Here is a 115,343-nt window from a genome sequence, read left to right as displayed (position 1 = left end):
AACTGGAGAAGCAGCTGGCTGTTCTCCAGGCAAATCCTGGCGTTGATATCGTCCATGGTGATGAGGCCACGATTGATGAGCAGGGGAAGGTTATCAGCTTTGAGAACATGAAGCGTTGTTCCGGCCGGATCACGCGGTATCTGTTGGCTGACAACAGCGTGAGTATTACCACGGCGCTGGTGAGGCGGCGGTGCTTTGATGAGATGGGCGGTTTCGACACCTCGGTGGGTGTTGCTGATGACTATGAGCTGTGGCTGAGGTTTTCCGCCCGGTACTGTTACCAGTATGAGCCCGGCATTGTTGCCTCGTACCGGGTGATGGCGGATCAGATTTCATCGGATAAGCGCAGGCGGTTTGCCGCGAACGAGCGGATTATCCAGGAATTTCTGGCGCGGTATGGTGAGGTTTTGTCTCCCGGTGAACGTCGCTGGGGGCTGGCCCGTTTCTATTGTCGCAAGGCAAGGTACTTTGCCAGTGCCGGTGAGCGTGGCAAGGCCGTCGGCGCCATTGCCGGGGCACTGCGCAATGCGCCGCTGGATCCGGTTGTCTGGCGAGCGTTGTATCGCGTTGCGGTGCCCCGAAGATGACACGGGGTACGAAGCTAAGTGCGGTGCCTGCGGGTAGCAGGATGCCCCGATGTGTGCCCTGGCAGACGAAATACCGGGAAGGTGTGCTGAGGCTGTTCGGGGACGTGCCCTACAAGGCGGAACTGTGGCAGTGGCAGTTTGAGTCCAATCCTTTTGGTTTGCCCTTCACGCCGGTTGTGCTGGTTGACGACAAGGACGCAGTAGTCGGATTCAACGGCGTGATGGCCGCGCGCGTAACCGACCGGGGAGAAGCGATAAGGGTTTTATGGAGCTGTGATTTTTACCTCGCTGAGCAGTGGCGTGGGCAGGGGTTGGGCAGTGTCATCAAGCACGAGCTGCATGGCAAGGCGCCTGTGATTATGGCTTTTGGAATCAGTAATCAGGCCAGTAAAGTGCTCCGTCACCTTGGCTGGGTGCCTGACGACTCGGTTAGAAGCTACAGGATGCTCCGCCAGCGCAACGGGCTTCGTAGCTGGTTGTTGAGCGGTCTCCAGTGGCTGAACAGATTGCGGATGGCCTTTTCCCCTGTATCCGGTGCCGCCGGGCTGCGCATTCATGTGCGCTCAAGGCTTCCTGAAAGCGCACGGGTTGATGCGCTCTGGGAGCGTTGTGCACCGGGCTATGGAAGGGTTGTGCAAAGAGACTTTGCCTACCTTGACTGGCGTTATCAGAGGCATCCGTTGGGCCGGTACGGGTTCGTTTGTGCCTGGCAGGATGATGAGCTGGTGGCAACACTGGTTACCCGCTTCAGCCGGGGCACTTTGCGTATTGTCGATTATTGCGGTCCGGCCCGGAACCAGCCACTGAAGCGTGCCCTTGTGGGGGCAGCGGTCCGGCACTGGCCCCATGCAAATCAGGTGTTTTCGGTTACCTCGGATCCGGAACTGGCGGAATCGTTTCTGGCTGAAGGGTTCGTTCAGCTCCGGGGCCGGCCACGTTTCTATATCTATGAACCGGGAGCGGAGCACTCTGCTGGATCGTCTGCCTGGTTTATTATGGCCGGTGACTCCGATGGCGAGTTCCTCCAGGCCGCCAGTGATTTTTATACCACGGAAACCGTGCAAGGTATGTCGTCCGTGGAGCGTGCACCATGCTGAGTGTCCAACCGGTTTCCGAAGCAGGCTTTGCCGCCATGGCGGAGGAATGGCGGATGTGCCTTGAAGCATCTGATGCCAACCCTCTGTTTATGAGCTGGCCCTGGCTGTATAGCTGGTGGGAAACCTGGTCCCAGGTTCTGGGTATGGAACTGGTGCTGCTGGGTGTGGTTGATCAGCAGGGCAAACTGGTTGGCATTGGGCCTTTCTGCCGCCGGGTTCTGGTGACGCCAGCGGGGATTCGTGTGGCCCGCCTTTATATGCTTGGGAACGCCTGGCGGCTTGCACCAACGGTGCGTACGGAGTATTGCGGAATCATTGCCCGCCGGGGTTATGAGAGTGATGTCACAGCGGCGATTGTTCCGGCGCTGGAGGAACTGGGCTGGGATGAGCTGGTTTGTTCTGATGTGCCCGATGATCGGTTGGAAAACCTCAGAGCCGGGGGCTTTGATGAGCGAAGAGGTTACCGGACCATTCACCGCACCGATGATACAGGCATCCGAATCAATACTGTTGGCCGCTTTGGTGACTGGTTGGACGGGCTTGGAAAGCATACCCGGCTTAAAGCCTTTAACCGCAGGGCATATCTGAAAAAGCGGGGGGAGCTGGCTTTTCTTGGTTACGATGAGGGTCGTGACGAGGACTTTTTTGAGCGCCTGAATGGGTTTCACCGGAATCGCTGGGGGAAACCGGCGTTCGACAGAGAGGCGCTGAGATTTCATCGCCTGCTCCTGCAGAGGCTGCACCTGTGTGATGGTGAGCCGGCTATGAGCCTGGTCCTTTTCAACGGACGTTGTGTTTCTGTGCTGTACGATCTACTGGTTCGCGGCTGCCGGTATAATCTGCAGGCTGGGTATGACGAAGAGTTCAGCACAAAGGTGTCCCTGGGTTATCTTCACCTGGGATTCGCCATTGAAGCTGCGTTCAGCCACCGGGCTACGAATGCTTATGACCTGCTGGCCGGAACCGGGAAAAAGCAGTTCTATAAGTCCCATTTTCATGGGGAAGCCGTGCACTTCTCCACCTTTCAGGTGGTTCGCAGCCCACTGCTCAAGGCTTTGTACGGCATCCAGGCGGCCAGTCCACCGTTTGTGGCGAGAGCCTTCATTCGTAGGGTAGGATTGTGACTGTCGTGGTGAAAGCCACTAGGTGCGGGCACAATGAACCGGCGAACAGCCGGCAGGTAATGGATGTAGGCGTATGACGATTGAAAGGATTCGTTTTCGCGGTTTGATCCGGGCGGTATCTCCGTTCCTTGTACTGTTCGGCGCCCTTTTCCTGCTTATCTGGCCCACCGTTGAGGGTATTGTCAGCCGCTGGTTCAAGTTTGACGAATCCTATTCCCATGGTTGGTTGCTTCTGCTGGTTTCCGTTGTACTGGTAGTAAGGACGATAAAACGGGAATCACCTGTTTCCGGTTTTTACCCGTTATGGCTGGTGCCGTTTGCTCTGGCGTTAATGGCGTATGGCCTGGGCGATATACTGCGCCTGCAGGCACTGCAGGAGATAACGGTTGTTCCCCTGTTACTGGGTGCGCTTGCCATCCTGCTGGGTTGGCGGCAGGTGAAGGCGTTCATTATTCCTGTCGGCGTGCTTATCTTCGCGGTACCGGTCTGGGATTACCTGTCCTGGACGCTTCAACTGATTACGGTCGAGATCAATCAGTTGTTATTGGGCCTGTTCGACATTGAGTTTGAGGTTGAGGGAGTATTTGTTTATCTCATCGGTGTGGGTGCCTTTGAAGTGGCCCATGGGTGTTCTGGTTTGCGCTACCTGCTGGTAGGGCAGTCACTGGCGGCACTTTACGGTGAGCTGAACTTCCGGCGCCTGCGTTCCCGTGTCCTGTTTTTCCTGATAGCTGTCCTGTTTTCGCTGTTGGCCAACTGGATTCGTGTGTTCGTGATTATCTACATGGGTTATGAGACGAACATGCAAACCAGCCTGATTCGGAATCACGATAACTTCGGTTGGTGGGTGTTTGCGGCTGCTCTGGTGCCTTTATTTTTCATTGGGCGCAAGCTGGAGCTGAGCCAAGCAGAGCAGAGGTTGCCGGGCGAACCCGCACCGGATGCCACCGGTAAAAAAAGCCACCGGCGGCTTTGGACTGGCGTTCTGGTGGCTTCGGTGCTGCCTGTTATTATGTGGGTCCTGCTTCCATCGTCGGCAGGGCAGATAAAGCCGTCGCCGGATGCGTTTGACTTCAGCCTGAACGAAGAACGCTACGCTCCGCTATTCGGAAACCGGCTGAGCGGCTGGCGGCCGCAAATGCGGAACCCGGACCTGGTCTTCGCCCAGACCCTGTTTGATCGCAAGACCGTTACCGGTGAGGCGGGACCCGAGCAGCAGTTGTTTGTGGGTGTGTACAGTTACGAGAATCAGCGCCACAGGGCGGAGCTTGTGCAGTACTGGAACCGCATTTACGACCGTGATGACTGGATGCCAGAGCGGTTCTTCAAAGTAACGTCGCCTTCAGGTATTCCTCTTCAGGGTGTGACTCTGCGAAGCTTTTCTTCCGGCAAGCGAGTCCACCTGGCTTATGGATATTATGTTTCCGGTTTGTGGGAGACGGACCAGTTGCGCGCAAAGCTCGCCCAGGTTTTGAGCCTGTTCAGCGCGCGCACGGACGCGTCCCTGGTTATTTTCGGTGTGGCGTGCGAGGAATGTGATGGCGAAGTCGCAGTGGGTGGCCTGGTTAAAAATACCCTGCCGGTGATTGTTAGCCAGATTGATCGGCACTTTTACGACACTTTTACGAGTAGCCACGAGTAGCGCGATCAGGCAATACGCAATCGCGCAACCGCCATGTGAGCCAGGCTACCCCCGGTCACCATACTTCTCCAGCACCCGTTTTGCGTCCGCATCGCGACCATTGGCGCGATAGGCCTCAACCAGGTGCATCGCAATTTCCTCTGAATCAGGCTGTAGTTCGTGGGCTTTTTCAAGCACCGGCAGGCTTTCCTCTGTTTGCCCCGCCTCGAACAGGATCCAGCCGTAGGTGTCGGCAATGGCGGCGTTGTCGGAGTTCAGCTCGAAGGCTTTCCTGGCCAGTTCCATGGCGCGGTTGTCGCCTTGCTGGTGATAAATCCACGCCAGGTTGTTGAGGGCCACCACGTTTTGAGGGGTTACCTCAAGCAGTTCTTCATAGGGGGGTATCGCCTTGTCCGGTGCCTCGTTTTCTTGATACAGCACGGCCAGGCTCATAAGCACCTGAGGGTTGCGTGGAAACGCCTGGCGCGCATTTTCGAGGGATTTGATCGCCTTAGTGCTTTGTCCCGACCGGGCCAGAGAGCGGGCGTAGGCTAATTCAAGCTCGGCGGTTTGTTCCCGTTCAAGGGCAAGCTGATAGAGCTCGGCGGCTTCCTGGTACTTTTCCTGCCTTTCAAAATAGCGGGCTTCAATACGGAAAGGAGTCGCGGATTCGGGATGTTGTTGTTTAACGTCTCTCAGGATGTTCCGGGCTTCTTTGGCATTTCCCTGGGTGAACTCAACAACAGCCGCCTGGATACCGATCTCTTCGTTATCAGGGAAGAGTATGCGGCCCCGGCGGAGCACATCGGCGGCCTGTTCCAGGCGGTCCCGCTGGGCCAGCTGAGTGGCAATACCGTGGTACACGGAGGCAACCAGTGATTCTGCCGGGGCGGGGCTGGATTCTTCTTTCCGTTCAAGCAGGCCCGCGGTCAGTTCATCGGCCCGTTGGGTGTCGTTGTCAATCAGCGCCGATTCCAGCAATATCAGCCTGGGGCCATACGCGCCCGGCTGTTTCTCCCGGACCCGCTCCATCAGCGCTTTCAGTTCTTCACGCGGCATAACCGAGGAGATCCCCTGCAGTGCCTGACGATTGTCCGGGAACCGTTCAATGGCACGGCGGTAGTAGTCTTTTGCCTGATCTGTCTCACCGCGCAACCGTGCGAGATTGCCAAGGGCGTTAAGCCCGGCAGGGTTCTCGCTATCCGTCTCTACCGCTCTCTGGTAATACCGCCTGGCTTCCTCGATATTCCCTGCGTTGGCGGCGATATTGCCGCGAGTAACCAGTGCGGCAACACTTTTGGGTTGCTCCTTTACCCAGTCGGAAGCCGCGGCGATGGCTGCATCGTTGTCGTTGGCGGAGACATGGGCCTGGACGACCAGCAACCTTGCCCGCTCCGATTCCGGATCCTTCTCCAGTACCCGGTTGGCCTGTTCAATGGCCCTGCCGGTCTTGCCGGTGCGCACCAGATAGGTTGCATATCGCAGCCGCAGGCTGTTGTTGTCGGGGGCCAGATCCAGGGATTTTTCGATGAACTGTTCACCGCTCTCGCTGTCGCCGCTGACCAGCGAGGCGATGCCCACCAGCGCCAGGGTTTCCGGGTCTGAATCCTGGTCTTTGAGATTGGCAAGAATTTCCCTGGCGCCTTCCGGGTTGCGCATTTGGAGGCGGGTGGCCGCAAGCAGTTTCCTTGCCTGTTCGGAGTCTTCCATAGTGGCAACCGGCGCCAGCAGGGCTTCTGCTTCTTCCGGACGCCCCTGGCGATAGCGAATAAGGCCCAGCATCAGTGCGGCCTGTTCCTGGCCCGGTGCCTGGGCCAGTACTTCCTCAAGATAGCGTGCGGCGTTATTCAATTCGCCATTGTTGAACGCTTCCTGTGCCGCTATCAGGTTACTCCTGATGGTGCCAGGCGCTGATTTGGCGAGAATTTCCTCGTAGACAAAGGCTTCAGCGGATTTTCCCTGCTCCCGCAGGACATCGATCAGCGCTGTCATGGTTTCGAACTTTTGGTAAGTCATAATGTCGTACTGGCCGATGGTTTCCAGTGCGTTGGCGTAAGCTTGCTCGGCGTCAGCCCATTGTCCGGCGGCGTGGGCCAGCCTCGCTTTCCAGAGCCAGAGTTCCACGTTGTCCGGGTTCCGCTCTTCAGCCTGGGTAATGTATTTGTCACCCTGCCCGGATTTATTCTGGGTATAGGCCACTTTCGAAAGCCCGATCAGTGGCTCAGCTGCGTTGGGATCGATGTCCCGGGCGGTGGAATAGGCTTCCCTGGCGGCGTCCGACCGACCTGCCGCCAGGTGGATGTCCCCCTTGATAAGGGCGGCTTTCAGCTGCTGGGCCCTGTCCGGGTCCTGCAAGTCCTCCAGGGCAACCAGTGCTTCTTCATGTTTCTGTTGCATCAGCCTGGCCTGGGCCCAGATCAGGGCTGCTTCGTTGAGATTCTGTTGGCTGATGGACTGTTCACCAACGTTCGAGAGAAGTTGATCCAGTTGCCGTTCGGCATTGCGGGCATCACCGGCGGTGAGCAGATTATTAATGATGACAAGGTAAGGCTCTATGCGATCTGGCTGCAATTCAATCGCACTGCGCGCCTCCAGCGTACTGGCCTTGAGCTCACCCTGGCGCTGGAAAAAACGCGACTGGTCCAGGCGGCTGATATACTGGATCTCTTCCTGGCTCATTTCATTGTTGTTGTCATTGCCGCAACCGGTGAGGGCCAGCGAAATGGCAACTGAAAGAAGGGTGGCACGTACTGCTGACACTGGTTTCATGGCCCTGTTCCTTTCCCCTGTTGGGTTTGGTATTGGATTCCCTGTTTTCTGATCAGGCGCTTGACGACTCCGGTGAGGCTTTTATCCGGTATTTGTCGGTCAGGTTGTAAAGCGTTGGCCGGGTGATGCCCAACAGGCGCGAGGCCTGTGCCATATTGAAGCCGCAGGACTGAAGCGCCTGTAAAATGGCCGCCCGTTCGGCGTTTTCACGCACTTGTCGCAGGTTGAGCTGGCTCTCCGGGCCTTCCTCGTCGCAGCTGAGCTGCAAGTCGGCAGCGGTCACCCGTTTTCCATCCGCCATAATGATGGCCCGTTTCACCTTGTTGATCATCTCCCGAACATTGCCCGGCCAGGGGTGGCCCTTGATGGCCTTGATGGCGTCTTCAGTAAAGGCGAGGTTGGGGCGGTCCATTTGTTTGCCCAGGGATTGCAGCAACGACTGCGCGACCACAAGGGCATCTCCTTCCCGATCCCTCAGGGCAGGTACGTCCAGGGTGATTTCGCTGATGCGGTAGTATAGGTCCTCGCGGAAAGTGCCCTGCTTAATGAGCTCCTGAACGTCCTGGTGGGTGGCGCACACCACACGCACGTCCACCGATACCGGTTTTACCGAGCCAACCCGGTCGATCACCCGTTCCTGCAGGAACCGCAGCAGCTTTGCCTGCAGGGCCAAAGGCATGTCGCCAATCTCGTCCAGGAAAAGGGTGCCGCCGTTTGCACTTTCTATTTTACCTTTCTTACTTTGGGTGGCACCGGTGAACGACCCTTTCTCGAACCCGAACAGTTCGCTCTCGAGCAGGTTTTCGGGGATGGCGGCACAGTTGATGGCGGCGAAAGGTTTTTCCCCACGATGGCTCAGATCGTGAAGGGCGCGCGCCAGCAGTTCTTTGCCGGTGCCGGTTTCTCCGGTGATCAGCGTGGTGACATCGGTGGGAGCGACTTTTTCGAGGGTTCGGCAGATCGAGAGCATCTGGGGGCTGGCGGCAACAATGCCCTTGATGTTGGTGCCATTACGCTGGAGCGCGAGCTCCCGGTTATCCCTTTCCAGCTCCGCCAGCCGGAACGCACGGTTCACTACAAAGGTAAGGATGTCGGCATCCAGAGGTTTCTGGTAGAAGTCGCTGGCGCCCATGCCAATGGCTTTCACGGCGTTTTCTTTGTCTTCACGACCGGTAACGACGATTACCTTGGTCATCGGCGCCAACTGGAGAATGTCCTCAAGCAGTCTGAAGCCTTCTGTGGCGCCACCCGGGTCCGGTGGAAGCCCCAGATCAAGGGTTACCACCTCCGGCTCCTCCCGCCGCAGGCAGGCCAGAGCCGTCTCCCGGTCCGACGCCAGGGATACTTCCAGGTCTCCGCTGAAACACCAACGCATCTGGCTCTGGAGACCGGGGTCATCTTCTACAATCAAGAGTCGTTTGATCACAACGGCAACAAGTCCCTTTAAAGATACTGCCTCACTACTGATTCTCGGCTGAATATTGGCACTTTGCAATGCTGGTTTCCGTTCCTGTTCAGTGACGACAATTAATTGGTGCTTTGCATGGGGTCCTGGGAAACGGAAACTGGCTGCGATGCCTTGACATCCTGTGTTGTGGGTTTTTCGTTCGCGAGCGGGATCCGGATGGAAAAACAAGTGCCGATATCCGGTTCACTGGTGACATCAATGTTGCCTCCGATTTTCCGGATGTATTCGCGGGCCTGATACGCGCCGATGCCCATGCCGGTCAGCCCCTTGGTGCTTTCGAATGGCTTGAATAACTGACTTGAGATAAATTCTTTGGTCATGCCTGTTCCCGTATCCTGAATGAACAGGACCGCGTTGCCTCTTGCGATTTTCAGGGCAATTGTGATTTCGCCATTCCGCGGGGTGGCGTCCTGGGCGTTTTGAATGAGGTGGCCGAGAACGCTACGGAGCTGCTCAAGGTCGGCCTTGATGATGACATCCGGACTTTCTCCTTCCAGATGCGGGGCTGGCGCCTGATGTTGATGATGCTCGATAAGCTCTGTTACCAGCTTCGTAAGATTTACCGGCTTTAACGGGTCCTCATTATCGCCGCCAGGTCTGCGAATGTGATCCACCAGGCTCGACATTTTCCGCACGGCATGGTCGGTGGTGTTGATCATGTCATCAATAAAGGCGGGGTTATTCCGGTGCTTTGGCGCGTTCTTCACCAGAAGCGACAGCTGGGCAATCACTGTTTTGAGGTCGTGAACCATAAAGGCGGAGGCCTTGCTTACCGCCTCGAACTGCATCGCCCGGGAGAGCCGGTTTTGCGCATCGGCCTGGGCGAGCAGGTTGCAGGTCTGGCGGGCAACCACCTTGATCAGGTCAAAGTTCTCCCAATTCAGGCCCACACGGGTATAAGGGATACCGATCAGTGCCATTCCGTAGAGATCGTTGCCCAGATACAGCGGAATGATCAGCCATCCGTCGGGGGTTTTTGCTATGGCATCCGGTATTTCCATGAGGTTGTAGGCGACCGGGTCTGATTGGTATTCATGCAAATCGACAATCCATTCGCGGTTTGAGAAAAAACGGACCAGCTCCGCATCACTGTCAATAAGGGTGTGCCTGGGGGTGGACAGGTTGACGACAGCTTGCAGGACATAGTCTTGCCCTTCTCCTTTCAGCCAGATTGCACCGCCATTGCTTTCGACCAGGCCCGCCAGAATTCGGATTACACGTTCAGGGAGTGGCGGATCGTTGCTAAGGTCTGCCAGCTCCCGGGTCATTTTCAGCCATTCTTCCCGGTAATCGTATTTGTAGCCGAAAAAGTTCTGGCTGATCCGCACCATCATGCTGGCGCGGATTCGTCGCGACAGCATGAGTGTTGTCAGGAAGACCAGCGAGATCGTGAAAAACAGGACCTGGAGTGCATCGCCCCATTCACCGCCGAGTGCCTGAACATAGTAACCACCCATGGCCAGGAACAACAGATAACCACCTGCGAATACCAGGGTTCCGGCGTGAAATACCGCTGAACGGGACAGCTGGAAATTGACAGGTTGTTTGCGTGTGTTGATGAGGTTGACCGCGAGCAGGGGGGTAAGCAGGGCATTAACGAACCCGCGGGCGTTCCAGAAGGAATCCGCTACCTGCCCAAACAGCAGGGCATCGGTATACATGAAGAAATCAAAACCGAGAATGCTGGCAACGCCAATGCAGACATATTTGATGCTGGAGCGGCCAAAGTTGGGGGAGTTTCTCCAGATCTGCTCCACAAGCGAAAGGCCCAGCAGGGAAAGGCCAATCTGGCCAAGCAGTTTGACTTTGCCGGTGGAGATGTCGACGCTTCCGAAATGCTCGATCACACCGGTGCCGATTAACAGAACAAGCAGAATGACAGCGCTGGCGCGGAGGATTTGTTTCACCTTGCCGGTGAGTCTGTTTTCCCGGAGCCCGTCTTTAAGCAGGGCAAACAGCAGGTAAACCCAGGCGGCGTCCCGGACCAGTTCGGTCAGGTAGCGAACGTTGAAGCCCGGGTGCCCCCAGAGACTCTGGCTAACGATGGCAAGCGCCCATAGGGCCGAGGTGGCCGCTGCGAAAGCAAGTGCCCTGTCCACGCCACGACGCAAGTGGTGCGCGGCTACCAATATTCCCAGTAGCCCGAAGGTAATTGCCGCCAGCGAGTAGCTGAGTACGTCCATGTTACTGAACATGCCCTATTGCCCCGAAAGGTTGCCGAAAAAGGTGCTGAGAAAGATGAACCCCAGTCCCAAAAGATGAACCCCAGTAAGAGCATAGCCGCGTTTCGCGCCCAGGGTAACCTCAACAAACCGCAGAGCGCACTAAACGGGCCTCTTGTTGTCCCGGTAGAACCGGAAAATCTCCTTCAGTGGCCGTTTGGGTTTGAAGCTGAATTCCCTGGCAAACGCCCGCCCGTCAATCACCACCGGGTATTTGAAGAAAGCCAGCAGATAGGACGGAAAGCTTTTCAGCTTCAGGGTACCGAGGATGAATTTCGGCAAAGCAGGTGGAATTGAAGGCACCGGGACGCGCTTGCAGCCACACAGTTTGAGTGCGTGCTGGTAAGCTACCCAGTCCTGTGGGGCAACGTTGTACACGCCCCGTGTCGGTTTTTTATAGGCCAGGACGATGGCGTCTGCCATATCGTCAATATGGATGAACTGCATCATCGGGGAGAAGCCGGCCAGCACCGGTGCCCGCTCACTCGCCAGCAGCGTGCTGATGGTATTGCGCACACCGGGGCCAACGATGTTGCAGGGCCGCAGAATGGTGATGTTCAGTTCCGGGTAACGCCAAAGGTAAATGTTGGCCAGATTTTCCAGCTCCACGGAATCCACCAGATCGGCACTCAGGCCGGCACTTTTCAGCGGTGCGGACTCATCAATAAGCGCAGGGTTGTAGGCCACCGCTCCGTAGACATGAAACGTAGACAGCACCACCACGCGCTTGATGCCGTATTTGTGGCTCAGGTCCAGCAGTTTCTGGGTGCCGAGCACATTCGCATTGTAGCGTCGCATACGGGTGAGCTGGCTGGACATGATGCGGCCCATGTGGATTACGCCGTCAAACCGGTAGCGCCGGAACAGGTCTTCGAAAACGCGTTTGTTAAGATCGATGCAGTAACTGGGGATGTCGTCGCCCAGGTAGACCTGTTCCCGGAAATCCACCGCCACCAGGTCGCAGGTGTGCCGGAGCTGTTTGATCACCTGCTGGGCGAGGGCGCCGGCGGCACCGGTTATCAGGATGTGGGGTCTGCGTTGTTCGGTCATCAGAAAAGCCTTTTCCGTTCGCTCAGTCCCTTGTCGATCAGCCGGCTGATCTCGGCCTTGACCTGTTCCACCCGTTCAGTGACCTGTTCTTCCGGAATTTCCAGGTCGCCAAAAACCATGGGTGCTCCAAAATTCAGGTGCACCTTGGCCGGAAATACCACGGGCAGGGCAACGGGGGCGTAGGGGATGCCGAGGGCTTTGGCCAGGGGCTTGATGTTGGCGATGGCCGGGATGGTTTCCTCGCAGCCCACCACACCTACCGGCACGATGGGCGCCTTGTACTTCATGGCCAGGTGCATGAAGCCGTTGCCGAAGCGTTTGAGCTGGTAGCGATCCTGGTAGAGCTTGCCGGAACCGCGCACGCCTTCGGGGAAAACGATGACGGCTTCGTCGTTGGCGAGCATCTTGGCGCAGTTGACCGGGTCTCCGAGTACCGCGCCCACTTCGTTGAGCAGATTGCCCAGCCAGGGCACGGTGGGGAAGAAGCGTTCGATCATGGCCCGGGGGATGCGGGGATTTTCCTTTCGGGTCGCGAGGGCGTAACCAACCAGCAGTCCGTCAATCGGTAGCTGGCCGCCGTGATTGGCAATGATGAGTACGGGGCCTTCCGCGGGTATATTTTCCACCCCATGAGTTTCTACCCGGAAGTACTTCTCATAAACCCGTTTGGTGATCGACAGGCCATACTTCATGGTTTCGTTATTGTAGCCCCAGGGGTCGTACCCGAGGGTTCCGATGGGTTTGCGGATCCGGTTGATATGGTCGTCCAGTTCCGCTGGAACCAGTCTGGACTTCAGAAACGATGCCAGGCTCATGCTTTCCTTCCGATAAAAACGCCCAAGGTGTGGCTTTGTCCATTATTTAACACCCGGTAATCGCCTGCGGCATTGGCGGTTTCGACGCACAGCATCGATTGCCAGGCCGTGTCCGGGAAGTCCGACAGTTTTGCGGCCTTGGCGGGGCCGGGGTTCCAGACCACCGTTGAGTCGCTGCCCACAGCGGAAAGCTTACGCCCGGTTCTGGGTGTCACGATAGTCAGCGGTTCACCGCTCTCATAAATCCGGTCGGTTTCGCCTTCGAAATAGACCGGGCCGTCCTGTGTCCGGTATTCCCAGTTATCCAGGGTATCTGTGTATTGACTGCCACCAAGCCCCAGAACCCGTGTGCGGCTGATGTCGCTGGTGGGAAAATAGCTGTGCAGAGCCTGGGTGAAGGCGAGGGGGTCATTCCCCAGGTTTGTGGTGGTCAGTGCCAGCTGGCAACCCCGGATAGAGAAGCTGAAGGTGAACAGGGCCAGGGCGTGACCGGTCCAGACATTGCTGAAATCCTCATTGGCGTCCAGAGACAGGCTGATTTCTACCTCATGGGCGCTCTCGCGGACGTCCTCCAGCTTCCATAGGGCTGTGCGGGCAAAGCCATGGGCGCTTTCGGTATGAATCCGTTTCCGGACCTCTGGTGCGTTCTTGCCAGGATCGCCAAACCAGGGCCAGCAAACGGGAATGCCACCGCGGATGGCCCGGCCCGGTTCAAATCGGGCGGTGGGGCTCATCCACAGCCAGTCCGCTTCGTCCTGGGGTGCAAAACGGGCCAGGTGGGCGCCTTGCAGGACAATGGTGGCCTGAAACAGGGGGTGGTGCACCTCAAGCGCTTCCAGTTGCCCGATGGTTTTCCAGCGTGTGAAGGACCACTGGCCCGGAGTGAGTGATATCGGTGGCCTGTTACTGCTTTCTGACATGGTGAGCTACTGCTGACTGAAGCCGGTTAAGTGTATTCGCTTATACAGAGAGTAAATTAAAACTGCCGCTCCGGCGAGAATTGCGCCTAAAATACGCGCAAATTCTGCATAAGGCCCGCCGATGGGAACGCCCGTTGTCACCCCCATTCATGATCCCCTGATCGCTCCTGCCAGTGCGGTGCAAGTCGCTGTTGCTGGTAGTGATGTTCAGTCAGTGGGCCTGGTGCACGATCGGCCAGGCGCGGTTTCTGAAATCTGGCTGGATGAGCTGGCCCTGGGGCTGAGCGAGCAGGGCTGGATGGCACTGGATGTGCGGGCCCGGCTGGGCAGCGACCTGTTGGCGGCGTTACAGCAGGAAGTGGAAATTCTGGACCGCACGGATGCCATGCAAAGGGCGGGCATCGGCCGGGGCAACGATCTGGTGCGTGACCGGTCGGTTCGCCGTGACAAGATTGCCTGGCTGCAGGGGATCACCGCGCCCCAGGCCGCCCTGTTTGAATTCTTTGATGCTATCCGCCAGGGACTGAATCAACGCCTGTTCCTCGGCCTGAAGCGGTTTGAAACGCACTACGCCACTTATCATCCCGGGGATTTCTACAAAAAGCATCTGGACAGCTTTCAGGGCCGTGCGTCCCGTGTGGTCAGCCTGGTGCTCTATCTCAATGAGGACTGGCAGGCAGCCCACGGCGGCGCGCTTCAGGTGTTCAATCGGGATATTGAATACGAGGCATGCGGCACTGTGTTGCCCGAGGCCGGTCGCATGGCATTGTTCATGAGTGAAGAGATCCCCCACGAGGTGCTTCCAGCGAATCGTACCCGTTACAGCCTGGCCTGCTGGTTTCGCCAGGACGAGGTGCCCTTGCCGCTCTGAAAGCGGGTATCTGCGGTGGCTGTGGATTTCTCATTGTAGTCGGCAAACCCTTTTGCTAATATGCGCGCCGCTTTCAGGGAATTGTCCTGAAACGCCGTTATGGTGGCTCCATTGGTGCCTCCGCAACATGAAACCGTGAACCCGGTCAGGCCCGGAAGGGAGCAGCCGAAGCGGTGGAATTGTGTGCCGGGGTGTCGCTGATGGAGTCACCCCCAGTTTTCCCTTCCTGTAGTTGTTGTTACTCTGATTTTGCTAGTTGTTATTACTCTGATTTTTCCTCGATACCCGTAACCTTTGCTGCCTGTTTCCGGGATGAAGTTTGCTTCTTCTCACAACCGGTCCATGCTAAGGTTAAGCCCGTTTTTTCGCTGCAGTTGACGGAACATGAGCTACCAGGTACTTGCCCGTAAATGGCGCCCACGCACCTTTGAGGACATGGTGGGCCAGGAACACGTGCTCCAGGCGTTGATTCACGCCCTGGAAAGCCAGCGTCTGCATCACGCATACCTGTTCACCGGTACCCGGGGGGTGGGCAAGACCACCATCGGCCGTCTTTTGGCCCGATGCCTCAACTGTGAAACTGGCATTACCCCGAATCCCTGCGGCGAATGCTCCAGCTGCAGGGAAATTCAGGAAGGCCGGTTTGTCGACCTGATCGAAATTGATGCCGCCTCCCGCACCGGCGTGGACGATATGCGGGAACTGACGGACAACGTTCAGTACTCGCCAAGCCGCGGCCGCTACAAGGTGTACCTCATTGACGAGGTGCACATGCTGACCAACCAGTCGTTCAATGCCTTCCTGAAAACCCTTGAGGAGCCGCCGGAACATGTCAAGTTCCTGCTGGCCACGACGGATCCCCAGAAACTGCCGGTGACGGTGCTTTCCCGGTGCCTGCAGTTCAACCTCAAGCGGATGACACCGGAACACATTGCCGGCCACCTGAGGCACGTGCTGGGCGTGGAGGAGATTCCGTTCGAGGAACCGGCGCTCTGGCTTCTGGCCCGTGCTGCGGACGGCAGCATGCGGGATGCCCTGAGTCTGACCGACCAGGCCATCGCTTTTGGTAACCAGAAACTGGCGGCCGGTGATGTCAGCAATATGCTGGGCACCATTGATCAGCGCGATATTGAACGTATCGTGAGTACGCTGGTTGAGGGGAATGGCCCGGCCCTGCTGGCGGAAATCAGCCGGATTTCGGATTTTGCACCGGATTACAGCGTGATCCTGGCTGATCTGCTTTCCCTGTTTCACCGGGTTACCATGGAACAGGTGGTGCCCGGAAGCGCCGATAACGCCCTGGGCGATGCGGAACAGGTGCAGTCCCTGGCCCGCAAACTCAGTGCCGAGGATGCCCAACTGTTCTACCAGTCTGCCCTGATTGGTCGAAAAGACCTGGCCATTACGCCGGATGCCCGTATGGGGTTCGAGATGACCCTGCTCAGGATGCTGGCTTTCCGGCCGGGTGCTGATCGCCGGGAGCCGCCCGCCATAAGTTCCGGCGGCCAAAGCGCCACGTCCGAGCCGCGGGATGAGCCCGACCCGGCCCCGGAACCTGACCAGCCAGAGCCTGGGCAACCTGAGCCTGAGCAGTCCGTGCCTGAGCAACCGGAGCCTGAGCAACCTGAGCCTGGGCAACCTGAACCTGAGCAGTCCGTACCTGAGCTTGAGTCTGAGCCAGAACCGGAGTCTGAGTCAGAACCCGAGTCTGAGTCAGAACCCGAAAGCGTTGCTCGCGAGCCTATGGGCGAATTTGTCTGGCACCGGGATTTTTCGGAGCTTGGCATTGTAGGTATGCCCGGCAATCTGGCCAGCCACGGAGCCATGGCCCGGGATGGTGACGCGATCACCCTGACCATTGACGAAGGCCACGCACGGCTCCTGAGCAGCCGGCACGAGGAAAAGATCCTGGCCGCCTTGAGAAACCGCTTTGGCGACGCCATTCAGTTACGTATAGAGCAGGGCGATCCGGGGCCGCACACACCGGCGGCCTATGACGCAGGGCAGCGAAGGGCCCGCCAGGAAGCGGCGGAAGCATCCATTCGGCGGGACCCGGTCGTACAGTCTATTGTTGAACGATTCGGGGCGCGGGTAGTCGAAGAGAGTATCCGGCCGGTAGAGACGGCGGAGACTGCAAAGACAAAAAGGCAAGCAGGAGATAAGGCATGATGAACAATATGGGCGATATGATGAAAAAAGCCCAGAAAATGCAGGAAGAGATGCAGAAAGCCCAGGAAGAAATCGCGAAAGCGGAAGTCACCGGTGAGGCCGGTGCCGGGCTTGTGAAAGTAACCATGAACGGCCGTCACGACGTTCGCAAGGTGGCTATTGATCCGTCGCTGATGTCCGAGGAAAAAGACATTCTGGAGGACCTTCTGGCTGCCGCAGTGAATGACGCCGTACGCCGGGTTGAGGCCAATCAGAAGGATAAGATGTCCGGTATGATGTCGGGCCTGGGCCTGCCTCCCGGTTTCAAGATGCCGTTCTGAATTTCATCCTGCCGTAGTCTGAGGACATTTCATGGCGTTCAGCCCCCTGGTTGACGAGCTCGTCGAGTCCCTTCGTTGCCTGCCCGGTGTCGGGCAAAAGACCGCCCAGCGCATGGCCTTTCACCTGCTGGAGCGGGGCCGTTCCGGCGGCACCCGTCTTTCGGAGGCGCTGAACCAGGCCATGAACGGTGTGCGGCGCTGTGAAAGTTGCCAGAATTTTGCCGATACCGAAATCTGCGGCATCTGTGACAATCCCCAGCGACGCACCGGAACCCTGTGTGTGGTCGAAAGCCCGTCAGACCTGCTGGCCATTGAGCAGGCGGGTGATTACCGGGGTGGCTATTTCGTGCTGATGGGGCATCTGTCACCCATTGATGGCGTGGGGCCCGGAGAAATCGGCATCGAGCGGTTGTTGAGGCGGGTTCGGGAAGAAAGTGTTGCCGAGCTGATTCTTGCGACTAACCCCACGGTTGAAGGCGAGGCTACGGCTCACTACATTGCGGACCGGCTTGATGGCCGCGGGATTCTGATTACCCGGCTGGCCCATGGTATTCCGGTGGGTGGCGAGCTGGGCTACGTTGACGGCTTTACCCTGACCCACGCTTTTCGAGGCCGTAAACCTCTCTCCGAATAAATCTGACCAGGCATTTCTATGGATATTTCTGCCCAGGCCGCTGCCGCTGTTGATGTTCCTCCGGCACCCGCCAGCATCCACTGGATCCGGGAGCCGGAGGCGCTGGATCAGTGGCTTGATCGCGCACCCGGCAAGCCCCTGGCACTGGATACCGAATTCGAACGGGTAAACACGTTTTATCCGATTCCGGGCCTGGTTCAGCTCGGACTGGATGGCGGGTTTTGTCTTGTGGACCCGGCCGTTGCCGAACAATCCCGCCGTTTCCGCGAGGTGCTGACCGATCCGGAAACGCCCAAACTTCTGTATGCCATGAGTGAAGACCTGGAGCTGTTCCGTCAGTGGCTGAACCTTGAGCCCGCCGGCGTGACAGACCTGCAGATTGGCGCCGCCATGGCCGGTGCCGGGTTCTCCCTGGGTTACGCCAGGCTGGTGGAAACCCTGTTCGGCGAAACCCTCGACAAATCCGCTACCCGGTCCGACTGGCTGGCCCGGCCTTTGAGTGAGGCTCAGCAGCGCTATGCCATTGACGATATCCGCTTTCTGGAACCCATGTACGAGTGGGTAACCGGTTTGCTGCGGGAACGGGGCCTGGAGGCTGCGCTGGCGGAGGAATCCACGCGATTCGCCAACGAACTGGCCGGGCAGGAAGATCCGGACAGTCATTACCTGAAGCTCCGGGGCGGCTGGACACTCACTCCACAGCAGCAGGGCGTGCTCAGGGAGCTGGTTCGCTGGCGGGAACTGGAATGCCAGAAACAGGACCGGCCGCGCAACCGGGTGCTGTCGGATGCCTTGCTGATCGCCATTGCCGAAAATATGCCGGGCTCCCAGAGGGAGCTTTCAAACATTCAGGGCGTGCCTTCCGGCGCGGTCCGGCGTTACGGCGACACCCTTATCGAACTTGTTAGCAAGGGGGCAACAGCGGATAATTCCGGCCTTGAACGCATCGCTCCGCCGTTGTCGAGGGATCAGCAGGGGTTTTTCAAGCAGTTAAAGCGGTTATTCAGGAAGGCGGCAGAAGATGCTGATATTCCAATGGAACTGCTTGCGCCCAGGAAGCGGCTTGAGAAAGTGGTGCAGCACCGTGATCTGGCGCAACATGAATTTTTTCAGGGCTGGCGGGCGCAGATTCTGGCTCCGGTTCGCGCTGATATCGAGGAATTACTGACGTCATGAAAGAGCGGGAATTTGTTTCTGTATTCCGTAGTAGCAAAAAGAGCGACACCTACATTTTTGTCCGCCGTGGCCAGGAATGGGAGGAGCTTCCGGAGAGCCTGCGTGGCATTTTCGGGCAGCCTGTTCATTCCATGGATCTGGTAGTGACGCCAGACCGCAAGCTGGCAAGAACAACCGGCAAGCAGGTGCTTGAGGCCATCGGGGAGAAAGACTTTTTCCTGCAGATGCCCGAGGAGAGGGAAGGTTACGTGGTGGACTTCCGGAAGAAGCCGGAGCAGCGCAACCCATGATTGCCCAGGTGGCGTTCTGGCAGCGCAAGCGCCTGGACGAAATGACACCCGGGGAATGGGAATCCCTGTGTGACGGCTGCGGAAAATGCTGTCTGAACAAGCTGGAAGACGAAGACACCGGCGAGGTTTATCACACGGACCTGGTGTGCCGTTACATGGATGAAGAGACCTGCCGCTGCACCGTTTATGGCGAGCGGCTGAAAAAGGTTCCGGGTTGCACAATGCTGACACCGGGCACCGTCACGGACTACCATTGGTTACCCTATACCTGTGCCTACCGAACCCTGGCCGAAAGCCGGCCACTGGCGGACTGGCATCCGCTGCGAAGCGGGGATCCGGATTCGGTGCACGAAGCGGGCGTTTCCATCCGTCACCGGGCTGTTTCAGAGGCCGGGGTGCCGGAAGAGGACTGGCAAGAACACATCATTCACTGGATTCTGTAATGATCGATACCGATGCACAAATGGCCTACGGGATTTTCTGGGCCGCCTACGCCATTGCCTTCGTCGTGTTCTTTTACATGATGAAGAGTCTGATTCGTTTTCTGCCCCTGTATGGGTTCAGAACCCTGATACTCGCCGCACTGGTCGCCCTGCTGCTGACCCCGGTGGAATCTCCGGAGGTTGCTGACTGGTGGATTCCGGCCTGGTTGTATGGGGGCTACGAAATAATTCTTGGGGAGGCGGATGCCGCGGGCCGGGCGCTGTTCAACCTTGGCCTTGCCGGTCTCGTGATGCTGCTGGTCTGGGTGCTGGACCTGGTTCGTTATCGTCTGGTTCGTCGGTAACATCAATCAATAATAAGAACGGATGGATGCCTTGAGAGCGATTAAACCGAGATTGCTGAGCCTGTTTGCACTGGTTCTCGCATTCAACCTGCCCCTGCCGGTAACGGCGCAGGAGGCTGATGATGTTCAGTTGCCCGGACAATCGGATGTGCGGATTATTGTCGATATCTCCGGCTCCATGAAGGACACCGATCCGACAAACCTGCGTCAGCCTGCCGTAAGACTGCTTGCCCGACTCTTGCCAGAGGGCGCGACGGCCGGGGTCTGGACCTTCGGGCAGTATGTGAACATGCTGGTTCCGCACCGTGAGGTGAACGATCAGTGGCGGGATACGGCCATCGGGCGCTCGGAGCAGATTAATTCTGTTGCCCTGAGAACCAATCTGGGCAAGGCCATTGAAGTTGCCAGCGATGGTTACTACACCGACGGTGATCTGAGCAGAACCCACTTTATCCTGCTGACCGATGGCAAGGTGGATATTTCCGCCGATTCTGCTGCAAATTCTGCCGAGGAGCAGCGCATCCTTGAAAAGATTGTTCCCGATCTGGTTGCCAGGGGCGCTACTTTTCACCCGGTCGCGCTTTCTCAAGCCGCTGATACGGATTTTCTGAGGGCGCTGGCCACGAAATCCGGCGGTCGCTATCAGATTGCTGAAACCGCGGACGCCCTGAACCTTGCTTTTCTGGAGGCCCTGAACACGGCGGTTCCCCAGGAACAGATTCCGATTGAGGGCGACGGCTTTACTGTTGACGACGGCGTTCGTGAGTTTACCGCTCTGATCTTCTGGGGTGAGAAAGAAACTACGGCCACCCGTGAGCTTGAGCTGATTGGCCCGGATGGCGGCGCAGTCAGCCTGGCGGATTCCCCAGACAACGTCCGTTGGGCAAGAGAAGCCGGGTACGATCTGGTTACGGTGAATGACCCGCCCGCCGGGGAGTGGCGACTGAACGGAGAACTGGGTGAGGGCAGCCGGGTGACGGTGGTCAGCGATCTGCGAATGGTGGTCAATCCATTCCCGGCCACCTTTTCTTCGGAACGTCCGGTCGATATCCGAATCGCCTTTTTTGAAGAACAGGAAAAGATCACCAACCCGGACTTTTTGGGAGTCCTGGACGTTGAGCTGACCATCACCTCCGAGGATGGCCGTAGTGGAACAAAGGTGTTGTCAGCCGGGCAACCACCGGAAGACGGTACCTATCGGGATGCGGTCAGGCGGCTGCCGGCTGCCGGCCTGTACCGGATGGATGTGGTTGCCGATGGCCAGACCTTCAGCCGCAAGTTCAGTGCGACTGTCGGGTTTACGGTTCCGGAAGGCGCCGAACCTGCCGAACCGGTTGGTGAGCCATTGGGCGCGCCGCAACCAGAGGCTGAAGCACCAGAACCAGTGGCTGAACAGCCTGAGCCGGAGATTGCCCCACCCATAGATGTGAGTCAGGTAGAAGAGCCTCCTGCGCCGACGGCCGAGCAACCTGAACCAGAGCAACCTGAGCCAGAGGGCCCCGCATCGGAGTCAACGGAACCGGCGGAGGGGCAGGATAGCTTCCCGGTACCCATGTCGGTGATCGCTGCCGCTGCGGGTGGGGTTGCACTGTTTGCCGGCGTTGTATGGGTCGCCCTTCGTCAGCGCAAGAAGCGCCAGGAGGCCCTGGCGGAGGCTGCTTCTGAGCGGGAGGCTCTGGAAGACCTGGAAGAGAAGCCCGAGTCCGAACCAGAACCGGAACCCGAACCGGAACCGGAACCGGAACCGGAACCGGAACCGGAACCAGAGGAAATTCCGGAGGTCACTGAGGAAATGCCGGACGATGATAGGGCGGAACTTGAAGCGGTGATCGATGAGCACGAAGCGGCGCTGAAGGCCGGCGATGAGTCGCTGGATGAACCGGAAGTGCAGACGGAAGAGGATATCCCGGTGGCCGATACGCTGGTGGAGGAAGAGCCCGCTGATTCGGATGAGGACGTTCCGGAACTGGAAGACGTCGCCGATCCGTCTGACGCCGACCTCCCGGAAGACGATGACGATGAGGAATTCGGGCTTGAGGATTTTGACCTGTCCGAGTTCGACGATTTACCCGATTTTGACCAGGACGATTCCGGATTGCCGGATAACGGTCCGAAAAAGAAACCCGACGACAAAGATCAGAAAAAGTAACCAACAGGAACCAGACCATGAAGTTTACCGGTACCGAGAACTATGTAGCCACCGATGACCTGCAAATGGCCGTCAACGCCGCTATCACACTTCAGCGTCCGCTGTTGATCAAGGGCGAGCCCGGCACCGGAAAAACCCTGCTGGCGGAAGAAATGGCCGCAGGCCTTGGCATGAAACTGATCCCGTGGCACATCAAGTCCACCACCAAGGCCCAGCAGGGGCTTTACGAATACGATGCGGTATCGCGCCTGCGGGACTCGCAACTGGGTGATGAGAAGGTCAAGGACATCGGCAATTACATCGTCAAGGGCAAGCTCTGGGAAGCCTTTGAAGCCGATGAACAGGTGGTTCTGCTGATTGATGAAATCGACAAGGCTGACATCGAATTCCCCAATGACCTCCTGCTGGAACTCGATCGCATGGAGTTTTTCGTCTATGAGACCCAGGAATCGGTAAAAGCAAAGCACCGGCCGATCATTGTCATCACCAGTAACAATGAAAAAGAACTGCCCGATGCGTTTCTGCGCCGGTGTTTCTTCCACTACATCAGTTTCCCGGACCATGACACCATGCAGGCTATCGTGGATGTCCATTTCCCGGGCTTGCAGCAGGAAATCGTTCGTGATGCCCTGGAAGTGTTTTTCGATGTACGCAAGGTGCCGGGGCTCAAGAAAAAACCCTCCACCTCGGAGCTGATTGACTGGCTGAAGCTGTTGATGGCCGATGAGCTCTCGGCAAAAATGTTGCAGGAGAAAGATACCAGCTCGGCGTTGCCGCCTCTGTACGGTGCCCTGGTGAAGAACGAGCAGGATGTGCACCTGTTGCAGAAGCTCGCCTTCATGGCCCGTCGCCGCAGCTGATACTCAGCAAGAACATTGGCAAGAGTCACGTTTTATGTTGATTGATTTTTTTCTTGAAGTCCGGCGCGCAAAGGTACCGGCCAGCCTGCGGGAATTCCTGGATTTGCTGGAAGCCCTGCAGCATCGGCTCGCCTTTGCCGACATGGAAGAGTTCTATTATCTGGCGCGTCTTTGCCTGGTCAAGGATGAGCGCCACTTCGACAAGTTTGACAGGGCTTTCCAGGCGTATTTCGAGGGCATCCAGAACCTGGATGACCTGCTCGAAGCGCTGATTCCGGATGACTGGCTGCGGGCCGAGTTCGAAAAGCACCTGTCCGAGGAAGAGAAGGCCCAAATCGACTCTCTCGGTGGTCTCGAGGAGCTGATCGAGACGTTCAAGAAGCGCATGGAAGAGCAGCAGGAACGCCATGCCGGGGGTAACAAGTGGATTGGCACCGGCGGTACCTCGCCATTCGGTGCCAATGGCTACAACCCCGAAGGCTTCCGGATCGGCCAGAAAAACGGCCGCCATGGCCGGGCCGTCAAGGTGTGGGAGAAGCGTGAATACAAAGATCTGGACGACAGCATTACCCTGGGCATCCGCAACATCAAGGTGGCGTTGCGGCGGTTGAGGAAGTTTGCCCGCCAGGGTGCGGCGGACCAGCTGGATATGGACGACACCATCCGCTCCACCGCCCGGAATGCCGGTTACCTGGACCTGAAAATGGTGCCGGAGCGGCACAACGCGGTGAAGGTGCTGATCTTCTTCGACGTAGGCGGCTCCATGGACCCGCACATCCGCGTCTGTGAGGAGTTATTCTCCGCCGCGCGTCTCGAATTCAAGCACATGGAATATTTTTACTTCCACAACTTTATCTACGAGAGCGTCTGGAAGAACAACATCCGCCGGATGAACGAGACCATGAGCACCTGGGACATCCTTCACAAATACACGCCGGACTACAAAGTCATCTTTGTGGGTGACGCCACCATGGCGCCCTATGAGATTTCCCACCCGGGCGGCTCGATTGAGCACTGGAATGAGGAAGCGGGCGCCACCTGGTTCCAGCGCATTTCCGACCACTTCCGCAAGGTAGTCTGGCTCAACCCGTTGCCCGAGAACTACTGGGGCACCGGCGGCTCACTGGGCATGACCCGGCAGCTGGTTAACGACCACATGTACCCGCTCACCGTTGAAGGCCTTGAATCGGCCATGAAGCAACTGAGCAAATAAAAATGGGGTCAGATGAAAATGGGGTCAGATGAAAATGGGGTCAGATGAAATTTTCATCTGACCCCATTTTCATCTGACCCCAAACTAAAAAAGCCGATGCGGTTGAGGGCATCGGCAAAGCTCGGCATATCAAACGGAGTCGCCGGTCAGGCTTTCCCGTCGCCTTCGATTCAGCAATTACAGGGCCAGTTAAACTAGACGTAATCAAATCAATTGGTTGGTAGTATCCGGATTCAGGTTCTATGGCCCGTCTGCCTTGGCCACTTCTGCTTTTGTCAAATAACTCGACACTCGATCTTCCCTCTATTGGTTCCGCGTTTTCCATTTGGTGATCTGGATACCGTTCTTGGCGGTTACCAAGTGTTACGCTTTCTGCCGATCTGTTACAGAAGTTTGCGTGGGTTACAAAGGCAGGAGGCTTATGTTCGGCATACAACAAGCACAAAAGCGCCGGATTCATGAACGCAGAACGTTCATCGGCTGGTTGTTTCCGTTATTGCTGCTGCCCGCTCCGGTAATGGCGGCGGCGTCGCTGGATGAGGAGATAGAGGAGCTGAGCGCCGAGGTTGCCGGGCACTCTGCCAGCGTCTTTGCCCTTGAGCAGAAACTGCTGCATCCCGCCAATACCCGACTGGCAGTTTTTCTGACACTCCAGAGCCGGGATGCGCTTGATCTTGATTCGGTGGAGCTGTTCGTAAACGGCCAGCCAGTCGCTTCCCATCTTTATACCGAAAGAGAACGGGCCTCACTGGAACGCGGTGGGGTCCAGCAACTGTTTACCGGCAATCTCAGGAACGGCGACCACGAGCTGAAAACGGTTATAACGGCCCGCTCCGCCAATGATGATTTTGTTCGCCGCGAATCGGTACACCGTTTTCAGAAACGCCCGGGCACCCTCCGGTTACAGATGAGTCTGGAGGCGCGTGCACCGGACTATGAACCCCGGGTTTCGTTTGTTGAGTGGAAGTAGGTTGCCATGACCTTTCGACTCCTGTTTATGTCCTTATCACTTCTGGTCATCAGCCCGCTGATGGTTTCTGCCGCACCGGTATTACCGGCTGATATTCGAGACGGTCTGGAAGCATTCAGGCAGGCCAGTGGGGTGGGCGTGGATTTGGGCGACAAGCGCCAGCAAGCGCTTTATCAGGATGCCGAAGAGGCCCGTTTGAGCGGCCAGACTGACGATGCCGGGCGCGTCCTCGCCGGAATGAAGGAAGGCTACTGGGCGGCTGTAGGTTACCTTAATCTGTCTACCGATTATGCCAGGGAGGATCTGAATCCTGCCCGCGCGCTGGTCGCTCTGAGGGTCGCTCTGGCCATGCTGGAAGGCGATGGGGATTCCGCTCGCCGTGAACAGCTTCGGAACCGCCTGCTCACTCGGGCCGGCTACCTTGCATACCAGCACGGGGAGTACGAGAAAGCGATCGGTTTTCTGGAAAAAGTAGCATTGGACAGCTTCAGCACACCGAGGGCGCTCTACCTTCACGGCCTTGCACTCTCGCAGCGGAGCAACCACCGGGCCGCCATGCAGAGCTGGCACCGGGCCAGGAAATACCCATTGGCTTACCCGGGTGTTGCGGATGCCTGGATTGCTATGGGCCGGGGGTATGATCTCTCTGGCTACCTGGGTCAGGCCGGAGAAGCCTACCTGGCGGCCAACGCAGCCTTTGAAAGTGAACGGGTGACCTTGCGCAAACTGGCAGAAAAAATCCGGGACCAGGGGGCTTACAAGACATTGATCGAAGATGCCAGGGAAACCGGAGTTGACTGGTTCCTGGCCGATAGCCGTACCCTGACCCAGCCACGCATGGCCTATCTGCTGGGTTTTATGGCGCAACCCGCCGCCCAGCATGCCGGGGGGAGGGTCGCCGCTCTGGAAGTGATGGCCGCAAGGCTTGTGGGTTACCAGAGGGATCTGGAGGTCTTCGACAGCGCACTGGCCGAGCAGATCGCCAACAGTCAGCGGCAAACTGCCTATGAAAATACCAAAGCGCTATCCAGGCAGGGAGCTGATCTCAGGGCCCGGATCGAGCGTTTGTCGGCTGAAGCGGTGGATTCCGCTCAGAAAAACCGGCTCTCCAGCCTGGCGCAAACCCTGGCGGATACCCGGGACCGGCTGGCCAGCCTTGATCAACGGGCATCGGGACGACCGGCGGTGCTTCGGGCACTGCGCGATCAGGCTCTCGCGCTGAAGAGCAGGAATGAGGCGCTGGTCGCCTCTGTTAAGCGTCTGAGGCTCGAAGCCGGGGAGGCTCTGGACAAACTGGCCCTCGATTACGTCGCCAGCCGGGATCGGCAGATGGCGTTCGCCCTCGACAAAACCGAACAACAGATCGCCCACCTGTACGAATACCTTGCCCTGCAGAATCTTGCCAACGCAGATCTGTCCGGAGACACAGCCGGGGAGGGACGCCCGTGAGACGACTGGCCCCAAGGTTTTTCACCGCACTTTTCACCGCACTTTTCATCGCACTTTTCATTGCACTTTTCATTTCACTCTGTCTCGCCTCGCCAGCGATAGCCCAGGAATCCTTCCGGGTCGATCTCGGGCGCGATGGCGAAACCATCGGTGACATGCGCCCCGTTTTTCTGACATTCGAATCCCGCCCCATGCCCGCTATTTCGCCATCGGAAGTGGTGCGTCGCTACCATCGCCTGTTTCTGAACTCCGATGAGCCTGAGGTAAGGATCGATGCCCTGAACCGTCTGAGTAATATTCGCGACAAATCCGGTGAGGACATCGGCTTCTCTGTGTCCGAGGAACAGAAGGTCTACCGTGAGGCCATCAGTAGCTACGAATCGATTCTGGAACGAGGCTCTTTTGGCGGGCGGCTTGATGAACTGCTGTATCAGATGGCCAAGGCCCATGCGCTGACGGGTCACGATCAGGAATCCATCCAGCGCCTGAAACAACTGGTCGGGCTTTATCCTGATTCAGCACTGGTGCCAGAGGCCAGATTCCGGATTGCGGAATCCGCCTTTGCTTCCGGTCGCTATGCAGAGGCAGAAACTGGCTATCGACACCTGGTTGAATCCGGCGAAAACGGAGAATTCAGCACCAAGGCCAGGTATATGCTGGGCTGGAGTCAGTTCAAGCAGGGTGCCGGGGCCTGGGACCGGGCAGCCAACACCTTCGTTACGGTTCTGGACGAGTTCCTGCCAGACGCCCAAAGTCTGGAAGACGTCAACGAATCCAGTGTCGACACGATCGATGATACCTTCCGCGTGCTTGCCTTGATGGCCGCGAGAAAGCGCGGCCCCGAGACGCTGATTTCCTGGCTGGACGAGACCCGGATGCGTCCCTGGGCGCATCTTTTGTTTGACCGGCTCGCGGATTATTACGCTGTCCAGGGGCAGACAGAGGCCAGCGTTGCCGTTAACCAGGCATTTATTCGCTACGCGCCGGATCACGCTAAGGTTCCCGCCTTCATGTTGCAGGTCGTCGATGTCTGGCAGCGGGCTGCTCTGCCCGAGCGGATCCGTGAGGCGAGGGCAGGGTTCGTTGCACGTTTCGGGTCCGATGCTGGCTACGATCGCCTCAACCCGGGCGAGCAGGAAAAATGGCAAAGCTTCAGCCGGGTGCTGGCGGACTTTCAGTATAACCGGGGAACAAATTCGGCTAACACGGGCGATGTAACCGCTGCCAGGGCGGCTTTTGTTTCGGCTGCTGGGTATTACGAGGGGCTTGCCCGGCGGTCGGTCCGGATCGGTGAAATCCTTCGGCTGGCGGGCGACGCCCGGCTCCAGGCAGGACAGTTCCCCGAGGCACTGGCGAACTTCAGGCGCGCAGCTTATGAGGTGGCGAATTACAGCGAGGCGGCTGATGCCGGCTGGGCGGCCATTACGTTGCTGCGCGATGGCCTCAATGGCCGGCGAACCAGCCAGGGATTCAGCCCCGGGCTCGAGGAAGTTTCTGCCGAAGCGGATCAATTTGCAGAACGTTTTTCCGGAGATGCCAGAAACGCCGGCCTGATGGCGGATCTGTCCGCCCGCTGGCTCGCCACAGGCAACCACCAGCGCGCCCTGGATTACAGCGCGAGAGTCATCACCGGTGCCGAAGCTACCGCCCGGGAACGTTATGCAGCATGGCAGGTAACCGCAGAAGTCCGGCAGCACCAGGACGAATACGGTCTTGCGGAAAGGGCCTGGAAGCAGGCTCTGGAACTCGCTGAAAACGGCGACCCCGGGGATCTTCCAGGGGATCAGGCGGAGAATGTCCGAAAACAGCTCGCCACGGTTGTATACCGTCAGGGCGAGCGGGCCGCGGCCAATGGCAAGACCGAAGATGCGGTCCGGCACTTCCGCCGCGTCGGTTCGGTGCTGCCCGGATCAGACCTGGCCATCAAGGGCCGCTACGACGCCGCCAACACCCTTCTCAAAGCCGCGGATTGGTCCGGGGCCATTGAAGATCTTGAGCGTTTCCGGTCGGATTTCCCCGGGCATGAGCTGGTGTCGGGCATCCCTGAAAAGCTGGTCCACGCCTGGGTTGCATCCGGGCAGCCAGCGCTGGCTGCGTCAGAGCTCCTGCAGATGGCGGCAGGCCAACCTGACCCCTGGCAGCTGCGGCTCAGAGCTGCCGCATTGCTCCATGACGCTGGCAATATCGCTGAACGCAACGCGCTTTACCGTGACTATCTGGCCACTGGCGTCGTTGCCGGGGATGGCCCGGGCCACCTGCGACTTCAGACCATGCGTCACCGCCTGATGGAATCCGGCGTTGAGGGGGATGACTGGCGGGAAGCACTGGTCAGCGCGGAGCTGGAAAGCCCCTGGCACAGCCCGGAGACCCTTGAGTGGGCTTCTCGTGCCTCAATGGTTCTCGGTGCCCGTGCCGCAGCCGCTTTCACCAGTATCGAACTGACCCATCCCCTGGAAGATTCGCTGGAACGCAAGCAGGGCGCGCTGGAAGCCGCGCGTCAACGATTCCTGGATGCAGAGGCACTCGGCGCTGAGGCGGTGCTGTCCGAGTCCCTTTACCGGCGTGCGGAACTTTACCGGGGGCTGGCCCGGGACCTGATGGCGTCGTCAGTGCCGGCTGATCTGAACGAGCTGGAGACCATGCAATACCAGATGCTGCTGGAAGAGGAAGCCTATCCGTTTGAAGAGAAGGCAATTCGGCTGCACACCGAGAACCACCGGCGGATCACCGCCCGGGGGTACGATGCATGGATTGGCCGCAGCCTGGGCGTTCTGGCCGATCTGCATCCGGGGCGTTACCAACGCAAGGTGAAATGGTTGAGCTGGAATATGGAGGCGGGTGATGGCTCGTTATAACCGGTTAAAGAGCACGTTGGTCTGGATTCTTCTGCTGGTTCTGCTGGGCGGCTGCGCCGGGCAGGCTGTTCAGGAGCCTGAACCCGCACAGACGAACCCGGAGTTGGCAAGAAGCTTCGCAAGGGAGGGGCAGCTGGCTCTGGAGCAGGGCCGCAGGAATGCCGCCGCCGAGGCGTGGCAGAAAGCCGTTGAGCTGGACCCGGGCAACGCGGTCGTCGTTAATAACCTGGCATTGGTGATGAAGGATCAACACCGCTTTGCCGAAGCCGCAAAGCTGCTTGAGACCGGTATTTCGAACTCGCCGGAGGTTGCCGAGCTGCATTACAACCTGGCCGTGATTGCTGAACTGTATCTGTTGGAACTCGACAGGGCGCTGACTCACTACAACCGCTATCGGGTACTGACGGAAGAAGACGACCAGCTCGTCACCGGATGGATTGCCGATCTGGAACGGAGGCTGCAATAGATGCAGATGCGCCATTACTTGCAGGTAACCGTAACAGGTATGCAGTCAGTTGTTCTTGCCGGGCTGGTTTTGCTGGCGCCGGCCCTTGCCGGGGCAGGTCAGGAGGACTCGGTTCGCCTGAGCGTTGACGGCATATCGGCCAGCCTTGGCGAGGATGAGCCGCGGGTACTTTACATATTGCCCTGGCAGGCGCCGAGCCTGCCAAAACGTCCCCGGGCAAAGCTGGATGATACCGCGCCGGAACTGATGCGGCCGGCAGACCCGGTGACTCTGGAAAGGCATCGCCTGTTTCGTGAAAACCTTAACCCCCTGATCCTGAGCCCCCTCGGGGACTCAGCCGTGACTGCGCAGTAATAACGGGAGAACAATCATGCTGGACACCATCGTACGTTTTTTCCAGGAAGGCGGCCCCTTCATGTACCCCATTGCTGTTGTATTGGCGCTGGGCCTGGCCATTACCCTGGAACGATTTTTCTACCTCTCCGGGGTGAGGCGGCGCAACCGGGCGGCCTTCGAACGGGGCATCCTGCCATTGCTGCAGAAGCGTGATTACCAGCGGGCCATGAAAGCGGCAAGCAACTCGGATAGCGCCATTGCCTCCATCATGGGCGCGGGCATCGGTCGGTTGCTGAGCAACAGCCGGCGGGAAGATATTGAATACGCCATGGAGGAGGGTCTGATGGAAGTCCTTCCCCGGCTGGAAAAGCGCACCCAGTACCTGGCGACCCTGGCCAACATCGCCACCCTGCTGGGGTTGCTGGGCACGATCATCGGTCTGATCGCAGCCTTTACTGCAGTGGCAGCGGCAGACCCATCCCAGAAAGCCAGCCTGCTTTCCGAGAGCATATCCGTGGCCATGAACACCACTGCCTTTGGACTGATGTCGGCGATACCCTTGTTGATGTTCCATGCCGTGCTGCAGACCCGCACCAACGAAATTGTGGACAGTTTTGAAATGGCGGGTGTGAAACTGCTGAACATTGTTTCTGATCCTGTTTCGAACCCCAATGCCCAGCCATCCGCAGCCTGAGTTGATGCCATGAGACGCCGACACCGCAGGCTGAGTACATCGCCGGAGCTGGACATAACCGCCTTTCTGAACCTCATGATCGTTCTGGTGCCGGTTTTGTTGCTGGGCATGGTGTTCAGCCAGGTCCGCATGATTGAACTGAACTTTCCCGGAATGGAGGCCGGGGAAGCTCCAGAAGCCGATGAGTTCCGCCTGGTGGTAACACTGATTCCGGCGGGCATCGAAATTGCTGACAGCGACCGGGGGCTGATTCGTGTGCTTCCGAAAAAACAGGGTGCACAGGACTTTGAAGCGCTTGGTGACGTCCTTCGCCAGGTGAAAGGCCGGCTACCGGAGAAGACCGATGTGGTGCTGGAAGTCGGTCCCGATATCGATTACCAGACGCTGGTTACCGCCATGGATACGGTTCGCTCATACCCGGCCGTGGTGGCGGCCAGTGTGGTGGAGGCCGAGCTGTTTCCGGACGTTTCCCTGATGGATGCATCGGATAATCGTCAGTTGGCGGCCACTGTCCAGGAAGAATCCGGGGAGGGCGCGTGAGAACATCCCGAAAGGCTCGCAGGATCCAGCGGCACTACGGCCGCATGCACAGACCGGGTGGCCTGAACCTGGTGTCGCTGATGGACATCTTCACCATTCTGGTTTTCTTTCTGATGGTGAATTCCTCCGATGTGAAAGTCATGCAGAACACCGCCGATGTGCCGTTGCCGAAATCGACGGCACAGCAGGAAGCCGCAGAGAATCTCACGGTGCAGGTAACCGGCAACGCCATTCTGGTACAGGGAAAGGAAGTGGCCCGGCTGGAGGGAATCGAAACGGGAGATGACCGTATTTCCGGTTTGTCGGACGAGCTCACCTGGCGACGTAACCGCTGGACCGAGATCCCCGAGGAGGGACTGGAAGTTACCATCATGGCCGGTCGCGATACCGATTACCGGCTGCTCCGGAAAGTGATGCAGACCTGTGTTGATGCGCAATACCGGCAGGTGCGGCTTGCAGTGGAAGGGGAGGTTCGCAATGGCTGATACCTTGTCTCCTGCGGGACATTCCGCCGGGCTGCCGTGGGGCCGGGATACCGGTGAGAACCTCCGGTTTGGCGCCATTGTCGGGGTGACGTTGGCGCTGTTACTGCCTCCGGCACTGTTGATTCCGACACTGGACCTGCCGGAGATTCAACGCAGCGAGGCTGAACAGATCCCGCCCAGGCTCGCGCGCCTTGTGGAGCGGCCAAAACCCATTGTTACACCTGAGCCTGTGACGCCAGAGCCCGTCAGGCAGGAGCCGGTTAAACCAGAGCCGGAGCCCGAGGCTCGAAAAAAAGAACCGGAAAAGGCGCCCCCTGAGCCGGTGAAGGCTGAACCGAAACCCGAGCCCCGGCCGGAGCCTGCCCTTGCCCGGCAGGCCAAACCCCGGCAAACCACTGAGCAGGCGAGGGAGAAGGCGTCCCGGTCCGGGTTACTGGCGATGAAAGACCGGCTGGCCTCTCTCAGGGAGCCTGAACCGGCGCAGGCCAGGCAATTTGTGGCGAATACAGATTCCGACAGCATGGCCCGCACCGTTTCCCCCGGGGATTCCGGGAAGGTGCTCAGTGGCAGTGGTGGGGTTACAGACACTGTGGCCCCGGAAACATCGGTGAATGTGGCCGGGCACGAAGTCCGGAAAGTCGAAGCGCCTGTTGAGGAAACCCGTGCCGTAGCGGCGAAGCCGGCTAATCCCGGGCCGTCCGTCGGTGAGCGGGCCATGAGCAATATTCGCAAGGTATTTGATGCCCAGAAAACCGCACTCTATTCCCTGTACCGGCGGGAGTTGCGGCAGGACCCAACGCTTGAAGGCAAGGTGTTGCTGGAACTGGTGATCGAACCAGACGGTTCGGTTTCCGCCTGTGACGTTGTCAGCTCCGAATTGCAGCATCCGTCCCTGGAGCAGCGTATTGCCATGAGGGTAAGGTTGTTCAATTTTGGCGCCGACAAGGTCGGGACCCGCACGGTTCGGTTCCCGATTGATTTCCTGCCCGGCTGAATCAGCTCTCGATGGTGATCCTGGGCAGTTGAGGCTTGTGCAGGGAGACTTTTTCCGTCGGCGCAATAACCCTGGCCTGGCCGGAGACCACCTGCTGGCCATTCTGGTTCCGCACATCACAGCCAACCACAATACGGTTTCTCGGATCCTTGCGCAGTACTTTCAGGTTTACCGTCAGGGTGTCATCCAGCTTTACCGGACGCCTGAATGACAGGCTCTGCTCCAGGTAAATGGTGCCCGGGCCAGGCATAACGGTTGCCAGTGCCGCTGAAATCAGGGAGCCGCTCCACATGCCATGGGCAATGCGTTCCTTGAACCTGGAGCAGGCGGCGAAATCGGAGTCCAGGTGTACCGGATTCACGTCACCGGACACCGCCGCAAACAGCACCAGCTCGTCTTCCGAAAGGGTGCGTATGAAGGTGGCGGTATCGCCCTCGTTCAGCTCGTCATAGGTAATATTTTCAAGAGTATCAAGAGTATCAAGAGTATCAAGGGTATCGCTCATGGTGCGCTCCGCACTGATGTCATTTGTGTACAGCTGTTCGGGTAAGAACTCCGAAAACTACCTCATCGGTTACAAAACTGCTATTCTCTCCCCACTTTTTTGAGTCTGATACTTTTGTCGGGTTGATTTTTTTACCAACCTGGCATCGGTAAATCATTCTAATCAAAAGCGCCAAACAGGAGATGGTGATGGATTTTGAGCAGTTTTATCAGGATAAATACCCCGCCGGCGTACCTCGCGAGGTTGACCTGAGCAAATACAAGAGCATGGTGGATGTGTTTGAGCAGGCCGTCAAAAAGTTTGCTGACCGTCCTGCATTCTCCGCTGTTGGCGCAACGCTCTCCTATCGTGACCTCGACACCCTGAGCCGCAACTTTGCAGCCTGGATACAAAACAAGACCGATCTGAAACCTGGCGACCGTATTGCGGTTCAGATGCCCAATGTCAGTCAGTACCCGGTGGTTGTGTTTGGCGCCATGCGTGCTGGCCTGATTGTGGTGAACACCAACCCCTTGTATACCACCCGGGAAATGGAGCACCAGTTCAACGATTCCGGTGCCAAGGCATTGGTGGTGCTGGCCAACATGGCCGGGAACGCCGAAAAAGTGCTGCCCCATACCGGCATCGAACACGTCATCGTGACTGAAATTGCCGACATGCATTCACCGATCAGGCGCACCCTGATGAATGCGGTGATCAGGCACGTCAAGAAGATGGTGCCCCCGTTCAACATTCCTCAGGCCCATAAACTGCCGGCAGTGCTTAGTGCCGGTGGCCGGGAAAAGTTTACACCGGTTGAGTGCAAGCGGGACGATATCGCAGTTCTGCAGTACACCGGCGGCACTACCGGTGTGGCCAAAGGCGCCATGCTGACCCACGGAAACCTGGTGGCAAACCTGTTGCAGACCCGCCCGATGATGGAGGGTATGGTCGTTGAAGGGCAGGAGGTTGTTATTGCGCCCTTGCCGCTGTACCACATTTATTCCTTCACCCTGAACTGCGGCATCATGCTTGAGGCCGGTGCCCACAATGTCCTGATTCCCAACCCGAGAGACATCCCGGGTTTTGTGAAGGAGCTGAAAAATCACAAGTTCACCGCGTTCCTGGGCCTGAATACTCTGTTCGTAGCACTGTGCAACAATGAGGAATTCCAGGCCCTGGACTTCACCAGCCTGAAGCTGACGTCCTCCGGCGGTATGGCCCTGACCAGCGACACGGCGAAAATGTGGCAGCGGGTGACTGGCTGTGAGATCTGCGAAGGCTTCGGTATGACTGAAACCTCGCCAGTGGTGACCTTTAACCCTCCCAGTGCCATCCAGATTGGCACTATCGGCCTGCCCATTCCCTCAACCCTCGTTCAGACCCTGGACGAAGAGGGTAATGAAACGCCCCTGGGCGAGCCTGGCGAGCTGTGTGTGAAAGGTCCTCAGGTTATGCGTGGATACTGGCAGCGCCCGGAGGACACCCAGAAGTCCTTCACAGAGGACGGTTTCCTGCGCACCGGTGATATCGCCCTGATCCAGGAAGACGGCTACATTCGCATCGTTGATCGCAAGAAGGACATGATTATCGTGTCTGGCTTCAACGTGTTCCCGAATGAGGTTGAGGATGTTGTCAGCAGCCACCCGAAGGTGGTCGAGTGTGCCGCCGTGGGCATTTCCGATGCCAAGAGTGGTGAAGCGGTCAAGGTTTACCTGGTGCCGACAGCCGAGGGCGTGACCGAGAACGAGCTCAAGGAGTTCTGCCGCGAGCGTCTGACGGCCTACAAGGTGCCCAAGTACTTTGAATTCCGCGATGAACTGCCCAAAACCAACGTGGGCAAGATTCTGCGGCGCGAACTGCGGGACGAGGCCAACAACAAATAAGCCTGCCCCGGGCTCTTGCAAGGAATACCCTGCTTCGGCGGGGTTTTTCCGTTTTTAACCACCTGACTTTCCCGATAGACTGTCGCCCAATCAGATCCGAGTGAGCGTAATTCCGGCAATTCAATGACAGACACCCGTTCCAATACTTCCAGAACACCGGCACTCAAACCGGACGGCGAAGCCGCCGTCAAGGCCATGATGGCGCAGCTGGACGCCTGCAACCAGCAGGAAGCGGCACGCATCGTGAAAACCGTTGCCCGCACCAAGGGCAAGCCGGGCCAGAAAGACCTGGAAAAGATGGCCAACTGGCTGGAGCGCGGCCTCGGGAAAGTGCAGCAGCGACACGCCCTGCACAAACCGGCGAGTTTCCCGGAGGGGTTGCCGGTTTCCGAGCGGGTGGATGATATCCGGGAGGCCATCGAAAACCACCAGGTGGTGATCATTGCCGGTGAAACCGGTTCCGGTAAAACCACCCAGATCCCGAAAATCTGCATGAACAGCGGCCGGGGTACCCGGGGGCTGATTGGCCACACCCAGCCCCGCCGAATTGCCGCCCGCAGTGTGGCCGCCCGGATTGCCGAGGAAATCGGTGAACAGACCGGTCAGCAGATCGGCTACCAGGTTCGATTCACCGATAACACCTCGGAGCAATCCAGGGTCAAGGTGATGACGGATGGCATCCTGCTGGCGGAAGTTCAGCACGACCGGTTTCTGGACCGCTACGACACCCTGATCATTGACGAAGCCCACGAGCGCAGCCTCAACATCGATTTTCTGCTCGGCTACCTGCGCCAGCTCCTGCCCAGGCGACCGGACCTGAAGGTCATTATTACCTCGGCAACCATTGAGGTGGACCGGTTCAGCGAGTTCTTCGACAGGGCTCCGGTGATTGAGGTAAGTGGGCGGACCTATCCGGTGGATATCCGTTACCGGCCGCTGACGGGCGATGAAGATGACCGGGATCAGGGCTGGACCGACGGGGTTCTGGGTGCCCTGGAGGAAATCGAACAGCACGAGCGCAGTGAAAAGCAGCCACCGGGCGATGTGCTGGTGTTCCTGCCCGGCGAGCGGGAAATCAGGAACCTGAGCAAGGTTCTGCGCCATGTCGATCTGAAGCATACCGAAGTGCTGCCGTTGTATTCCCGCCTGAGCAATGCCGAGCAGAACCGGGTGTTCCAGTCTCACAAAGGCCGGCGTATTGTGCTTTCGACCAACGTGGCGGAAACCTCGCTGACGGTGCCGGGCATTCGTTATGTGATCGACACCGGCGTTGCCCGGATCAGCCGCTACAGCGTTCGCTCCAAGATCCAGCGGCTGCCGATAGAACCCGTGTCCCAGGCCAGTGCCAATCAGAGAGCGGGCCGCTGTGGTCGTGTGGCACCAGGCATCTGTTTCCGGCTGTACGACGACACCGACTTTATCAACCGCCCGGAATACACCGATCCGGAAATCCTGCGCACCAACCTTGCTTCCGTCATCCTTCAGATGGCCACTTCCGGGCTCGGCGAGATCCGGCAGTTCCCGTTTCTTGAACCGCCGGACAAACGGCAGGTCAACGACGGCTACAAGCTGCTGGAAGAACTGGGGGCAGTTGATGACAAGCGTCGCGTTACCAAGCTCGGGCGAACCATGGCGCGACTGCCTCTGGATCCGCGGCTGGCCAGAATGCTGGTAACGGCCGCCGACCTTGGCAGCTTGTCGGAAACCCTGGTCATCATTGCCGGCCTGAGCATTCAGGACCCCCGTGAACGCCCCCAGGACAAACAGCAGGCGGCCGATCAGGCGCACGCCCCGTTCAATGACAGGGAATCGGATTTCGTTACCCTGCTGAACGTCTGGAACTATTACGAGGAGCAGCGCCAGGAGTTGTCCCAGAATCAGTTGAAGAAGGTCTGCCAGAAGAGCTTCCTGAGCTGGATGCGAATGCGGGAATGGCGGGACATCCATCGCCAGCTCACCCTGATTTGCCGCGAACAGAAACTGGCGGTGAACAAGGAGGCCGCCAGCTACGAATCGCTCCACAAGGCTATTCTGGCCGGCCTGCTGGGGCAGGTGGCCGTCAAGGTTGAGAAAAAGGAATATCTCGCCACCCGCAACCGGAAGGTGATGCTTTTCCCGGGCTCCAGGGTTTTCAAAACCGGTCCCAAGTGGATTGTCGCCACCGAGATTGTTGAAACCAGCCGGGTGTTCGCCCGGGTGGTGGCATCCATTCAGCCGGAATGGATTGAGCCCCTGGCTGGCCACATTGTTAAACACCATTATTTTGAGCCCCACTGGGAACAGAAACGGGCTCAGGTGATGGGCTACGAGAAGGTGACGCTTTACGGTCTGGATATCGTGGCCAAACGTCGGATTCCCTACGCCAAAGTGGATCCGGCCGAGTGTCGCACTCTGTTCATCCGCAGGGCGCTGGTTGAGGGCGATTACCGGTCCAGGGCACCATTCATTGCCCGTAACCGGGAAATACTCGATACCGTGGAGAACCTGGAGAAGAAAACCCGGAGGCGGGATCTTCTGGTCGATGATGACGTTCTGGTGGCGTTCTACGAGGAGCGCCTGCCGGCGGATATCGTCAGCGGGCGCCATTTCGAGAGTTGGTGGAAAGGCCTTTCGGCGGAGCAGCTGAAAGATCTGGAACTCACCGAAGACGACATTCTCCAGCGCCCGGTCGACGCCCAGGCGGCGGAGTGGTACCCCGATTACCTGGAGTGGGAAGGCGTCCGCTACCCGCTGAGTTACGAATTCGAGCCTGCCAGCGAACAGGACGGCGTTACCCTTCAGGTTCCCCTGATGGCCCTGAAGCAGATTCCGTCCCGCCGACTTGAATGGCTGGTGCCGGGGCTGTTACGGGAGAAATGCGTAGCCCTGGTGAAGTCCCTCCCCAAGGCATTGCGTCGCAATTTCGTCCCGGTACCGGATTTTGTTGATGCGGCCCTGGCCAATCTCCAGCCATCCAATGAGCCGCTGGCTTTGCAACTGGGCGAACAACTGCGCCGGATGACTGGCGTGAGAATCGACCCGGACGCCTGGTCTGAGGCGGAATTGCCCAGGCATTTGCGGATGAACCTCCGGGTTATGGGCGATGGTGGAAAGGCGATTGCCGAAAGCCGGGATACCATCGAGCTTCAGGGTCAGCTTGAGGGCCGGGCGGAGGAGGCGCTGGCTTCGGCGACCAGTGACAATGCCTCAAAGGAACCGGCGGGAGACTATACCGACTGGCAGTTCGGACAATTGCCCGAACAGGTACAGACCGAAAAAGGCGGGATGCAGGTAACGGTGTACCCGGCACTGGAAGACCTCGGCAAACAGGTCCGGCAGATTCGATGTCTGGACCGTTTGACGGCAGAGGACATCACTCGCAAGGCGGTTGCCCGTCTGATTCTCAACCGGTTCGGCAAGACCCTGGATGATCTCGAGCGCAAGCTTCCGCATTTCCGGCAATCCGCCCTGATGTTTGCCCCGGTGGGCCAGGCGAAAGTTCTGCTGGACGACCTGCTGCTGGCGACGGCCATACAGCATTTTCTCATCGAAGGTATCCCGAGAAGTGCCGATGACTTTGATCGCCTGTTTGGCAGGCACCGGGGAGATTTCATTCCCGCGCTTGAGCAGGCCGACGAACGGCTGTTTCAGGCCATGTCCGGCTACCAGAAAGTGGCGAAGCGGCTCAAAGGCAAGATCAACCTGGCCCTGGCAAACAGCATGGCCGATCTGAAGTTCCAGCTGCGGAATCTTGTCTATCCGGGGTTCCTGGTTGATACGCCGCCGGAGTGGCTGGCGGAGTTCGGTCGTTACTTCGAGGCCGCCCTGATCCGGCTTGAAAAAATGCCCCGGGAAATGGGTCGGGAGCGCGAATTCCTGCATACCATCGAGCCACTCTGGTCCCGCTATGCGGTAAAGCGTGATGAACAGCAGCGCCAGGGTGTGCGGGATCCGGAGCTGGTGCTTTACCGGTGGATGCTTGAGGAGTTCCGGGTATCGTTTTTTGCCCAGCAACTGGGCACGGTTATGACGGTATCGATAAAACGGATGGACCGGCAGTGGGAGAAAACCCGGGTTTAAGGCGTCGACAGGCCCGCACCAATCCGGCGCCCCTGACTGATTCCCGGCGGGCAAAACCCGGAGACTGTGTTAGTATTTCTGACAGTGGATTTTTCTGACATCCTGTTTTCACAATCATGACGTGGGGTTAGCGTGATTAAAGCCGTTATTAGCGGGACCGGTCTCTACACACCGCCAGCAACCATTGATAACGACGAACTGGTGGAAGCCTTTAACCAGTACGTCGAACTGTTTAATGCAGAGAATGCAGACGCCATTGCCCAGGGCGAGGTTGTTCCATTGCAGCCATCCTCTTCTGCCTTCATAGAAAAAGCCTCCGGTATCAAGCGCCGCCATGTTATCGACAAGGACGGCATCCTTGATCCTAAGCGCATGGCGCCTTACATCCCGGAGCGCAGTAACGAAGCGCCCTCCGTACAATGCGAAATGGCCGTCGCCGCCTGCCGCGAAGCGCTGGAACAGGCGGGCAAATCCGTACAGGACGTGGATGCCGTTATTGTCGCCTGTTCGAATCTGCAGCGCGCCTACCCGGCGGTTTCCATCGAAGTTCAGGAAGCATTGGGGATCAACGGTTTTGCCTATGACATGAACGTTGCCTGCAGCTCGGCGACCTTTGGCCTGCAGGCTGCCGTGAATTCCGTGGAAAACGGCAGCGCCCGTTCGGTGCTCGTGGTGAGCCCGGAGATCTGCTCCGGCCACCTGAACTTCCGGGACCGGGACAGCCACTTCATTTTTGGTGATGCCTGCACGGCGATTTTTGTGGAGCGGGAGGAGGATGCCCGCGCCGGACAGGGGTTCGGGATTCTCGGTACCAGCCTGAAGACGAAATTCTCCAATAACATCCGGAACAATTTCGGCTTCCTGAACCGGGCAGATGAATCCGGTATTGGCAAACCCGACAAGCTGTTTGTGCAGCAGGGTCGCAAGGTATTCAAGGAGGTTTCACCACTGGTGGCTGCAACCATCCTGAACCAGCTTCGGAGCCTCGCGATTGCTCCGGACGATCTGCGGCGAATGTGGCTGCACCAGGCCAACCTCAATATGAACCAGCTGATTGCCCGCAAGGTGCTGGGCCGTGATGCCACCGAAGATGAGGCGCCGGTTATTCTGGACGAGTACGCCAATACCAGCTCCGCAGGCTCCATCATCGCCTTCCACAAGCACAAGGGAGACCTGGCCAGTGGTGATCTGGGCGTGATCTGTTCGTTTGGGGCAGGTTATTCGATCGGCAGCGTCGTGGTGCGCCGCCGATAGTCTCTTACCGGGTTAACCCGTTGCCAGCGCCCGCAAGGTCTCTGGCAGCGGAGCCGATGACCGTGTTGCCCGGTCGAACCAGACAATTTTGGCATAACCTTCCCCATAAATGGCGCCGGTATCGACATCTGTCAGCAAATGATAGGTGTCGAGGCTGGTGTTGCCTGCTTTGTCAGCGTATGTTTTCACCTCTACCGTTGCCGGATGGTTCAATTCCTTTAGAAAGGTGGCACTGGTCTTTATAATAATCGGGCCGGTTGGCTCGCCGGGACCGCCGAGTTCCAGTGACGCCAGCCACACAATCCGCGCTTCCTCGAAGAAACGGAAGTAAACTGTATTGTTGGCGTGGCCGTATGCATCCATGTCTCCCCAGCGGAGCGGCATGGTAATCGTGCTTACAAGATTTCCCGGGACTGACATCGGGTTCCTCCGTAACAACGGTTTAATAATGATAAGTAAAGCGCCGGTATTTTCGGCGAGTCGAGACGAATTAAACAACCCATGAGCCGAAAATGAAATATCTTTTTATCCGACGCTGGTTGATCGCCATCGTGACGAGCCTTGCTATGGCGGTGCTTTTTCCCGCCAGTCAGGCAACAGCCCAGACCATGAAGGAGCCCGCGCCGGAAGGCTCAGTGCCGGTTGACCCGAAGGACCCCTGGGAGAACTGGAACCGCAAGGTGTATAAATTCAACGAAACCATTGACCGGTGGTTTCTTAAGCCGGTGGCACAGGCCTACCGGAACTTTACCCCGCGGCTGATCGACCGGGGTATTACCAATTTCTTCAACAACCTCACCGAACTCCGGAACTTCACCAACAGCGTGCTCCAGTTAAAAGGGGAGTCCGCGGTGGTGGCCGTCGGGCGTTTTACTTTTAATACAACGTTCGGCCTTCTGGGCCTGATTGACGTGGCCACGGCTTTCGAACTCCCGGAGCGGCCGGAGGATTTCGGACAGACCCTGGGCTACTGGGGTGCGGGACCGGGACCTTATCTGATGCTACCGCTTCTTGGTCCCTCGACACCCCGGCACTTCACCGGCTTTGTAACTGACGGGTTTGCTCTGCCTTCGGCCTGGGACGCCGTGGAAAGCCATGAGGCTTATTCTGCCCGGGCTCTCCAGATTGTCGATAAGCGGGCTGATCTGATTCCGGCGGAGAGCTTCATTTCCGGCGACAGGTATGTTTTCCTCCGAAACGCGTTTTTACAACGTCGTGAGTTCCTGATAAACGATGGGAAAGTGGTCAATGATCCGTTTGCCAGTGGCAATGATGAAAATCTGATGCTGGATGATTTCTGAGTTTCGGGCGGGTTGAAAGGAGGTCAGCGGTGCTAGAGGATCCAAGAATAGCCAAGTTCCGGAAGATGCTGGCCGAGGCGCCGAACTATGAAGTCTGGAAGGCGGCGGCGCTGGAACTGGATTTTCTGGAGGGCAATGCCGAGTGGAAAGAGGACTTTGCCTCTGACCTCTACCACTACGAACTCATTTATGATCGCCTGAGCAACCTTAAGCAGTACCGCCAGCAGAATGACGTTGAGCGCCTGAAACGGGCGCTTCGGGAGGGGTTGCACCACGATCTTGGTAACATGGGCAACCCTGCGCTCTACACCCGGTCCCGGGTTGGCACCAAGCATCTGATCGAGGAATACATTGCCCAGGTGTGCGAAGCGCTGGATTTCCTCTGCGACCATTCGGTGCCCGGTTTTCCCGTGGCGGACAAGCTCCAGTTTTTCCGGGATACCCTGACAAGCTACGGCCGGCCGACATTGCTGCTCAGTGGCGGTGCCACCCTCGGCATGTTTCATTTCGGGGTGATCAAGGCGCTCTGGGAGAAAGGCCTTCTGCCCCAGGTGATCGCCGGTTCCAGTATCGGCGCCATCATTGCCGGTATTCTCGGTGTGCATACCGATGCGGAAATACCGGAAATGCTGGTACCGGAAAACCACAACCTCAAGGCCTGGAAGTGGCGGGGCCTGCTCAGTGCCGTTCGCGGCGACGGTCTCATGGATCAGGAGCAGTTGCGCGGCTGCCTGCGGGCGAATATTGGTGAATACACCTTCGAAGAGGCCTACCAGCGCACTGGTCGCTCTATTAACGTGAGTGTGTCACCGGTACAGGCGCATCAAAAGGCGCGATTGTTGTGCGGCTATACATCGCCCTACCTGATGGTGTGGAGTGCGGCTCTGGCCAGTGCGGCGGTTCCGGGTATTTTTCCGCCGGTCACCCTGATGAAAAAAGACATCTACGGCAATACCCTGCCTTATATGCCACGCCTCAAGTTTGTGGACGGTTCGGTGGTCAGCGATCTCCCAATTGACCGCCTGATGCATCTCTACGACGTTAACTACACAATTGTGAGCCAGGCGAACCCCCATGTTGTACCGTTCCTCACCCAGCGAGGCAGAGACGAAAAGCTCTCCCTGGGCAGTCTCCCGATGCATCTGCTGAAATCGGAAATCCAGTTCCACGGCAAGGGGGTATTCGATTACCTGCGCAAACGGGTAAGGCCGGAACTCTTGCGGCAGGTGTCCGGTCAGTTGTACACGATTATGGCTCAGCGGTACTCGGGAGACGTTACCATCGCACCAACCTATTCATTCAGGGACTATCGCCGCATGCTGGCTAATCCGGATCCCGCCTACGTAAGGGAAATGATTCTTGCCGGCGAACGGGCCACCTGGCCCAGGATTTCCATGATTCGCTCCCATGCCCGGATCTCCAAAACCCTTGAGCGGTGCGTGCGTCGACTGAAACAGCAGAACCGGCGCACTGCCGGGCTCAGGTTGGTTAATAACGCGGATTCCGGTACGTCCTGATATGTATTACGATTTTTTCGGCTTTCGCGAACCGCCGTTTTCTATCGCCCCAGACCCCCGTTACCTCTATCTCAGTGATCGCCACAAGGAAGCTCTGGCGCACCTGATGTACGGTGTTCAGGGCCAGGGCGGCTTCATTGTGATTACCGGTGAAGTAGGGACCGGGAAGACCACGGTATCCCGCTGCTTTATTGAAAACGCTCCGGACAATGTCGATATAGCGCTGATTCTCAACCCCCGGCTCTCTGCGCGGGAGTTGCTGTCCTCCATCTGCGACGAGCTTGAGATTCCCCACGACATCGGCGCCACCATCAAGGAACTGGTGGATCTCATCAACCAGGACCTGCTGAAGGCGCACGCGGCGGGCCGTCACAAGGTGTTGATGATCGACGAAGCCCAGAATCTGTCTGCGGAGGTGCTTGAACAACTCAGGCTCCTGACCAATCTGGAAACCGCCGAGAAAAAACTGCTGCAAATTGTCCTGCTTGGCCAGCCGGAACTGCAGGAGATACTTGCCCTTCCGGAACTGCGGCAACTGAACCAGCGGGTAACCGCGCGTTATCACCTTGATGCGATTGGCAAGGACGAGCTGCCGGCCTACCTTCGCTATCGACTCCGCGTGGCCGGCATGCGCGGGGACATTTTCTCGCCCCGGGCCGTTCAGCGACTGTACCGGGAAAGCCAGGGTATTCCCCGGCTGATCAATCTGATCAGCGACCGGGCTCTGCTTGGGGCCTACGCGGAAGGTGAGCATGAAATTACCGCTGATCACATTCGGCACGCAGCAAAAGAGGTTCGTGGCCATTCCGCTGGCCCCGGGCCATCGCGGCAAGGTGGCTCACCAGACAGATCCCAGTACCTGATCGTTGCGGCATCCATGCTTGTTGCCATTATCGGAACCGCCTGGCTGTTTGAGCGTTGGGCCCCGGGCGAGCCGGCTTTCGCTGAGCAGCCCCCGGGGGAGCTATTGCAGGGTGCCATCGAGCGGGTTGCGGATGAGCCGGGCAAAATGGCTGAGGCGGAAATGCCGGAAACGGCAGATTCCGCGAACAACAACGAAGTTGCTGAGCGCCAGGCTCTTGCGGAACTGGACGTTCCCGGTCAGCTGCTGGATTCAGTCGATGCCTTCCGGATGTTATTCGGGATCTGGGGGCGCAATTACCAGCCCGCCGATGCGCCAGTGGCCTGTGATTTTGCCAGAGAAAACGGGTTGGCGTGTCTGGAGCGGCAGGGCAGTCGCCGGAGCCTTGAGTTTCTGGATCGCCCGGCGATGTTGCGGCTTCAGGATCAGGCCGGCAACGACGGTTACGTTGTGATTCGTCACCTTGATGGCGACATGGCCGAAGCTGCGTTGCCGTCCGCTAACGTGGAGCTATCGTTCGCCAGTATCGAGCCTTACTGGTTTGGGGAATACCGGGTATTGTGGCGCCTTCCGGAATACCTCACCGGCGACGGCTTTTACAGTACCGGAAACGGCCAGCAGTTATGGATTGGCGCCCGGATGATGGAGCTGGCGGAGACGCTCAGTGCCGGCCGCCCGGAAAGCGATCAGATCAAGCGGATGAGTGCCGAAGAGCAGGTTCGCTGGTATCAGTCCCTCCGGGGTCTTACCGTTGACGGAATCGCTGGCGCCATGACCATCATCCAGATGAATAACGATCTTGAGGCGTCTGTTCCCCGGCTTCAGCCCTCAGTGTCGGGAAACCGGTCGGGAAATCGGTCGGGAAATCGGTCGGGAAATCGAGAGTAACTATGTCTTATATTCTTGACGCATTAAGAAAATCCGAAACGGAGCGCCGCCAGGGGCGGGTGCCCGACCTTGGCCAGCAGGTGCAGTTGATACACCGGCCAAAGAAGAAGCGGGTATCGCCGGTGGCCTGGGTCACTGTCGCCCTGATGCTCAACGCCGGCGTGCTGGCGTTTGTCTTCTGGCCAGGCTCCCAGCCACCAGATCAGCCGGCCGAACAGGTTGAAGCGCCACCGGCGGCACCGGAACCGGAACAGGAACCGGAATCACCTGTGAGCCTGCCGAAGGCTGAGGCCGCCGCGGCGCCCGTGCCCCGGGAGCGGGCGACCATTATTGTACCCTCATCCGATTCATCACAGACTTTTCCACCCTTGTCGGTGCCTGAGCAGGCGGGCAGGGTGCCCCATCTGGTAGAGTTGCCGCTTTCGTTTCAGAAGAGTGTCCCGGATTTGACCTTTAACAGCCATATCTACTCATCATCCCCGGCGTCCCGCCGCGTCATGATTAATAATGCCTATCTGCGAATCGGTGATTCGTTTTCCGGTCTGCGGGTGGAAGACATCACCGGGGAGGGCGTTGTACTCAGCCTTAACGGTCAACGCTTCCGGGTTGGTGTGGTCCGGGACTGGGTGAGCCCCCGATAATGGCTCTGACTGACGACACCAAGCACGAGATTCAGCAGGGCTACCGCGACGTGCTGGCAGGCAAGGATATCCGTGCCCGCTACGGCCAGCGGTTGATGATCGCTGAAATTGCAAAATACATGGGTGAGATCACCGGGAACGATGGCCAGAGAACCTCGCCGGCGTCAGCGTGCGTTGTAGAGGCGGGGACCGGTACCGGCAAGACCCTGGCTTATCTTATAGCGGCAATTCCCGTGGCCAAAGCCCTGGGCAAAACCCTGGTTATTTCCACGGCCACCGTTGCATTGCAGGATCAGATTGTTCTGAAGGACCTTCCGGACCTCAAAAAGCACAGCAAGATGGATTTCAACTGGACCCTCGCCAAGGGGCGGGGCCGGTATCTTTGCATGTCCAGACTGGAGGCGCGCCTGCACGACGAGGGCAATGGCGACAGCGACACCATGCCGCTGTTCCTGCTGGATGGCCCCAGGTCCGAAGCGTCGGGCACACGGGCTTTCTTCGAGGAGATGCTCGCCAGTTATGGTTCAAGAAACTGGGATGGCGACCGGGACCACTGGCCGGAGCAGATTCCGGATGATGTCTGGCGCCAGGTCACAACAGACCACCGGCAGTGCACCAACCGCCACTGCAGCTACTTCGACAGCTGCGCGTTTTTCGACGCCCGGAAAGATCTGGATGATGCCGATATCGTAGTGGCGAACCATGATCTGGTGCTGGCGGATCTGGCGCTCGGTGGCGGTGCCATTTTGCCCGAGCCTGAAAAGGCTTTGTACATTTTTGATGAGGCCCATCACCTTCCGGACAAGGCCCTGAATCATTTTGCCGCCTCGGTTTCCCTGAACGCCACACGCCAGTGGCTGAAGCAACTCTCCCAGGCGCTGGTCAAAATGCAGCCTTACCTGCCGGGAGGCAGCCAGGCTGCCAAGAGTCTCGACCGTATTGGCTCTGCGTCCCGGGATGTCGATCTTGTTCTGGCCAGGGTCTATGAGGAAGCAGAGCAGAATACCGGCTGGGAATTCAACGAGGAGCGCCGAACAGCCCAGTGGCGTTACCCGGAGGGTGAGCTCCCCGAAGCCATGGCGGATCTGTCGGCTGAGACCCGGATTGCCACCGCGAACCTGGTGCGTCAGCTTGGTGTGCTGGCGGATGAGTTGCAGGGGGCGTTTGATGAACGCAAAGAGCACGAATTAGACCGTGAGACTGCCGAGGCATGGTATCCGGTGATCGGCTCTTTCCACAGTCGTGCCGAAGATCAGTTGAGACTTTGGACGGCCTGGTGTGAGCAAGGAGGTAGCCCGCCTCCCGCGCGCTGGGCGGTCCGGCAGCGATGGGATCACGCCGAAGACATTACCCTCTACAGCTCTCCGGTGCTCGCAGACAATCTGCTGTATTCCCGGCTCTGGTCCCGGGCCTACGGGGCTGTGCTGACCAGCGCAACGCTGACCGCGCTCGGCCGGTTTGACCGGCTTAACGCCCGGGCGGGATTGCCCCAGGACAGCCGTTTCCTGGTGGTTCCCAGTTCCTTCCGTTATGCCGAAATGGCCACCGTGGAAGTGCCGGCGATGTCTGCCCTGCCGACCGATGACGGGTTTACCGATGAGCTGGTCAAGCGCCTGCCCGATCTGTGGGCAGGTGAAAAGGCAACGCTGGTTCTGTTCACTTCCCGGCGCCAGATGATCCAGGTGCGTGACGCACTGGCGCCGGACTATCCGGAGCTGATTATCACCCAGGATGACATGGCCAAGGGTGAGGTGCTTCGCCAGCATTGCAGCCGCGTGGATGAGGGGCGGCCCAGTGTGCTCTTTGGGGTGGCCAGTTTTGCCGAGGGTATCGACCTGCCGGGTAAATACCTCCACCACGTGGTCATTACCCGACTGCCGTTCTCTGTGCCGGATGATCCGATAGAGGCAGGCCTTGCTGAATGGGTAACCCGGCGTGGTGGTAATCCGTTTATGGAGATCACGGTGCCCGATGCCTCGATCAAGCTGGTTCAGGCGGTCGGGCGCTTGCTCAGGACCGAGCAGGATACCGGCCGGGTCACCATTCTGGATCGCCGGATCATCGCCAGGCGCTACGGCCAGCTGTTGCTTGATGCCTTGCCGCCGTTCCGGCGGATCATCGAACGCTGATCCTCCCCGGCACCATTCTTTCGAGTACGATGCGTTCAGGTAGATAGCCCGCCCAAAAAAAAGAGCCAGCCCAGATGGGGTGGCTCTCATCAAAGGGGTCCTTTTGAACCCGGGCGTCGAAACAACGCGGAACAAGAAATCTGAAGGCCTGAAGTTTCAGAATTCCTGGCAAGGTTTCCCTCACCGTTGAACAAATGATAGAGGAGCAGGGGGCGTAAACGGATCGTCCAAAGGGCGTAGCAGGCTTAGAAAGTTGCAGTTAAATGTGACAGGGGTCCCATTTCGTGGGCGCTGTTGTCAGTTATCAAGGAGCCCGAGTTGCCGCGCCCGGGCCAGCGCTTCGGTTCTTCGGCCCACGCCCAGCTTGCCGTAAAGGTTACGGATGTGGGCCTTGACGGTGGCCGGAGCCACACTCATCCGGGAAGCAATCTCCTTGTTGGCGTGGCCCTGGTGAATCAGTGCAAGCACTTCCAGCTCACGCTGGCTGAGGGGCTCTGGAAGGGTTTCCGGTGTTTTGGCTGAGCGTTCCGGCGACCTGACGGTTTCAGTCGCCCGGGTTGCCGCGGCCGTTCCAGCCATCTCTTCCTGCTTCAGAAGCATGGTCCGCACGCCGCTGTTCCAGCTACCCGGTGCGTTCAGCGCGGGTAAAGACAGCAGGAGCGAACGGAGGTGCGGGCTTTCTTCTGCCAGCAACCGCATAAATCCGGCGTCGGCGGCCCGGCTGATTGCCCGGGTGAGCATTTGTCGGGACTCTTCTGTGCGGCCCTGAAGTGCCAGGGCCTCGCCATAAACCAGCAGGATCTCCACCAGATGACGGTTGTGGGCGTTACGCTCGGCCGGCTGAAGGAGTGCGCTGAGAATTTCCTGGGCCCGTTCAGGTTGATCCAGGGCCACCATTACCCGCGCCTCACTGATCCGGTTCTGTTCCCGGTTCAGGGGATTGGTGAACTCGGCATCCACTCTTGAATCGAGACAGCCCCGGGCTTTGTCCGGGAAACCGGCGGCCAGGTAGCACCGAGCCAGCAGGGCGGTACTGGCCGGTGGTTCGAAAAGAATCTGTTCCCGGCGTTTCCGGGCGGTTTGGGCGGCGTCCTCCAGCGCCTCGATGGCCTCCTGGAGTTTGCCCTCGCTGAAGGCAAGGTGGCCGCGGACGTACTGGATGACCACGTGCTGCCCGGCTTCCGTGCCCCGTTCCACGTGTTCAAGCAATGGTTGAAGGTGGGTGGCCGCAAGCTGGGGATGGTCCCGCTCCCGGTGAATTTCGCACAAGGTGCTGTTCTGCCAGCAGGAAATCAGCCTGGGCTGGCTGGGGTCCGCATAGTGCCGGTCCACCCACTGACGGATATCGGTGCAGGTATCCAGGGCCAGGTCAATATCGCTACGGTTGTACTGAATCCATGCCAGCAATCCGCCGCTGGAGAGAACGGTGCTCGGCTTTTGTTCCACCTGACCGTAGCGGACGGCGGACTGCAGGGCGTCTTCGGCTTCGGTGAGCTCGCCCTTGCCATAGTAGTCCAGGCCCAGACCGTAATAGGTCACCGATTTCAGGGGGATGCGGGTATGATCGATTTCTTTCAGAACCTGCCGTGTGAGATCGGTGGCGCTTTTGTCATCGCTGCGGGTCCGGGCCAGGTATGAGCGCATCAGTGAGATCTCGCTCTGGAGCCCGAGCGCGCCTTCGGCATCAGGATGGGAATCCGCCACGTGCCGGTCGAGAAGATCTTCCAGAGAGCTCAGCAAGGGCGCCAGGGTGTCCACACGGTTGGCGAAGAACAGCCCCCAGATTCGCAGCATCTGAAGTTGTGGGTTGTCGGTGACCAGATCCTGGGGCAGGGCGTCTAGCCAGTTCAGAACCGGTAAATGATATCCGCCATGAATCAGGTTATTGCCATGCTCGGCCAGTACCCGGGCCAGCCAGTGCCAGTCTGCGTGACGGACGATCTGGGCAATGCCTTCCTGAACATGGCCGTGGGCCAGCAACCAGTCTACGGTTCTCTGCCACAATTGCGCTGCCTTCTCGGGTTGGCTGTGACGAATACGAAGGAGCAGGGCATCCCGGAACAGATCGTGATAACGAAACCACTCATTCCGGGTGTCGAGGGGGATCAGGAAAAGGTTCTGGCTGAGCAACTTCTCCAGGATTTCCTGGCTGTCGCCGGAGCTGCGGATCGAATCGCATAATGAGGCGCACAGGCGCGGACAGCAGGCGGTTTCCAGCAGAAAATCCGCCAGTTCCGCCGGCTGTTGGTCTAATACCTCGCTCAATACATAGTCACTGATATGGCGCTCGTCCAGATCAATCTGCTTCGTTCCCGCCGGGTTTCCTTTGCCGGACAGTGCCGACAGCTGCATGGCGGCAACCCAGCCTTCTGTTTTCCGGCAAATTGCCCGGACGTCTTCCTCGGAAATGTCCAGGCCCATGGTGCCCTGAAAAAATTGCCGGCATTCTTCTTCTGAAAACGCCAGGAGTCCGGGATGTAGGTCCTGGGTCCAGCGGCGCACCCGCCACCGTGCCAGAGGCAGCGGCGGTTCGGTCCGGGAAGCAAGGGTTACGGCGACGCCCGGAGGCAGGTAATCGACAAAATAGGCGAATTGCCGGTGTATGGCAGGTTCGTGAATGAAATGAAAATCGTCCAGTACCAGGGTCCAGGGGCTGCCATCCCGTGCCAGGGTGTTGATTAGCCCTGTAATCGCTTCGGTGAAGGCCTCGTCGGTGCCGTGGGCCAGTTGTTTGCGCAGCTCACCGGCACCGGTCAGGCCGGCGTGTTCGAAGGCGCCGGTAACATACTGCCAGAAGCGCCTCGGCTCATCATCGTGCTCGTCCAGGGAAAGCCATGCGGCCGGTGATGACGACCGCGAGCACCATTGAGCCACCAGGGTGGTTTTTCCGAACCCTGCCGGTGCAATCACCAGATTCAGGCGTCTCGGGCCATCGGGCTCAAGGAGCGCACTCAACCGCTCGCGTTTTACCGCGCGGGAATCAGAGGTGGGCCTGAGGAATTTGGTGGTCAGCAGCATGGTTTCCCTGAAAGGTGGAGCGTATCGATTAGGGATTGTGTCCTTTGTCGTGACCAAGTCAAGGGCCATGGACGCACTGGATCACTCGTAATCAGTCTTAATCACTATTAATCACTATTAATCAGTCTTAATCGCTCTTGTTCACGACCGGGTTTTATCAGGGGCTGCGGAAATGCAATTTTGGTCTAAACTGTGTGAAGAGAATTGCCTATATTAAAAAAGAATGAAAGCCTGTATTTTTATGCGTATTCTTCTTCAGGGTCCTTCGATCTCCAGGGAGCAACAGACTCAATGAAACTACAACAGTTGCGCTACATCTGGGAAGTTGCGCATCACGACCTGAATGTGTCCGCAACCGCTCAAAGCCTCTTTACCTCCCAGCCGGGTATCTCCAAGCAGGTCCGTCTGCTGGAGGATGAACTGGGCCTGGAGGTATTCGCCCGCAGCGGTAAGCACCTGACCCGTATTACCCCGGGCGGCGAGATTATCATCCGGGAGGCGGGAGAGATTCTCCGGCGGGTGGAGGGCATCAAGAAGATTGCCCAGGAATTCAGTAACCAGCGCAAGGGGGACCTGAGTATTGCCACCACCCACACCCAGGCCCGTTACGCGCTGCCGCCGGTGATCAGCGGTTTCATTGAGGCGTATCCGGACGTTTCCCTGCATATGCATCAGGGAACGCCCATGCAGATCTCGGAAATGGCCGCTAACGGCGCTGTTGACTTTGCGATTGCGACAGAGGGCATGGAGTTGTTTAACGACCTGATCATGATGCCCTGCTACCGGTGGAATCGCAGTGTGATCGTGCCCAGGGATCACCCGCTTGCGACGTTGCCGGAACTGACACTGGCCGAGCTGGCGGAATACCCGTTGGTCACCTACGTATTCGGTTTTACCGGTCGTTCAAAACTTGACGAAGCGTTCCAGTCCCAGGGGCTGACACCCAAGGTCGTGTTCACGGCGGCGGATGCGGACGTTATCAAGACGTATGTGCGGCTCGGCCTCGGTGTCGGGATCATCGCCAGTATGGCATTCGACCCGAAAACCGATACCGATCTGGTTGCTTTGGACGCCCGGAAACTTTTCCGCCCCAGCGTGACGCGCATCGGGTTCCGAAAAGGCACTTTCCTACGGGGCTATATGTACGACTTCATCCAGCGCTTTGCACCACATCTTGCCAAAGAGAAGGTGGACGAAGCGGTCGCTCACCAGGGAAGTCGATCAGAAATTGAGGAGTTGTTCAGGGAAATCGAGCTACCCACTTATTAACCGGTGAGCGCGGGTAGCTCGCCGCCCGGTCAGTCCCGGGCGATCAGATTATCCGCATGAAGGCCACACTCTTTCTGGGTGGCTTCTTCCCACCACCAGCGACCTTCCCGCTCATGTTGTCCCGGCAGGACAGGGCGGGTGCACGGCTGGCAGCCAATGCTGACGAACCCTTTTTCATGCAGCTCGTTATAGGGCGCCTCGGACATCCGGATGTAGTCCCAGACTTCTTTTGAAGTCCAGTTCGCCAGCGGATTGAACTTCACCAGGGTTTTCTCATCGGTTGAGAACGCAGTATCTTCCTGAACGACCGGCACGTCGTTGCGGGTATCCGGGCTCTGGTCCTTGCGCTGGCCGGTTATCCAGGCATCAACCGTGGCCAGCTTGCGGCGCAGCGGATTGACCTTGCGGATACCGCAACATTCCCCGTGGCCATCTTCGTAAAAGCTGAACAGGCCCTTCTTGTTGACCATGTCCTGAACTTCCTCCGCGTCCGGAAACAGAACCTCGATCTCTATGCCATAGTGTTTACGAACGCGTTCCACAAACTCGTAGGTTTCCGGATGCAGGCGCCCGGTATCCAGGGTGAATACCCGCAGATTGTCGGTGAGCTTGTGGGCCATCTCGATCAGTACCACATCTTCCGCACCGCTGAAGGAGATCGCGATGTTGTCGTACTGTTTCAGGGCGGCCTTGAGAATCGAACGGGGGCTCTGGCCTTCGAGCTCCTCCCGCAAGGTTTGAATATCGGTCATGCCGGAATCACCTAATCTAAATGTGTGAAAAGGCTACCATCAAATGCCTCATACCCTGAAGGAATGACAATCTATATGGTTATTCCGCCGTTTATCAGGATGGACTTACACTTCCACGATGCATTCCCGCCCGGTTTTTCTTATCATACGCTCCGTATCCCGGCCGGTGAATTTGCCGCTGCTGCCCCTACCAATCAATCAGGAGACCGTTGTGGAACTCGCATGCCTTGACCTTGAAGGAGTATTGATCCCGGAAATCTGGATCGCGTTCGCCGAAAAAACCGGCATTGATGAGCTCAAGGCCACCACCCGCGACATTCCGGATTACGATGTCCTGATGAAGCAGCGCCTGAAACTGCTGGACCAGCATGGCTACGGCTTGCCCCAGATTCAGGAAGTGATCGGTGAGCTGGACCCACTTCCCGGTGCCCGGGAATTCCTGGACTGGCTGCGGGAGCGTTTTCAGGTGGTGATTCTGTCGGACACCTTCTACGAATTCGCCATGCCGCTGATGAAGAAGCTGGGCTACCCGGCATTGCTGTGCCACAAACTTGAAGTGGCGGATAATGGCCGGATCGCCAACTACCTTCTGCGCCAGCGCGATCCCAAGCGTCAGTCTGTAAGGGCCTTCCAGCTGCTGAACTACCGCGTCATCGCCGCGGGTGATTCCTACAACGACACCACCATGCTGGGCCAGGCCGAGGCCGGCATTCTGTTCCACGCGCCCCGGAATGTCATTGATGAGTTTCCGCAGTTCCCGGCGGTGCACAACTTCGATGATTTGAGGCAGGAATTCCTTAAGGCCAGCGCCATTCACAGCGCCTGAGTCGACGGCTGAAAAGGGGTCAGAAGAAAGCCTTCTTCTGACCCCATGTTCACACAACGCCTGATCAGAATTCGGGGTCAGATGAAAATGGGGTCAGATGAAATTTTCATCTGACCCCATTTTCATCTGACCCCATTTTCACTACTCGATAACCAACGTTTCCAGAAACCGCATCAAAGGCCCGACCTTCGCCAGGGTCTCCTGATACTCGGCCTCCGGATCGGAATCCGCCACGATACCGCCACCGCCCCAGCAACGAATGGTGCCCTTGCCGTCGCACAGCATGGTGCGTATGGCGATGTTGCTGTCCAGGGTGCCATCCAGTCCGCGATAGAAAATCGAGCCACAGTAGGGGCCGCGCCAGTGGGGTTCCAGTTCCCGGATGATTTCCATGGCCCGGATTTTGGGCGCGCCGGTGATGGACCCGCCCGGGAAGGCATCGAACAGGGCCTTCATGGGGGTTATGCCGTCCGCCAGCTCCGCCCGGATGTGGCTGACCAGGTGGTGGACGTTCCGGTAGGACTCAAGGGCAAACAGCTTGCCGACTTTCACGCTGCCGGTTCTGGCGTTCAGGCTGAGATCATTGCGCAGCAGATCGACGATCATCAGGTTTTCGGCCCTATCCTTTTCCGAGGTCTGAAGTTCGGCGGCGAGAGATGCATCCTCATTGGTCGTTTTCCCGCGGGGGCGAGTGCCTTTGATGGGGCTTGTCCTGACCGTACGGCCCTTAATTTCAAGGAATCGTTCTGGTGAGATCGAAAGCACGGAGTGCTCTCCGGCACGGACGAACGCGCTATAGGGCGTGGGGTTGGCGTTTGCCAATGCCTGAAAAGCGCACCAGGGGTCACCAGTGAACTTTCCGACAAATTCCTGCGACAGGTTGGCCTGATAGCAGTCGCCGGCGCGGATGTAATCCCGGATGGCCTGAACGCTTGCCTTGAAGGCTTCGGGCGCTTGCCTGGGTTTGAAAGGTTCCGTGACCTTCCAGGAGCACGGTTGGCTTTCCGTATGAAACGAAAGCGAAAGCCATCCGTTGATCTGAGTGACCAGGCTACCGGGACAGTTCGGGTGTATCCAGAGGCAATAGTCCCCGGTTTTCCGGTTATGGCTGGCCAGCCACAGGTAAAGCCCTGCGGCGAGCAACGGCACGGGGGGCGTGGGGCAGATGGGAGCAAGTCGCGGCTCCCGGATATAACCCAGTTCGTAACTCAGAAAGCCAATCCACCCACCGGCGAGGCAGTCAAGGCCAACCGAATACCCCGCATACCTGGCCGCTTCCGTTTCCATTTCTTCGGCCAGCCGTGCGATCCTGTCACTGTCCGTATCGCCCGGATACAGAACCCGGCTTTGGACCGCACTGCACGAAAACCCACTCCAGGTACCACGCCCCGGGCCTTCACCCACGGTGCCGACATGGACAAAATCATCCTTCCCCGAAGCCTCCCGAAGCAGGCGCCTGAATTCATCCCGAGAAAGCTGGCGGGTCGTGGCCGGGCTCAAGGTACCTCCGAAGAATTTTGAAAAAATGATAAACAGGGCACAAAACGGGCGTTGTCGAAATCGTCGGGCCACTGATCTAATGAAAATGGAATTAAAGGGTAGCCGGCAGGCTTGTTGCTATTTTACAGCACTAACGTCCGCGCTTCCTTACCAGACAACGGAATATAAGGACAACAACGATTATGGGGCACGTGAAACCGTTTTTTCTATCCACTCTGCTGATCCTGGCAGCCGTTTCGCCGGCTGTTGCAGCGCCAACTGGCGCCGATGAAGATATACCAGATCGCAATGCTCTAGCTGACGGCAAGTTAACCTCGGATGAGATCAAGAAATACGCCGCGCTCGCTGCGAAGCATATCCAGGAGTTGACTGCCGTTGCCCGTGAGGAGGTAGGGAGTGAGCTTGAGCAGAGTGGTGTGGTCATTCCCGCCGCCTGGATGATGATGAACGATGGCGAGGTTAAACGGGTTCGGCTGGGCGAGAGTGGGGAGAAAGCTGCCGCAACCATGAAGGTACTGATGTTCAGGGCGGCTTTAAAGTCCCTGGCCCGGCACGGAAAGATTCTCGCAACCGCAATAGTCTATGCAGGCACCGTGGAAGAAGGTGAGAATACCCGGGTTCTTGCTATCGAGCATGAGCATCGTCTGGGGCTCTCGGGACTGCAGATCGTGCCATATCGTTTTGATGCCGGCGAACTTAGTTTTGGTAGGCCCAGCACCCAGAAAAAGCCATACGAGCTTTTCTATGACGGCCGGGAAGCTGAGAGTGAAGGGTAGGAGCAGGCGCAAGGAAAAACGTGACGCAAATCCGCTTTGTAACGGTTTGTTTCAGTGTCGTTGAGAATTGTGAGTGCAATCACGGATTCGGACTGTAAAACAATCTTAAATGGATTCGTGGGATCGCGGATCCTGCTTCAAAAAATACAGACTCACACAAGAATAATGATGAGTTTATAAGGAGATAAAGATGAAAGGCCTGAAGAAAATTGCACTTGCTACAGCCGTAGCCGCCGCTCCGTTCGCCGCACAGGCAGAACTGACGGCATTGAATGACTCCATGATGGGTAACGTCACCGGTCAGGCTGGTGTGACCATCGAGCTGGAAACCCAGGTAAGCATCGGTCAGTTCAGGTACACCGATACTGATTCAGGTGCTACCGGCGAGATTGGTGGCGGTTCCTTCACCGTCAACGACATTGAGCTCGGCGGTGCTGGTCTGATCACCGGTGCGAACCCTATCTTTGATATCGACGGTGATGGAACTCCTGACATCGCAGCAACCGAGCTTCTGGACGATTTGGCCATCAACATTGACCTGGCTTCCGACGGTGATGCTGTCATTTCGGTTAAGACGATCAGTGGTCTGCCGATTGACTGGGGCTTCACTGCTTCCTCGATGAACCTGGAAGGTACTGCCGGTGAGAGCACTACCCTGATCTCCGGAATGAAGGCCTGGGGTATGGTAGCCAAGCTGGATATCCGGGTCGATACTGAAGATGCCGCAACGACTCTCGGCGGAACCGGTGACGGTTCTCTGAACATCGACACCGCCTTCACCGTGAACAACATGGAATTTGACGTTCCGTTCCTGGCGGTGGGTGTGCGTGGCCTGTCGGTGACCGGTGCCGGTGATAACTTCGATTACAACGGTGATGGAGTTCTTGAGACACCTGAAGTTGAGCTTGGCCTGGATCCGACCGATCCGGCTCAAGCCAAGGCGCTTAAAGTGGCTACCAGTTTTGCAAACGTCAACATGGACGTATACAAAGGAAATGGCCTGGGTGCATCGGCTAAGACCGACGTGCTGCGGGTTGATGTCAACGACGTAATCATGGATGTGAACGTCGCGGGTGTTCTTGTCGGTGGAACCAGCGTCGGTTCTTTCACTATGGACAACCTGCATATTCAGAACACCAAGCTGGCTATCTACGGTCACTAATCTGACCTGAGACCAACGTTGGTGAAGTGACGCCCCGCTCTGCGGGGCGTTTTTAGTGGTTCTCTGAAAACGTCAGGCCAATAAAAACGGCAGCCAGTCAATGGCTGCCGTTTTGTTTCAGGATCAGCGGAACCGGGCGTTACTGATCCGGCACCGCAATGGAAAGATCAAACCCACCACCCGGCCTTGGCGTCAGCGTAATCGGCCCTTCGTTGATCGCCTGGGGGATCCGGATCTGGTCAATGCCCGGCGGATTGCCGATGCTGAAATTCAGATTCTGGCCGTCAAAGCCGATCCCCAGTTGATCGTTAAGAAAGGTCTGGGTAAAGGGCTCTTCCGGAATCTGGGCCTGCTGTCCGAAGATCAGCGGCGGGATCGTCGGGGTGAACTCCGCCGGGGGCTGCGCCCGGGCAAGCTCTTCCTGAGGCAGGAGCAGGGCGCGCCGCAGGAACTCTTCCTCTGCATTTTCCAGCGCATCGGTCTTGCCCTCATCAATATAGCGTTGCAGGGCTTCCCGGTAGGCTTCTTCTTCAGCTTCGGTCAGAACCGGTTGGCCGGGGGAGATGGTCAGGGAGCGCAGGATGCGTTGCCGGTCGGCTTCGGTTTTCTGGCGGTGTTTGGGGACAACAATGACCGCGGAATCCTTGACATAGGTTTCCACCATTTCGTCGGAGGTCATGGTCTGAACGCCACCAAAGGCGGGTAAGGCAACAACCAGGCCGCTAATGGCGGTGGTGAGCAGGTGTTGGCGTTTCATAATCTGGCCTCTTGCGGTTTAAAAAGCACGCTCCCTGAGCCGAGTATTCGGTTTGTAGGACAGGAATTCAAGCCGGAATATCCGGATTGTGATCAGAATCTTTGATTTTTCGGTACTGTTATCAATAACGGCAAAATCATGGTCGAATACCGTGAACTTTTTTGGCATTACTTTTTTGGCATTACTTTTTCGGCATTACATGGCCTCAGCGACACTATGAAAAATCTGTTCAGAAACCGCTGGCAGCGCTGGATCAACCGACGGATTCCGCGGTCTGATCTTCAGTCCTTCAGCCAGAAAAATATCTTCATTCTGCCAACCGGCGCCGGCGTGGTTTTCGGTTTGTTGCTATTCATCATGCTGTTAACCGGCATCAATTATCAGAACAGCCTGATTTATCTGAGCACGTTCCTCCTGGGTGCCGTTTTTGTCGGCGCCATGCACCAGACCCATCGAAATCTCTCTGGCCTTGAACTGACCCTGGTTCAGCCAGGGGAAGGCTTTGCCGGCGATGATATTCCCTTCCGGTTCCGGCTCAGGGCGGGCCGGGATGATGCCATTGCCATCCTGCTTTCCTGTGGGGAATCGGGCCATGCCCTGGTGCATGTCCATTGCGGGCAGGCGCAGGATGTCAGCCTGCCAGTTCATTCCGCTCACCGGGGATACCTGCGCCCGGACAGGATCCGTATAGAAACCCGGTTTCCGTTTGGCTTGCTGAAGGCCTGGTCCTGGATCCGGCCGGTGTCCGCCGGTGTTGTCTTCCCCAGGCCGGTGCCCGCGCCGGAGGCGTTCAGCATGGTTGAGGATGGCGAGGAGTCCGCCCAGGCGCGATCCGTTGATGGTAACGACCATGCCGATATCCGGCCCTGGCGGGAGGGGGATCTGAGCCAGCGGGTTTTGTGGAAGCGGTTTGCAAGAACCGGGCAGATGGTTGTCGCAGACTGGGAGGGCGAGCAGGGAAGTCCGCACTGGCTGGATTTCAATGCCTATCCGGGTGCGGATCATGAGTTGCGGCTAAGCTATCTGGCCTTTCTGGTCAATGAGCGCGGCAAAAGCGGGGCCCGGTTTGGTCTGAATCTTCCGGGGCAGATTATTGAACCGGATTCCGGGCCTGCGCATGCGGCCCGGTGCCTCAGGGTGCTGGCAACCTGGGGTGAAGAACGGCCCAGGGACGCAATGTCTGAACCCCATGGCACCCGGAAACGGTCTTCACGGACATCGTCGCGGGTTATCACGGAGGGTCGGGTTTGAGCCTTCTGGATCGTCTGAGCGGAAACGACGCGGACAAGGTACCGGCAACCAGCCTGCCATCGAGAGCCCTGCTGTGGCTGATAGGCAGTTTTGCGCTGCTGTTAACACCCCAGTGGGACCGGCTTCCCCTGTGGCTCATCGCGGCCTGCGCTGTACTCGCCAGCTGGCGATGGCTGGCCCGGTATGGCCGGGTCAGATTGCCGGGCCGCTGGCTCAGAACCGGGATAATGCTGGTGCTGACTGGCGTCTATGTGGCTACGGTACAAGGGCGCTTTACGGTAGACACGGCTGCATCCTTCTTTGTGCTTGCTGTAGGCCTGAAATGGCTGGAAACCCGGTCAGTGCGCGATTTCTACGTGTTGTTTTTTATTCTCGTTTACCTTGCTACGGTCAACTTCCTGTTTCATCAGGAGATTCTCTGGGCTCTGGTGAATTTTACCGGCATTGCGCTGCTTCTCGTGGGGTTGCAGGTACTTAACGCACCGGAACTGCCAGGGGGGATGAAATCCGGATGGCGGAGGCTGGGGGCCTTGTTCCTGAAGACTCTGCCTGTTGTGGTTCTGCTGTTCGTGTTCTTCCCGCGCATGTCGCCGCTGTGGAGCGTTCCCCTGGTTTCGGGTGAGGCCCGGACCGGTATCGGCGACACCATGCGACCAGGCGATATTTCCAGTCTGGCGCAGAGCAGCGAACGGGCGTTCCGGGTGACCTTCGGTGGCGAGATTCCGCCGTATCGTGATCGCTACTGGCGTGGCCTTATCCTGGATTACCTGGACGGCGAAACCTGGAGGCAGGGGCAAGCCGGAGACTTCCGTGCGCTTGGTCGGGTCGCTGTCGATGGTGGCGTTGGCCCGCTCAAACCCGAAGAATACGACGTATTGCTGGAACCCACCGACCAGCGCTGGGCGTTTGCCCTGGAAAATTCCCGGGCCGTGTCCGACAACGTGGTTGAGGAATCGGCCGACCTGTTCCGGTTTCGTCGGCCCGCTGACAGCCCGGTTCGTTACCGGTTGGCCCTGGAAGAGAAAGCCGGCTCAGGTGAGCAGATCGAAAGGCCTGAACTTCGCCGGTATCTCCAACTGCCCGGGGAAGGCAACCCAAGGGCCCGTGAGCTGGCCGGGGAGCTCCGTCGAAGCATGGGCGACGAGCAGATCATCCGTTCACTGATGGAGCGGTTTCGGGAGCAGGCTTATTTTTACACATTGAGGCCGCCTGCCATGCCGGACAACGGCATTGATACCCTGCTGTTCGACAAAAAGCGGGGCTTCTGTGCCCATTACGCGGGCGCGACAACCTTTGTATTGCGGGCCGCAGGCATACCGGCCCGCGTGGTGGTTGGTTATCAGGGCGGTGAGCCCGGTGCCGGGAGGGATTACCTGATCGTACGCCAATACGATGCCCATGCCTGGGTTGAAGCCTATCTGGATGGCCGGGGCTGGGTACGGATCGACCCCACCGCGGCAATTGCACCCGAGCGCATCGAATCCGGCCTGAGAGAAGCGGTTGCGCAAGAAGGGTCGTTTCTCGAAAACGATTGGGCCTCGCCCCAGCGGTACGCAAACGTTGCTTTGGTTCAGTGGGCGAGCCTGCAACTGGACCGCATCAACTATCAGTGGCAACGTTGGGTCGTCGGTTATCAGGGCCAGAGCCAGATGGACTTGATGTCCCGGTTGCCGGGCGGCTTTGGTATGCGGGAGCTGGGGTACCTGACGGCGGGCATTGTCGGGGCCGGATTACTGATCGCGGGCCTGATATCAGCGTTGCAGATGCGCCGTGGGGAAAAGCGGAACGCCTTCCGGCGGGTTGTGGATACCTGGCACCGGCTGTGCGCGAGCGCCGGCGTGCCGGTTCGCCATGGCGAGACGCCGTCTGTGCTGGCCACGAGACTGGCAAAGGCGGAACCCGCGGCGGCGGATTCCGCCAGGCTTTTTGCCCGGATGGTCAACAGCCATTACTATAGCGCAGGCACAGAGGATGAGGGGGGCGAGCAACTGAAACGAATGCGCCGGCTGCTCGCCACCATGAAGCGACAATTACGCAGATCCAATTCCCGGACAGGAAGGCGCCGTGACTGATATTGCCCAAGACATGCCCTGGCTCAAGCGTGCCTGGCGAACGGTACAGAGCCGGGTGGCCGGGGACAGGCTCCCCCACGCTCTGATTCTCGCCGGGGAGCGGGGTGTCGGCAAGCGCGCCTGGGCAGAGGCCGTGGCCGGGTTGCTGCTTTGTGACAAGCCGCTGAACAGGGATTCAGGCCAGCCGATTGCCTGTGGTCACTGCAAGCAGTGCGAGCTTTTCGCGGCATCCAGCCACCCGGATGTCCGTGTCTATGGGCCAGAGAAATCCCGCATGGTCAAGGTGGATCAGATCAGGGCGCTCTCGTCCTTTGCAGTCGCGTCGCCCCAGGTGGCGCATCACAAGGTGGCCATCATTGATCGTGCGGATCAACTGAATATCAACGCGGCGAACGCATTACTCAAGACGCTGGAAGAGCCGTTACCCGACGTCACCCTGATCCTTTTGCAGGAGACCGGCCGCCCGGTCATTCCCACAATTCGCTCCCGCTGCCAGATACTGACCATTCCGGTGCCCGGTAACGAGGATGCGAACCACTGGCTGACCAGCCGGGTTCAGGAACTTGCCGAAGACGCGAGGCCATCTGCCGATGTGCTGGCCAGGGCCCTTATGCTGTCCGGTAACGCGCCCAGACTGGCTTTTGACTATGCAACCGGGGACTTCATTGGTCTGCGGGATGCGGCCCTGGAGCGGTTCAAGGAATTCATGAAGTCACGAATTGCCGTGGGGGAGGCCGCCAAGGCGTTCAAGGCCCTGGGGCTGGAAGATACGCTCTGGCTGTTCGAAACCTGGGCGGCGGATCTGGCCCGGCTTATCGCCGGGGGCACACCACAGGACACCGATGCGGCCGATATGCTCGGATTCCTGGCAAAAACGAATCCGCCCTGGCGAGCTCACGAATTGCTGGATATGGTAAAAGAATCGAGAGCCGCCGGTGTTTACAATGTCAGTCCGGAACTGGAAGCCAGCCGACTGCTGATAGCCTGGCAGAAGCTGATGCCTGTCAAGCGCCCGGCCCGGCGGGACTAGGATTGCGCCTTCAGGCCCAACAGCTGCTATGATTCCGGAATGAAAGGGATTTTTGTATCCCGCCAAATGTTAAAAACGATCTTACACAAAGGTGTCAGTTATGGGGCCCGGATTCGGTGCGCGCAGTGGCATTCTCACCCTGACGATAAAAGACAAGGCCGTATTGTACGCGGCCTATATGCCATACATTCGCCAGGGCGGTCTGTTTATCCCGACCCAGAAACAGTACCAGTTGGGGGATGAGGTGTTCCTGCTGCTGAACCTGATGGACGAGCCTGAGAAAATTCCCGTGGCCGGCAAGGTTATCTGGATTACACCGAAGGGTGCCCAGGGCAACCGCGCTGCGGGAATCGGGGTTCAGTTCAACGGTGATGATGAAACCGCACGCACCAAAATCGAATCCTACCTGGCAGGCTCACTGAGTTCCGATCGGCCAACACACACCATGTGAAGGCGGAGCCTGCATGAACGATATTGCTATACCTCCGGGAGCTGTTGATGGTCTGGCGGGAGGTGACGTGAATGGGGAAAGTGCGCGGGGCTTCCGTGAATCCGAGTGGAAACTCCGGCATATAGCGCTTGCCGGGCTTAGCTGGCAGGCGGATGAAGGTGTTCACGAAAACACCCCGGTACTGATGCTGCATGGTTGGCTTGATAACAGTCTTACCTTTGTAAAGCTGGCTCCGGAACTGACAGGCCTTGGTCCTGTCTACGCACTGGATATGGCCGGTCATGGTCATTCCGGTCACCGGCCGGAGGGGCAGGGCTACCTTTTAATGGATTACGTGGCAGACCTCGCTGAACTTGTGGAGCGCTATTTTCAGGAAACCTCTGACGGGCGAATCAATCTGGTTGGCCATTCCCTGGGGGGCATTGTCGGTGCCCTCTACGCCGCCGCCTTTCCTGAACGGGTACGCAACCTGGTGATGATTGACAGCCTCGGTGCGATCAGCCGACCGGTTAGCGACACAATTCCCCAGCTGAGAAAGGCCATCAAGAAGCGTATTGCGGGGTCCGGCCGGCAAGTGCTGTACCCGGATATTGAAACCGCGGCCAAAGCGAGGGAGGGCGGACTGAGCCCGCTGAGTCCGGAAGCCGCATTGACGCTCATACCCAGGAACATGAAGCCGGAGGAAAACGGGTTCGTGTGGCGGACTGACCCGCGTCTCCGGCACCCGTCACCGCTGATGATGACCGAAGAGCAGGTGATGGCGTCCCTGGGTGCCCTGGAAAGCCGGGCGCTCTTTGTCAGAGCCGATCAGGGGCTTCTGTCGTACAGAAACGATCTGGATGAACGCGCCAGCGCCATCCCGAATCTTCAGGTATCGAACGTGCCGGGTGGACACCACTGCCATCTTGATGGGGAAACCGGTTACGTTGTAGATGCCGTCAGACAATTTCTGGAAAATGAGTAATCGCTTGCTGAAACTACTGTTCATCCGTTTTCTTACAGCCACTTTTTGTGCGCTGGCCCTGCCAGGTCTTGTTATGGCTGCGACCGGAGATAGTCCCGCAGCCTTCCCGCAGTCAACCCTGGAAACCACGGTTAACATCGAATCTTCAAGCCACCTGGTTCTTTTCAGTGCGGTACGGGAAGTGAATAATGAAATCCGGTCCGATAGTTTGGCAAGGCTCCCCGTAAGCGGGGAGGGGCGTCTTTACCAGATTGCCCGCGATTCAAGCCGGGAACGGGCGCGGGCCCATTATCTGCGGCTGCTGGGCCAGAGAAACGCCGAGATTCTGTTTGATTGCTCCGGCGTCCGTTGTGGCAGAAGTAACGTCTGGGCGAACCAGATATTCAATCAAGCGGTTCTGTATGGAGCCGATGCTACCCAGGACTATCTGGTAGCGGGCACTGCCTCTGAAGATGGAACCCGGTGGCTGACACTGGTTTACACCGTCACCCGGGGCAACTTGCGGGAGTACGTTTGGGTTGAGCATCTGCGCGTGGCGCCCGGTGCTTCCATTCCCGGGTTCGGGAATCTGGCCAGGCGGGTTGAAGGGCCGGTTATCGTCCCGTGGCAAGGTGGAGTAACCTACCGTTTTAACTGGCAGGCAGGAGACCGGCAGCGTGTAACCGATCTGGCCCGGGATGAGGGCACCATCGTTGCGCTGGTGAGCTATTCTGTATTGGAAGCCGATGAATCCTTCAGTGATGCCATGGAGCGCGCACGCAGGGCGGCGGAATCGCTTTCGGAGGTTCTCTCAAAGACCGGTGTTTCCCGCGACCAACAGGAAATCATCGTGGCAGGTCCTGCCGTGGTATTCAGCGAACCGGACCGACAGGGTAACCGGGTAGAAGTGGTCATGATCTCGAGGTAAACACAATGGGCAACGCAAAGGACGACGATCAGGGCGGCAAAGGCCCGCCCTCGGAGGACGCGCCCCGGGATAATGTCTCCAGGCTTTTACAAAGTTCAGATGTGTCGGCTACCGATGCGCCGGCAAATCCGGATACGGTAGAACGCAGGCGCAAGCCCCGGACGACGGTTGCCCTCACTTTGGGGAGCGGCGGGGCGAGAGGCTACGCTCACATCGGCGCCATTGAAATTCTGGCAGAGCGTGGTTACGAGATTGTTGCCATTTCCGGCTGCTCCATGGGGGCACTGATTGGTGGTATGTATGCAGCGGGAAAGATGCAGGATTACAAGGACTGGGTAACCGGGCTCGGTCAGTTCGATGTGCTGAAACTGCTTGACGTAACCTTTAATTCTGCCGGAGCCATCCGGGGCGAAAAAATCTTTTCGGTTGTGCGGGAAATGTTGGGGGAAACCCGAATCGAGGATCTGCCCATTGCCTTTACCGCCGTGGCAACGGATTTGCTCGCCCACAAGGAAATCTGGTTCCAGGAGGGCCCGCTGGAACAGGCTATCCGCGCCTCCGTGGCGATCCCGAGCGTGGTTACGCCCCTGGTGCTCAATGGTCGGGTTCTGGTGGATGGGGCCCTGCTCAACCCGTTGCCGATTATCCCGACAATTTCCTCCCATGCCGATATCATTGTGGCGGTCAACCTCAGTGGTGAGGATGACCGGAGTCGCCGAATCCCCGATGCGGCCTTTTCCGGGGCGGAAAACGAAAGCGCAGACATGGACGAGTGGATGGATACGATCCGGGAGAAAGCCTCCCGCTGGTTTGACTGGGATGCGCTGAAATCGCTGGCGGCGCGCAAACAAGACCACGACGACAGCCCGGAGGATAAAATCACCCGGGAGATTCGTAAGAAAGAGCACCAAAAGCAGGTTGAAAGGAAGACGACTGACAGGAAAAGCCACGAAGACCACGAAACCGTTGACTGGGACAAGCTGGGGATTGGCAGGTTCGATGTGATGAATCTGACCATAGAGACCATGCAGAATGCCTTGGTGCAATACAAGATTGCTGGTTATCCGCCAGACCTGTTGGTGAATGTCCCTAAAAATGCCTGCAGGACTTACGATTACCATAAAGCCCCGGAGTTGATTCAGCTAGGCAGGGAGCGTATGGCGGCGGCTCTGGACCGGTTCGAGGAAAGCCGCAACAGTTCCGGCCCGCTCGCGGTTTAAGGCAATCCTTGCCGGCTCTGTCCGCAAGGCTGCAGTCAGATCGATAAACAGCGTATAATCCGGCGCTGACACGCTCTCGCACAGGATTTACGTTTGTGACCAGCCCTATCGATGATCTCCACAGCGTTCGGGATTACCTCCGCTACGCCTCCTCAGAGTTTGCCGCCTCGCCCCTGTTTTTCGGCCATGGCACCGACAATGTCTGGGACGAGGCGGTTCAACTGGTTATGCGCAGCCTGCATCTGCCGTTGGAAAACAACACCCTGTTCCTGGATGCCCGGCTTACCCGGCAAGAGCGGGAGTTGATTCTGGAGCGGATTCGGCGGCGTGTGGATGAGCGCGTTCCTCTGGCTTACCTTTTAGGCGAAGCCTGGTTTATGGGGATGCCGTTTCACGTCGATGAGCGGGTGCTGGTGCCCCGTTCACCGATTGGTGAACTGATTGGGAACGGCTTTCAGCCCTGGTTGGGTGGCAAATCGGTTGAGCGCATTCTTGATCTTTGCACCGGTAGCGGCTGTATTGGTATTGGTGCGGCGTCTGTTTTCACCGAGGCGGAGGTGGACCTTTCCGATATTTCCGCCGATGCTCTGGCGGTGGCTGAATCGAACATCGGGCTTCACGGAGTCCGGGACCGGGTTCGCACCGTACAATCGGATGTCTTTGAAAACATCGACGGGCGCTATGATGTCATTGTAAGCAATCCGCCCTATGTGGACGCTGGAGACCTCGCCAGCATGCCGGACGAATACCGCCATGAACCAGAGCTGGGTCTGGCCGCCGGGCAGGACGGGCTGGATATTGCGCACCGGATTATCGCCGGCGCTGCGAATCATCTTACGCCGGGAGGTCTTCTGATTGTCGAGGTTGGCAACAGCTGGGTGGCCCTGGACGAAGCCTGTCCGGATCTGCCGTTTACCTGGCTGGATTTCGAGAACGGCGGTGATGGGGTGTTTGTAATTAACGAGCAGGACCTGCGCCAGTGGCAGACTTCCAGTTAACCTTATTTCTTATAAAATCCTAGTAAGATACTGAATTATGTCTGGAAATACTTTTGGAAAGCTGTTTGCGGTCACTTCATTCGGCGAAAGCCACGGGGCTGCTCTGGGCTGCATTATTGACGGCTGTCCTCCGGGGCTTGAGCTCTCCGAAGCCGATATGCAGCGCGATCTGGATCGCCGCAAGCCGGGCACATCCCGTCACACGACCCAGCGCCGGGAAGCGGATGAGGTAAAAATTCTCTCCGGGGTTTTCGAAGGCAAAACCACCGGCACGCCCATCGGATTGTTGATTGAAAATACCGACCAGCGTTCGAAGGATTACTCGAAAATTGCCGGGCAGTTCCGCCCCGCCCATGCCGATTACACCTATATGCACAAGTACGGTGTCCGGGACTACCGGGGCGGTGGCCGCTCCTCGGCCCGGGAAACCGCGATGCGGGTGGCTGCCGGTGCGGTGGCGCGCAAGTATCTCGAGCAGCGACTGGGTATCCGTATTCGCGGTTACCTGTCTCAGTTGGGGCCGATCAGGGCCGAAAAACTGGACTGGGATCAGGTGCACCAGAACCCGTTCTTCTGCCCGGATCCGGACAAGGTTGCCGAGATGGAAGCCTACATGGACGCCCTCCGCAAGGAAGGCGATTCCATTGGCGCCCGGATTAATGTGGTCGCCGAGGGTGTGCCTCCGGGCCTGGGTGAGCCGATCTTTGATCGCCTGGATGCGGACCTGGCCCATGCCCTGATGAGCATCAATGCGGTGAAGGGTGTGGAGATTGGTGCCGGCTTTGACTGCATCGCGCAGAAGGGCACCGAACATCGGGATGAGATGACCCCTGAGGGGTTCCTTTCCAACAACGCCGGTGGTGTGCTGGGTGGTATTTCTTCCGGTCAGCCGATTGTGGCGAGTATTGCCCTGAAGCCCACATCGAGTCTGCGTTTGCCGGGCCGGAGCATTGATGTGCACGGCAATCCGGTTGAGGTGATTACGACCGGCCGGCACGATCCCTGTGTCGGGATTCGGGCGACGCCGATTGCCGAGGCGATGATGGCCATTGTTCTGATGGATCATTATTTGCGACATCGGGGGCAGAATGGGGATGTTTCGGTCGCTACGCCCGTTATTGGCCAGCTCTAGGATCTAACTGATGGTGTAGCGAATCCGGGGGGTGTGGGCCGTTCAAAAAACGCCCGTAAATACGTCCCTGTAGGGCTTGGTCGCGCCATCCATGGCGCTCCACATTTTTGAACGGCCCACACCCCCGGCTCCGCCCTGGCTTTTCGATAGTCTGGAAGAGGTTTTGCCATTTACTTTCGACTTTCCAATCTATATTTCTGGTTTTTTGCCCTTTTAGGCGGACTCCTGCCTTATTGGTCCCTCTACCTGGAGGGCCAGGGGTTTTCCTACCTTCAGATTGCCACCTTGATGGCGACGATTCAGCTGACCAAGATTGTTGCACCCAGTGTCTGGGGCTGGCTCGGGGACAGGACTGGCCAGCGGGTGCGCCTGGTGCGGTTCGGGGCGATTACCGGTTCGTTGTTTTTTTGCCGGGGTGTTCCTGGAGCCAGGGTTCTACGGGCTGCTTCTGGTGATGCTGGCGTTCACCTTTTTCTGGAACGCGATTCTGCCCCTGTATGAGGTGATCACGCTTCGCACCCTGGGCAAGAACCGGGAGAAGTACGGCAAGGTCCGCCTCTGGGGTTCGGTCGGGTTTATCGGGGCGGTGGCGCTGGTGGGTGGTTTGCTGGAGCTGGTTCCGATCCAGAACCTGCCCTGGTTGTTGTTGCCGGTGTTCGCCGGGATTGCGGTGTCTGCTTTTCTGGTGCCGTCCGAGCAGGGGGAGCGGAAACCGCCGGCACCGAAGGGCAGTCTGAAAGCGATTGTCAGCCACCCGGCGGTGGTGACGTTTTTCCTGATGAACTTTCTGCTCCAGGTGTCCCACGGTGCCTATTACACCTTCTTCAGCATTCACCTGGCGCAATATGGGTACGGTAAGCTCTCGATCGGGCTGCTGTGGTCTCTGGGCGTTTTTGCGGAAATTGCGCTGTTTCTGGTTATGCACCGGCTGACCCGGAACTTTACCGTTCGGCAGATTGCTATCGGCGCACTCACACTGACTATGATTCGCTGGATCCTGATAGCCGAGATGACGGATGTTCTGGCGATTCTCCTGTTTGCGCAGTTGCTGCATGCGGCGTCTTACGGGGCGCTTCACGCCATTTCGGTTCAGTACATCCAGGGTTTCTTCGGGCAGCACCATCACGGCCAGGGGCAGGCGTTGTATAGCGGGCTGACGTTTGGTGCCGGTGGCGCGCTGGGCGCCTGGTTGTCAGGCTTTCTGGTGGATGGTTTCAGTACCTCAGCGGCGTTCTGGGGCGGTGCGGCTGCCATGGCCATTGCAATCGTGATTACCTGGCGGGGCCTTCGGCCACCGCCGGTTCATGGCGAGGTCTGAAAGTCAGGCGCCTTCCTCTTGCTGAACAATCGCCAGAAGGGCCTTCGAAGCATTGCCCAGCTGCCGGCCGGTGAGGCCGATTCCGCCCAGGACCCGGGAAACCGGGCGGCCTACCTCCAGCACGCGGAGGCTGTCATCGACCATCCGCGAGGGCAGAACACTCCAGCCAAGGCCGACACTGGTCATCATTTTCAGCGTTTCCAGGTAATTGGTTGGCATCTGCGGGTTCAGGTGAAGGTTGGCCTCCAGGAACAAGCGGCTGACAACCCGGTATGTTGCTGTTGTCGTGTCCGGCAGCAGCGCAGGATGATCTGCGAGGTCTGAAAGCGCCGGTTGACTCAGTGAAGCGAGCGGATGCTCGGCTCCTGCCACAAACACCATCGGGTCTGGCCACTGCGCGAATACCGTGAAGCTGGGCGCCATGCTGTCGCTCAGGGTGACAAATGCCAGCTCCGCATTTCTTTTGCGCATCTGTTCATAAGCCGCATCGGATTCCATGAATTGCAGGTTAATGGACACCTGAGGGTATTCCCGCTTGAACCGCCGCAGCCAGTTAGGCAGGTGGTGAAGACCGATGTGATGGCTGGCAATGATCTGAAGCTCGCCTTCTACCTGTCCCGAATCCGGTGAAAGGGCAACCCGGGCGTTGTGGATTTCGTCCAGGATCCGGCGGGCATGGGGGAGTAGACGGCTGCCGGCGTCTGTCAGGCGGATCTGGCGGTGGCTGCGGTCGAGCAGGGTGGTACCGAGCTGGTTTTCCAGGGACGCGAGGCGTTTGGAGATCGCCGGCTGTGTCAGGTGCAGGGTTTCGGCTGCCTCTGAGAATGAGCCCTGATCTACGATTGTCAGGAAAGCCTTCAGTGCGTTTGAGTCCATGCCTCTTATCCAGATTTTCGGCTATTGGTGGAAGGCATATGGAGGGGGAGAGTCTCCCAAAACACGCCCGTGAATACGTCCCTGTAGGGCTCGGTCGCGCCATCCCTGGCGCTCCACGGTTTTGGGAGACTCTCCCCTCCATATGCCCCATACATATCGGGTGCCCGCTCAAAGGTTTGGGTAGCGGGTTGGGCCAGCACTTTCAAAACCGTAGAGGGCCAGGGATGGCCCGAAACGAGCCCACAGGGATGTGCTTGTAGGCGTGTTTTGAAAGTGCTGGCCCAACCCGGGACCTTCACCCAAATTCTATAGAATAACCAATTGGAATGCGATGGATGAAAAACATGAATTGAGGTTATCTATGAGTAAACGGTAACATAGAGCAATCGAACGTGATAACCAGAAACCCCCCAGAGAGTGAGAGAGAACCATGGCGGGCAAGACCTTATACGACAAATTGTGGGACGATCATCTCGTCAAGCAGCGGGACGACGGCTCCGCGCTGATTTATATCGATCGTCAGTTACTGCACGAAGTTACCTCGCCTCAAGCCTTTGAAGGGCTGCGTCTGGCCGGGCGGAAGCCGTGGCGGATTGATGCCAATATTGCGACTCCGGACCACAACGTGCCCACCACCGACCGTGCCCGGGGCGTGGAAGGCATTGTGGATCCCGTATCCCGGATACAGGTGGAAACCCTCGACAAGAACTGCGATGAGTTCGGAATCCTTGAGTTCAAGATCAAGGATCAGCGCCAGGGTATCGTTCATGTTATCGGGCCAGAGCAGGGTGCGACCTTGCCGGGTATGAGCATTGTCTGTGGCGACTCCCACACCTCTACCCACGGCGCCTTTGGCTGTCTGGCCCATGGTATCGGCACCAGTGAAGTTGAGCATGTGCTGGCTACCCAGTGCCTGGTTCAGCAGAAAATGAAGAACATGCTGGTGAAGGTGAATGGCAAGCTGGGTCCGGGCGTGACCGGCAAGGATGTGGTTCTGGCCATCATCAGCAAGATCGGTACCGCTGGTGGTACCGGCCATGCCATTGAGTTTGGCGGCGAGGCTATCCGTGGTTTGAGCATGGAAGGCCGTATGACCATCTGCAACATGTCGATTGAGGCGGGTGCCCGGGTTGGCATGGTGGCTGTTGACGACACCACCATTGACTACGTGCGTGGCCGTCCGTTTGCGCCGAAGGGCGAGCAATGGGACGCGGCGGTTGACTACTGGCGCACCCTGCACAGCGACGATGACGCGGTGTTCGACAAGGTCGTTGAGCTGGAAGGCTCGGAAATCCAGCCCCAGGTGAGCTGGGGTACCTCTCCGGAAATGGTTGTGGGCGTTGAAGGCAGCGTGCCGGATCCCGAGAAAGAAGAAGACCCGATCAAGCGCGAAGGCATCGTGCGCGCCCTTAAATACATGGGTTTGAAACCGAATATGCCGATCACGGATATCCAGCTTGACCGGGTGTTTATCGGCTCCTGCACCAACAGCCGGATCGAGGATCTGCGCGAGGCCGCGGCCGTGGTGAAAGGGCGGAAAGTGTCGCCGACGCTGAAGCAGGCCATGGTGGTACCGGGTTCCGGGCTGGTGAAAGTTCAGGCGGAGCAGGAAGGTCTGGACAGGATTTTCATTGAAGCCGGGCTGGAATGGCGTGATCCGGGCTGCTCCATGTGTCTGGCCATGAACGCTGACAAGCTGGGCCAGGGCGAGCACTGTGCCTCCACCTCAAACCGGAACTTCGAAGGTCGTCAGGGCTTTGGCGGACGAACTCACCTGGTGAGCCCGGCCATGGCGGCAGCCGCTGCGGTGACTGGCCATTTTGTTGATGTCCGTGAGTTGATGAACTGATCCACAGGAGAGAACCATGCGCGCATTTACGCAACATCAGGGCGTTGTCGCCCCCATGGACCGTTCCAATGTGGATACGGACATGATTATTCCAAAGCAGTTTCTGAAGTCCATCAAGCGCACCGGCTTCGGGCCGAATCTGTTTGATGAACTGCGGTACCTGGATGAAGGCAAGCCGGATCAGGATTGCGCCAAACGCCCGATCAATCCCGATTTTGTTCTGAATCAGGACAGATACAAGAATGCCAGTGTGCTCTTGGCACGCCGCAATTTTGGCTGCGGTTCCAGCCGCGAACACGCGCCCTGGGCGCTGGAAGATTTCGGTTTCCGGGTGATTATTGCCCCGAGTTTTGCCGATATCTTTTATAACAACTGCTTTAAAAATGGGTTGTTACCTATTGTTCTTCCGGAAGAAGTGGTAGGCCAGCTGTTCCAGGAAGTGGAGCAGAGCGAAGGCTATCAGCTGTCTGTGGATCTTGAGGCCAGGACGGTGACCACGCCTTCTGGTGAGACATTCAGTTTCGAGGTGGATGACTTCCGCCGTCATTGCCTGCTTAACGGCCTGGACGATATCGGTGTCACGCTGGAAGATGCGGATGCCATCAAATCGTATGAAGACAGCCGTCGTAAAACCGCGCCCTGGCTGTTTGGCGCCGGTAGCTAAATCCAAAAAAAGAATCTCGGAAGGAAAAACTATGTCCAGAACAGTCTTAATGCTCCCCGGCGATGGCATTGGCCCGGAAATTGTTGCCGAAGCGGAAAAGGTACTCCACAAGATCAACGAACAGTTCAGTCTTGGCCTGAGCTTCGAGTCCGGCCTGGTCGGCGGCGCGGCAATCGATGCAACGGATAGCCCGCTTCCGGATGAAACCCTGGAAAAAGCCACTAAAGCCGATGCCATCCTGCTGGGTGCCGTTGGCGGCCCGCAATGGGACAGTCTCCCGATGGCCAGGCGCCCCGAGAAGGGATTGCTGGGGTTGCGATCCAATCTTGAGCTGTTTGCCAACCTGCGCCCGGCCATCCTGTATCCGCAGCTGGCCTCCGCGTCGTCGCTGAAGCCTGAAGTGGTATCCGGCCTGGACATCCTGATTGTCCGGGAACTGACCGGCGGCATCTATTTTGGCCAGCCGCGCGGCGTTCGCGAACTGGAAAGCGGAGAGCGTCAGGGCTACAACACCTACGCCTATACAGAATCGGAAATTCGTCGTATAGGTCGGGTCGCGTTTGAAGCGGCTCAGCAGCGGGGCAGGAAGCTGTGTTCCGTTGACAAGGCGAATGTGCTGGAAGTGACTGTTCTGTGGCGGGAAATCATGAACGATCTGCGCCGGGAATACCCGGATGTGGAGCTGTCCCACATGTACGTGGATAACGCCGCCATGCAGTTGGTGCGGGCACCCAAGCAGTTCGATGTGATTGTGACTGGCAACATGTTTGGTGATATTCTTTCGGACGAAGCGGCTATGCTCACCGGCTCCATTGGCATGTTGCCGTCGGCGTCGCTGAACTCCGAAAAGCAGGGTATGTATGAGCCCTGTCACGGTTCGGCGCCGGATATTGCCGGCAAGGGTATTGCCAATCCGCTGGCCACTATCCTCAGTGCTGCAATGATGTTGCGGTACAGTCTCAACGAGGAAAAAGCCGCTGAAGCGATTGAAGCTGCGGTCAGCAAGGTTCTGGATCAGGGGCTGCGAACGGCAGATATCATGTCTGAAGGCGCAACCAGGGTCTCCACCCGGGAGATGGGCGAGGCAGTGCTCACTGCGTTATAATCAGCGCTTCTGAAGTCAGTGTATTCGAGACCCGACGGTAACGGGATGCAGTTGCCGCGGGATCATCCATCCTGTCCCTGCCAGCGATAAAGGCAGTGGGCGGGCATAAAACGAGGTTCAAAGATCGCACATGAAGCGAGTTGGACTTGTAGGTTGGCGTGGCATGGTGGGCTCGGTCCTCATGCAGCGCATGCGTGAAGAAAACGATTTCGCCGATATCGAACCGGTCTTTTTCACCACGTCCCAGGCTGGCAAGCCAGCACCGGATGTAGGCAAGGAGGGCGTTCCTGCACTCCAGGACGCGTTCGACGTTGAGATTCTGAAAACCCTGGATGTGATCGTGACCTGTCAGGGTGGCGATTACACCGGTGCGGTTTACCAGAAGCTCCGCGACGCGGGCTGGGAAGGCTACTGGATTGATGCTGCATCCACGCTCCGGATGGTTGACCACTCGGTTATTGTTCTGGATCCGGTCAACCGCAATGTTATTGATGCTGCGCTGGACAAGGGCGTCAAGGATTACATTGGCGGTAACTGCACCGTAAGCCTGATGATGCTGGCCCTGGGCGGCCTGCTTGAGCAGGACCTGATCGAGTGGGTATCGCCCATGACCTATCAGGCGGCTTCTGGCTCCGGCGCGCAGAACATGCGTGAATTGCTGAACCAGATGGGTGAGCTCAACAACAGTGTGAAAGCCGAGCTGGACGATCCGTCTTCCGCAATCCTCGAGATTGACCGGAAGGTGACCGAAACCATGCGGTCCGATGGGTTCCCCACCGAGCACTTCCAGGTACCGCTGGCCGGTAGCCTGATTCCGTTTATCGACAAGCAGCTCGATAACGGTATGAGCAAGGAAGAGTGGAAAGCCGGTGTAGAGACCAACAAGATTCTGGGTCGTTCGGACAACCCGATTCCAATTGATGGTATCTGCGTGCGGATTGGCGCCATGCGCTCCCACAGTCAGGCACTGACCATCAAGCTGAAGAAGGACCTGCCGGTTTCAGAAATTGAGTCGATCCTGGCGAAGGCCAATGACTGGGTAAAGGTTATCCCCAATGATCGTGATGCGACTATTGAGGAACTGACTCCGGCGAAGGTTACCGGTACCCTGAGTGTGCCGATTGGCCGCATCCGCAAGCTGGCCATGGGGCCGGAGTATATTTCCGCGTTCACCGTGGGTGATCAGTTGCTCTGGGGTGCTGCCGAACCGCTGCGTCGTATGCTCCGGATCCTTCAGGAGCGTTAAGAATTGTTACGCAGAGGCAATAAATGCCAACTGTGTCCGGTTTCAGTAAACCGGTAAGGGGGCGGAGGCTGATTTCAGCCTCCGCCCCTGTTATTTTCAGGAGCGCTAGGCAGTTCCGCGCGATTGATAAAAAAATGGTGCAAGGATTGCGGCTGATTGATTGATAAAAGAGGTTTTATCAACAATACTTGCCGGGCTGAATATTAAAAAGAACACATAATAACGAGAATTATCCAGACGGAAGTCATCCAACCTCGTCCGATTCTGTTTGAAAAAAGCAGTAACGAATAACGGAGACTGGAAAGGAAAAAGCATGAAGGTACGCAAGCTTGCGGTTGCCCTGGCTCTGGCGGGAGGGCTTGGGTCCGGCGTCGCACAGGCCCTTGGGCTGGGTGAAATTGAACTTCAGTCCTATCTGAATGAGCCACTGGATGCGGAGATTGTTCTGCCCCAGAGCCGTGGCGTTGATCCAGGGGATGTATTCGTCAACATTGCTTCGGAACAGGCATACGAACGGGTGGGGCTGGATCGCAACCAGTTTCTCAGCAAGCTCAGGTTCCAGGTGGTTACCCGTAACGATGGCAGTCTCGCTGTTAACGTTTCCTCGCGCGAGCCCCTGAGGGAACCGTACCTCAATTTCCTGCTGGAAATGACCTGGCCGAGCGGTCGATTGATGCGTGAATACGCCGTTCTCGTTGATCCGCCTGTATACGCAGAGGACTCGGGGATACAGGAGCAGGTTAATGTACCTGCGGCGGCTTCCACGGAAACGGCCCGCCAGCCAGCAGCAACCCGCAGCCAGGAGTCTTTGCGCCGTCAGTCGCAGGCCGAGCGGTCACTGGGCGCGGGATATCAGGCGGATACCTTCGGGCCAACCGGGCCATCCGATACCTTGTGGACTATTGCTTCCCGCGTACGCCCCAATGACAACGTTTCCATGCAGCAGGTCATGCTTGCAATACAGGACCTGAATCCGGATGCATTCATCAACAATAACATCAATCGCCTGAAGCGCGGCGAAGTGCTCCGTGTACCCTCCATTGACCAGATACAGAGCCGGACGCGTGCTCAGGCAATCCGCATCGTCAGCCAGCAGAATCAGGAATTTCAGTCGCCCCGGCGTACCGTTGATGCAACTGCGAGCCAGCGGCAGCAGCCTGTGGCCCAGGAGCCGGCGGCGGGTGGTGATGAGCTGAAGCTGGTTGTCTCCGGGGAATCCGGTCGCGATACGTCCGAAGGCGGCTCGGCCGGCGGGGATGGCCAGCTGCCTGGTGGCGTTGACGCCGGCACTGCTGTTGCGATGGAAGAGCTGGAAAGCGCACGACGTGAAAATACAGAGCTGAACAGTCGGGTAGAAGATCTTCAGGATCAGGTTCAGACACTCCAGCGTCTGCTTGAACTGAAAAATACCCAGCTTGCCGAGATTCAACAGGCAACCGGGGCTGACTCTCCAGAGCAGGCTGCCCCTGGTGAGAGCGAGGCTGCCGGTACTGCGGCGGCTGAGGACGTGACACCTCAGGAAGAAACCGCCGTTGCGGATGAGAAGGCCACCGGAGAGGTTGAGCCCGCCGTGTCCGGTGAGCAGGTCGAACCCGGATCGGAAACCGCTGAACTGGCGGGGGCTGAAGATGCACCGGAAGGCGCGGCCGCCGATGCTGCCTCGCCATCTGATGAACAGGTCATGGCGGAGGCTGGTGCCGGTACCGACGCGACTTCTGAAGACATGAGCGAAGACGTTACCGGGCCAGCCCCTGCGGCCTCTCAGCCTTCGCAGGCTGCAGAGCCCGAACCAAAGCCGGCACCTCAGGCTCCTGCTGCAGAGAAGGGCTTTCCGGCTAATGTTATTGATGCGATCACCAACAACCCGATGTACCAGATTGCCCTTGGGGGTGGCCTGATCATTCTTCTGTTGCTGCTCCTGCTCCTTGCCCGTCGCAATGCGAACCGGGAAAAGGCGTTTTACGAACAGCTGAACAGCGAAACGGAGGAAGGTACAGATTCCTTTGATCTGAATCTGGATGAGGGCGATCAGGAATCAGTCGCCAGTGACGCCCTCGAAGAAGCAGACACGTACATAGCCTATGGTCGTCACGATCAGGCAGCACAAACGCTGGAAACAGCAATCTCCCGCGAACCAAGCCGCACTGATCTGCGTCTGAAGCTGTTGGGTGTATATGCCGATACCCAGGATCGTGAATCCTTTGAAAGGCAGTTTGGTGAAATCCAGGCACTGGATGACGAGGAAGCCCTGACGACAGCGAACGAGTTGCGGGCGAGACTGGAAGAAGCGGAGTCCATGCCTAGCATCGATGACCTTGAATCACAGCTTCGCTCAGACTCCTTCGCGGCCTCTTACGATTCCGAAAAGGGGGCGGGTGACGACTCGGTTCCTGGTGAAGACTCGGTTCCTGGTGAAGACAAACCTGCATCTGAAGAGCTCTTGGCGGATCGGTTCGATTCGGAGCAGGAAGAGCCGGCCGAGAACGAATTTGGTGACTTCGATTCCGATCTTTCAGACTTTGATCTGAATGAGTTTGAAGAACCGGAAGCTTCTGGATCGGAAGACCAGAAAGAAGAAAGCAAGGATGACCTGATCGAATACGACCTCTCGGGCATTGAACTCGAGTCCGGAGAAGAAAAAACTCCTGAGCCTGGGGAGTCCGGTGAGTGGGATATGTCCTCAGAGTTCGGGATGGATCTTGATGAATCTGCCGACCCTGAAACAAAGCCCGATGAGGTCGAAGAAGATCTGGGTCTGGAGCTCGACGAGAGTGATCTGGGGGAAGAGACGCCAGCGGGTGAGTCGGGTGAGGCTGCCGATGAGGTCAGTCTGTCTGAAGAAGACTCTGAAGCTGATATCGATTCTCTGGACGAGTCCTTTCTTGATGAACTTGATGCCGAGCTCGACAAGGTAGCCGGTGAAGAAGAGGACGAGCTGGGCGGTAGCGAGATGGAAGAATCCTCTCTGGATGATCTTGAGCTGGATGTGTCAGATGAAGACCTGGCGCTGATGGAAGAGTTCTCCGATTCCGCGGATTCGGCGAATCACGATGAGGAAGAGCCCGCTTCACTGGATGAGGAACTGGGCCTTGAAGACACCCTCGCAGAAGGCGATGTTCTGGGCGATGCCGAGGAAGCCGGTCCTGAAGAGACCGTTGAGGGGGCCGAGGAGCTTGAGCAGCAGGGCGCTGCAGATGGCCTTGATGACCAGGACCTCCCGGCTGACGTCGATGAGGCTTCAGATGAAGATCTGGACTTGCCCGTTGCATCCGATGAGGTGGCCGGGGAGTTTTCCCGTTCGTCTGTTGCTGATATTGACGAGAACGATCTTGGGGATGACGACGACTTCGATTTCCTCGCCGGTACCGATGAGGCTGCCACCAAGCTTGATCTTGCGCGGGCCTACATCGAGATGGGTGACGCTGATGGCGCCAGGGACATCCTCGAAGAAGTCGCCCTGGAAGGCAGCGAAGATCAGAAAGCGGAGGCACAAGATCTCCTTAAAAATCTGTCCTGATCCGTTATAATCGGGTCTGACAGGCAGCAAGCGCCGGCTGCCGGGTTGACTCCCGGCATCAAGCCGGCGCTTTGTTTTTACAGAAACATACTTTCCGGATTCGCACTTGTTTCTTGAAACCCAGCAACTCACCACGGATAACGCCATCGGTGCAGGGCGCGTCGCGCTTGCGTTTGAGTACGATGGCCGCAGTTTCCACGGTTGGCAGCTCCAGAAATCCGGCGTCCGGTCGGTCGAAGCCGAACTTACCAAAGCGGTCGCAAAGGTCGCCGATCACCCCGTGGATCTGGTTTGTGCAGGGCGCACAGACGCCGGTGTTCACGCGAGTTACCAGGTTGCCCATTTCGATACCCCTTCGGTGCGGAACCTCCGATCCTGGGTGATGGGCATCAATACCGCATTGCCTGATGATATTTCCGTGCACTGGGCCGGGAATGGCGAGGGCGATTTCCATGCCCGTTTTTCAGCCACGTACCGCCGCTACCGCTACATCATCTGCAACCACCCGGTGCGGCCCGGTATCCAGCGGGGGCAGGTGAGCTGGACATTCCGCCCTCTCGATGCCGAGCGAATGCATGAGGCAGCACAGGCGCTGACAGGTGAGCACGATTTCTCGTCCTTCCGCGCAGCCGGCTGCCAGTCCCGAACGCCGATCCGTTTCCTGGAAAGGATCTCGGTAACCCGGAAACGTAACTTTGTCGTAATTGATGTGCAGGCCAACGCATTTTTGCATCACATGGTGCGGAATATTGCCGGGGCGTTGATGGCGGTGGGTTCAGGGAAGCAGCCAGTAGAGTGGATTCATGAGATACTGGCTGCCAGAGACCGGACAGTGGCCGGTGTTACCGCGCCTCCCCATGGTCTGTATCTGGTTGATGTGGGTTATCCCGGTGAGTTCGGTTTGCCTGCTGCCGAGTGTGGCCCCGGCTTTGTGAGGCCGTGGTACAGTCGGGCGGAAAACCGCCCCCTGACGCCCACACATATCCATCTCAAGCAACGGGTTCTGAGCCAATGAGCGCACGCGTAAAAATATGCGGCCTGACTCGCCCTGAGGACGTTGATGCGGCGGTTGAATGCGGCGCGGACGCTCTGGGGTTCGTCTTCTATGGGCCAAGCCCGCGGTCAGTCAATGCGGATCAGGCCGCGGCTCTGGTTCGCCGCATCCCTGCGTTTGTGTCCGTTGTCGGCCTGTTTGTGAATCCCTCTCGGCAGGAACTCGAGACAGTGCTCGACAAGGTCCCGCTGGATCTTCTGCAGTTTCATGGCGACGAAACTGCCGCTTTCTGCTCAGGCTTCGGGCGCCGCTGGATCAAGGCCGTCCGGGTTCGGGAATCCGGTCAGATCGAGCGTGCGTTTGAAGAGTTCCGGGACTCTGCCGGTTTGCTGGTAGATGCCTGGGATCCGGAAAAATACGGCGGTACCGGGAAGGGCTTCAACTGGGAGCTGATACCGGAGGACCGGCCACTGCCGCTCATATTGGCCGGCGGGTTGTCATCTGCTAACGTATTTGCCGCGGTAAACCAGGTGAAACCGTGGGCGGTGGATGTCAGCGGCGGTGTTGAACAAGGCAAAGGCATCAAGGATATCCAGAAAATTTCTCATTTTATCAAAGAGGTTCACCGTGTCTGTAAAACTGACTGAAGAAATGCTGAGCGCACTGCCGGACGCGCGGGGTCACTTCGGGGCCTTCGGTGGGCGGTTTGTTTCCGAGACTCTGATGGATTCCCTGATGACACTCGAGAAAGAATATAACCGCCTCAGGAAAGACCCGGAATTTCAGGCGCGGTTCGACAAGGAACTGGCGGATTACGTGGGCCGGCCCACGCCTCTTTACTTTGCCGAGCGCCTGACCCGGGAGACCGGCGGTGCGCAGATCTGGCTCAAGCGTGAAGATCTTTGCCACACCGGCGCCCACAAGGTGAACAACACGATTGGCCAGGCATTGCTCGCCAGTTTCCTGGGGAAGAAACGGATTATTGCAGAGACCGGTGCCGGCCAGCACGGTGTTGCGACGGCAACGGTCTGCGCCCGTCTGGGGCTTGAGTGTCATGTGTTTATGGGTGCCGAGGACGTTCAGCGCCAATCTCTGAACGTCTTCCGGATGAAGCTGCTGGGCGCTCAGGTCCATGCCGTGCAAAGTGGCTCTAAAACGCTGAAGGATGCCATGAACGATGCCATGCGGGACTGGGTGGCGCACGTTGATAACACCTTTTACATCATTGGCACTGTGGCGGGGCCACACCCGTATCCGATGCTGGTTCGGGATTTCCAGTCGGTAATCGGTCGTGAAACCCGTCGTCAGTGCCTTGAGAAGACCGGTAAATTGCCAGATGCACTGGTGGCCTGTGTCGGCGGCGGTTCAAATGCGATAGGTATGTTCTATCCGTTCCTCGCGGACGAATCCGTGGAGCTGTATGGGGTTGAAGCCGGTGGCCTGGGCATTGAAACCGGAAAACACGCGGCACCTCTCTGCGCCGGTCGGCCGGGCGTGCTGCACGGTAACCGGACCTACCTGATGGAAGATGAGAATGGCCAGATTGCCGACACTCATTCTGTCAGTGCCGGCCTGGACTACCCGGGTGTCGGGCCGGAGCACAGCTGGCTAAAGGACATTGGCCGGGCCCACTATGTATCGGTCACCGACGATGAAGCTATGGAAGGTTTCCGCAAATTGACCCGCGTTGAAGGCATCATGCCCGCCCTGGAAACTGCGCACGCGGTGGCTTACGCCATCAAACTGGCGGCAACCATGGACAAAGACCAGGCCGTGGTCATCAATGTCTCCGGCCGCGGCGACAAGGACATAAACACCGTTGCCAAGCTTGAAGGCATCGAGATCTGAAGAATCAACAGGAGCAGGCATGAGCCGAATCGAAGGGGTTCTCAATACCCTTAAAGGACAAGGTCGCAAGGCACTTATCCCCTACATTACCGCCGGAGACCCGCATCCCGATGTGACGGTAGACCTGATGCATACCCTGGTGGCGGCCGGCGCTGACATCATTGAACTGGGGGTGCCATTCTCGGATCCGATGGCGGACGGTCCCGTCATTCAGCTGGCCTGCGAGCGGGCGCTGGTCCATGGAACCTCCCTCCGGCAGGTTATCGGCATGGTCAAGGAGTTCCGCAAGACCAACGACAGCACGCCGGTGGTTCTGATGGGGTATCTGAACCCCATGGAGGCGATGGGCTATGAAAAATTCGCGGATGCGGCCAAAGACGCGGGTGTGGATGGCATCCTGACGGTCGATCTGCCGCCGGAAGAGGCCGACGAGGTGGCTCCTCTGTTTACCGAGCGCAATCTGGATGCCATCTTTTTGCTGGCACCGACCACGACTGATGACCGGATCCGTGCAATCAGTGAGCACTCTTCCGGTTATGTGTACTATGTTTCAATCAAGGGTGTGACAGGCTCTGCCACCATCAACGTGGAAGAGGTTGCCGCCAAAGTGAACCACATTCACGAACTGACAGCGCTTCCCGTGGGCGTCGGCTTCGGTATCCGGGATGCGGAAACGGCTGCTGCAGTCGGCCGGGTATCCGATGGTGTAATTGTTGGCAGTGTCCTGGTCGATACAATAGCCAGAAATCAGGCAGATACCGGCCAGCTCAAACGAGCATTGACGGATCTGCTCCACCCGATGCGTGAAGCGCTGGACAGCCTGGCCTCCTGATTGATCAGGGGTGAGGGCAAACAGGCATCAAAGGACAGGATGAAACCATGAGTAACTGGCTGGACAAGATCATGCCGAGCAAGATTCGCTCGGAATCCAAGCAGAGAACCGGTGTGCCGGAGGGGCTGTGGAAGAAATGCCCCAAATGCGGCGCCTTTCTCTACAAGCCGGAGCTTGAGAAAAATCTCGATGTTTGCCCGAAATGCAACCACCATCTCAGGGTTAATGCCCGTCGGCGCCTGGATGTATTCCTTGACGAGGATGGCCGGGAAGAGATTTCGGCTGAGCTTGAGCCATGGGATCGCCTGAAGTTCAAGGATACCAAGCGCTACAAAGACCGTCTGTCCCAAGCCCAGAAGGCGACAGGAGAGAAGGACGCCCTGATTGCAATGAGGGGGACGACTCTGGGTGTTCCACTCGTTGCCTGCTCCTTCGAGTTCAACTTCCTCGGCGGTTCCATGGGTCAGGTGGTCGGCGAGAAATTCGTTCAGGCCGCCAACGTCGCTCTGGAGCACCGCATTCCCCTCGTCTGTTTCTCGGCCAGTGGCGGTGCGCGAATGCAGGAAGCGATTCTGTCATTGATGCAGATGTCCAAAACCGCTGCTGTTCTGGAGCGTATGAAACAGGAAGGAATTCCCTATATTTCGGTCATGACGGACCCGGTCTTCGGCGGCGTTTCGGCCAGTCTGGCAATGCTGGGCGACCTGAATATCGCCGAGCCAAATGCGCTGATCGGTTTTGCCGGGCCTCGGGTCATCGAGCAGACGGTTCGTGAAAAGCTTCCTGAAGGGTTCCAGCGCAGTGAGTTCCTGCTGGAGCACGGGGCGATTGATATGATCCTTCACCGCCACCAGATGCGGGAGCGGATTGCCCACGTTCTGGCCAAGTTCACTGGTCAGGAACGTCCGGGCACGGAAGAGCCTATCGAGTTTGATGTGTCAGAAAAGCCCGAAATCGATGCCCCCACCGAGTAGCCGCTCTGTCCGGCCCCCGGTTTCTCCGGGGGCTGGTGACACAGTTGACCAGTGGCTTGCCTACCTCGAAGCGATACACCCAACCGAGATTGACCTGGGGCTTGACCGGGTCCTGATAGTGTTTCGTCGGCTCTTCCGTCGCAAACCGGAAGCACGCATCATCACTGTCGCCGGTACCAACGGCAAGGGTAGTGCGGTTGCAGCGGTTGAGGCTCTGTTGCGGGCTGCGGGGCGCCGCACCGGAGCCTACACTTCGCCTCATCTCCAGAGCTACAACGAGCGTGTTCGCCTGGACGGTACCGATATCTCGGATGCAGAACTGGTAAAGGCGTTTGAGGTGGTTGAGGCAGCCCGGGGAAAGGTCTCTTTGACCTATTTCGAATTTGGTACACTGGCGGCGTTCGTGGCCTTCGCCAATGCGGGCGTCAATCACTGGATTCTGGAGGTTGGTCTGGGCGGGCGGCTGGATGCAGTGAATGTTCTGGATGCCGATTTCGCCATACTGACATCGGTGGACATCGATCACGTTGCCTTTCTTGGCGATAACCGGGAGGTTATCGGCTTTGAAAAGGCCGGCGTGCTGAGGCCGGGTATCCCCGCGGTCTATGCCGACAATGATCCGCCCCGTTCCGTGCTTCAGCAGGTTGCGGCGCAGAAGGTTGATCTGGCACTGCTGGAGCGTGATTATCACCTGTCACCGCGTGAAGGCGGCAGAGATTCGAATTCCGGTCCGGCTCTGGAATATGGGGGCCAGTTGATTCGCTTGCCGGCCGGGCCGTTGCCGCTGAAAAGTGTCGCTGCGGCAGTCGTGGCCATCCGTAATCTTGAGCCGGAGCTGGATAGTGCTGCGATCGAACAGACCCTTTCCATCCTGAGTGTCCCCGGTCGATTCGAATTGCTTGGAAAGCGTCCGGATATCTTGGTTGATGTGGGCCACAACCCTCATGCTGCGGGCTGGTTGTCTGGCCAGTTGGAGAGCCTGAAAACGCCGGGGAAAGAGGTTCACGCCGTTTATGCGGCGCTGGCCGACAAGGATGTTGAAGGCGTTGGCAGAGCCATGGCCGGAGTAGTGGATCACTGGTACCTGGCGGGGCTTGATGCTCCCAGGGGGCTTTCCGGGGCAGTCCTGAAAGACAGGCTGTGGGCCGCCGGGCTGACGGCTGTGAGCGCCTCCGAAACCGTCCTGCAGGCACTGAATACCGCATTGTCGAATGCATCAGCGGATGATCTGGTGGTTGTTTTCGGTTCGTTCCATACCGTCGCCCAGGCTCGGGAAATTCTGCTTCACTCTGCGTCACAAAAGCGAGCCCCGGGGCTGACCTGACTGCCTTAAACTTTGTCCATGGCAGCGGGTCTGCCTTTGAGTTCCGGCTGCCGGACGGTTAGTATCTGCGGGTAGGCGTCTCTCGCGGCGCAGTCACAACAGCGCAGTCACAACAGATGGGAGCCTGGTAACGTGGATGGATTGAAACAGAGAATAATCGGGGCGTTGGTACTCGTTTCCCTAGCGGTTATCTTTGTTCCCATGCTTTTTGACGAGCCGCACTCGGAACGTAGTTCCACAACCATCAAAATTCCGGAAGAACCCCCTTTCCCTGAAGTTGAGGCGCCTGAAACCGAAGTCGCACCGGCGCCTTCCTATGAGCTCAGCGAGAACGCACCTGATGTGCCTGAACCTGGGGCAGGGGAGAGCAAGGACTCGCCCGCGTACCGGATTCTGGAAGAAGGCTCCGATTCCGCGCCCGTTGCCTCCGCGCCCGTTCCCGAGGTCAGGGAGCCCGCTGAGCCGGAAACGGCCGAGTACGAGCGCTCCCTTGAGGGCGCCTGGGTGGTCCAGCTGGGAAGTTTTGGCAACGAAGACAATGCCCGCCGGTTGCGGGACAAGGTTCGGGAAAAGGGCTATGGCTCTCACCTCCAGGCCGTAGTCCGTGGAGATACCACGCTTACCCGGGTTTTCAGCGGTCCGTTTGCCACCAGGTCGGAAGCCGAAGCAGCAAAACGAGCCGTGGATGATGCGTTTGGCGTGAACAGCCTGGTCACGTCCGGCCAAAAATAGCCACGCTCAAGCGGTTTTATGTGGGTAAGGCGGTTTGGCGAACCGGGGTTTCCTGATAGAATTCGCGCTTCCTTTTCTCCACCGGGTTTTCCATGGAAGCGCTGATCTGGATTGACTGGGTCATTATCGCCCTGATTACAGTTTCCACGCTCATCAGTCTGAAGCGGGGTTTCGTAAAAGAAGCCCTGTCTCTGGTGACCTGGGTTGGCGCGTTCATCCTTGCCAGAACCTTCCATCCACAAATGCAAAGCCTGCTGGAAAGCACGGTAGAAACGCCCCTGGTCAGGCTCATTGCCGCCTTCGCCATACTCTTCTTTGGAACGCTCATTGTCGGAGCCATCATTAACAATATGATTGGTCACCTGATCAGGGTCACAGGGCTTTCAGCCACGGATCGGGTACTTGGCATGGGGTTCGGGCTCTTGCGAGGTGTTGTGGTCGTGATTGTCGCCATCGCCTTCACCCGATATACCCCACTGGCACAGGATACCTGGTGGCGAACGTCCATTATCATCGATCGTCTTGCGGTGGTTGAAGACTGGTCCCGGCGGACCCTGGGCGATGAATTTGCGCGTTTTCTGGGGCCTGCGCCCGAGGGTGCGCGAGAACCGGTACCCGGTACACTGCAGGAAGGCGTGGAACCCGCGTCTGCGTCCCGCTAACATTCAGTTTTAACACTCGGAGAACACCTTATCCATGTGTGGCATTGTCGGCATCGTCAGTACTTCCAACGTCAATCAGTCGCTCTATGATGCGCTGACTGTACTTCAGCACCGGGGCCAGGATGCGGCGGGCATTGTTACTTTTCAGGATGATCGTTTTTACCTTCGCAAGGATAACGGGCTGGTGCGGGACGTGTTTCACACCCGGCATATGCGCCGTCTGGTCGGTAACGTGGGTATCGGGCATGTGCGTTACCCGACAGCCGGCAGTTCCAGTTCCGCCGAAGCCCAGCCGTTCTATGTAAACAGCCCCTACGGCATTACCCTGGCCCATAACGGCAACCTGACCAATGCCGATGATCTCAGCAAGGACCTGTTCCGGACCGATCTTCGCCACATCAACACCAATTCGGATTCGGAAGTGCTGTTGAACGTGTTCGCCCATGAACTGCAGAAGCTGGGTAAGCTCGATCCCACCAAGGACGAAATTTTTTCAGCGGTAAGCGCCGTGCACAAACGCTGCCGGGGTGCCTATGCCGTGATTGCGATGATTACCGGTTACGGCATTGTCGGCTTCCGGGACCCGAACGGAATCCGGCCGGCCTGCTACGGCGAGCGAACCGCTGAGGATGGCCGGAAGGAATACATGATCGCCTCGGAAAGCGTGGCTCTGAGTGCCGCGGGTTATACCCTGGTTCGTGATATTGCGCCGGGCGAGGCCGTCTACATCGAAACCGACGGCACCCTCTACACCCGTCAGTGCGCCGAAGATCCGCATCTTTTCCCGTGTATTTTCGAGCATGTGTATTTCGCCCGCCCGGACTCCATCCTTGACAAGGTGTCGGTCTACAAGGCGCGCCTGCGGATGGGGGAGACCCTGGCCGAGAAAGTTCTGCGAGAGTGCCCGGACCATGATATCGATGTGGTGATACCGATTCCGGACACCAGCCGGACCTCCGCCATGCAGATGGCCCATCGCCTTGGGGTCAAATTCCGGGAAGGCTTTATCAAGAACCGCTACATCGGACGGACGTTCATCATGCCTGGCCAGAAAATGCGGAAGAAGTCCGTTCGCCAGAAGCTGAACCCGATCGATCTTGAGTTCCGGGGCAAGAATGTGATGCTGGTGGACGACTCGATCGTGCGCGGCACCACCTGTAAGGAGATTGTCCAGATGGCGCGGGATGCGGGTGCCCGCAAAGTCTATTTTGCGTCGGCAGCGCCCCCCGTTCGCTACCCGAACGTGTACGGGATCGACATGCCCTCTGCCAGCGAGCTGATTGCTCACGACTGCACCGTTGAAGAGATCCGGGAGCTGATTGGCGCGGACTGGCTGCTCTATCAGGACCTGGATGATCTGGTAACCTGCGTCAGTGACGTGAATGACGATATTGAGGGCTGGGAGTGCTCGGTCTTCACCGGTAAGTATGTGACCGGAGATGTCGATGCGGCCTACCTTAACCGGCTCGAAGAACTGCGCAACGACGACAAACGTTTCGAGAGTACCGGAGCCACATCCAGTGATAACGGTATTATTGATTTGTACAACGACGAAGACTGAAGCCGCCGTATCAGGCAGGAGACGTTGATGACCTTACGCCGCGAAGAAACTGTCTGGATTCCGGAATCGGATCTTGAGGGTATGTCCGTTGATACCCTGGCGGTGAGGGCGGGGCAGATCCGCACCGGCCAGCTTGAGCACAGCGACGCCATATTTCCCACGTCCAGCTTTGTCTACGGCAGCGCCGCCCAGGCGGCTGCCCGTTTTGGCGGAGATGAGCCGGGCAACATCTACTCCCGCTTCACCAATCCGACGGTTCAGGCCTTCGAAGCCCGGATTGCGGCCATGGAAGGTGGCGAGCGGGCGGTGGCAACCGCCTCCGGCATGGCCGCAATCCTGAGCACCTGCATGGCGCTGCTGCAAAGTGGCGATCATGTTGTCTGCTCGCGGGGCGTATTCGGAACCACCAATGTGCTGTTCCAGAAGTACATGGCAAGGTTTGGGGTGGAAACCTCGTTTGTCAGCCTGACGGACATGGAAGAATGGAGCGCATCGGTGCGCCCGGAAACCCGCATGCTGTTCATTGAGACTCCGTCCAATCCGTTGTGCGAAGTAGCGGATATGGCCGGGCTGGCTCAGCTGGCCCGCGACAGCGATGCACTGTTCGTGGTGGATAACTGTTTCTGCACTCCGGTCCTCCAGAGGCCATTGGAGCAGGGGGCGGATATCGTGATCCATTCCGCCACCAAATATCTGGACGGCCAGGGCCGGTGCGTCGGCGGCGTGGTGGTGGGCTCTGAAAAGATGATGGAAGAGGTCTACGGCTTCCTGCGGTCCGCGGGCCCGACTATGAGCCCTTTCAATGCCTGGGTTTTCCAGAAGGGCCTGGAAACCTTACCAATTCGTATGCGCGCCCATTGTGACAATGCGTTAGAGTTGGCCTTGTGGCTGGAACAGCAACCGGCGGTGGAATGTGTGTTCTATGCCGGGCTTGAGAGCCACCCCCAGCACGACCTGGCGAAAAAACAGCAGAAGGGTTTCGGGGGGGTGTTGTCGTTCCGGCTCAAAGGCGCCCGTGAAGAGGCGTGGGGATTCATTGACGCTACCCGGATGATTTCCATCACCGCGAACCTGGGTGATGTCAAAACCACCATTACCCACCCGGCTACCACGACTCACGGGCGATTGTCGCCGGAGGACAAGGAACGTGCCGGGATCACGGAAAACCTGATTCGTATTTCCGTTGGGATTGAAGCAGTTGAAGACCTGAAAACCGACCTTGCAAGGGGCTTTCAGGCGCTTCGGAACGCAAGCACCGACAACGTCTGAGCATTCATGGCCGAATCCGCAAAAGCGAAAAGAGCACCACAGGAACTGACAGAGAAGCAGCTGCGCTTTCGCCGACTGGTTGCACAGGGCGCCCGTGAAGGCGCTGTGATTGCGTTAATTTCTCTCTGCATCTACCTGTCCATGGCACTGGTGACCTTCAGCCCTTCAGACCCGGGCTGGGCCAGTATCGGCCACGACACCAGCGTCCAGAACTACGCTGGTCGCACCGGCGCCTGGCTGGCCAGTCTGTTCATGGATTTCTTTGGCCATGTGGCTTACCTGTTCCCCCTGATGATTGCAGGCTACGCCCTGATGCTCATCCGTCGCCGCAATGATTCCCTGGATCTGCACTGGCCGCTGTTTCTGATGCGCTTTGGCGGGTTTTTGCTGATTCTGCTCTCGGCAACCAGCCTTTTGTCGCTGTACTCGGTGTTCGGCCTTGGCGTATCGTCCGGTGGAGTGCTTGGAACGACGGTGGCGGATGCCATGGTGCGCTTCTTCAACCTGCCGGCAACCACTCTGCTTCTGATTGCTATTTTTCTGTTTGCCCTGACCGTTACTACGGGATTGTCCTGGTTCTGGCTGATGGATCAGGTGGGTAGCCTGACCCTGAAAACCGGGTTGGCGATCAAGGGTTTGTTCAGCGGTGGCCGCAAACCGGCCACGGCCAGACCGGATTCCCGGGAAGGGCCTGCACCAGGGCCTGCACCGAAGGCGGAACCGCCGGTTATCAAGGATCGAATACCCCCGACCGAAAAACCCGGAACTAGAGACAAGGCGACGGGCCGGCGATGGTGGCAGCACATCCCTGGCTTCGGTCCGAAAAAACCGAAAAAGCCCAAGGCAGCTACGAAGCCCTCCGGGGATCGTGTTGAACCGGGTCTGGACGGATTGTCTGCGACTGTTGATCCGGAGCCGGCGCGGCTCGAGAGCTTCAGCTCGCGGGACGAGGCGCCTGCCAGTGCCATCAAGCCTGAAAAATCGCAAAACGCAGCGGCCCCTCAGCCGGCAGGCCGTTCTCTGAAGATTTCACCGTTCAAGAAGGACGAACAGCCGTCCCGGTCAAACGACAAGAGCAACAAACAGCCATCGTTGCTGGAAGATATTGAAAGCCCGATCCCGCCCATTTCCCTGCTTGATCCCCCCGAGGAGCATCAGGAGAAGGGCTATTCGGAAGAATCCCTCGAGCATATGTCCCGATTGCTGGAAGAGAAGCTGGCTGACTTCGGGGTTTCCGTGGAAGTGGTCGAGGTTAATCCCGGCCCCGTTATCACCCGATTTGAAATCAAGCCTGCGGCCGGGGTGAAGGTCAGCAAAATCTCTAATCTTGCCAAGGATCTGGCCCGGTCACTGGCGGTACTGAGCGTTCGGGTTGTTGAGGTTATTCCCGGCAAATCCGTGGTTGGTATCGAGATTCCCAATGAAGAGCGGGAAATGGTCCGTCTCAGTGAAGTGTTGGGCGCGCGGGTATTCCAGGAGTCCAGCTCACCGCTGACCCTGGCGCTGGGTAACGACATCGGCGGCAATCCCATGGTGGCCAACCTGGCAAAGATGCCGCACCTGCTGGTAGCCGGCACCACCGGTTCCGGTAAATCCGTTGGCGTTAACGCCATGCTGCTGAGTATGCTGCTCAAGGCCGGCCCCGAAGATGTCCGCTTTATCATGGTTGACCCGAAGATGCTCGAGCTGAGCATCTACGATGGCATTCCCCACTTGCTGGCGCCGGTGGTCACCGACATGAAGGAAGCGGCCAATGCCCTGCGCTGGTGCGTTGCCGAAATGGAGCGGCGGTACAGGCTGATGGCCAGCCTCGGGGTTCGTAACCTCGCCGGTTACAACCGCAAGGTAAAGGATGCGGTGGCGGCGGGTGAGCCGCTGCTGGATCCGTTCTGGAAGCCGGACGAATACCTTGCCAATGACGAGCAGGAACGGCCGGAACTCGAAACGCTGCCGTTCATTGTGGTGGTGATCGACGAATTTGCCGACATGATGATGATCGTTGGCAAAAAGGTTGAGGAGCTGATTGCCCGGATTGCGCAAAAGGCAAGGGCGGCCGGTATTCACCTTATTCTGGCGACACAGCGCCCGTCCGTTGACGTGATCACAGGTCTGATCAAGGCCAATATTCCAACCCGGATGTCCTTCCAGGTCTCGTCCAAGATCGATTCCCGGACCGTGCTGGATCAGGGCGGCGCTGAACAGCTGCTGGGCCACGGTGACATGCTTTACCTGCCTCCGGGCTCTGGGTTGCCGGTCAGGGTGCACGGGGCGTTTGTGGATGATGACGAGGTTCATCGTGTGGTCAGTGCCTGGAAGGCCCGGGGCGAACCAGTGTACGTGGACGATGTGCTGAGCGGTGCCGAGGGTGAGAGCCTGCCGGGCGTGCCGAACCTGTCCGAAGGCGGCGACAGCGAGGGAGACGCCCTGTTTGACGAGGCAGTTGCCTTCGTCACCGAAGGACGCCGTGTCTCGATTTCGTCCGTACAGCGGAAGTTCAAGATCGGGTACAACCGGGCTGCAAACCTGGTTGATGCCATGGAAGCATCGGGCGTGGTGAGCGCCGCGGGCCACAATGGCGCCCGCGAAGTTCTGGCTCCGCCTCCACCAAGAGATTAGGAGTAAGTTGTAATGCGACAGTCATTCCTGAACCGCCTGCTAACGCTGGCGTTTATTGGCGTCTTCACCAGTGTTGCCGTGGCTGGCGAAACCAATTCCAGCGCCGGGGCCGGTGAACTGGCCTCCCTGCTGGAAAGCTACGAATCCTACCAGGCGGATTTTATCCAGATCGTGGTCAACGGAAACGGCAACAAGGTGCAGGAAACCCGCGGTTCCCTGAAAGCCAAGCGTCCGGGCCTGTTCTACTGGGAAACCAGTGCGCCACTTTCCCAGTTTATCGTGAGCAACGGTGACACCGTTGAGGTCTACGATCCGGACCTGGAGCAGGTGACGATTCATAATCTGGACGACCGGGTGCAATCCACGCCGGCACTGCTGCTCAGCGGTGAAGTGGATAACCTGGAAGAAACCTACCGGGTGTCCGGCCGCCGGATTGGTGACCATACCCGTGAGTTTACCCTGGAGCCACGAAGCCCGGATTCCCTGTTCATATCCCTGAGGCTGACCTTTTTCAAGGGGGAGTTGCAGGAAATGCGAATGCAGGACTCCCTGTCCCAGATCAGCATTCTGAGCTTTGACCGGATCAGGCTGAACGAGCCGGTTGAAGCCAGCGCCTTTACCCTCGAATACCCGGAGGGCGTTGATATTATCCGGGACGGGGCCTGATGCAGGACAGCCTGTTCACGGAAGCCGGGGGCTTCCGGCCTCTTGCTGCGAGAATGCGGCCGGCAACCCTCGACGACTATGTCGGGCAGGCCCACCTGGTCGGCCAGGGCAAGCCTCTCAGGCGTGCGGTGGAGCAGGGGCAACTCCACTCGATGATCCTCTGGGGGCCTCCCGGTGTTGGTAAAACCACCTTTGCCCAATTGCTGGCCAATGTCGGTGACCTGAGTTTCGAGACGGTTTCAGCCGTTCTGAGCGGCGTGAAAGAGATTCGCGCTGTCGTCGAGCGGGCCCGCAACCGAAAGCAGTCCCAGGGGCGGGACACTCTGTTGTTCGTGGACGAGGTCCACCGGTTCAACAAGAGCCAGCAGGATGCCTTCCTGCCGCACATCGAAGACGGCACTTTCATTTTTGTGGGTGCCACCACCGAAAACCCGTCCTTTGAGCTGAACAGCGCACTGCTGTCGCGCACACGTGTCTACGTACTCAGGAATCTCGGGGAAGAGGACATTCTCCGGCTGTTGCGACGTGCGCTGGTAGTCGGGGAGGGGTTTGGCGGCCGCCTGATGGTCGAAGACGACGTGTTAACCCTGATGGCTTCAGCCTCCGGCGGAGATGCGCGTCGTGCGCTGAATATTCTGGAAGTGGCTGCCGATCTTGCCGAGCCGGACGAGGCAGGAAACGACCGGATAACGGCGGATCAGCTTGAGCAGGTCATGCAGACCAGCCTGCGCCGGTTCGATAAAGGCGGTGATGTGTTCTACGATCAGATTTCCGCCCTGCATAAGTCGGTTCGCGGTTCCGATCCGGATGGCTCACTGTACTGGCTGTGCCGGATGCTGGATGGTGGCTGTGATCCGCTGTATGTGGCCCGGCGACTGGTTCGTATTGCCAGTGAAGACATCGGCAATGCCGACCCCCGCGCCTTGCAATTGAGCATGGAAGCCTGGGATGCGCAGGAGAGGCTCGGCTCACCGGAGGGTGAACTGGCTCTTGCCCAGGCCGTTACCTATCTGGCGCTGGCGCCCAAGAGTAATGCCGTCTACAAGGCCTTTAACCAGTGCATGGCAGACATAAGACAGGACCCGGACTACGAGGTGCCGGTTCACCTTCGGAACGCACCCACCAAGCTTCTGAAAAGCATGGGCCACGGTGATTCCTACCGGTATGCCCACGACGAACCCGAGGGGTTTGCAGCCGGGGAGTCCTACCTTCCAGAAGCCATCCATCAGCGCCGGTATTATCAGCCTGTCAATCGCGGCCTGGAAATCAAGCTGGCCGAGAAACGCCAGCGGCTTGATTCCCGCAACACTGAGAGTCCCCGTAAACGCTACCGCTGAGCCTTTCACTGCGGTAGCCACCAGCGCCAGTGCAGGTATAATGGCCAGTCAATCATTACATCGCTAACCGGAAGACTCAGGATAATCATGCTCGATCCCAAACGTGTCCGTACCCAGACAGAAGAGATCGCCCGTCGGCTGGCCATCAAGAATTTCGAATTCGATACCGCCACCTTCGAGCAGCTTGAGGAGCGCCGTCGTGCCCTGCAGGTACGCACGGAAACTCTGCAGAGCGAGCAGAACAAACGGTCCAGATCGATCGGCAAGGCCAAGGCCGCCGGTGAGGACATCCAGCCGTTGCTGGACGAAGTGGAAAACCTGAAGACGAAGAAATCCGGGGCGGAAGATGAGCTGCGCGCACTTCAGGAAGAGCTGAACGCTTTCCTGGCCGGCATTCCCAATCTTCCGGATGAAGACGTTCCCGCCGGCGAGAGCGAAGAGGATAACCTTGAGGTCCGTACCTGGGGCACTCCGAAGCACTTCGATTTCGAGCCCAAAGACCACGTCGCCCTGGGTGAGAGCCTGAACGGCCTCGACTTCGAGACCGCGACCCGTCTTGCCCATTCCCGGTTTGCAGTGATGCGTGGCCCTGTGGCCCGTCTTCATCGTGCTCTGGCCCAGTTCATGCTGGATCTGCACACCCGTGAGCACGGTTATCTGGAGACCTACGTTCCCTATCTGGTGAATGCCGATACGCTGTATGGAACCGGCCAACTGCCGAAATTCGAGGAAGACCTTTTCAAGACAGAAGGGGAAAATCCACTTTACCTGATCCCGACCGCCGAAGTGCCGGCCACAAACCTGGTGTCTGACAGCATTCTGGACGCCAAAGAGCTGCCCCTGAAGATGGTCTGCCATACCCCGTGCTTCCGCAGCGAAGCCGGTTCCTACGGCCGTGACACCCGCGGCATGATCCGCCAGCACCAGTTCGATAAGGTAGAGCTCGTCCAGGTGGTGCGCCCCGAAGACTCCGAAGCCGCCCTGGAAACGCTGACCGGCCATGCCGAAAAGGTGCTTCAGTTGCTGGAGCTGCCTTATCGCGTCGTCGCGCTGTGTGGCGGCGATATGGGCTTTTCCGCCGCCAAGACCTATGATCTGGAAGTCTGGCTGCCGGGGCAGGACAAGTTCCGTGAGATCTCCTCCTGTTCCAACACCCGCGATTTTCAGGCACGGCGCATGCATGCACGTTGGCGAAACCCGGAAACCGGGAAGCCTGAACCTGTTCATACCCTGAACGGTTCCGGCCTTGCTGTTGGCCGTGCCCTTATTGCGGTTATGGAGAACTATCAGCAGGCCGATGGCAGCATCCTGGTTCCGGAAGTTCTGAAGCCGTACATGGGAGGCATTGACCAAATCCAATGAGTGATCAACCAGAAAGCGCACCAGGAACGGGCGTTGGTGCACGCCCTGCACCGGTCCGGTACAGGGTTAATCCGGTTACCTCGAATCCGAACACATCCGCAGGTGAGGTGGCCCTTGTCGGGGCCGGCCCTGGTGACCCTGAGCTGCTGACTCTCAAGGCCTGGCGGCTGATCACCTCGGCGGAGGTGGTACTCTACGACCGCCTGGTCTCACCGGAAATACTGGCTTTGATTCCCGAATCGGCAGAGATGATCCACGTCGGGAAGCAACGGGCCAACCACACCTTGCCCCAGGATCAGATTAACCAGCGTCTGGTGGATCTGGCCAGGCAGGGCCGCAAAGTGGTTCGCCTGAAGGGCGGTGATCCGTTCATTTTCGGCCGGGGTGGGGAAGAGATCGAAACCCTGGCGGAGGCGGGGGTGCGCTTCCAGGTAGTGCCGGGTATTACCGCGGCCTCCGGCTGCGCCGCCTATGCCGGCATACCACTGACCCATCGGGATCATGCCCAGTCGGTTCGGTTCGTTACCGGCCACCTCAAGAACGATACCTGCGACCTGCCCTGGAAGGACTTTGTCCAGAACAACCAGACTCTGGTGTTCTACATGGGTCTGGTGGGTCTGCCCATCATCTGCCGGCAGCTGATCGACCATGGTATGTCTGAAGACATGCCTGTGGCGCTGGTATCAAGGGGAACCACGAAAGAGCAGCGTGTGGTGACGGGCAATCTCTGCAACATTGTAGACAGGGTGGAGGCGGACGCGGTTCAGGCGCCGACCCTGGTGATTATCGGCCAGGTTGTGACGTTAAGGGACCGGCTGGACTGGGTAGGTGGTGTGACGGGGAGCTGAGGCTCCCCGTTCTGATACTGATGGCGCCTAGCCGATCTTGCGTTTCGGCAGCACATCCTTCAGCTTCTCGCGCATATCCCGGACAGCTTTCTCCGTGGTTGGCCAGTCAATACAGGCGTCGGTCACGGAGACGCCGTATTTCAGGTCGGCCAGATTGCCGGGAAGAGGCTGGTTGCCCCAGTTGATGTTGCTCTCAACCATCAGGCTCTGGATTGAGGAGTTACCCTCAAGAATCTGGTGGGTCACATCCTGCATAACCAGCGGCTGGATAGCCGGGTCCTTGCTGGAATTGGCGTGACTGCAATCGATCATCACGGACTTGCGCAGGCCGGCCTTGTCCAGTGCCTGCTCGCACAGGGCCACACTGACGGAATCGTAGTTGGGCTTGCCGCCACCGCCACGCAGAACAACGTGGCCATAGTTATTACCCCTGGTTCGGATGATGGCCACCTGGCCTTGCTGGTCAATGCCCAGGAAACTGTGGGGGTGTGAGACAGACTTCATGGCGTTGACCGCCACATCGAGGCTGCCATCGGTGCCGTTCTTGAAGCCGATCGCCATGGACAGGCCACTGCTCATTTCCCGGTGCGTCTGGGATTCCGTAGTACGTGCGCCGATGGCGGACCAGGCGATGGTGTCCTGGAGATACTGGGGGGAGATCGGATCGAGTGCCTCGGTGGCCGCCGGCAGTCCAAGCTCATTGATGTCCAGCAGCAAACGGCGGCCGATATGCAGCCCCTGCTCAATATCAAAAGTGTCGTTCAGGTGCGGATCGTTGATCAGGCCTTTCCAGCCAACGGTAGTACGGGGCTTTTCAAAATAGACGCGCATTACGATCAGCAGGGTGTCACTGACTTCGTCGGCCAGTTTCTTCAGTCGCGTGGCATAATCCCGGGCGGCTTCAACGTCGTGAATGGAGCAGGGGCCAACGACCACGAACAGCCGGTGGTCTTTGCCGTCCATAATGTCGTAGATAGCCTGGCGACCCTTGGATACGGTCTCAGCGGCCTTCTCGGAGAGTGGCATCTCCTTTTTCAGCGCTTCAGGAGTGATCAGTGTTTCCTGGCTCGCCACATTCAGATTCTCTAGCTTGTTGCCCGACATGTTGTTCTGTTTCCCCGATTCTGATCCTTGCAACCCTGATGTGCGATCGACGGTGCCGGCAGAGTTACAGATTGACGCGAATAACACCGGTGCAATGTTGCGGTAAACCCCGGCGAGTTGGTTATACTGCGTCATTTACAGGGTCTTTTCAACGCTTCTTAAGTACGGGGAACGGATGTCACGATACAGGCAGAGACCGCAGGATGTGCCTTCCCGACGGGCGGTTTCGGGCAAAATAGACGACGTCCTGGCCGGTATCCGGGTTCCTGATCTTCCGTACCCTGCCGGAAAGCTTGCACCGGATGCCATAAGCGACTGGCGCCCATTGCTGCTCTCCTGCTGGTCTGAACAACGGGATGAACGCGTTACCCAGGTTATCCGCTCCGTACACTTGGAGTGGTCGGCCCGCCAGATCAACGCTGCCTATGTTGCCGATCGCATCATGGATGTTTTCCTCAAAACCAGCGGCTTGCACCCGGGCCTCGCCCGCAGGATTGCACGGCTCAGGTTTTACTTCGCCTGGCGAATGAACCTTGATGGTAAAAAAACATTCAGCGAAACCCTGCTGGCGTGGCTGGACAGTTTGCAGGAGTGGCGTGGCTGGAACGATTCCGGAGGTCGTTCCGGCAAGGTTCTGCTTGATCAGCTTGATGCCCTTGTAATTGCCGTGTCGGCAAGTTTCGAATCCGGCAGCGTGGAATCCCTGGAAGCCTTTTGCCAACAGTGGCAGGAAGATGCGGCCAAACGAAATGCCCAGGCCGGAAAACTCAGGCAGCGGCTGCTGGAGACGGAGCACGGGGCGGCCAGACAACGCAAGGCAGACCAGGTTTCAAGGGCGCTGATCGGGCGCGCATTACAGGGGCGCCGGGTGCCTGTGTCCATCGTCCGGTTTATCCTGGATTACTGGCAGGGCCTGCTGAAACAGTCGGTATGGGATTCCGGCCTGGAGGGTGAAACCTTCCGGCACGCCAGCAAGCTCCTTGAATGGCTGGTCTGGATTGGCGACCCTTCGCTCTCGGATAAAGACCGGAACCGGCTCTATCATGTGGGGGAGCAAATCGGAGACCGGATTTTCGACGTCTGGGGCAGGGTGCACAACAGGCCCTTACCGGCAGATGCGCTGTCCGGCATTGAGGCCGTTATGGTGTCCCGGCTTCGGGGTGAGGTGCCGGACCTGGTTGATGCCCTTCCGGCGGCCGGCAGCTTTCAATGGGATCCGGCCTGGCTGGGGTTCGAAACGCCGCCGAAAGAAGCATTCGAATCCTTTGAGGGCCAGTGGTTTGTCGAAGGTGAAGGTTTGGGCGAGCAACGCCGCTTTTTCTATGCGTTTCTGGGCGAATCGGCAGAAATTCTCTGGACAAACGGTGCCGGCGTAAAATTGGGGCTTCAGCCCTGGGGTGACTTCCAGCAGGCTTTGGGTAAGCAGCAACTCCGGACACTGCCGACACTCACGCCTTTTGGCAAGGTGCTTGCGGAGACCGTGGAGCTGTTGGCCCGCGTGTGTAACAAGCAACGCCGGCTACGGGAACAGGCCGCCGAGGCTGCCAGAGTGCGGGCGGAAGAACTCCGGCGCGAGAAAGAGGCTGCCCAGGAACGCCGCAGGGAGCTGGAGGCGGCAAGGGAAGCGGAACTTGAACGCCAACGGCAGGCAGTGGAAGAGCAGCGTATAGCTGACGAGAAGGCCGGGCAGGAACGAATCCGAATGGAGAAAACGCTTCTGGCCGAGAAGCAGGTCGACGGCATCAAACTGGGTGGCTGGATTGTCGTGCAGCCAGACGACGCTTCGGAAGAGCCGGCAAGGCTGAAACTGGCAGTACGAATCAACGCCTCCAGAAAACTGGTGTTTGTAGACCGGCTGGGACTCAACCGGCGCGAGTTTATTGAAGACGAGCTGGTAGGGGGTATTGTTGAGGGGCGGATCCGGGTTCTCGGAACTTCCGCAGAATTCGATGACACCCTCAGCAGGGTAGTTGGCCGTATCCGGGTAGGCCGAAATTGATCGCTGATGCAGGAATAACAACAATGACAGATAACGATTACAGCTTCGGAACGCAGCACGAACCCCGTATTGATCAGGATAACCGGGCGGATTACCGGCTGACTGCCCGGGCCCGGGCTATTCTGGCGCTCGAATCCGGTCCTCCGGGAACGTTGGAAGATGCCGGGCCTGCTGGCAAGGAACTGGTATGTGGTATTCGCGATATTTCAGCCGGCGGGCTTTGCCTGTTTTCTGCCGAGCCGGTGTCACTGGATGCACTGCTACCGGCGATGGTGTTTCTGGGCAATCACGACCAGCCCTTCCGGTTGATGGTGGAAGTGGTCTGGTGCCGGCCCCACGAGTCTGCCTTTTTGGTGGGGGTGCGGATTATCGAGTCCGACGAAACCGCATACATTGAGTGGGTGGAGGCGGTGGCCAGGGCCATGTCCGAGGGCTGACGGCGGGGCTGAGGGAGAGTGCAGCCAGTCAAGGTTACAATCCGTCAGACGAAAAAAGCCGGCATCAAGCCGGCCCTTTCGCTGATTCAGCGGGGAGGGAAAACTTATTCTTCCAGTTCGCCCATACCGGTGATGTTGAAACCGGCGTCGACGTACATGATCTCGCCGGTAACGCCACTGGCCATGTCCGATCCCAGAAACGCGGCGGCGTTACCCACTTCATCAATGGTTACATTGCGACGAAGCGGTGCGCGCCTGGCATTTTCAGCCAGCATTTTCCGGAAGCTCTTGATGCCGGAAGCGGCCAGAGTCTTGATCGGGCCCGCGGAAATGCCGTTCACGCGGATGCCATCCCGGCCGAGGCTGGCAGCCATGTAGCGAACGTTTGCTTCAAGGGATGCCTTGGCAAGGCCCATGACGTTGTAATTCTGCAGAACCTTTTCAGCCCCCAGGTAGCTCAGGGTGATCAGGGAGCTGCCTTCATGCATCATGCCGCGGGCGCCCTTGGCCAGGGCGACAAAACTGTAGGAGCTGATGTCGTGGGCGATTCGGAAGCCTTCGCGGGTGGTCACGTCAACATAGTTGCCATCAAGCTCGTGGCCCGGGGCATAGCCAACCGCGTGCACGATGATGTCGATGTTGTCCCAGTGTTTGCCGAGCTCCCTGAAGACATTTTCGATTTCGTCGTCGCTGGCGACATCGCAGGGGAAGGTCAGCTTGCTGCCCCATTGCTCCGCGAATTTTTCAACCCGTGGCTGCAGCTTTTCATTCTGGTAGGTAAACGCCAGTTCGGCGCCTTCCCGGGCGAAGGCCTCGGCAATGCCGTAAGCGATGGACAGTTTGCTGGCTACGCCAACGATCAGTGCTTTCTTGCCACTGAGGATTCCCATGGGTCGTTCTCCCTGTGTTCCTGATTTTGGTGCATTATCCCTGATGTGGTCTGGCCAGGGTAACGCTCAAATAGTCGTAGTTGTGTTCTGGTAAAAGAACGCGGCATTCAGCAGCTCGCGAGTATAGTCCGCGCGGGGTGAGCGGAAGATGTCGGCCGCGTTTCCGTATTCAACAATCCGGCCATGCTGCAGCACCAGCAGTTTATGGCTGAGGGCACGCACAACGGCCAGATCGTGGCTGATAAAGATATAGCTTAGACCATAACGGGCCTGGATATCCCGCAACAGCTCAATTACCTGCTTCTGGACGGTGCGGTCCAGGGCCGAGGTAGGTTCGTCGAGAATAATCAGATCCGGTTGCAGCACCAGCGCCCGGGCAATGGCAATCCGCTGGCGTTGGCCCCCGGAGAATTCATGGGGGTAGCGGTGCCGCGCCTCCGGATCCAGGCCAACATCGGTGAGCGCCCGGATCACTTTCCGGTCATGTTCACTGGCGTTTTCCCGATCATGAATTTCCAGGCCCTCACGGACAATTTCGGCAATCGACATCCTCGGGCTGAGGCTTCCAAACGGATCCTGGAACACGATCTGAACCCGGCGGCGCCAGGGGCGGAACTCTTTCTGGTTGAGAAACGCCAGTTCTTCTCCCGCCAGGCGGATGCTGCCGGTGCTGGCGGTGAGCTTGAGCAGGGCGTGACCAATGGTCGTTTTGCCACTGCCGCTTTCACCGACAATGCCGAGGGTTTCACCGCGGTTCAGTTCAAATCCGGCGCTCTGTACGGCATGAAACGACTCTTTTACCTTGCCAAACAGGGTTTTCCGGATAGCAAAGCGAACGTCCAGCTGGTCAACAGTAAGCAGTGCCTCGGCATTCTGCCCCAATGCCAAAGGCGCTTCTGGTGGTTCCGCATCCAGAAGCTTTTTGGTGTAGGCATGCCGGGGGGACGAAAACAGGTCTTTTGTATCTGCTTCCTCCACCAGTTTGCCGTGTTCCATCACCGCAACCCGATCCGCGTAGCGGTGCACGATGGACAGATCGTGGGTAATCAACAGAATCGCCATGCCCAGCTTTTTCTGTAGATCCCGGAGCAGCTCCAGCACCTGTTTTTGCACGGTTACGTCCAGCGCCGTCGTCGGTTCGTCCGCAATCAGAAGATCCGGCTCGTTGGCCAGGGCCATGGCAATCATCACCCGTTGTTTCTGGCCGCCGGACAACTGATGCGGGTAGGCGCCCAGTTTGCTTTCCGGGTTCTGGATACCGACGAGCTCCAGCAGCTCCAGAGAGCGCTCTCTGGCCCGGGGCCCCCGCATGCCTTTATGGAGTTCGAGTGCCTCTCCAATCTGCTTTTCCACCGTATGCAGCGGATTCAGGGAAGTCATCGGCTCCTGAAAGATCATTCCGATCTCCCGCCCGCGGATCTGGCGAATCCGTTTCACGTTAGCAGTAAGCAGGTTCTCACCCCGGTACAGGATTTTGCCGCCTGGATAACTGGCGTGCCGCTCATCCAGCAGCCGCAGTATCGAGAGCGCCGAGATGGATTTCCCGGAGCCACTTTCACCCACCAGCGCCAGCGTTTCGCCTTCATGAATGGCCAGTGACAGTGAATCGACCGCTGTCGGGCCCTGATCGAACCGGATAGAAAGATCGGAAATCTGAAGCAGGTGGTTCATATCAGCTCTTTCTCGGATCAAAGGCATCACGAACGGCTTCGCCGACAAACACCAGCAGGGTGAGCATCAGTGACAGGGACACGAACGCGGAAATCCCGAGCCAGGGTGCATGGAGATTGGCTTTGCCCTGGGCGATCAGTTCGCCGAGGGATGGCGAACCCGAGGGCAGGCCAAAGCCCAGAAAATCCAGGGAGGTCAGACCGGTAATCGCCCCGGTCAGGATAAACGGTAAAAAGGTGAGGGTGGCCACCATGGCATTGGGCAGGATATGCCGGAACATGATCTTGCCGTTGTCCAGCCCCAGGGCCCGGGCAGCCTTCACATATTCGAAATTACGGGCCCGCAGGAACTCTGCACGTACCACATCCACCAGCCCCATCCAGCTGAAAAGCAGCATGATCCCAAGCAGCCACCAGAAATTTGGCTGAACAATACTGGAAAGAATGATTAACAGATACAGCACTGGCAGGCCGGACCAGATCTCAATAAAGCGCTGACCCAGCAGGTCGATTTTGCCACCGTAAAAGCCCTGAACGGCGCCGACAATGACTCCGACAATGCAACTGGCGATGGTCAGTGTCAGACCAAAGAGCACAGAAATCCGGAAGCCATAGATTACCCTGGCAGCGACATCCCGCCCCTGGTCATCGGTTCCCAGCCAGTTCTCCGCGCTGGGCGGCGCCGGTGAGGGGACCTCAAGATCGTAATTGATCGTGTTGTAACTGAACCGGATGGGTGGCCAGAGCATCCAGCCATTGGCCTTGATCTCGCCGGCAATAAAAGGGTCCCGGTAATTGGCCTCGGTAGGCAGGAAGCCGCCATACGTTTCCTCCGGCACCGATTCAACAACCGGAAAATAGAACTCTCCCTTGTAGGAAACAATGAGAGGGGAGTCGTTGGCGATCAGCTCAGCCACCAGGGAAAGGCCGAAGAGAGCGAGGAAAAGCCAGAGAGACCAGAACCCCCGTCGGTTGTTCCGGAAGTTTCTCAGTCGTCTTTGCTGAACAGGTGTCAGAGACCGGAAGCTCACGCACCCTCCCGGCTTTCAAAGTCGATTCGCGGGTCCACCAGTACGTAGGTGATGTCGCTGATCAGTTTCAGTATCAGGCCCATCAGTGTGAATATGTACAGGGTACCGAAAATCACCGGATAGTCCCGGTTCAGGGCGGCTTCGAAGCCCAGGAGCCCCAGACCATCCAGGGAAAAAATGACTTCGATAAGTAGCGAGCCCGTGAAGAACAGGGCAACAAGCACACCGGGCAGGCTGGCGATAACGATCAGCATGGCGTTACGGAACACGTGCCCGTATAGCACTTCTTTTTCACCAAGCCCCTTGGCCCGGGCAGTCACCACATACTGTTTTCCGATTTCATCAAGGAAGGAGTTTTTGGTGAGCAAAGTCAGCGTGGCGAAACCACCGATAACGTTAGCCGTAACCGGCAGTGCCAGATGCCAGAAGTAATCACCGACCTTCTGGTACCAGGCCAGCTCCTCGAAATTCGAGGACGTGAGGCCCCGCAGGGGGAACCAGTCGAAATAGCTGCCGCCGGCAAACAGGACAATCAGCAGGATGGCGAACAGGAAACCCGGAATGGCATAGCCGACCACGATGGCCGAGCTGGTCCATACATCGAACCGGGAACCGTCGCTGACGGCCTTGCGGATGCCCAGGGGAATGGAAATGAAATAGATAATCAGGGTTGACCAGAGGCCGAGGGATATGGACACGGGGATTTTGTCCAGGATCAGATCGATAACACTTCTTTCCCGAAAGAAGGAGTCTCCGAAGTTGAAAGTGGCGTAGTCTCCAAGCATCTTGAAAAAGCGCTCGTGGGCCGGCTTGTCGAAGCCGTACATCACTTCGATTTCTTTCAGAAGCTCATCGGGGATGCCACGGGAGCTGCGGCTGTCGCCGGAGGAGTCCGCTACCTCACCGCCGCTGCCACCGCCGGACGCTCTGGCCAGGGCGCTGCCGCCGTGGCCTTCCATTTCCGCAATGAGCTGCTCAATCGGGCCGCCCGGCGCGGCCTGCACGATGACAAAATTGAGCAGCATGATCCCGATCAGCGTGGGGATGATCAGCGCCAGACGCCTGAGTATGTAGATGCCCATTTATCGGCGGATTCCTCAGGGCTTCGCCCACCAGTTGTTCAGATCAACGCCGTTTTTCGGGGTCTCTGCGGGACGCTGGAGGAAATTCCAGTAGGCCACCCGGTCCCGGGTCAGGTGCCAGTGAGGAATCACGTAATGGCCGTTCAGCAGGACCCGGTCAAGGGCCCTTACACGATGTACCAGCTCTTCCCGGTCTGGTGCCTGAATGACCATATTGACCAGCTCGTCGACAACGGGATCACTCACGCCCATGTAATTCCTGGATCCCTTCGCGTCTACCGTTGAGGAATGCCAGTACTCCCGCTGCTCGTTACCCGGTGAGTCAGACTGACCGAAGACCTGGGTGATCATGTCGTAATCGAACTCACGGAGACGCTGAATGTACTGGTTGCTGTCCACCAGGCGAACAGTTACATCAATACCAAGGCGGGCAAGATTGTTCTTGAAGGGCAGGACAACCCGTTCAAAGCTTTTCTGGAACAACAGGATCTCGAAAGCCAGTGGTTCTCCGGTTTTGCCATGTGCCATCTTGCCGTCCCGGATTTCATACCCCGCTTTCCTGAGAAGCTCCAGCGCGGTTTTCAGGTTCTGCCGCAAGCCAGACTGACCGTCTGTCTCTGGTGGTGTGTATTCTTCGGTAAAGACATCGTCATCGAGCTGATCCCGGAAAGGTTCCAGTATTTCCAGTTCCCGGCCCTGTGGAAGGCCTGTCGATGCCAGTTCACTGTTTTCGAAATAGCTGTCCGTGCGGGAGTACTGGCCGAAGAACAGGTTTTTGTTGGTCCACTCAAAGTCGAATCCATAGGCAAGGGCTTCACGGACCAAAGGGTCGGAAAACACGTCTCTGCGGGTATTGAAGGCAAAACCCTGCATGCCGGTCGGGCGATGATGCTCAATGGCCTCTTTTACGATCGTGCCGTTTTCGAATTTTTCACCGGTATAGGCGGTGGCCCAGTTCTTGGCGGAGGACTCGAGGCGGAAGTCAAAGCTGCCGGCCTTGAAGCCCTCCAGGGCGACGGTGTCGTCGGTATAGTAGTCGTAGGTAATCTGGTCGAAGTTGAACCGGCCTTTGCGTACACCCAGGTCCCGGGCCCAGTAGTTATCCATCCTCTGATAGGTGATCGAGCGCCCGGCCTCAAAGCTGCCGATGCGGTAAGGGCCACTGCCAACCGGCGGAGTAAGGCCGTTCTCTCCAAACTCCCGGTCTTCCCAGTAATGGGCCGGAAGTATCGGCATCTGCCCCAGAATCAGTGGCAGTTCCCGGTTACTGGTGCCGCTGAAATCAAAGCGGACACGGTGGGAGCCTTCAATGGTGACCTTGCTGACATCCGCGTAATAGTTTCTGAAAAAGGGGTGGCCCTTGGTGGTAAGGGTCTCAAAGGAAAACTTCACATCTTTGGCGGTGATCGGTTCGCCATCCTGAAATCTTGCCTGTTCCCGGAGGTTGAACACCACGTAACTGCGGTCTTCCGGTGTTTCCAGGGATTCCGCAATCAGGCCATAGGCTGAAAACGGCTCATCATCGGAGGATTCCAGGAGGGTGTCGTAAAGGTAGGTGCTGATGCCCGCAGCGGCCACGCCCCGGATATCGAAGGGGTTGAAGGAATCAAACCCGTTGGCAACCACGGCCATCTTCAGGGTACCGCCTTTAGGCGCTTTTGCATTCACATAGTCGAAGTGGCTGAATCCGGCCGGGTATTTCGGCTCGCCGTGCATGGCGATGCCATGCTTCGGTTCAGCCGTTCCAGCGGCAGAAACCGGGGAGAAAACGGGTATGGCGACGAACGCCAGTACGGAAAAGAGTGACGTAAGGGTTGAGGCTTTCCGTGTTCTTGTCATGAGTCTCGCGCGTCAGGGACTGTTTCGGATATCAACGTAGAGTACCAGACTTTGTCCGGGTTGCAGATAACGTGACATCTTCAGGTCGTTCCAGCTTGCGATGTCCTGCACATTCACGGAAAAACGGCTGGCAATACGGGCCAGGGAGTCGCCTTTGCGGACACGGTAGCCCACCTTCCGAACCATCGCCTCGCCTCGTGCGCTGTTGGCTGCCAATACCGTCGGTTGGCTGGTCTTCGACCAGATAACCAGCTCCTTGCCGGGCATCAGGGGGTCTCCCGGTGCCATGCCGTTCCAGGCTGCAACCTCGCGAACTGACACCCGGTGCTCCCGGGCAATGTCCCAGAAGGTATCGCCCTTGCGAACAGTGTACCGAATCTTGCTGCCGTCCCGCTCCCGGGACTGTTTGCGGTTAAGGCGCTGGGAAGCACTGAGTACATAGGCGTCACTGCCCTTGGAGGCAGAGGGAATAAGCAGGCGTTGGCCAATCCGGATCAGGTCACTGTTCAGGTTATTGACCTGCTGAAGCACCGACGGTGTGGTCGAAAAGTTGCGGGAGATGGAGTTCAGGCTATCGCCGGATTTCACCACATAATTGCGCCAGGAAACCCGGTTTTTGGCCGGTATCTGCGCCAGTGCCGACCGGAAGGTTTCCGCATTTTCAACCGGCACCAGCAAACGGTGCGGGCCTTCAGGAGTGGTTGCCCAGCGGTTGTAAGAAGGGTTGAGCAGGTAGATTTCATCAATGTCCACGCCGGCCATTTCCGCCGCCTGCGCAAGATCCAGTTGGGATCCGGTTTCGACGATCTCGAAATAGGGTTCGTCCTTCAGCGCGGGCAGTTCAATGCCATAGGCCTCGGGATCGTCAAAGATCTTTGCCAGCGCGATCAGTTTCGGTACATAGTGGCGGGTTTCCCGCGGCAACTGAAGTGACCAGAAATCGGTGGGTCTGTTGCTGTTGCGATTACGGCGCATGGCGCTGGACACCGTGCCGCCACCGCTGTTATAGGCGGCCAGCGCCAGCGTATGGTCGCCATCGAACCGGTTTGCCAGCCGTTCAAGATAGGTAAGAGCCGCATCGGTGGCAGCCACAACGTCGCGCCGTTCATCGTGCCACCAGCTCTGTCTCAGACCGAAATGTTTCCCGGTTGAGGGAATGAACTGCCAGAGGCCGGCTGCGCGACCATGGGAGTAGGCGAAGGGATCGAAGGCGCTTTCCACAACGGGTAAAAGGGCGTATTCCGCTGGAAGCCCGCGCTTTTCCGTCTGGTTCAGAATGTAATACAGGTAACGGCTTCCCCGCTCGACCACCCGGTCGATGTAGCCCGGGTGACTCGCATACCAGTTCAGTTGGTCACGAACACGCTCGTTGTCCACGTCATGATTCAGGACAAACCCGGAACGGAGTTTTGCCCAAAGATCTTTCTCAACAACTGCCGCCTCAGGGGATTCCTGGACAGGATTATCGAGCTTGTCACGGGCATCCCTCGCCGCAGCCTTGAGCTCGGGCGCTATGGCTTCATCCAGCGGCTCATTACGGGCAGCATCTCGGTTCTCTCCGGATACAACGGACTGTTTAAGGCCGTCGTCGCCCGCTGCTACAGTGACTTTTTCGGAGTTCAGGGGATTATCCTGAGCCTGTCCATCCAGAATACTGCACCCGCTGACGAGGGCTCCGGTGAGAAACAAAAACGACAATTGTCTGACCGACATAAGAGACATCCGGTTCCAGGTTGAAGCCGGGTCCCACGTCTGAAAATCCGGCATATTGAATAATTTACGGTCACAAAGTTGCAACGATTCTATGGGACCGCTTTTCAAGGGGTCAAGAAACCTCTCGTTACGTCGATGAGAGGATTTGTTAATCGCGTATACCCCGGCGTCAGAAGTTGTCCTTGCCATGTCGGATGGCGGCAAATATGGCGTTGTCCGAATCGGCCGGCAGCCCCTGCCTGGTACAGTAGGACCGGGCGGCATCGACCACCGCAGGATCGTCCCAGCGCAGAAACGGGTTGAGGCGCTTTTCATCTGCCAGAACTGAAGGCACTGTCGCTTTGCCGGCGTCCCGCGCCGTCCGGCACTGTTCCTCGAAATCTTTCAATGCGTCGTCCTGGGGTAGCCAGCTACGGGCGAAGCGAAGGTTCGCCAGGGTGTATTCATGAGCGCAATAGACGGCGGTCTTTCCGGGCAAAGCCCGAAGGGTCTGCAGGGATTGGCGCATCTGCTCCGGCGAGCCCTCAAACAAACGACCACAACCGCATACAAACAGGGTGTCGCCGCAGAACAGAACCGGCCGGCCTGCAACCTCCACATCGGAAAAGTAGGCAATGTGATCGAGGGTATGGCCCGGAACACCGAGGACCTGGAAGGTAATGTCTTCCCAGATCACCTCATCTCCCGGGTGCACCTTGTTGGTGCTGCCCCGGAACGGAGAGTCCGCCGGACCGGTCACCCGGCAGTCAGGAAAGGCGGATCGGAGTTCCTTAACGCCTCCCACATGGTCCGGATGGTGATGGGTGACCAGAATGGTGTCCAGAGTCAGATGCTGTTCAGCCAGGTGGTCCAGAACCGGTTGCGCCTGCCCGGGGTCCACGATCAGGGCTTTGCCATTGGGGGTGTCAGACAGACACCAGATATAGTTGTCACTGAACGCAGGTATCGCGGAGATGGTCAGCATAGGGCCCCACATGTGCTTATCGAATGTGACTGATATGATAGAGCATTAAATACAAGGCCCCAACCACGGGTTCGGCCTTCACGGAGTGGCGCAACGGTGAGTGATTCCGACGCAGTTGATTTTTCGGCCAGGCATGAAAGTTTCGAGCGCTGGTTCCAGACCCCCCTGGGAAGGGCGCTGCTCGCCGATCAGCGGCGATTTGTTGATGCGGAGTTGCAGCACCTGACCGGGGCGAGGCAGCTTCAGGTTGGCGTGAGCCACCGGCTTCCTCTGGCCACCGGCACCGATTTTGCCCAGCGAATCATGACAACCCCCCGGTGGAATCCTCAGATACCCGATGGCGTTGCCATTTGTGACGCCGACGAGCTGGCATTTCCCGGTGATTCCATGGATCTGGTGGTGCTGCATCACACCGCGGATTTTTCACCCTATCCTCACCAGGTTATCCGGGAGGCCGCGCGGGTGCTCAGGGGGGAGGGCACCATGGCCCTGATCGGTTTCAATCCCCTCAGTCTCTGGGGTGTGCGGAAACTCATATCCCGGAGCAATGAGGGTCCCTGGGGCGGTCGTTTCCTGCTGCGGGGGCGCATGGAAGACTGGCTTCGCCTGCTGGGCTTCAACGTTGAGGCATCTGTTACGCGTTTTTTCAGATCACCGTTCCAAAGAAGTGGCCGGAAGGCCGTCAGCCGGATTGACAATCGGCTATCCGGGAACAGGTTCCTGCCAGTGGGTGCCTATTACTGTATCCTTGCCAAGAAGCGCGTGCATGCCCGGCTTCCCAGGCGACCTGTCTGGCGCCAGAGCAAGGCGATCAGCCTGCCAGGCACCGGAGCGGTCGGTGCCTCAAGGGGGTGCCGGCGAAACAGAACACCGGTGCACAGAGCGGAATGACACATCGATTGACTGATTCAGGAGAGTGAATGGCTGGCAAGGTAATCCTTTACACCGATGGTGCCTGTAAGGGCAATCCGGGCCCTGGAGGCTGGGGCGTTGTATTGCGTTACGGCGACAGCCGAAAAACGCTGCACGGCGGCGAGGCCGGGACCACCAACAACCGAATGGAGCTTATGGCCGCTATCCGGGGGCTGGCAGCTCTCAAGCGCCCCTGTGAGGTGGAGCTGTTCACTGACTCGCAGTATGTCCGCAAAGGCATCACTGAATGGATGGCCGGGTGGAAGCGCAACGGCTGGAAAACGTCTGCCAAAAAGCCGGTAAAGAACGAAGATCTCTGGCGTGAGCTGGACGCCGAAGTGGCAAGACACACCGTTAACTGGCACTGGGTCAAGGGGCATTCCGGCGTTCCTGACAACGAACTGGCGGACGAGCTCGCCAACCGCGGGGTTGAAGAGCTCGCCAATGCTTGATTCCCCGATGAACAGACTGCAGATAACCGGGTACAGGTAATGAGACAGATTGTACTGGATACAGAAACCACGGGCATCGACCCGGCAGAAGGCCACCGGATCATCGAGATTGGCTGTGTTGAATTAATGGAGCGCCAGCTCACAGGGCGCAACTACCATGTATACATTAATCCGGAGCGTGAGGTTGAGGCCGAAGCCATCACCATTCACGGCATTACCAACGAATTTCTTGTCGACAAGCCAAAGTTTGCCGAAATTGCCGACGAGTTCTTCGGGTTTATCAAGGGGGCCGAGCTGGTCATCCATAATGCCGCGTTTGATGTGGGCTTCATGGATGCCGAATTCGCACGCCTGAAACCGGTGCGAAAAACCGCTGATCATTGTGGCGTTGTGGATTCCCTTGCCATTGCCCGGGCACGGCATCCGGGCCAGAAAAACAACCTGGATGCCCTGTGCAAGCGTTACGGTGTTGATAACAGTAACCGGGAGCTTCACGGAGCGTTGCTGGACGCCGAGATCCTGGCCGATGTCTATTTGCTGCTGACGGGCGGCCAGACCGCCCTGTCTCTGGATGCCAGCGCGGATAATGGCGGCGGTGCCAGCGGTATCCGCAGACTGTCGTCAGACAGGGGACCGCTGCCCGTGGTCCGGGCTTCCGAAGCGGAAAGTAACGCCCACAAAGAATTCATGTCCCTCCTTGAAAAACAGGCCGGCGAAACCGTGTGGGGCAAACTCCGGAGCACGGAATGAGAACTGGGTCAGCCTGTACCAAATGTTACATTCCGCCTTTCTTGAGCTACTTGAGTTTTATGTTATAAGTAATGATAAGTTCGCCAGTTTTTTGCGAACTTTCTTTGGCCGGAAAAGGGTTCGACCGGCTCACAACAAAAAGGCCTGGTCCGCCATTGCCGGGCCAATGTCCACCAAAGAGGATGCGGTAGTCTCCGCAAAGTTAACGGGAAGCGTTTATGGTTCAGTCGTCTCTCGCGACGAAATCGCAGTCGTTTGATCTGGTCAAGAGTGAAATAGAACAGACCATCAAGCAGGCAGAATCCAGCCTTGAACGCTTTCAGGAAAACCGCGAAAGGGGTGAGGATCTCCAGAATTGTGTTGATTTCATCAATCAGCTTCGGGGCATTTTCATTCTCGTGGAGTTGCGGGGCGGCACCCTGCTTTGCCAGGAAGCGGTGACCATGGCCAACGACGTACCCGTTGGCGCCAATGATGATAAAAACATCCTCCTGACCACACTGAACAGCGCACTGTTTATCCTTCGCCGTTACGTGGAGTACTACCACCAGCAACGGGAAGATCATCCCGAACTTCTTTTGCCGGTTATCAACGATCTCCGGGAAGCCCGCAGGGAAAAACCCTATCCCGAATCCTGTTTTTTTGATGTTGACGTCAAGGAGCGGCCGGATTTCTGTGCCGGTTTTTCCGTTCAGTCTTTCGAGGGTGACGAGGCCGGGTACGAAATACTGGCCCGGCGCATGCGTCTTACTTTCCAGGTTGCACTTCTGGGAATGCTCCGTGAGCGTAACGATGCGGTGAACAAAAAACTGATCGGCCGCGCGGCGCGAGGTTTCGCCCGTCTATGCCGGGGCGCACCCATGGGCCAGATGTGGTGTCTGGTGGGTATTGTGGCTGAGACCATGCTTGATCGGGCCATGATGATTACCAAAGCCCGCAAGCGCATGTTCATGCGGATTGAAAAGTACGCCCGGGAAGTGGTTTATGTCGGCAAGATAGCAACAACCAAGGACGCACCGGATTCGCTGATCCGTGATCTGGTCTATCTGCTTTACCGGAGCGGTTCCGCCAATCCGGAAGTCATCCAGGTTCTTTCTGCCTACCATCTCGCTCCGGCCGACTACTCGGATGCCATGCTCGAAGCCCATGCCCGTCGCCTGTATGGCCCGGGCACCGACGTGCTCAAATCCCTGTCGGAAGCCCTGCAGGATGAACTGAACCAGCTTAAAGACAAACTGGACATCATCGAGCGCGGAATTGAGCCAGATCTTGCGGAGCTGTCTTCCATTGCGGACGCGCTGGAGCGCCTGGCCAACACCCTGGTTATGCTTGATCTGAATAAGCTGGCGGCTGTTTCAAGAGAGGAGGCCGGCAAACTGCGTGGCTGGGAAGAAGAATCCCGCCTGCCGGGTGACGACGAACTCTATCGCCTTGCCGACTCGGTTCTCGGTATCGAAGACGCAGTCATGCAGATTGTAACCCGTGGTATTACCTCGGAGACCGATGCTCTGGCCAGCGGCGAAAGAAAGCGGGAAGAGTCCGTGTATCTGAGGGAAGCCCTTTACGTGGTTGCCGATGAAGCCCGCAGTGCCCTGACCCTGGCAAAACGGGCGATAACCGCCTTTATTGAATCCGACTACGACAAACTCCACCTCGCCAACCTGCCGGCAACACTCCACAGCATCTGGGGCGGTTTACAAATGGTGAACGACCCCGCCTCTGCCAGTGTTCTTGAGCGGGTTGCAGCGTCAATTCAGGAGCGCCTGCTGGATGCCAAAGAGGCCCCGGCCGAACAGGTGCTGGAGGCACTGGCGGATGCCCTGACGTCCCTGGAATACTACATAGAAAGCATCGGCAAGAGCGAAGACCACAACCTTGACCTGCTTAAACTCGCTGAATCGTCGCTGGACGATGTAGGGCTTTGAGCAGGCGAGGGCAGCGGTCCGGTTCTGAGGCCAGTAATTGATTCCGGGCATAAAAAAACCCGCGCAAAACGCAGGTTTTTCTGATTGCTCAGTCAGGGCAGTCAGCCCATCTTGAACAGCTCGCCCAGCTTGGTTGCCAGCATCATGTCGCCCTCGGCGCGCAGCTGGCCGGCCATGAACGCCTGCATGCCGTCAGTTTCCCCGGAAACAATGCCCTGCAGGGTTTCGGAGTTCATGATCAGGGTAACGGACGGGTCGTCATGGGCGCCCTCGTGCATCTTGCAGGTGCCATCGGTGATGACCAGGTGGTAGGTTTTGTCGTCTTCGATGTCGAACTGGAAAACCAGGTCCAGGCCCTGCGCTGCGTCTGCGTTGAAATTCTGTTCGAGCTTTTCAAATACCTGAGCTACAGACATTGTTTTACCCTTTTTGATGGTTGTCTTGTCTTGTCATGACGGCGGCTTGATGTCCCTGGCTTTACGAGCCTTTTCGGGTGCCTGGGTGGAGCCGGCCTCGCAATCCGACTTTATGGCGAGTGGTCGGTTCTGTCAAGGTCGATCGAACGCTTGTTTTAATTTTTTTGCTCTCCTTATCACCGCAAATTCGGTAAGTTACACTCTTGCCTTTGCACACTCAGTTGGAGAAGCACTTTGGAGTTCCTGACAGAATACGGTTTGTTTTTGGCCAAGATCGTAACCTTGGTAGTGGCGGCGCTGGTCGTGATCTCTGTCATCATGTCGGCAGCCCAGAAGGACCGGGGCGATCATGAGGGCGAGGGAGAGCTCAAAATCCGGAAACTCAATGAAAAATACCGCAAATTGCGGGAGGTCATTCAGGCCAGGCTGATGTCTGACCACGAACGCAAGGCGTTCGAAAAGGCCCGGAAGAAAGAACAGAAAGCCGAGAAAAAAGCTGCCAAGGTGAAAAAGCAGGAGAATGATGCCAAGGAAGAGAGCCGCGGGCGCGTCTACGTGCTTGATTTTGACGGCGACATCAAAGCCAGCGACACTGATCCTCTGCGCAGGGCCATCACTGCCGTACTGAGCGTAGCCGACCCGGAAAAGGACGAAGTCGTCATTCGCCTTGAGAGCGGTGGCGGGCTGGTTCACTCCTACGGTCTTGCCGCCGCTCAGCTGGATCGTATCCGCACCAAAGGTGTCCGCCTGACCGCCTGTGTCGACAAGGTCGCGGCCAGTGGCGGTTACATGATGGCCTGTGTTGCAGACAAAATCGTTGCGTCACCCTTTGCCATTCTGGGGTCTATCGGTGTTGTTGCCCAGCTTCCCAATTTCCATCGCTTCCTCCAGAAAAACAATGTCGATTTCGAAGTTCTGACAGCTGGCGAGCACAAGCGGACCATGACGATTTTTGGTGAGAACACCGATAAAGGCCGCCAGAAATTCCTCGAAGATCTTGAAGATACCCATGTTCTGTTCAAGGAATATGTCAGCGAACGTCGGCCGGAACTGGATATCACCGCCGTGGCCAACGGCGATATCTGGTTTGGAAAGCGGGCACTGGAGGTGAAACTGATCGATGAGATCAAGACCTCCGACGAATATCTCATTGAAGCCTGCGACAGGGCAGATGTAGTCTCAGTGGCCTATCAGCGCAAACGGACGCTCCCGGAAAAACTCGGGTTGGCCACCAGTACAGCGCTTGAACACACCGTCTGGAAAATACTGAGCGCGTTTCGCAACCAGAAAATCCAGTAGCCTACAGAAAGCGGGGAACAATCATGACAAACAACACCGAATTCAAAGCATGGCGCGTTGAAGAACAGGGTGGAGAATACGTCGGGGCAGAAAAAACCCTCAGTACCTCAGACCTTCCAGAAGGTGACGTACTCATCCGGGTTGCTCACTCTTCTCTGAATTATAAGGATGCACTGTCGGCTTCCGGTAACAAAGGGGTTACCCGTTCCTTCCCTCACACCCCCGGCATTGACGCCGCCGGCGAGGTTGTGGAGTCGGCCACCGGCACCCCATCAACGGGCAGCCCGGTTATTGTCACCGGTTACGATCTGGGCATGAACACCGATGGCGGTTTTGGCGAATATATCCGTGTACCCGCTGGCTGGTGCGTGCCCATGCCTTCCGGCTGGAATGCCAGAACCGCCATGATCTATGGCACCGCCGGTCTTACCGCCGGCCTCTGCGTTCAGAAACTCCTGACCATGGGCGCGAAACCCGAACAGGGAAAAGTCGCCGTTTCCGGTGCCTCCGGCGCAGTTGGTTCCGTCGCCGTTGAACTGCTCTCGAAACTCGGGTTCGATGTCGTCGCCATCAGCGGCAAAGCCGACCACGCCGACGACCTCAAAGCCCTGGGCGCCAAAGAAGTCGTGGGCCGCGAAACCCTGGCCGAAGAAAAGAAACCCATGGTTAAACCAGTCTTCGCCAACGCGGTAGACACCGTCGGCGGCGGCCCACTGGCCGAACTGCTCAAACAGATCCTGCCCGGTGGCTCCGTTTCATGCTGCGGCCTCGTTGCAGGACCTGGGCTGCAGACAACCGTGCTGCCGTTCATCCTGCGTGGCGTCAACCTGCTGGGTGTGGATTCGGTTGAAATCCCGCTGGCGGAGAAAGAAGCGGTCTGGAAGAAGTTCGCGGGTGAATGGGCCTGCCCGAAGACTGAAGCTTCGGCCCGTGATATCGGGCGAGGTGAGCTGGATAGGGCGTTGAAGGCGTTCTTGAAGGGTGAGTCTTCCGGGAAGATTGTTCTTGATCACTCGAAGTAAGAAGCAAGATTGAGGAAGAGGCTTCCTGGTTTGTCGGATTACGGCTTCGCCTGATCCGACCTGCAGGTACCGGGAAAGCCAGGAAAAAGAATTCCCTGGAACCAACCGAGTAGCTGGTCGAGTAGCTGATATAGTAGAGAGGGAACTTGGTTTCCAAAACTGTGCGGAGCCCAAGCGTCACAGGGATGTGCCGCAAGGAGC

At 58.0% G+C, this 115,343-nt stretch carries 97 protein-coding genes and 1 other RNA gene (1 of these 98 cut by a window edge); 76 read left to right on the top strand and 22 right to left on the bottom strand.

All coding sequences use genetic code 11. The features are described 5' to 3' along the window. The 4 genes from NLK58_RS03495 to xrt form a co-directional block, all read left to right on the top strand. Positions 1–587: the 3' portion of a glycosyltransferase gene (locus tag NLK58_RS03495; protein ID WP_341582053.1), read on the top strand. The gene continues 289 nt to the left of window position 1, outside the view; 587 of the gene's 876 nt are visible here — the last part of the coding sequence; its start codon lies beyond the left edge, outside the window; it ends in the stop codon at positions 585–587. 53 nt (positions 588–640) lie between these two features. Further along, a complete protein-coding gene (locus NLK58_RS03490; RefSeq protein WP_303286334.1) occupies positions 641–1,684 on the top strand; it encodes a hypothetical protein in 1,044 nt (347 codons plus the stop codon). Next, complete coding sequence (locus NLK58_RS03485; protein WP_341582052.1) at positions 1,678–2,808, top strand: GNAT family N-acetyltransferase; 1,131 nt, start codon at positions 1,678–1,680, stop codon at positions 2,806–2,808. The genes NLK58_RS03490 and NLK58_RS03485 overlap by 7 nt, the downstream gene beginning before the upstream one ends. A 73-nt stretch (positions 2,809–2,881) precedes the next feature. Next, positions 2,882–4,450 carry an exosortase gene (gene xrt, locus NLK58_RS03480; RefSeq protein ID WP_341582051.1) on the top strand — a complete coding sequence of 523 codons (1,569 nt, stop codon included), beginning with the start codon at positions 2,882–2,884 and terminating at the stop codon, positions 4,448–4,450. Positions 4,451–4,495: 45 nt separating this feature from the next. Here xrt and NLK58_RS03475 read toward each other — a convergent pair whose 3' ends face one another. The 6 genes from NLK58_RS03475 to NLK58_RS03450 form a co-directional block, all read right to left on the bottom strand. Beyond that, positions 4,496–7,198, bottom strand: a complete 2,703-nt coding sequence (locus tag NLK58_RS03475) for a tetratricopeptide repeat protein (RefSeq protein WP_341582050.1) — start codon at positions 7,196–7,198, stop codon at positions 4,496–4,498. A gap of 52 nt (positions 7,199–7,250) precedes the next feature. Then, positions 7,251–8,573 (bottom strand): PEP-CTERM-box response regulator transcription factor, encoded by a 1,323-nt coding sequence (gene prsR / locus NLK58_RS03470; RefSeq protein ID WP_341582763.1) that lies wholly within the window; start codon positions 8,571–8,573, stop codon positions 7,251–7,253. Between the two features lie 152 nt (positions 8,574–8,725). Then, entirely contained in the window at positions 8,726–10,861 is a 2,136-nt protein-coding gene (gene prsK, locus NLK58_RS03465) for an XrtA/PEP-CTERM system histidine kinase PrsK (protein ID WP_341582049.1), read from the bottom strand. A gap of 129 nt (positions 10,862–10,990) precedes the next feature. Further along, entirely contained in the window at positions 10,991–11,938 is a 948-nt protein-coding gene (locus NLK58_RS03460; protein ID WP_303286323.1) for an SDR family oxidoreductase, read from the bottom strand. Continuing rightward, positions 11,938–12,753: a lysophospholipid acyltransferase family protein gene (locus NLK58_RS03455; protein ID WP_341582048.1), complete on the bottom strand. Its 816-nt coding sequence runs from the start codon at positions 12,751–12,753 to the stop codon at positions 11,938–11,940. Before NLK58_RS03455 ends, NLK58_RS03460 begins: the two co-directional genes overlap by 1 nt. Then, a complete protein-coding gene (locus NLK58_RS03450; protein ID WP_117617277.1) occupies positions 12,750–13,673 on the bottom strand; it encodes a D-hexose-6-phosphate mutarotase in 924 nt (307 codons plus the stop codon). The genes NLK58_RS03455 and NLK58_RS03450 overlap by 4 nt, the downstream gene beginning before the upstream one ends. A 121-nt stretch (positions 13,674–13,794) precedes the next feature. On the opposite strand from NLK58_RS03450, the gene NLK58_RS03445 reads away from it, so the two are divergent. From NLK58_RS03445 to NLK58_RS03345, 21 genes are all read left to right on the top strand, one after another. Further along, positions 13,795–14,544, top strand: a complete 750-nt coding sequence (locus NLK58_RS03445; protein WP_341582047.1) for a 2OG-Fe(II) oxygenase — start codon at positions 13,795–13,797, stop codon at positions 14,542–14,544. 109 nt (positions 14,545–14,653) lie between these two features. Further along, positions 14,654–14,750: signal recognition particle sRNA small type (ffs, locus tag NLK58_RS03440), an RNA gene on the top strand. Positions 14,751–14,928: 178 nt separating this feature from the next. Beyond that, positions 14,929–16,713 carry a DNA polymerase III subunit gamma/tau gene (gene dnaX / locus NLK58_RS03435; RefSeq protein ID WP_341582046.1) on the top strand — a complete coding sequence of 595 codons (1,785 nt, stop codon included), beginning with the start codon at positions 14,929–14,931 and terminating at the stop codon, positions 16,711–16,713. Next, positions 16,710–17,033, top strand: a complete 324-nt coding sequence (locus tag NLK58_RS03430; RefSeq protein ID WP_341582045.1) for a YbaB/EbfC family nucleoid-associated protein — start codon at positions 16,710–16,712, stop codon at positions 17,031–17,033. The genes dnaX and NLK58_RS03430 overlap by 4 nt, the downstream gene beginning before the upstream one ends. Before the next feature lie 31 nt (positions 17,034–17,064). Next, entirely contained in the window at positions 17,065–17,667 is a 603-nt protein-coding gene (recR, locus tag NLK58_RS03425; RefSeq protein WP_341582044.1) for a recombination mediator RecR, read from the top strand. Positions 17,668–17,685: 18 nt separating this feature from the next. After that, the gene (locus NLK58_RS03420) at positions 17,686–18,843 is read left to right on the top strand and encodes an HRDC domain-containing protein (protein WP_117617272.1); all 1,158 of its coding nucleotides are present in this window, start codon (positions 17,686–17,688) and stop codon (positions 18,841–18,843) included. After that, the gene (locus NLK58_RS03415; RefSeq protein ID WP_117617271.1) at positions 18,840–19,133 is read left to right on the top strand and encodes a YcgL domain-containing protein; all 294 of its coding nucleotides are present in this window, start codon (positions 18,840–18,842) and stop codon (positions 19,131–19,133) included. The genes NLK58_RS03420 and NLK58_RS03415 overlap by 4 nt, the downstream gene beginning before the upstream one ends. Then, complete coding sequence (locus NLK58_RS03410; protein WP_117617270.1) at positions 19,130–19,576, top strand: YcgN family cysteine cluster protein; 447 nt, start codon at positions 19,130–19,132, stop codon at positions 19,574–19,576. The genes NLK58_RS03415 and NLK58_RS03410 overlap by 4 nt, the downstream gene beginning before the upstream one ends. Continuing rightward, positions 19,576–19,920, top strand: coding sequence for a hypothetical protein (locus NLK58_RS03405; protein WP_341582043.1), 345 nt, complete (start codon positions 19,576–19,578; stop codon positions 19,918–19,920). Before NLK58_RS03410 ends, NLK58_RS03405 begins: the two co-directional genes overlap by 1 nt. A 22-nt stretch (positions 19,921–19,942) precedes the next feature. Further along, the gene (locus NLK58_RS03400; protein ID WP_341582042.1) at positions 19,943–22,069 is read left to right on the top strand and encodes a vWA domain-containing protein; all 2,127 of its coding nucleotides are present in this window, start codon (positions 19,943–19,945) and stop codon (positions 22,067–22,069) included. Between the two features lie 17 nt (positions 22,070–22,086). Continuing rightward, the gene (locus NLK58_RS03395; RefSeq protein WP_117617267.1) at positions 22,087–22,929 is read left to right on the top strand and encodes a MoxR family ATPase; all 843 of its coding nucleotides are present in this window, start codon (positions 22,087–22,089) and stop codon (positions 22,927–22,929) included. Between the two features lie 34 nt (positions 22,930–22,963). After that, positions 22,964–24,142 (top strand): VWA domain-containing protein, encoded by a 1,179-nt coding sequence (locus tag NLK58_RS03390; protein WP_117617266.1) that lies wholly within the window; start codon positions 22,964–22,966, stop codon positions 24,140–24,142. A 421-nt stretch (positions 24,143–24,563) separates the two neighbouring features. After that, positions 24,564–25,112 carry an AraC family transcriptional regulator gene (locus NLK58_RS03385; RefSeq protein ID WP_341582041.1) on the top strand — a complete coding sequence of 183 codons (549 nt, stop codon included), beginning with the start codon at positions 24,564–24,566 and terminating at the stop codon, positions 25,110–25,112. 6 nt (positions 25,113–25,118) lie between these two features. Further along, entirely contained in the window at positions 25,119–26,561 is a 1,443-nt protein-coding gene (locus NLK58_RS03380) for a hypothetical protein (RefSeq protein ID WP_227539423.1), read from the top strand. Next, a complete protein-coding gene (locus NLK58_RS03375; protein ID WP_341582040.1) occupies positions 26,558–29,416 on the top strand; it encodes a tetratricopeptide repeat protein in 2,859 nt (952 codons plus the stop codon). The genes NLK58_RS03380 and NLK58_RS03375 overlap by 4 nt, the downstream gene beginning before the upstream one ends. Further along, a complete protein-coding gene (locus NLK58_RS03370) occupies positions 29,403–29,882 on the top strand; it encodes a tetratricopeptide repeat protein (protein WP_341582039.1) in 480 nt (159 codons plus the stop codon). The genes NLK58_RS03375 and NLK58_RS03370 overlap by 14 nt, the downstream gene beginning before the upstream one ends. Next, positions 29,883–30,236, top strand: a complete 354-nt coding sequence (locus NLK58_RS03365; protein ID WP_227539421.1) for a hypothetical protein — start codon at positions 29,883–29,885, stop codon at positions 30,234–30,236. 16 nt (positions 30,237–30,252) lie between these two features. Then, entirely contained in the window at positions 30,253–30,912 is a 660-nt protein-coding gene (locus tag NLK58_RS03360; protein ID WP_117617264.1) for a MotA/TolQ/ExbB proton channel family protein, read from the top strand. Between the two features lie 9 nt (positions 30,913–30,921). Continuing rightward, positions 30,922–31,452, top strand: a complete 531-nt coding sequence (locus NLK58_RS03355; protein WP_341582038.1) for a biopolymer transporter ExbD — start codon at positions 30,922–30,924, stop codon at positions 31,450–31,452. Next, positions 31,449–31,937 (top strand): biopolymer transporter ExbD, encoded by a 489-nt coding sequence (locus NLK58_RS03350; protein WP_341582037.1) that lies wholly within the window; start codon positions 31,449–31,451, stop codon positions 31,935–31,937. The genes NLK58_RS03355 and NLK58_RS03350 overlap by 4 nt, the downstream gene beginning before the upstream one ends. Next, a complete protein-coding gene (locus NLK58_RS03345) occupies positions 31,930–32,931 on the top strand; it encodes an AgmX/PglI C-terminal domain-containing protein (protein WP_341582036.1) in 1,002 nt (333 codons plus the stop codon). Before NLK58_RS03350 ends, NLK58_RS03345 begins: the two co-directional genes overlap by 8 nt. A gap of 1 nt (position 32,932) precedes the next feature. Here NLK58_RS03345 and NLK58_RS03340 read toward each other — a convergent pair whose 3' ends face one another. Next, positions 32,933–33,436 carry a MaoC/PaaZ C-terminal domain-containing protein gene (locus NLK58_RS03340; RefSeq protein ID WP_341582035.1) on the bottom strand — a complete coding sequence of 168 codons (504 nt, stop codon included), beginning with the start codon at positions 33,434–33,436 and terminating at the stop codon, positions 32,933–32,935. A gap of 188 nt (positions 33,437–33,624) precedes the next feature. On the opposite strand from NLK58_RS03340, the gene NLK58_RS03335 reads away from it, so the two are divergent. From NLK58_RS03335 to NLK58_RS03325, 3 genes are all read left to right on the top strand, one after another. Then, a complete protein-coding gene (locus NLK58_RS03335; protein WP_341582034.1) occupies positions 33,625–35,301 on the top strand; it encodes an AMP-binding protein in 1,677 nt (558 codons plus the stop codon). Between the two features lie 195 nt (positions 35,302–35,496). Further along, positions 35,497–39,360 carry an ATP-dependent RNA helicase HrpA gene (hrpA, locus tag NLK58_RS03330; protein WP_376788077.1) on the top strand — a complete coding sequence of 1,288 codons (3,864 nt, stop codon included), beginning with the start codon at positions 35,497–35,499 and terminating at the stop codon, positions 39,358–39,360. Between the two features lie 132 nt (positions 39,361–39,492). Beyond that, the gene (locus tag NLK58_RS03325; RefSeq protein WP_341582032.1) at positions 39,493–40,614 is read left to right on the top strand and encodes a beta-ketoacyl-ACP synthase III; all 1,122 of its coding nucleotides are present in this window, start codon (positions 39,493–39,495) and stop codon (positions 40,612–40,614) included. A 12-nt stretch (positions 40,615–40,626) separates the two neighbouring features. Here NLK58_RS03325 and NLK58_RS03320 read toward each other — a convergent pair whose 3' ends face one another. Continuing rightward, entirely contained in the window at positions 40,627–41,034 is a 408-nt protein-coding gene (locus tag NLK58_RS03320; RefSeq protein ID WP_341582031.1) for an acyl-CoA thioesterase, read from the bottom strand. A gap of 92 nt (positions 41,035–41,126) precedes the next feature. On the opposite strand from NLK58_RS03320, the gene NLK58_RS03315 reads away from it, so the two are divergent. The 5 genes from NLK58_RS03315 to dinG are packed head-to-tail and all read left to right on the top strand — an operon-like array spanning position 41,127 to position 47,952. Further along, complete coding sequence (locus NLK58_RS03315; RefSeq protein WP_341582030.1) at positions 41,127–41,915, top strand: VacJ family lipoprotein; 789 nt, start codon at positions 41,127–41,129, stop codon at positions 41,913–41,915. 29 nt (positions 41,916–41,944) lie between these two features. Beyond that, positions 41,945–43,432, top strand: a complete 1,488-nt coding sequence (locus NLK58_RS03310; protein ID WP_341582029.1) for a DUF3336 domain-containing protein — start codon at positions 41,945–41,947, stop codon at positions 43,430–43,432. 1 nt (position 43,433) lies between these two features. Next, on the top strand, positions 43,434–45,182 hold the full coding sequence (locus NLK58_RS03305) for an AAA family ATPase (RefSeq protein ID WP_341582028.1): 1,749 nt from the start codon (positions 43,434–43,436) through the stop codon (positions 45,180–45,182). Positions 45,183–45,184: 2 nt separating this feature from the next. After that, positions 45,185–45,823 carry a general secretion pathway protein GspB gene (locus NLK58_RS03300; protein WP_341582027.1) on the top strand — a complete coding sequence of 213 codons (639 nt, stop codon included), beginning with the start codon at positions 45,185–45,187 and terminating at the stop codon, positions 45,821–45,823. Beyond that, a complete protein-coding gene (gene dinG, locus NLK58_RS03295) occupies positions 45,823–47,952 on the top strand; it encodes an ATP-dependent DNA helicase DinG (protein ID WP_341582026.1) in 2,130 nt (709 codons plus the stop codon). Before NLK58_RS03300 ends, dinG begins: the two co-directional genes overlap by 1 nt. Positions 47,953–48,249: 297 nt before the next feature. On the opposite strand, the gene NLK58_RS03290 is transcribed toward dinG, so the two are convergent. After that, entirely contained in the window at positions 48,250–50,970 is a 2,721-nt protein-coding gene (locus NLK58_RS03290; RefSeq protein WP_341582025.1) for a LuxR C-terminal-related transcriptional regulator, read from the bottom strand. A gap of 291 nt (positions 50,971–51,261) precedes the next feature. On the opposite strand from NLK58_RS03290, the gene cysB reads away from it, so the two are divergent. Then, complete coding sequence (cysB, locus tag NLK58_RS03285; protein WP_117617251.1) at positions 51,262–52,239, top strand: HTH-type transcriptional regulator CysB; 978 nt, start codon at positions 51,262–51,264, stop codon at positions 52,237–52,239. A 29-nt stretch (positions 52,240–52,268) separates the two neighbouring features. Here cysB and NLK58_RS03280 read toward each other — a convergent pair whose 3' ends face one another. After that, positions 52,269–52,991 carry a phosphoadenylyl-sulfate reductase gene (locus NLK58_RS03280; RefSeq protein ID WP_117617250.1) on the bottom strand — a complete coding sequence of 241 codons (723 nt, stop codon included), beginning with the start codon at positions 52,989–52,991 and terminating at the stop codon, positions 52,269–52,271. A 211-nt stretch (positions 52,992–53,202) separates the two neighbouring features. On the opposite strand from NLK58_RS03280, the gene thrH reads away from it, so the two are divergent. Next, positions 53,203–53,817 (top strand): bifunctional phosphoserine phosphatase/homoserine phosphotransferase ThrH, encoded by a 615-nt coding sequence (gene thrH, locus NLK58_RS03275; RefSeq protein ID WP_117620250.1) that lies wholly within the window; start codon positions 53,203–53,205, stop codon positions 53,815–53,817. A 141-nt stretch (positions 53,818–53,958) separates the two neighbouring features. Here the strand turns inward: thrH and pabB are convergent, their stop codons facing one another. Then, positions 53,959–55,317, bottom strand: coding sequence for an aminodeoxychorismate synthase component I (gene pabB / locus NLK58_RS03270; RefSeq protein ID WP_117617249.1), 1,359 nt, complete (start codon positions 55,315–55,317; stop codon positions 53,959–53,961). A gap of 182 nt (positions 55,318–55,499) precedes the next feature. Between pabB and NLK58_RS03265 the strand changes: the two genes are divergently transcribed. Further along, on the top strand, positions 55,500–56,093 hold the full coding sequence (locus tag NLK58_RS03265; RefSeq protein ID WP_341582024.1) for a hypothetical protein: 594 nt from the start codon (positions 55,500–55,502) through the stop codon (positions 56,091–56,093). 190 nt (positions 56,094–56,283) lie between these two features. After that, complete coding sequence (locus tag NLK58_RS03260; protein WP_341582023.1) at positions 56,284–57,255, top strand: DUF6160 family protein; 972 nt, start codon at positions 56,284–56,286, stop codon at positions 57,253–57,255. A 139-nt stretch (positions 57,256–57,394) separates the two neighbouring features. Here NLK58_RS03260 and NLK58_RS03255 read toward each other — a convergent pair whose 3' ends face one another. Then, entirely contained in the window at positions 57,395–58,012 is a 618-nt protein-coding gene (locus tag NLK58_RS03255; protein ID WP_117617246.1) for a hypothetical protein, read from the bottom strand. A 216-nt stretch (positions 58,013–58,228) separates the two neighbouring features. On the opposite strand from NLK58_RS03255, the gene NLK58_RS03250 reads away from it, so the two are divergent. From NLK58_RS03250 to NLK58_RS03200, 11 genes are all read left to right on the top strand, one after another. Then, entirely contained in the window at positions 58,229–59,263 is a 1,035-nt protein-coding gene (locus tag NLK58_RS03250) for a DUF58 domain-containing protein (protein ID WP_341582022.1), read from the top strand. Further along, on the top strand, positions 59,260–61,335 hold the full coding sequence (locus NLK58_RS03245) for a DUF3488 and DUF4129 domain-containing transglutaminase family protein (protein ID WP_376788063.1): 2,076 nt from the start codon (positions 59,260–59,262) through the stop codon (positions 61,333–61,335). The genes NLK58_RS03250 and NLK58_RS03245 overlap by 4 nt, the downstream gene beginning before the upstream one ends. After that, on the top strand, positions 61,328–62,365 hold the full coding sequence (locus tag NLK58_RS03240) for a DNA polymerase III subunit delta' (protein WP_117617244.1): 1,038 nt from the start codon (positions 61,328–61,330) through the stop codon (positions 62,363–62,365). The genes NLK58_RS03245 and NLK58_RS03240 overlap by 8 nt, the downstream gene beginning before the upstream one ends. Positions 62,366–62,465: 100 nt before the next feature. Continuing rightward, the gene (locus NLK58_RS03235) at positions 62,466–62,816 is read left to right on the top strand and encodes a PilZ domain-containing protein (protein WP_008171779.1); all 351 of its coding nucleotides are present in this window, start codon (positions 62,466–62,468) and stop codon (positions 62,814–62,816) included. A 13-nt stretch (positions 62,817–62,829) separates the two neighbouring features. Beyond that, positions 62,830–63,780 (top strand): alpha/beta fold hydrolase, encoded by a 951-nt coding sequence (locus NLK58_RS03230; protein ID WP_117617243.1) that lies wholly within the window; start codon positions 62,830–62,832, stop codon positions 63,778–63,780. A gap of 73 nt (positions 63,781–63,853) precedes the next feature. After that, a complete protein-coding gene (locus tag NLK58_RS03225; protein ID WP_227539418.1) occupies positions 63,854–64,687 on the top strand; it encodes a DUF4892 domain-containing protein in 834 nt (277 codons plus the stop codon). A gap of 5 nt (positions 64,688–64,692) precedes the next feature. After that, positions 64,693–65,907 (top strand): patatin-like phospholipase family protein, encoded by a 1,215-nt coding sequence (locus NLK58_RS03220; RefSeq protein ID WP_117617241.1) that lies wholly within the window; start codon positions 64,693–64,695, stop codon positions 65,905–65,907. A 95-nt stretch (positions 65,908–66,002) separates the two neighbouring features. Continuing rightward, a complete protein-coding gene (gene prmB / locus NLK58_RS03215) occupies positions 66,003–66,905 on the top strand; it encodes a 50S ribosomal protein L3 N(5)-glutamine methyltransferase (RefSeq protein WP_117617240.1) in 903 nt (300 codons plus the stop codon). A gap of 37 nt (positions 66,906–66,942) precedes the next feature. Further along, positions 66,943–68,037 (top strand): chorismate synthase, encoded by a 1,095-nt coding sequence (gene aroC / locus NLK58_RS03210; RefSeq protein WP_117617239.1) that lies wholly within the window; start codon positions 66,943–66,945, stop codon positions 68,035–68,037. A gap of 168 nt (positions 68,038–68,205) precedes the next feature. Beyond that, positions 68,206–68,538, top strand: a complete 333-nt coding sequence (locus NLK58_RS03205) for an MFS transporter (protein ID WP_341582761.1) — start codon at positions 68,206–68,208, stop codon at positions 68,536–68,538. Beyond that, positions 68,492–69,355: an MFS transporter gene (locus tag NLK58_RS03200; protein WP_341582760.1), complete on the top strand. Its 864-nt coding sequence runs from the start codon at positions 68,492–68,494 to the stop codon at positions 69,353–69,355. The genes NLK58_RS03205 and NLK58_RS03200 overlap by 47 nt, the downstream gene beginning before the upstream one ends. 3 nt (positions 69,356–69,358) lie before the next feature. Here the strand turns inward: NLK58_RS03200 and NLK58_RS03195 are convergent, their stop codons facing one another. Further along, positions 69,359–70,231 (bottom strand): LysR family transcriptional regulator, encoded by an 873-nt coding sequence (locus NLK58_RS03195; protein WP_341582021.1) that lies wholly within the window; start codon positions 70,229–70,231, stop codon positions 69,359–69,361. Positions 70,232–70,661: 430 nt separating this feature from the next. Here NLK58_RS03195 and leuC point away from each other — a divergent pair, with 430 nt between their 5' ends. The 20 genes from leuC (at position 70,662) to cobA (ending at position 95,637) form a co-directional block, all read left to right on the top strand. Then, positions 70,662–72,080, top strand: coding sequence for a 3-isopropylmalate dehydratase large subunit (gene leuC, locus NLK58_RS03190; RefSeq protein ID WP_341582020.1), 1,419 nt, complete (start codon positions 70,662–70,664; stop codon positions 72,078–72,080). Between the two features lie 16 nt (positions 72,081–72,096). Continuing rightward, positions 72,097–72,744, top strand: a complete 648-nt coding sequence (leuD, locus tag NLK58_RS03185) for a 3-isopropylmalate dehydratase small subunit (protein WP_117617235.1) — start codon at positions 72,097–72,099, stop codon at positions 72,742–72,744. A gap of 31 nt (positions 72,745–72,775) precedes the next feature. Beyond that, positions 72,776–73,849: a 3-isopropylmalate dehydrogenase gene (gene leuB / locus NLK58_RS03180; RefSeq protein ID WP_117617234.1), complete on the top strand. Its 1,074-nt coding sequence runs from the start codon at positions 72,776–72,778 to the stop codon at positions 73,847–73,849. Between the two features lie 130 nt (positions 73,850–73,979). After that, positions 73,980–75,095: an aspartate-semialdehyde dehydrogenase gene (gene asd, locus NLK58_RS03175; protein WP_117617233.1), complete on the top strand. Its 1,116-nt coding sequence runs from the start codon at positions 73,980–73,982 to the stop codon at positions 75,093–75,095. A 313-nt stretch (positions 75,096–75,408) separates the two neighbouring features. Further along, a complete protein-coding gene (locus NLK58_RS03170) occupies positions 75,409–78,612 on the top strand; it encodes a FimV/HubP family polar landmark protein (RefSeq protein WP_341582019.1) in 3,204 nt (1,067 codons plus the stop codon). Between the two features lie 106 nt (positions 78,613–78,718). Then, the gene (truA, locus tag NLK58_RS03165) at positions 78,719–79,627 is read left to right on the top strand and encodes a tRNA pseudouridine(38-40) synthase TruA (protein WP_117617231.1); all 909 of its coding nucleotides are present in this window, start codon (positions 78,719–78,721) and stop codon (positions 79,625–79,627) included. After that, the gene (locus NLK58_RS03160) at positions 79,624–80,253 is read left to right on the top strand and encodes a phosphoribosylanthranilate isomerase (protein WP_117617230.1); all 630 of its coding nucleotides are present in this window, start codon (positions 79,624–79,626) and stop codon (positions 80,251–80,253) included. Before truA ends, NLK58_RS03160 begins: the two co-directional genes overlap by 4 nt. After that, positions 80,246–81,454, top strand: coding sequence for a tryptophan synthase subunit beta (gene trpB / locus NLK58_RS03155; RefSeq protein ID WP_376788076.1), 1,209 nt, complete (start codon positions 80,246–80,248; stop codon positions 81,452–81,454). The genes NLK58_RS03160 and trpB overlap by 8 nt, the downstream gene beginning before the upstream one ends. Before the next feature lie 19 nt (positions 81,455–81,473). Beyond that, positions 81,474–82,286 carry a tryptophan synthase subunit alpha gene (gene trpA, locus NLK58_RS03150; protein WP_341582018.1) on the top strand — a complete coding sequence of 271 codons (813 nt, stop codon included), beginning with the start codon at positions 81,474–81,476 and terminating at the stop codon, positions 82,284–82,286. A gap of 47 nt (positions 82,287–82,333) precedes the next feature. Next, positions 82,334–83,260, top strand: coding sequence for an acetyl-CoA carboxylase, carboxyltransferase subunit beta (gene accD, locus NLK58_RS03145; protein WP_117617227.1), 927 nt, complete (start codon positions 82,334–82,336; stop codon positions 83,258–83,260). Next, positions 83,244–84,584 carry a bifunctional tetrahydrofolate synthase/dihydrofolate synthase gene (folC, locus tag NLK58_RS03140; RefSeq protein ID WP_341582017.1) on the top strand — a complete coding sequence of 447 codons (1,341 nt, stop codon included), beginning with the start codon at positions 83,244–83,246 and terminating at the stop codon, positions 84,582–84,584. Before accD ends, folC begins: the two co-directional genes overlap by 17 nt. A 132-nt stretch (positions 84,585–84,716) precedes the next feature. Beyond that, positions 84,717–85,316, top strand: a complete 600-nt coding sequence (locus NLK58_RS03135; RefSeq protein ID WP_341582016.1) for an SPOR domain-containing protein — start codon at positions 84,717–84,719, stop codon at positions 85,314–85,316. 92 nt (positions 85,317–85,408) lie between these two features. Next, positions 85,409–85,978, top strand: a complete 570-nt coding sequence (locus NLK58_RS03130; protein ID WP_341582015.1) for a CvpA family protein — start codon at positions 85,409–85,411, stop codon at positions 85,976–85,978. 34 nt (positions 85,979–86,012) lie between these two features. Next, complete coding sequence (purF, locus tag NLK58_RS03125; protein WP_117617223.1) at positions 86,013–87,539, top strand: amidophosphoribosyltransferase; 1,527 nt, start codon at positions 86,013–86,015, stop codon at positions 87,537–87,539. A 27-nt stretch (positions 87,540–87,566) separates the two neighbouring features. Then, the gene (locus NLK58_RS03120; RefSeq protein ID WP_341582014.1) at positions 87,567–88,808 is read left to right on the top strand and encodes an O-succinylhomoserine sulfhydrylase; all 1,242 of its coding nucleotides are present in this window, start codon (positions 87,567–87,569) and stop codon (positions 88,806–88,808) included. Between the two features lie 6 nt (positions 88,809–88,814). Next, on the top strand, positions 88,815–91,424 hold the full coding sequence (locus NLK58_RS03115; protein ID WP_117617221.1) for a DNA translocase FtsK: 2,610 nt from the start codon (positions 88,815–88,817) through the stop codon (positions 91,422–91,424). A 12-nt stretch (positions 91,425–91,436) separates the two neighbouring features. Next, positions 91,437–92,090 (top strand): outer membrane lipoprotein chaperone LolA, encoded by a 654-nt coding sequence (gene lolA / locus NLK58_RS03110; RefSeq protein ID WP_341582013.1) that lies wholly within the window; start codon positions 91,437–91,439, stop codon positions 92,088–92,090. Next, on the top strand, positions 92,090–93,427 hold the full coding sequence (locus NLK58_RS03105; protein WP_341582012.1) for a replication-associated recombination protein A: 1,338 nt from the start codon (positions 92,090–92,092) through the stop codon (positions 93,425–93,427). The genes lolA and NLK58_RS03105 overlap by 1 nt, the downstream gene beginning before the upstream one ends. Positions 93,428–93,514: 87 nt before the next feature. After that, a complete protein-coding gene (gene serS, locus NLK58_RS03100) occupies positions 93,515–94,789 on the top strand; it encodes a serine--tRNA ligase (RefSeq protein ID WP_117617218.1) in 1,275 nt (424 codons plus the stop codon). Further along, positions 94,786–95,637 carry a uroporphyrinogen-III C-methyltransferase gene (cobA, locus tag NLK58_RS03095; protein ID WP_117617217.1) on the top strand — a complete coding sequence of 284 codons (852 nt, stop codon included), beginning with the start codon at positions 94,786–94,788 and terminating at the stop codon, positions 95,635–95,637. Before serS ends, cobA begins: the two co-directional genes overlap by 4 nt. Before the next feature lie 27 nt (positions 95,638–95,664). Here the strand turns inward: cobA and NLK58_RS03090 are convergent, their stop codons facing one another. Beyond that, on the bottom strand, positions 95,665–96,741 hold the full coding sequence (locus NLK58_RS03090) for a 3-deoxy-7-phosphoheptulonate synthase (protein ID WP_117617216.1): 1,077 nt from the start codon (positions 96,739–96,741) through the stop codon (positions 95,665–95,667). Positions 96,742–96,916: 175 nt separating this feature from the next. On the opposite strand from NLK58_RS03090, the gene NLK58_RS03085 reads away from it, so the two are divergent. Together NLK58_RS03085 and NLK58_RS03080 are read left to right on the top strand one after the other, a co-directional pair. Beyond that, positions 96,917–98,740 (top strand): DUF1631 family protein, encoded by a 1,824-nt coding sequence (locus NLK58_RS03085; RefSeq protein ID WP_341582011.1) that lies wholly within the window; start codon positions 96,917–96,919, stop codon positions 98,738–98,740. 23 nt (positions 98,741–98,763) lie between these two features. Next, positions 98,764–99,177: a PilZ domain-containing protein gene (locus tag NLK58_RS03080; RefSeq protein ID WP_341582010.1), complete on the top strand. Its 414-nt coding sequence runs from the start codon at positions 98,764–98,766 to the stop codon at positions 99,175–99,177. Between the two features lie 104 nt (positions 99,178–99,281). Here the strand turns inward: NLK58_RS03080 and NLK58_RS03075 are convergent, their stop codons facing one another. From NLK58_RS03075 to gloB, 7 genes are all read right to left on the bottom strand, one after another. Further along, positions 99,282–100,067, bottom strand: coding sequence for an enoyl-ACP reductase (locus NLK58_RS03075; protein ID WP_117617213.1), 786 nt, complete (start codon positions 100,065–100,067; stop codon positions 99,282–99,284). A 66-nt stretch (positions 100,068–100,133) separates the two neighbouring features. Continuing rightward, entirely contained in the window at positions 100,134–101,738 is a 1,605-nt protein-coding gene (locus tag NLK58_RS03070; protein WP_341582009.1) for an ABC transporter ATP-binding protein, read from the bottom strand. A gap of 1 nt (position 101,739) precedes the next feature. Further along, a complete protein-coding gene (locus NLK58_RS03065; protein WP_117617211.1) occupies positions 101,740–102,768 on the bottom strand; it encodes an ABC transporter permease in 1,029 nt (342 codons plus the stop codon). Further along, positions 102,765–103,850, bottom strand: coding sequence for a microcin C ABC transporter permease YejB (locus NLK58_RS03060; protein ID WP_117617210.1), 1,086 nt, complete (start codon positions 103,848–103,850; stop codon positions 102,765–102,767). Before NLK58_RS03060 ends, NLK58_RS03065 begins: the two co-directional genes overlap by 4 nt. Before the next feature lie 15 nt (positions 103,851–103,865). Further along, complete coding sequence (locus NLK58_RS03055) at positions 103,866–105,689, bottom strand: extracellular solute-binding protein (protein ID WP_117617209.1); 1,824 nt, start codon at positions 105,687–105,689, stop codon at positions 103,866–103,868. Between the two features lie 12 nt (positions 105,690–105,701). After that, the gene (locus NLK58_RS03050) at positions 105,702–107,402 is read right to left on the bottom strand and encodes a LysM peptidoglycan-binding domain-containing protein (protein WP_117617208.1); all 1,701 of its coding nucleotides are present in this window, start codon (positions 107,400–107,402) and stop codon (positions 105,702–105,704) included. 169 nt (positions 107,403–107,571) lie between these two features. Next, a complete protein-coding gene (gloB, locus tag NLK58_RS03045) occupies positions 107,572–108,366 on the bottom strand; it encodes a hydroxyacylglutathione hydrolase (protein ID WP_341582008.1) in 795 nt (264 codons plus the stop codon). Positions 108,367–108,462: 96 nt separating this feature from the next. Here gloB and NLK58_RS03040 point away from each other — a divergent pair, with 96 nt between their 5' ends. The 4 genes from NLK58_RS03040 (at position 108,463) to NLK58_RS03025 (ending at position 112,405) form a co-directional block, all read left to right on the top strand. Further along, positions 108,463–109,257: a class I SAM-dependent methyltransferase gene (locus NLK58_RS03040; RefSeq protein ID WP_117617206.1), complete on the top strand. Its 795-nt coding sequence runs from the start codon at positions 108,463–108,465 to the stop codon at positions 109,255–109,257. Positions 109,258–109,286: 29 nt separating this feature from the next. Then, on the top strand, positions 109,287–109,730 hold the full coding sequence (rnhA, locus tag NLK58_RS03035) for a ribonuclease HI (protein ID WP_117617205.1): 444 nt from the start codon (positions 109,287–109,289) through the stop codon (positions 109,728–109,730). A 39-nt stretch (positions 109,731–109,769) separates the two neighbouring features. After that, positions 109,770–110,480, top strand: a complete 711-nt coding sequence (dnaQ, locus tag NLK58_RS03030) for a DNA polymerase III subunit epsilon (protein ID WP_117617204.1) — start codon at positions 109,770–109,772, stop codon at positions 110,478–110,480. A gap of 218 nt (positions 110,481–110,698) precedes the next feature. Continuing rightward, entirely contained in the window at positions 110,699–112,405 is a 1,707-nt protein-coding gene (locus NLK58_RS03025; RefSeq protein WP_117617203.1) for a chemotaxis protein, read from the top strand. A gap of 101 nt (positions 112,406–112,506) precedes the next feature. On the opposite strand, the gene NLK58_RS03020 is transcribed toward NLK58_RS03025, so the two are convergent. After that, positions 112,507–112,821, bottom strand: a complete 315-nt coding sequence (locus NLK58_RS03020) for an SCP2 sterol-binding domain-containing protein (protein ID WP_117617202.1) — start codon at positions 112,819–112,821, stop codon at positions 112,507–112,509. A 234-nt stretch (positions 112,822–113,055) separates the two neighbouring features. On the opposite strand from NLK58_RS03020, the gene sohB reads away from it, so the two are divergent. Beyond that, positions 113,056–114,120 (top strand): protease SohB, encoded by a 1,065-nt coding sequence (gene sohB / locus NLK58_RS03015; protein WP_117617201.1) that lies wholly within the window; start codon positions 113,056–113,058, stop codon positions 114,118–114,120. A gap of 23 nt (positions 114,121–114,143) precedes the next feature. After that, complete coding sequence (locus tag NLK58_RS03010; protein ID WP_117617200.1) at positions 114,144–115,142, top strand: YhdH/YhfP family quinone oxidoreductase; 999 nt, start codon at positions 114,144–114,146, stop codon at positions 115,140–115,142. Positions 115,143–115,343: the final 201 nt, after the last annotated feature.

It is taken from the genome of Marinobacter metalliresistant (assembly GCF_038098645.1).
GTDB classification, from domain to species: domain Bacteria; phylum Pseudomonadota; class Gammaproteobacteria; order Pseudomonadales; family Oleiphilaceae; genus Marinobacter; species Marinobacter metalliresistant.
The sequence above is the reverse complement of the archived record's forward strand: the minus strand, read 5'-3'. Positions and strand labels throughout refer to the sequence as shown.

Excerpts from the sequence above, each read along its gene's own strand:
- NLK58_RS03250 (WP_341582022.1), top strand. The coding sequence starts at position 58,229 with ATGAAAAATCTGTTCAGAAACCGCTGGCAGCGCTGGATCAACCGACGG.
- NLK58_RS03160 (WP_117617230.1), top strand. The coding sequence starts at position 79,624 with ATGAGCGCACGCGTAAAAATATGCGGCCTGACTCGCCCTGAGGACGTT.
- NLK58_RS03385 (WP_341582041.1), top strand. The coding sequence starts at position 24,564 with ATGTTCGGCATACAACAAGCACAAAAGCGCCGGATTCATGAACGCAGA.
- NLK58_RS03170 (WP_341582019.1), top strand. The coding sequence starts at position 75,409 with ATGAAGGTACGCAAGCTTGCGGTTGCCCTGGCTCTGGCGGGAGGGCTT.
- NLK58_RS03415 (WP_117617271.1), top strand. The coding sequence starts at position 18,840 with ATGAAAGAGCGGGAATTTGTTTCTGTATTCCGTAGTAGCAAAAAGAGC.
- purF (WP_117617223.1), top strand. The coding sequence starts at position 86,013 with ATGTGTGGCATTGTCGGCATCGTCAGTACTTCCAACGTCAATCAGTCG.
- NLK58_RS03305 (WP_341582028.1), top strand. The coding sequence starts at position 43,434 with ATGTATTACGATTTTTTCGGCTTTCGCGAACCGCCGTTTTCTATCGCC.
- NLK58_RS03080 (WP_341582010.1), top strand. The coding sequence starts at position 98,764 with ATGACAGATAACGATTACAGCTTCGGAACGCAGCACGAACCCCGTATT.
- NLK58_RS03300 (WP_341582027.1), top strand. The coding sequence starts at position 45,185 with ATGTCTTATATTCTTGACGCATTAAGAAAATCCGAAACGGAGCGCCGC.
- NLK58_RS03050 (WP_117617208.1), bottom strand. The coding sequence starts at position 107,402 with ATGTCGGTCAGACAATTGTCGTTTTTGTTTCTCACCGGAGCCCTCGTC.
- trpA (WP_341582018.1), top strand. The coding sequence starts at position 81,474 with ATGAGCCGAATCGAAGGGGTTCTCAATACCCTTAAAGGACAAGGTCGC.
- aroC (WP_117617239.1), top strand. The coding sequence starts at position 66,943 with ATGTCTGGAAATACTTTTGGAAAGCTGTTTGCGGTCACTTCATTCGGC.
- NLK58_RS03220 (WP_117617241.1), top strand. The coding sequence starts at position 64,693 with ATGGGCAACGCAAAGGACGACGATCAGGGCGGCAAAGGCCCGCCCTCG.
- NLK58_RS03335 (WP_341582034.1), top strand. The coding sequence starts at position 33,625 with ATGGATTTTGAGCAGTTTTATCAGGATAAATACCCCGCCGGCGTACCT.
- cysB (WP_117617251.1), top strand. The coding sequence starts at position 51,262 with ATGAAACTACAACAGTTGCGCTACATCTGGGAAGTTGCGCATCACGAC.
- NLK58_RS03200 (WP_341582760.1), top strand. The coding sequence starts at position 68,492 with ATGCTGGCGTTCACCTTTTTCTGGAACGCGATTCTGCCCCTGTATGAG.
- NLK58_RS03485 (WP_341582052.1), top strand. The coding sequence starts at position 1,678 with ATGCTGAGTGTCCAACCGGTTTCCGAAGCAGGCTTTGCCGCCATGGCG.
- NLK58_RS03475 (WP_341582050.1), bottom strand. The coding sequence starts at position 7,198 with ATGAAACCAGTGTCAGCAGTACGTGCCACCCTTCTTTCAGTTGCCATT.
- dnaQ (WP_117617204.1), top strand. The coding sequence starts at position 109,770 with ATGAGACAGATTGTACTGGATACAGAAACCACGGGCATCGACCCGGCA.
- hrpA (WP_376788077.1), top strand. The coding sequence starts at position 35,497 with ATGATGGCGCAGCTGGACGCCTGCAACCAGCAGGAAGCGGCACGCATC.
- NLK58_RS03450 (WP_117617277.1), bottom strand. The coding sequence starts at position 13,673 with ATGTCAGAAAGCAGTAACAGGCCACCGATATCACTCACTCCGGGCCAG.
- NLK58_RS03255 (WP_117617246.1), bottom strand. The coding sequence starts at position 58,012 with ATGAAACGCCAACACCTGCTCACCACCGCCATTAGCGGCCTGGTTGTT.
- NLK58_RS03280 (WP_117617250.1), bottom strand. The coding sequence starts at position 52,991 with ATGACCGATATTCAAACCTTGCGGGAGGAGCTCGAAGGCCAGAGCCCC.
- NLK58_RS03010 (WP_117617200.1), top strand. The coding sequence starts at position 114,144 with ATGACAAACAACACCGAATTCAAAGCATGGCGCGTTGAAGAACAGGGT.
- NLK58_RS03355 (WP_341582038.1), top strand. The coding sequence starts at position 30,922 with ATGAGACGCCGACACCGCAGGCTGAGTACATCGCCGGAGCTGGACATA.
- NLK58_RS03405 (WP_341582043.1), top strand. The coding sequence starts at position 19,576 with ATGATCGATACCGATGCACAAATGGCCTACGGGATTTTCTGGGCCGCC.
- folC (WP_341582017.1), top strand. The coding sequence starts at position 83,244 with ATGCCCCCACCGAGTAGCCGCTCTGTCCGGCCCCCGGTTTCTCCGGGG.
- NLK58_RS03075 (WP_117617213.1), bottom strand. The coding sequence starts at position 100,067 with ATGGGAATCCTCAGTGGCAAGAAAGCACTGATCGTTGGCGTAGCCAGC.
- recR (WP_341582044.1), top strand. The coding sequence starts at position 17,065 with ATGGCGTTCAGCCCCCTGGTTGACGAGCTCGTCGAGTCCCTTCGTTGC.
- NLK58_RS03290 (WP_341582025.1), bottom strand. The coding sequence starts at position 50,970 with ATGCTGCTGACCACCAAATTCCTCAGGCCCACCTCTGATTCCCGCGCG.
- NLK58_RS03115 (WP_117617221.1), top strand. The coding sequence starts at position 88,815 with ATGGCCGAATCCGCAAAAGCGAAAAGAGCACCACAGGAACTGACAGAG.
- lolA (WP_341582013.1), top strand. The coding sequence starts at position 91,437 with ATGCGACAGTCATTCCTGAACCGCCTGCTAACGCTGGCGTTTATTGGC.
- cobA (WP_117617217.1), top strand. The coding sequence starts at position 94,786 with ATGAGTGATCAACCAGAAAGCGCACCAGGAACGGGCGTTGGTGCACGC.
- dinG (WP_341582026.1), top strand. The coding sequence starts at position 45,823 with ATGGCTCTGACTGACGACACCAAGCACGAGATTCAGCAGGGCTACCGC.
- NLK58_RS03090 (WP_117617216.1), bottom strand. The coding sequence starts at position 96,741 with ATGTCGGGCAACAAGCTAGAGAATCTGAATGTGGCGAGCCAGGAAACA.
- NLK58_RS03070 (WP_341582009.1), bottom strand. The coding sequence starts at position 101,738 with ATGAACCACCTGCTTCAGATTTCCGATCTTTCTATCCGGTTCGATCAG.
- NLK58_RS03345 (WP_341582036.1), top strand. The coding sequence starts at position 31,930 with ATGGCTGATACCTTGTCTCCTGCGGGACATTCCGCCGGGCTGCCGTGG.
- NLK58_RS03085 (WP_341582011.1), top strand. The coding sequence starts at position 96,917 with ATGTCACGATACAGGCAGAGACCGCAGGATGTGCCTTCCCGACGGGCG.
- NLK58_RS03370 (WP_341582039.1), top strand. The coding sequence starts at position 29,403 with ATGGCTCGTTATAACCGGTTAAAGAGCACGTTGGTCTGGATTCTTCTG.
- NLK58_RS03020 (WP_117617202.1), bottom strand. The coding sequence starts at position 112,821 with ATGTCTGTAGCTCAGGTATTTGAAAAGCTCGAACAGAATTTCAACGCA.
- NLK58_RS03235 (WP_008171779.1), top strand. The coding sequence starts at position 62,466 with ATGGGGCCCGGATTCGGTGCGCGCAGTGGCATTCTCACCCTGACGATA.
- NLK58_RS03060 (WP_117617210.1), bottom strand. The coding sequence starts at position 103,850 with ATGGGCATCTACATACTCAGGCGTCTGGCGCTGATCATCCCCACGCTG.
- NLK58_RS03390 (WP_117617266.1), top strand. The coding sequence starts at position 22,964 with ATGTTGATTGATTTTTTTCTTGAAGTCCGGCGCGCAAAGGTACCGGCC.
- NLK58_RS03225 (WP_227539418.1), top strand. The coding sequence starts at position 63,854 with ATGGCTGCGACCGGAGATAGTCCCGCAGCCTTCCCGCAGTCAACCCTG.
- NLK58_RS03260 (WP_341582023.1), top strand. The coding sequence starts at position 56,284 with ATGAAAGGCCTGAAGAAAATTGCACTTGCTACAGCCGTAGCCGCCGCT.
- NLK58_RS03320 (WP_341582031.1), bottom strand. The coding sequence starts at position 41,034 with ATGTCAGTCCCGGGAAATCTTGTAAGCACGATTACCATGCCGCTCCGC.
- NLK58_RS03195 (WP_341582021.1), bottom strand. The coding sequence starts at position 70,231 with ATGGACTCAAACGCACTGAAGGCTTTCCTGACAATCGTAGATCAGGGC.
- leuB (WP_117617234.1), top strand. The coding sequence starts at position 72,776 with ATGTCCAGAACAGTCTTAATGCTCCCCGGCGATGGCATTGGCCCGGAA.
- prsK (WP_341582049.1), bottom strand. The coding sequence starts at position 10,861 with ATGTTCAGTAACATGGACGTACTCAGCTACTCGCTGGCGGCAATTACC.
- NLK58_RS03230 (WP_117617243.1), top strand. The coding sequence starts at position 62,830 with ATGAACGATATTGCTATACCTCCGGGAGCTGTTGATGGTCTGGCGGGA.
- NLK58_RS03025 (WP_117617203.1), top strand. The coding sequence starts at position 110,699 with ATGGTTCAGTCGTCTCTCGCGACGAAATCGCAGTCGTTTGATCTGGTC.
- leuC (WP_341582020.1), top strand. The coding sequence starts at position 70,662 with ATGGCGGGCAAGACCTTATACGACAAATTGTGGGACGATCATCTCGTC.
- NLK58_RS03430 (WP_341582045.1), top strand. The coding sequence starts at position 16,710 with ATGATGAACAATATGGGCGATATGATGAAAAAAGCCCAGAAAATGCAG.
- NLK58_RS03130 (WP_341582015.1), top strand. The coding sequence starts at position 85,409 with ATGGAAGCGCTGATCTGGATTGACTGGGTCATTATCGCCCTGATTACA.
- leuD (WP_117617235.1), top strand. The coding sequence starts at position 72,097 with ATGCGCGCATTTACGCAACATCAGGGCGTTGTCGCCCCCATGGACCGT.
- rnhA (WP_117617205.1), top strand. The coding sequence starts at position 109,287 with ATGGCTGGCAAGGTAATCCTTTACACCGATGGTGCCTGTAAGGGCAAT.
- dnaX (WP_341582046.1), top strand. The coding sequence starts at position 14,929 with ATGAGCTACCAGGTACTTGCCCGTAAATGGCGCCCACGCACCTTTGAG.
- xrt (WP_341582051.1), top strand. The coding sequence starts at position 2,882 with ATGACGATTGAAAGGATTCGTTTTCGCGGTTTGATCCGGGCGGTATCT.
- accD (WP_117617227.1), top strand. The coding sequence starts at position 82,334 with ATGAGTAACTGGCTGGACAAGATCATGCCGAGCAAGATTCGCTCGGAA.
- NLK58_RS03420 (WP_117617272.1), top strand. The coding sequence starts at position 17,686 with ATGGATATTTCTGCCCAGGCCGCTGCCGCTGTTGATGTTCCTCCGGCA.
- NLK58_RS03315 (WP_341582030.1), top strand. The coding sequence starts at position 41,127 with ATGAAATATCTTTTTATCCGACGCTGGTTGATCGCCATCGTGACGAGC.
- NLK58_RS03120 (WP_341582014.1), top strand. The coding sequence starts at position 87,567 with ATGACCTTACGCCGCGAAGAAACTGTCTGGATTCCGGAATCGGATCTT.
- asd (WP_117617233.1), top strand. The coding sequence starts at position 73,980 with ATGAAGCGAGTTGGACTTGTAGGTTGGCGTGGCATGGTGGGCTCGGTC.
- prsR (WP_341582763.1), bottom strand. The coding sequence starts at position 8,573 with ATGCGTTGGTGTTTCAGCGGAGACCTGGAAGTATCCCTGGCGTCGGAC.
- NLK58_RS03340 (WP_341582035.1), bottom strand. The coding sequence starts at position 33,436 with ATGAGCGATACCCTTGATACTCTTGATACTCTTGATACTCTTGAAAAT.
- NLK58_RS03395 (WP_117617267.1), top strand. The coding sequence starts at position 22,087 with ATGAAGTTTACCGGTACCGAGAACTATGTAGCCACCGATGACCTGCAA.
- NLK58_RS03055 (WP_117617209.1), bottom strand. The coding sequence starts at position 105,689 with ATGACAAGAACACGGAAAGCCTCAACCCTTACGTCACTCTTTTCCGTA.
- NLK58_RS03445 (WP_341582047.1), top strand. The coding sequence starts at position 13,795 with ATGGGAACGCCCGTTGTCACCCCCATTCATGATCCCCTGATCGCTCCT.
- NLK58_RS03460 (WP_303286323.1), bottom strand. The coding sequence starts at position 11,938 with ATGACCGAACAACGCAGACCCCACATCCTGATAACCGGTGCCGCCGGC.
- serS (WP_117617218.1), top strand. The coding sequence starts at position 93,515 with ATGCTCGATCCCAAACGTGTCCGTACCCAGACAGAAGAGATCGCCCGT.
- NLK58_RS03380 (WP_227539423.1), top strand. The coding sequence starts at position 25,119 with ATGACCTTTCGACTCCTGTTTATGTCCTTATCACTTCTGGTCATCAGC.
- NLK58_RS03455 (WP_341582048.1), bottom strand. The coding sequence starts at position 12,753 with ATGAGCCTGGCATCGTTTCTGAAGTCCAGACTGGTTCCAGCGGAACTG.
- gloB (WP_341582008.1), bottom strand. The coding sequence starts at position 108,366 with ATGCTGACCATCTCCGCGATACCTGCGTTCAGTGACAACTATATCTGG.
- NLK58_RS03400 (WP_341582042.1), top strand. The coding sequence starts at position 19,943 with ATGGATGCCTTGAGAGCGATTAAACCGAGATTGCTGAGCCTGTTTGCA.
- NLK58_RS03360 (WP_117617264.1), top strand. The coding sequence starts at position 30,253 with ATGCTGGACACCATCGTACGTTTTTTCCAGGAAGGCGGCCCCTTCATG.
- NLK58_RS03365 (WP_227539421.1), top strand. The coding sequence starts at position 29,883 with ATGCAGATGCGCCATTACTTGCAGGTAACCGTAACAGGTATGCAGTCA.
- NLK58_RS03410 (WP_117617270.1), top strand. The coding sequence starts at position 19,130 with ATGATTGCCCAGGTGGCGTTCTGGCAGCGCAAGCGCCTGGACGAAATG.
- NLK58_RS03265 (WP_341582024.1), top strand. The coding sequence starts at position 55,500 with ATGGGGCACGTGAAACCGTTTTTTCTATCCACTCTGCTGATCCTGGCA.
- NLK58_RS03105 (WP_341582012.1), top strand. The coding sequence starts at position 92,090 with ATGCAGGACAGCCTGTTCACGGAAGCCGGGGGCTTCCGGCCTCTTGCT.